Raw genomic sequence first — 112,779 nt, forward strand, 5'->3', positions numbered from 1 at the left:
CACGTTCCACGGGATCAGCATCGGCAGGGCCATCAGTACCAGGCAGACCGGCACCCAGAAGCCCTTGCGAGGCATCGACAGGGCCACGATGATGCCCAGCGGCACCTCGATCATCAGGATCAGCGCGGTGAACAGGAACTGTCGCCCCAGCGCCGCTTGGAAGCGGTCAGACCGCAGGATCTGTTCGAACCAGCCCAGCCCTTCCCAGAAGAACTGGTTGTTGCCGAAGGTTTCCTGGACCGAGTAGTTGACCACCGTCATCATGGGCACCAGTGCGTTGAACGCCACCAGCGCCAGCACCGGCAGGACAAAGAACCACGCTTTCTGATTTTCCGTTCTCATCGGGCGCGCTCCTCGGTTGCGATCCAGCCGTCACGATAGACGCGCGTCTGTTCAGGTTTGAATTGAAGACAGACTTGCGATCCGGGCTCGGGGGGCGCGTGTTCGGTCACCGCCTTCACTGGGCTGGTGCCGACCATGGCGCTGACCACATAGTGCCGCCCGATATCGGCCACCTTGGTGATATGGGCCGGGATGCCATTGGGGCCAAAGCCCACATATTCGGGCCGGATTCCCAGATCGGTGCGACCGCCGGTGCCGCTGACCGGACCTTCCAGCATCACCTCGTGCCCTTCGAACAGGGCACGGTCGCCCCGCGCCTCGCAGGGCAGCACGTTCATGCCGGGCGAGCCGATGAAATGGCCCACGAATGTGTGTTGCGGGCGCTCGAACAGCTCGACCGGAGTTCCGATCTGGACCACTTCGCCTTCCTGCATCACAACCACCTCGTCTGCGAAGGTGAGCGCTTCGGTCTGGTCGTGTGTGACATAGATCATCGTCGCCTTGACGCGCTGGTGAAGCTCTTTCAGCTTGGACCGCAGCTTCCATTTCAGATGCGGGTCGATCACGGTCAGCGGCTCGTCGAACATCACTGCGTTCACGTCGTCGCGGACCAGACCGCGGCCCATCGAGATCTTCTGCTTGTTGTCCGGGCTGAGGCCGCTGGCGCGGGTGTTCAGCATGTCGGTGACATCCAGCATCTCGGCGATCTCGTCGACGCGCCGCTTAATCGTCGCCGGATCGACGCCGCGGTTCTTGAGCGGAAAGGCCAAGTTCTCGCCGACGGTCATCGTGTCGTAGATCACCGGAAACTGGAACACTTGCGCGATGTTGCGCTGATCAGGGGGCAGGGCGGTCACGTCGCGGTCGTCGAATAGGATCTGCCCCTCGGACGGGGTCAACAGGCCCGAGATGATGTTCAGCAGCGTGGACTTGCCGCAGCCCGACGGCCCCAGCAGGGCATAGGCCCCGCCATCCCGCCAGGTCACGTCGATTTCCTTCAGCGCATAGTCCTGCGTACCTTGCGGCGACGGCATGTAGCTGTGTTTGAGGTTTGAAAGCTTGATCTGTGCCATGTCAGGCCACCCTTTTGCCGTCTTGGCCGAAATACCGGCAATGGGCCGGGTTCATGTAGAATGTGTGGTCCTCGCCCACCTGATAGGGGTGGACCCCGGCGGCCAGCGACACCCAGGCGTCTTCGCCATGCTGGAAATGCGCGCTGGAATCCGATCCGGACAGTTCGGTCACGATCACGCGGCCGGTCAACTCGACGTCATCGGCCGAGGCGCGCACGGGGGTGACGCGGTGCGGGCGCACGGCGACCTTGTATTGCCCGTCGGACAGGCTGATGCCCTCGCTCAGCCGCCATGTGCCGCCGCCGGCCAACTGAACCTGGCCACCGGTGATCGTGACGCGGGCCACGTTGATGGGCGGGTCGGAAAACACCCGCGCGGCGGCGAGGTTTTCGGGATTGCGATAGATGTCCGCCGTCGGGCCGAACTGAGTCACGCGGCCGTCTTCCATCAAGGCGGTGTAGCCGCCCAGCAGCAGCGCCTCTTCGGGTTCGGACGTGGCATAGACCACCACGGCGCCGCGCCCGGCGAACAGCTCGGGCAATTGCTCGCGCAATTCCTCGCGCAGCTTGTAGTCCAGGTTGGCTAGCGGCTCGTCCAGGAATACCGCGCGGCTGTCCTTGGCGATGGCACGGGCCAGAGCGGTGCGCTGCTGTTGGCCACCCGACAGTTCATGCGGGCGACGGTGCAGCATCGGGCGCAGTTGCAGCAGGTCGGCGGCCTCTTCCACGCGGCCTTCGATCTCGGATTGCGCCATTCCGGCCACGCGCAGCGGCGAGGCGATGTTGTCGAATACAGTCATATGCGGGTAGTTCACGAAGAACTGATGCACGAGGCTGATCTTGCGTTTCTGAGTGCTCAGCCGTGTCACGTCCTGCCCGTCCATCAGAACCTTGCCCGAGGCAATCGGATCCAGGCCGGCCATCATCTTGATCAGAGATGTCTTGCCCGACCCGGTCGCGCCCAGAAGCACGTTGAAATGGCCGGTCTGCAGCGTCAGGGACGTGGGTTTGATATGGGTAACGGTGCCGACCCGCTTGGTCGCGTCTTGTAATTCGATCATGTCCGTGGGTTCCGATCCCGCAGCGCGTGGCAACGCTGTTTGGTCTTGGTTGGCAAGGGGCGCCGGTACCGGCGCCCCCCGGGGAGTAGTGGCTTACTGGGACTGCCAGCGTGCCACCAGTTCGTCATAGTTGACGGTCTGGCCTTGCGGCTTCTCGTTTTCCAGCTTCGGCTTCGGCGCGCCCGGCTGGCTCAGCCAATATTCGGGGTCGCGCGGCTCGTTCAGGCGCGGACCACAGCCGCCGTAAACGCCAGCGCTTTCATCCGCGGCCTGCATACGGGCCATGGTGATGTCCATCTCTTCGGCCAGACGGTCCATCGCCTCTTGCGGGGTGAAGGCGCCCGAGTTCACGTCGCCGATCTGCTGCCACCAGATCTGGGCCAGCTTGGGGTAGTCGGGAACGTTGATGCCGGTCGGCGACCATGCCACGCGGTCGGGCGAGCGGTAGAACTCGACCAGGCCACCCAGCTTGGGTGCGCGTTCGGTAAATGACTCATGATTGACCGAGCTGTCGCGGATGAAAGTCAGACCCACATGGGACTTTTTCACATCGACGGTCTTGGACGTCACGAACTGAGCGTACAGCCACGCGGCCTGTGCCCGATCCGACGGGGTGGATTTCAGGAAGGTCCACGATCCCACGTCCTGATAGCCAACCTTCTGGCCTTCTTCCCAATAGGGACCATGAGGGCTGGGCGCCATCCGCCACAGCGGGTTGCCCTCGTCGTCGACGGTGTTGTTGCCTTCGGACTTGGGCTTGACCATGTCGGCGGTAAAGGCCGTGTACCAGAAGATCTGCTGAGCCACGTTGCCTTGCGACAGAGCGGGCAGCGACTGGTAGAAGTCATAGGACGCCGCACCCGGAGGCGCGTATTTGCGCAGCCATTCGTCCCATTTGCGGATCGCATAGACCGCCGCCGGGCCGTTCGCGGCACCGCCACGCGACACCGAAGCGCCGACCGGGTTGCAGGTGCCCGCTTCCATGCGGATGCCCCATTCATCGACAGGTATACCGTTGGGCTCGCCCTTGTCGCCGGCGCCAGCCATCGACAGCCAGGCATCGGTCATGCGCCAGCCAAGGTCGGGCGCGCGCTTGCCGTAATCCATGTGGCCATAGATCGCGACCCCGTCGACTTCCTTGACGTCCTCGGTGAAGAACTCGGCGATATCCTCGTAGGCCGACCAGTTGACCGGAACGCCCAAATCATAGCCATATTTTTCCTTGAATGCGGCCTTGTTGGCTTCATCATCGAACCAGTCCTTGCGGAACCAGTACAGGTTGGCGAATTGTTGGTCGGGCAGCTGGTACAGCTTGCCGTCCGGCCCGGTAGTGAACTGGATGCCCATGAAGTCGTCCAGATCCAGCGTTGGAGAGGTCGTAGCCGCCCATTCGCCTTCCATCATGTCCGAGAGGGGATAGGCCAGTTGCAGGCGCGAATGCGTCCCGATCAGGTCGCTGTCGTTGACATAGCCGTCATACAGGTTCCGACCGGTCTGCATCTGGGTTTGAACGGCCTGGACGACCTCGCCTTCACCCAGGATCTGGTGGTTGACCTTGATGCCGGTGATTTCCTCGAATGCCTTGGTCAGAACCTCGGATTCATAGGAATGGGTCGGGATGCCTTCCGACAGGACATTGATTTCCATTCCGGCAAAGGGTTCAGCAGCCTTAATGAACCACTGCATCTCCGCCATCTGCTCGTCTTTTGACAAGGCGGATGGCTGAAATTCGTCGTCGATCCAGCGTTTGGCTGCGGCTTCGTCGGCCCAAACCGGACCGTGCCCCGCAATGACGGCAGCCGCCGCCACTGCGGACAAAAGATGTTTCCGCATCTTTCTCCTCCCAAGATTTATGGTTCTCCGGTGCGACCCGGATGAAAGGCAGCATCGGCGATTTTCCGCGAGTCTGTCAAACTAAAAAATTAGTAATTGAGGCGGCACCCGGTTTCGATCTCTCAGAGATATGAGGTAAGATCTTGAATTAATAAGACATTAAATGGGTTCGACGTAGCGTCGCGGGCGATGAGGACGCGTCGGGCTGTGTTGCCCAGCCACCCGAAAGGTGTCGACGCCGAACCTCAGACCCAGCCGGACCCGGGCTGTGAACAGTTCACCAGCGACGGAACGCCATGGATTTGGTGGAAAGTAAGAGTGGCAGCCCGTAGGGGAATCGAACCCCTCTTTCCAGGTTGAAAACCTGGCGTCCTAACCGATAGACGAACGGGCCACGCAAGCCTTGCACAAGCACAAGTGGCAGCCCGTAGGGGAATCGAACCCCTCTTTCCAGGTTGAAAACCTGGCGTCCTAACCGATAGACGAACGGGCCACGCTGGCTTGTGGAGGGCCTTTTACGGATTACGTTCCGCCCCCGCAAGACGAAAAATGCAGCCATGTGAAACTTTTTTGCGCCCCGGTTCCGGCAGGCTCGAAAGGGGTCATTTCGCCTCGGCCGCGTCTTCCAGGCGCAGCTGAACGCTCTGCCGTCCGCCCCAGGTATTAATCTCGAGCCGGCCTGCGAAATGGAACCGGGCACCGCCGTGATTTGACAGCCGATCGCCCATCGGGCCATCAAAGGCGCCAAAGGCGATGGCGTCGATCCCTGCGCCCATACCGTCGGACAGGGACAACTTCAGATGGGTCTCGCCTACGCGTTTGGCAAAGCGCACCTGCAGGTCTGGCAGGGCAAAGCGTGGGGCAGAGGCACCGGCCCCGAACGGACCCGCCTGCTCAATCTGCTCGATCAATGCCACCGTGGCGGCGCCAGGCATCAGAACACCGTCAAGTTTCAGGTCGGCGGGGCCGCCTTCGCCCGCCCCCTGTTTGGCCAGCAACTCGCTCAGGCGCGCCATGGCGGGTTCCAGCTGATCGCGCATCACGGTCAGACCTGCGGCCATCTTGTGCCCGCCTCCCTTGACCAGCAGCCCTTCGGACGCCAGCCGGTGAATCGCGGCCCCCAGATCGACACCCGAAACCGAGCGGCCCGACCCTTTGCCCTCGTCGCCGTCAAAGCCGATCACGATCGCCGGGCGGTTGGCCGTCTCTTTCAGGCGCGAGGCCACGATGCCCACGACGCCCGGATGCCAACCGTCGCCCGCTGCCCAGACCAGCGGTGCGTCCAGCCCACGATCTTCGGCCTGGACCAGCGCGGCGGCGCGCACGGCGTTTTCGATGTCGCGCCGTTCGGTATTCAACGCGTCCAACCGCTTGGCCAAGGCTTCTGCTTCGACGATAGAGTCGGTGCTCAGCAAGCGCGCGCCCAGATCGGCTTGACCGATGCGCCCCCCGGCGTTGACCCGTGGCCCCAGCAGGAACCCCAGGTGATAGCTGTTGGGCGCGGTATCCATGCGCGCCACGTCGGACAGAGCCACAAGGCCGGGCCGCAGGCGCTGCGCCATGACCTTCAGCCCCTGCTGTACCAACGCGCGGTTGACCCCGACCAGAGGCGCAACATCGGCAACCGTGGCCAGAGCCACGAGATCCAGCATCGCCATCAGGTCAGGGCCCTTGGCGCCCGCCGCGCGCAGCTGCCGGCCGGCCTCAACCAGCATCAGGAACACGACGGCGGCGGCGCACAGATAGGCGAGGTCTCCGCTTTCGTCCTGGCGGTTCGGGTTCACGACGGCCACGCAGTCGGGCAGGGTCTCTCCGCCTAGGTGGTGGTCCAGGACGATCACGTCCGCCCCTTGGGCCGCCGCGATGGCATCATGGCTGAGCGTCCCGCAATCGACGCAGATGATCAGGTCATGCGTCGCGGCCAGCTGGGCCATCGCGGGTGCGTTCGGGCCATAGCCCTCGTCGATCCGGTCGGGAACGTACAGCGTGGCGTTCAGCCCCATCTGACGCAGCCACACGATCAGCAGGGCGGCTGAACTGCCGCCGTCCACGTCGTAATCGGCAAAGATCGCGATGCGCTGATTGTGCCGCACGGCTTGCAGGAAACGGGCGGCGGCGGTTTCTATGTCCTTCAGCTCGCGCGGGTCAGGCAGCAGGTCGCGCAGCTTGGGCGCCAGAAAGCTCTCGGCCTCGGCTGGGGCCACGCCGCGGCGGGCCAGCACCTGGCACAGCGGGCGGGGCAGGTCGGTCTGCTGTGCCAGCATTTCGGCGGCGCGGTCCATCTCGGGCAGTGGGCCAACCCACCTGCGGCCGGTCAGAGATTGCTCGACACCCAGAAAGCTCAACCTATCCCTCCTGACGGGCAAGGCCGAGCCCGGGCGGGCACGGCCTGTGAGTTGGTTTTGACGTTGCCGGTCGGGCAATCACCCGTTCAGGTGCGGCCAGATCGGCGTACGGTAGGTCATGCGCCGGACCGAGCCGGTTTTCGACCGCATTAGCAGCGTGGTGGTTTCCACCCAGCCCGGCTGGCGCTTGATGCGCGGCAGCAGCGACCCGCCGGTCACGCCGGTTGCGGCAAAGATCACGTCGGCCGTCACCATTTCGTCACGCGAATAGACGCGGTCCAGATCGGTGATGCCTGCCTTGGCGGCGCGGCCGCGTTCGTCATCGTTCCGGAACAGCAGCCGGCCGAAGATCTGGCCGCCCATGCATTTCAGCGCCGCGGCCGCCAGAACGCCTTCGGGGGCGCCGCCTTGGCCCATATACATGTCGATCCCGGTTTCCTCTGCCTCGGCGCAGTGCATCACACCGGCCACGTCCCCATCGGTGATAAGCCGGATCGACGCGCCAGTTTCACGCACTTCGGCGATCATCGCCTCGTGCCGGGGACGTTCCAAAATGCAGACGGTGATGTCGCTGGGCTCGCAGCCCTTGGCCTTGGCCAGGGCCTCGACCCGCTCGCGCGGGCTCATGTCAAGCGACACAACCTTTTCCGGATAGCCCGGGCCCACGGCCAGCTTGTCCATGTACACGTCGGGCGCGTGCAGCATCGACCCACGCGGCCCCATGGCGATGACGGTCAGCGCGTTGGGCATGTCCTTGGCGGTCAGGGTAGTGCCTTCCAGCGGGTCCAGCGCGATGTCCACGCCGGGGCCGTTGCCGGTGCCGACCTCTTCGCCGATATACAGCATCGGCGCCTCGTCGCGCTCGCCCTCGCCAATGACGACCACGCCGGCGATGTCCAGCAAGTTCAGCTGTTCGCGCATGGCGTTGACGGCGGCCTGATCGGCTGCCTTCTCGTCACCGCGCCCGACCAACGAGGCCGAGGCCAGGGCGGCCTGTTCGGCGACCCGGGCCAGGCCGAGGGACAACATGCGGTCATTGAAATCGATCTTGGCAGCGCTCATGCGTGGGTATCCTTTGGCAATCTTGGACGTTGTTGACTGGCATAGCCTGCCCGTGGCGCAGGCCGCAAGGGTTCAGACCTGCTCAATGCGCAGCGCGACCGGTTCACCGGAAACCACGTCAGTCTTGCGCAGTTCCTCCAGCGCGATGTCCAGGGTGGCGCGGGTGGTCTTGTGGGTGACGATCAAAACCGGGGCGGTGTCCTCGGCATGGGCGTATTGGCGCATCCGGTCGATCGAGACGCCGGCATTGCCCAGAATGGCTGCCACCTTTGCCAGCGCACCGGGTTTGTCCAGCAGAGCCAGTCGCAGGTAATACGGGGCGGGCAGGCCGGTGATGGCGGGTTTGGCATCGACCAGAGTGGTGGCCGGACGCCCGAAGGTCGCGATGCGCAGCCCGCGCGCCAGGTCGCAGACATCGCCCATGACTGCGCTGGCCGTGGGGCCTTCGCCCGCGCCGGGGCCGCGCAGAACGACCTGTTCCACCGCGTCGCCCTCGATCACCACCATGTTGGTGCCGCCTTCCAACTGTCCCAGCGGCGAGTCGCTGGGCACCAGGCAAGGCTGCATCCGCTGTTCCAGCCCGCGCGGTGTGCGTTGCGCCACGCCCAGCAGCTTGATGCGGTAGCCCATGTCGTCTGCCTGATGGATGTCGTCCAGGCTGATGTGTTGAATCCCCTCGATCTCGATCCCGTCGAAATTGGGTTTCGTGCCGAAGGCGATCGACGCCAGCAGCGCCAGCTTGTGCGCCGCGTCGATGCCGCCCACGTCCAGGTTCGGATCGGCCTCGAGGTAGCCCAGCTGCGCGCATTCCTCAAACAGGGCGTTGTAGCCCAGACCCTGCGACTGCATGCGGGTCAGAATATAGTTGCAGGTGCCGTTCATTACGCCCATCACGCGGGTGATCTCGTTCCCGGCCAGACCTTCTGTCAGCGATTTGATGACCGGGATGCCGCCCGCGACGGCCGCCTCGAACCGGATCACGCGGCCGGCAGCCTCGGCCATTTCCGCCAGCGCCTGACCGTGGATCGCCAGAAGCGCCTTGTTTGCCGTCACAACATCCTTGCCGGTGGTCAGGGCCGCCTCGACCGAGGCCTTGGCCGGCCCGTTCTCACCGCCCATCAGCTCGACGAACACGTCGATGTCGTCACGCCGGGCCAAGGCGACCGGGTCGGTCTCCCAAGCGTAGCCCGACAGGTTGACGCCGCGGTCCTTGGTGGAATCACGCGCTGAAACGGCCACGATCTCGATGGGTCGGCCGGTGCGGGACTGCAGCAGATCGGCGTGGCGCCGGATGATCTTGACCACGCCCACGCCCACGGTTCCCAAGCCAGCAATTCCAAGCCGCAGCGCCTGTGTCATTCCGTGGGTTCCTTTCTGCTCGGGTTTCGGCTGTTCGGGGCATTCCGCCCGTTCTTCGCTGCCTTAGCGGGTTCGGACCGGCGGTGCAATCGGTCAGCGTCCCAGCAACCGTCTGCACCGGTCGATGGCCGGTCTTCCTTTAGTCGATTGGGGTGTTCTGCAACCTGTTGGCGCGCTTGCGCAGGGACTTCTTGCGCTCGGTCAGATCCTTTCTCAGATCAGCGGCCTCGCTGGCCACGTCAACCGGTGGCCCCAAGGCCTCGTCCAGCGGGATCAGTTTGGGGTAGGGGGCATCCACGACGGTTGCTGCCTCGCGGCCTCGGAGCTCGGGGAAGTCCGTGCATCCGGCGGACAGTGCCACAAGAAAAAGGACAGGCAGCGGCTTCATCGCGGATCCCGTAGAGTTGCGTACCCTGTCGTGATGCACCTTCCGACGCCCGGGATCAAGCGGGGTTCTATTTGAACGTTTGTTCATATAAACTGCCGATCATGGCACGCACACAAGGTTCTCACTCGGATATCACAGGCCCGCGCATACGCAAAGCGGCGTTGCATCTGTTTGCGCGATATGGATATGCCGCTGTTTCCATGCGGCAAATCGCGGCCGAGGTCGGCGTACAGGCCGGTGCGCTGTACAATTATACGCCCGACAAGCAAAGCCTTCTGTACCGGTTGATGCGCGACCACATGGAGGAGTTGCTGGCCGCCCAGAAGGGTTTGCCGCCGCAGGATTGCGCGCTTGATGCGCTGCGTCAGTTCGTCGGGTTCCACATCCGGTTCCACATGCAGCGGCCCGAAGAGGTTTTCATCGCCTACATGGAGCTGCGCAACCTCACCCCCGAGAACTTTGCCGAGATCGAAGCCCTGCGGCGCGATTACGAGGACGCGCTGCAGGGAATCCTGGTCGCCGGACAGGCCGAGGGGGTGTTCGCGCTTCAGGATGCCAAGATTGCCACGCTTGCGGTGATTGCGATGCTGAACGGCGTCATGACCTGGTATCGGGCCGGCGGGCGCCTGTCGCTGGATCAGGTCGAACAGATCTATTGGGACATGGTGCGCAAGGCCGTGTCCGCCTGACCCGTCTCTCCGCCTGGGCCGTCAATGGGCAGGTCGGATGAAGGTGCCGTTGCGCAACTCGCGAAAGGCCTGTTCAAGCTCGGCGCGGGTGTTCATGACGATCGGTCCGTGCCAGGCCACGGGCTCGTTGATCGGAGCCCCTGAAATCAGTAGGAACCGTACCCCGTCCGGTCCCGCCTGGACGGTTACTTCGTCACCCGTTCCAAAGCGCACAAGGGTTCGGTTTCCGGACATGTCCCGGATGTTCACTTCCTGCCCGGCGACTTCTTTCTCCAACAGGACCCCTCTGGGCTTGGAGGCGTCCGCAAAGGCGGCCTGTCCTTCGAACACATAGGCAAAGGCGCGGCGGTAGGTGTCGATCTTGAAGGTCTTTCGAACACCGGCGGGAACCGAGATATCCAGGTATTGCGGGTCGGCCGCGATTCCGTCCACCGGGCCGGTCCTTCCCCAGAACGTGCCGACGATGACCCGAACCCGGGTGCCGTCGTCATCTACGATTTCGGGAATGTCCTTGCCTTGCACGTCCTGATACCGGGGCGCAGTCATTTTCTGGGCCGAGGGCAGGTTGCCCCACAACTGAAACCCATGCATCTGCCCTGACGCGTTCCCCTTGGGCATCTCTTGATGTAGGATTCCCGATCCGGCGGTCATCCATTGCACGTCGCCAGCGCCGAGGGTCCCGGTGTTGCCCAGCGAATCCTTGTGTTCGACCGTACCGGACAGCACATAGGTGATCGTCTCGATTCCGCGATGGGGGTGCCAGGGAAACCCAGCCAGATAGTCCCGAGGGACCTCGTTCCGGAAATCATCGAACAGAAGGAACGGATCCAGCTCGGACGGGTCCTGAAAACCAAATGCGCGGTGCAGCTTAACGCCGGCGCCTTCAAGAGTCGGAACGGCTTTGCGGGTTTCGAGGGTGGGTCTAAGGGACATAGGGCCTCCTGCGGTTGTGATTGTGAATATGGGCGGCGACGCGCTGCGGTCAATTCAACGAAAACTCACCGCGCCTGTGCGTGTTTCAACAAATCCGTCAATGGTCTGTTGTTGTCGCGGAATTTCGGCTACGGGGTACGAAACGAATGGAGGTTTGAATGCAGGACGAGATTCTGGCGACGGTGCAGGCCTCGGCGGCACGTCGGTGGATGGGGGTGGCGATGCTGCTGTCGGTTGGGGTGCTGGTGATCTATGTCGCCCTGGCCAGGCCGCCTGAGCCGCTGTGGCAGGTTTTTCTGTTCGCCGTCGGCGGCACGGCCCTGTGGTTGGCGCGTCGAGTCTGGCACGCGACCGCCGACCGGCTCGAGTTGACGCGCACGCAGCTGCGCACGGGCAGCGGCATCAGGATTCTGGACGTGGCGGATATCGAAGGCGTGGACCGCGGTGTGTTTGCGTTCAAACCGTCAAACGGTTTTCTGGTCACGACCAAAAGCAGGGCCGAGCGCGCCTGGGCGCCCGGCCTGTGGTGGCGCATCGGGCGACGGGTTGGTGTCGGCGGCATGACGGCCGCCGCCGAGACCAAGTTCATGTCTGAGATGCTGTCCGCGTTGTTGGCGGGCGAATCCGACGGCTAAACTGCGCCCGCAACTTCGTTGGTGAATCGAGGTCGCGTAAACACGAAGTTATCAAATGTAATTCCTGTTCCGATGCCCCATCCTGGAGTGCGAAACGGTACATAGTCGTTGGATGTTTCCACGAGGATCAACGTGTCCTGATCAGGCATTGGCGGAAGGCTGTTTTCTATTTCCTTGATGTTGGCGTTGGTCCATTCAAAATCGTACCCACGCACCGTGGACCAACGTACTTCGTGACGCTTTTCTTCCTCATCATAGACGATCAGAGAAATGCGCATCCTCATTTCCGATCGATTGTTTACCATCGCTTCCATAAGTTCATGAAGCGTGTCGACATATGTCTCTGTGATCGTTCGGGTTTCTCGCGAGATTAGGTCGCCAATCGTGTATGCGGCTTTCAAATTCGATGCGCTCTGGCGAAATCCCTCAAACACGACATAGGTCGCGGTTACCGCCCAAAACAGAAGCGGAAAGATCATTATCGCTTCGACGGTCAGAATTCCACTTTCGTCTCGCTTGAACTGGCTGATACGGGTTCCTATGCGCCTTAGACTAGTCCACATTTTACGAAGGCTCCTGTACAAACGCAGTCGTCGCGGTCAAGGCGTATTGCCCGGTTTCATCCACCAACGCTCGTCCCATTGCCGACGTGGGGAATACCGGATCAATTTTCGCGCAGACCCGCAATATCATCAGTTCGTTCTCGAGGCCGTTTTCAAAGTTGCGAACGGGGTTTACTTGCTCCGAGTTGTCGGTGCAGTCTGGCGTTTCTGGAAGAGCCAAAACCTCAAATGGGTCTTGTTTGATCATCTCCAGACGAAGGTTTTCCGAGCAGTTCTTGATAAACTGGGCACGCTCACAAACGACGTCCTTGATATCGTCATGTTGCAGGTTGTTGCCGGTTCCAAGACGAATGTCCCTAACTGTTATGTCGACGGCCCTTTCCAGCATGCCCTGCTGCGTCGTCAGCAAGGCGAGTTCTACACCCGACAACACGAAGAACATGAAGGCAGGGAAGATGAAGATGAACTCGATTGTTGCGTTGCCATCTTCCGAGCGTCGGAACCGACGCATTCTGGACTCGAGCAACTTAATCATTGGGTCAACCGAAGTTTTCTGATCGAGGATGCAATCGACGCGAAGGCTTTTTCCAGGTCCAGCCCTTCGACGTCATACACATGGCTGTCCGAACTCGCGCAGTTTTTGATCGTTCTGTATCCGGAGCGGGGCGCTTCGAAAGCGATGCCATAAACGATGATGCCCTGATCCTTGGCCGCATCGCAAATGTGCTTGGTGTGCTGGTTCTTGGCGGATGTTTCCACCTTGGAATATGCCATGGAATACCATTCGGCCCAGCCGCTGGACTGCCAATAGTAGTTGTACTTGGCATTCCAGGCCAGCGAGACGCGGTTGAACAGTTCCGGATAGCTCAACCGAACAGCCGTCCCGACCTCTTCATTGGCTGGCGTTTCGGGGTCGGGGCTGCCAAATGGATGATCAGCCCACATGTCTTGCTGTGGCCAGAAGTAATTGGGTTTGCCCTGAGAATGGTAAATCGTGTATTCTTCTGCTTCTTCGTTGTACCACACGTCCGACATTCCTTCGCGCAGCGATGGGTTCAACATGTACTGATCCGTGTTCTGACCATCGGTCATAACGATCGCAATCTTTAGAACGTCGCCGCCGTAATCCGTCGGGCGGTTGGCAAACTTGGCTGGCACCAGACCTTCTGCGGAAAGATCGGCCACGATACCACGCATACTGGGGTCCAAGAGGGCGGTGCCCCATTTCATGCCCACATCGATTGATGTGTTCCCCTGAGCGGTCAAGGCCTTGATCTGGTTCTCCAATGCGACCAGATTATCGGTCACCGGGGTGATCGCGCTGCCGGCACGAACCGGGCACACCGGCATCCGGATGGTGCCCTCGGAATAAGTGAATGGATCGAAATGAGCGGTCCGTTCGAGCGTGTCATCCCGATGCAGGTCTGAATCGCTGTATTGCTCGGGAATAAAGTTCACGCAGTGAGAGTAGCTATGCTCTTGCGTTACATTTGTGAACTTGCTCAGGATCGGCTCTCCAGCGTTGACTTGGGTGGCATAAGGAATAATCGAAATCGATATGCCGTCCGAACCACCGTCTTCCCTGTCCAGCATAAGTCGAACGAAATCGACAGCAGCGTCCTGCAAAACCTGCAGTTTCGTTTTTCCGGCAGTGGCCGAAGCATTGCCCATTGATCCAGAAATATCCAGCACCAGCGAAATTTCGACGGCACCGATCGATTCCTCAGCGGCGCTTGCTGCAGGAGCCGTCATGGTTTTGATACCGGAGAGGCGCATGAAGTTCGTTTCCACCACTGCTTCTGCCGTTGCCGACACTTTGCGGGTTCCGAATGACTCCTGAACCTCTACTGTTTTCAGTTGCTCCAGCAGACCGGCTTTTTCGAGATAGGCTTCGACCACCTTTTGGGGAGGTTCTTTCTGGTCCAGATCGGCGGCAGCAAGTACCGCCCGGTCAAGAGTCGACTGCAAGTTGGCTCTGTCGCGCTCGTAATTCATCAAGTCCGCGCCGATCCCGGCTGCGGCAAGAAGTGCCAGAAACAGGAAAACGACCAAAATAGTGAAGGTGCCGTCTTCGTTCGCGGCAAATTGACGGACGCGACAAAAAACACTGTTGGCACGGACCTTTTTGAAATAGTTATTCGGCGTTGCCATTTTGGATACCTCGCGGAGCAGAGAGCGGACGCGTAAAAATTTCGTGTACAAAATTACCCACAGAACGTGGCGAGAATTGGGCGGATTTGCCCCTAGAGCGCTCTTTTTGAATGAGAATCGTCCGCATTCCGGGTGATGGCGGGGCTTTGTTTCCGGTAAGTTGACAATTTGACCAAATGGTTAACCTGCGGCGACTCAGGTCTGCGCGCGCAAACCTGCCGTTCACAAGTTGATGAAAAAAAGTGCAGATCGTGATTGCAGCCACCTGCCAAGGGTGCGACAAAACGCCATTGCTTCGTCGTCTACCGTCATGGAGGATTTTATGACGACCATCAAGGAACCCAGCTTTCGGGAAAGCGTGGATCTGATGTTCAACAGGGCGGCCGCCCTGATGGATCTTCCGCCGGGGCTGGAGGAGAAGATCCGGGTGTGCAACGCCACCTACACCGTCCGTTTCGGGGTTCGGTTGCGAGGGCAGATCCATACCTTCACCGGATATCGCTCGGTTCATTCCGAACACATGGAGCCGGTAAAGGGTGGTATCCGCTATGCCATGGCCGTGAACCAGGACGAGGTCGAGGCGCTTGCCGCGCTGATGACCTACAAGTGTGCCCTGGTCGAAGCGCCTTTCGGCGGGTCCAAGGGCGGCTTGCGCATCGACCCGCGCAAATATGAAGAGCATGAACTGGAGCAGATCACCCGCCGTTTCGCCTATGAACTGGCCAAGCGCGACCTGATCAATCCCTCGCAGAACGTTCCGGCCCCCGACATGGGCACCGGCGAGCGCGAGATGGCCTGGATCGCCGACCAATACGCGCGGATGAACACCACCGATATCAACGCGAGGGCCTGCGTGACCGGCAAGCCGCTGAATGCGGGCGGCATCTCGGGCCGGGTCGAGGCGACGGGGCGTGGCATCCAATATGCGCTGCGCGAATTCTTCCGCCATCCTGAGGACGTCAAGAAGGCGCGCCTGTCGGGGTCGCTGGAGGGCAAGCGCGTCATCGTTCAGGGGTTGGGCAACGTAGGCTATCACGCGGCCAAATTCCTCAGCGAAGAGGACGGATCGTTGATCGTGGGCATCATCGAGCGCGACGGTGCTCTGTATGACCCCGAGGGGATCGACGTCGAGGCGGTGCATCAATGGATCGTCAAACATGGGGGCGTGAAGGGCTACCCGGATGCGACGCATACCGCCGAAGGCACTGCTGTGCTGGAAGAGGAGTGCGACATCCTGATCCCGGCGGCGCTGGAAGGGGTGATCAACCTGTCGAATGCCGAGCGCATCAAGGCGCCGCTGATCATCGAGGCAGCGAATGGTCCGGTGACCGCCGGGGCCGACGAAGTTCTGCGCAAGAAGGGCACCGTGATCATTCCCGACATGTATGCCAACGCGGGCGGTGTGACGGTCTCGTATTTCGAATGGGTCAAGAACCTGAGTCACATTCGTTTCGGCCGGATGCAGCGCCGTCAGGAAGAGGCGCGACACGAGCTGATCGTGAAGGAGCTGGAACGGCTGGACCGCTATCTTGGCGATGCATGGTCGATGTCTCCGGACTTCAAGGCCAAATACCTCAAAGGCGCGGATGAGCTCGAGTTGGTGCGTTCGGGCCTGGATGACACGATGCGCATCGCCTACCAAGCGATGCGTGAAGTATGGCACGATCGCAATGACGTCGAGGACCTGCGCACCGCGGCCTACATCGTGTCCATCGACCGCGTGGCCAAAAGCTATCGCGCCAAAGGCCTTTGACGTCTCGGAAACTGGGCAATCGGGCTTTGACAAAAAGTCCGGTTGCCGCGCATCCTGCGCTGGAGTTCATGCAGTGAAGCCACCGAGGATCTCATGCAAATGACCCGTTCTGTAGCTTGGGCCGCGGCGATTGGGTCCGCGACCTTGGCGCTTGCGACTGCTGCCATTGCCCAACCCCGACAAGGCTGGACGCCGACTGTGGAAGGGTTGGTTGTCTATCAGGGCAGCGCCGATCTTGAGGGCGGCGGTGATTTCAGCGCATCGCGCGCGTTCCTGCGGGCAGGCGGCATTTACGGCTATGGTGACGGGTCCTTTGTGGGGTTGCTGGCTAGTTTCGGTCAGTTTGCCTACGATTTCGGGTTGCCCGGAAACCAGCCGTGGGACGACATCCGCGACATTCGCCTGAGCGTTCCATTGCGCTTCACTTTGGACAACGGGGCTGCGGTGATCGTCTCGCCCCAGTTGAGATGGGATTACGAGACCGGCGCCAGTGCCTCGGACGGCTTCACCTATGGTGCCTTCGCCGGCATTTCATGGGCGGTGAACCCCAATCTGCGCATCGGCCCGGCATTTGGCGTGTTCTCCGAGGTTGGAACCAATGACCTCGAAGTCTTTCCTGCGCTTCTAGTCGACTGGACCTTTGCCGAGCGCTGGCGTCTGAGCACCGGGCGCGCGCTGGGGGCCACTCAAGGCCCCGGCGTCACGCTGGAATACAAGGCTTCGGAAAGTGTCAGCGTGGGGCTTGCCGTTCGGTCTGAGCGGGTCCGCTTTCAGCTGAACGAAAGCGGGTTGGCACCGGGCGGCGTGGGCGAGGACAGCAGCATTCCGGTCGTTTTGTCGGTTGAATACGCGCCAAACCCCGGAGTTTCGCTGTCGGCATTTGCGGGTGCCGAGTTTGACGGCGAGTTGCGCCTGGACAATGCAGCGGGGCAAGAGGTCAGCCGGCAGGGCTATGATACCGCTCCGATCGTCGGTGTTGCCTTCCGTCTGCGGTTCTGAGGGCGAATTCGTTTGCGACCGGTTTGGTCGCGCGTTGACAAGTTCTTGTCGAAAACGGATGCGGAGCCCCGAGCCCGGATTGCTACTCCTTTTGGAAGTTGGTTTGATGCCAGCAAACCCGCAGGGAGATCTGAATGCGCTTTTCCGGCTTACGCGTCCTGAAGGAAGGACTGACCGGCAACAAAGGTTGGACGGCGCATTGGCGTGATCCCGAGCCCAAAGCCGAATACGACATCGTCATCATCGGCGGCGGGGGGCACGGTCTCAGCACCGCGTATTATCTGGCGAAAGAGCACGGGCTGACAAATGTCGCCGTGCTGGAAAAGGGCTATATCGGCGGCGGCAATGTGGGGCGCAACACGACGATCGTTCGCGCCAACTATTTTCTGCAAGGAAATTCCGAGTTCTATTCGCATTCCCTCAAGTTGTGGGAGGGGTTGGAAGAGGACCTGAACTACAACGTGATGCATTCACAGCGGGGCATCATCAACCTGTTCCATTCGGACGGGCAGCGGGACGCGGCCGCGCGGCGGGGCAACATGATGATCAGCCAGGGCGACGATGCCATCCTGCTGGACCGCGATGCACTGCGCGAGATGCTGCCGTATCTGAACTATGACGATCTGCGCTTTCCCATCTATGGCGGTCTATACCATCCGCGCGGCGGCACGGCCCGGCATGATGCCGTGGCCTGGGGTTATGCCCGCGGGGCGGACCAGCGCGGGGTGGATCTGATCCAGAATTGTGAGGTCACGGGCATCGACATCGAAAACGGCGCCGTGCGCGGGGTGCAGACGACGCGCGGGGCGATCCGGGCCAAGAAGGTGGGGATCGTGGTTGCGGGCCGGTCCAGCCAGGTCGCGGCGATGGCCGGGATGCGTTTGCCGATCGAAAGCCATGTGCTTCAGGCCTTTGTGACCGAGGGGCTAAAGCCCTGCATCGACCACGTCGTGACTTTCGGGATGGGGCATTTCTACATCAGCCAATCCGACAAGGGCGGGCTGGTGTTCGGCGGCGACCTGGATTTCTATGCCTCCTACGCGGCGCGGGGCAATCTGCCCACGGTCGAAAGCGTGATGGAGGCCGGCGTGGCGCTGATGCCGATGATCGGCAAGGCCCGGGTGCTGCGGTCCTGGGGCGGGATCATGGACATGTCGCCGGACGGGTCGCCGATCATCGACCGCACCCCTATCGACGGGCTGTATCTGAACTGCGGCTGGAACTACGGCGGGTTCAAGGCGGTTCCGGGCTCGGGCAACGTGTTTGCCCACCTCATGGCCACCGACCGGTACCACGAGAACGCGACAGGGTTCCGGCTGGATCGTTTCCGCACCGGGCGCGGGATCATCGATGAAGAGGGCAAGGGCTCTCAGCACAATCTGCATTAGGGGCGGGCCGGGATGTTTCGTTCGAATACTTGTGAAAGCCAGGAGGCGCGGCCATGAGGATCACCTGTCCGTATTGCGGCGAGCGCGACCGCCGCGAGTTCTACTATCGCGGGGCCGCCGTCGACCTGGACCGGCCCGCCCCGGATGCCGGGCCTGACGCCTGGGACGATTTCGTCTATCTGCGCGACAACCCGGCGGGCGAGACGCGGGATCTGTGGTATCACGAGGGCGGCTGCGGCGCATGGATCGTCGTGACCCGAAACACGCTGACCCACGAAATATCGGCGACCGAGCCTGCGTCCGGGGGCAAACGATGAGGGTCGCTGGAAGGGGGCTGATCGACCGCGGCACACCGGTTGAGTTTTCCTTTGACGGAATCCGGTATCAGGGCTTTGAGGGCGACACACTGGCCTCGGCGCTGCTGGCCAATGGCGTGCGCCTGATGGGGCGGTCGTTCAAGTATCATCGCCCGCGCGGCGTTCTGACTGCTGGCAGCGAAGAGCCGAACGCGCTGGTCACCATCGGCCGAGGTCCCGCGCAGGACCCGAATGTGCGGGCCACGATGCAAGAGATCTATCCGAGCCTCGAGGCGCGCAGCCAGAACCGCTGGCCCAGTCTGAGCTTCGACGTGATGGCGGTGAACGATCTGGCCGCGCCCTTTCTGGGGGCGGGCTTCTACTACAAGACTTTTATGTGGCCCCGCAGCTTTTGGGAGAAGCTGTACGAACCGATGATCCGCCGCGCCGCGGGGTTGGGCGCGCTGTCCGGGCAGGCCAATGCCGACACGTATGAAAGTGCCTATGCCTTCTGCGATCTGCTAGTGATCGGGGCTGGCCCCGCGGGTTTGATGGCCGCCTTGACGGCCGGCCGAGCCGGGGCGGATGTCATTCTGGCCGACGAAAGCAACCAGATGGGCGGGCGTCTGCTGGCCGAGACGCTCGAGGTGGATGGCAAGCCGGGTCACGTTTGGGTAGACGAGGTTCTGGCCGAGCTGCGGGCGATGGAGAATGTGCGGCTGATGACCCGCACGACGATTGCCGGGGCCTACGACCAGGGCACCTTTGCCGCGCTCGAACGGGTCTTGCACCATACGGGCGACCGTCCCGCCGGTGCGCCGCTGGAAACATATTGGAGGATCGCCGCCCGCCGCTCGGTTCTGGCGGCCGGGGCGCTGGAACGCCCGGTGGCGTTTCGAAACAATGACCGGCCCGGCATCATGACCGCCGGGGCCGTGCGGGCCTATCTGAACCGCTGGGGCGTCGCGGCCGGCCGGAGTGTCACGATCTTCGGCAACACCGATGACATCCACCGAACGGCCCGCGACCTGTTGGCGGCTGGGGTCCACGTTGCCGCCGTGATCGACAGCCGCCATGACGGGCCGGTGACATCCGATTATCCGGTGCTGCGCGGGGCGCAGGTCTGTGGCAGTTCAGGGCGCAAGGGGCTGGAGTCGATCACCGTGCGCCGCGCCAGCGGAGAAGAGCGCATTCAGACCGATTGTCTGGCGATGACCGGCGGATGGAACCCCTCGGTCCACCTGACCTGCCACATGAACGGTCGACCGACCTGGCGGCGTGACATTGCCGCCTTCGTGCCCACGCCGGGCGCCGTGCCCGGGATGCGCACGGCCGGGGCCTGCAACGGCGCGTTTTCCACCGCTGCCTGTCTGCGCGAGGGCATTTCGGCTGCGACCGAGGCGCTGGGTGATCTGGGCCTCAAGGCGCCCAAGCCCGAGCCGCCGCAGGCCGAGGACCAGCCCTATGAAATCGCGCAGCTGTGGGCGGTACCGGGCAAGGGGCGCGCGTGGCTGGATTTCCAGAACGACGTGACCGTCAAGGATGTCAAACAGGCCGCGACCGAGAATTTCCGCTCGGTCGAGCACATGAAGCGCTATACCACGCAGGGCATGGCCACCGATCAGGGCAAGAACTCGAATGTCGCGGCGCTGGCCGTGCTGGCGGATGCCACCGGGCGCGGGATTGCCGAAACCGGAACCACCACCTTTCGCCCGCCTTACACGCCGATTGCCATCGCTGCGCTGGGCGCGGGGTCCGAGGGGGCGGGTTTCAAACCGCAGCGGTTCACCACCTCGCACAAGGCGTCGGTGGCGCGCGGGGCACCGATGGTCGAGGCCGGGCTATGGTACAGGCCTAGTTATTTCCCGCAGCCGGGCGAGACCACGTGGCGCCAGTCCTGCGACCGCGAGGTGCAGATGGTGCGCACGGCGGTCGGCGTGTGCGATGTGTCGACCCTGGGCAAGATCGACATTCAGGGGCGCGACGCCGCGCAGTTTCTGGATTTCGTCTATACCAACACGTTTTCGACGCTGAAGGTCGGGCGCGTGCGCTATGGGCTGATGCTGCGTGAGGATGGGTTCGTCATGGATGACGGCACCACCGCGCGGTTGGGTGATAGTCATTTCCTGATGACCACCACGACCGCCGCCGCCGGTGACGTGATGAAACATCTGGAATTCGTGCGTCAGGGTCTGCGGCCCGATTGGGACGTGTCGCTGGTTTCAGTGACGGAACAATGGGCGCAATTCGCCGTGGCCGGCCCCAAATCGCGCGAGGTGCTGAACGGCGTGCTGGACACCCCACTGGATGATGCTGAATGGCCGTTCATGGCCTGCGGTCCGGTTTCGGTTCTGGGGGTGCCGGGGCGTCTGTTCAGGATCTCGTTCTCGGGCGAACACGCCTATGAGATTGCCGTGCCTGCGCGGTATGGAGCCAGCCTGTTCGACATTCTGACCCAACGGGCCGAGGCGCTGGGTGGCGGCCTGTATGGGATGGAGGCGCTTAACGTCCTGCGGATCGAGAAGGGGTTCATCACCCATGCCGAAGTCCACGGGCGAACAACGGCCTATGACATCGGGATGGGCCGGATGGTGTCGCGGAAAAAGGACTGCATCGGCAAGACTATGTCCGAACGCCCAGGGCTTGAGGCGCCGGGGCGCGAGCGGTTGGTCGGGCTCAAACCCATCGGGGAGAGCCGCCAGTTGCTGGCAGGTGCGCATCTGTACAACGAAGAGGACGCGCCGGTACGCACCAACGATCAGGGCTATGTGACCTCGGTCTGCTATTCGCCAACGCTGGGCAGCATGCTGGGGCTGGCGTTTCTGGCCGATGGCCCCGACCGTCATGGCGAGATCGTCAAGATGGTCGATCACCTGCGCGGCGTGACCACGCTGTGTGAGGTGACGGACCCGGTGTTCTTTGATCCAGAGGGAGAGCGTGTGCGTGGATAAGCTGATTGCTCAGACCCCGTGTGACGGGCTGCTGCCGCTGACCATTGGAACGGTCTTGGTCACCGAGGTCGACCCGAGCGCGATACATGCGGTTTCGGCCTTTCAAGGGCAGACCAAAGCACTGTCCGACGCGATGAAGGCGGCGCATGGCATGGCCCTGCCGGCCCCGAACCGCGCCACTGGGAAAGAAGGCGCGCGGGCCATCTGGTTCGGCCCGGGTCAGGCCATGCTGATCGGCCCCGCACCGGACCCTTCGCTGTCCGCCCACGCCGCGGTCGTCGACCAGTCCGATGCCTGGGCCGTGGTGCGGCTTGAGGGCGACGGTGCCGAGGATGTTTTGGCCCGTTTGGTGCCCGTCGATCTGCGCCCGCAGCACTTCAAACGCGGGCATACGGCGCGGACGCTGCTGTTTCACATGAACGCCTCGATTACCCGGATCGGTGAGAAAGCCTTTCAGATCATGGTGTTCCAGTCGATGGCCGCATCATTGGTGCATGATCTGAAAAGGGCCATGGTAGGCGTCGCCGCGCGCCGCTAGACTGAACACAGGTAACGATTCCAAGAGGACCCAATGCTGCGCATCGCACTTGCCGCCGCCCTGCTGGCCACGCCGCTGGCTGCCGCTGAAACCAAGGAACAAAGCTGCAAATACCAGGCCGAGGTCGTGACCGCGATCCAGAAGGCGCGGCTGGATCGCGTGAAGGAACGGGACGTCCCGCAGGCGGTGGCCGAGGCCGGCCCAACATGGCCCGAGAATTACAACGCCGCGATCCCGTTGATCACCCCGTGGGTTTATGAGCAGAAGATGCGCGATATCCGCAAAAAAGACCTCGGCGCCGCCTGGATGGAGCTGTGCCTGCAGCAATAATCCACAGGGCCGCCAATTGGCTGTGGACAAAGGCCTGCCGCGCCCTTGGCGGGCGGTCCCGTTTCTGCCATGTATGACACATGTCATTGCCCCCTGGATTTCTGGATGAGCTGCGCACCCGTCTGAGCCTGTCTCAGGTCGTTGGGCGCAAGGTCATGTGGGACAATCGCAAGTCCAATCCGGGCAAGGGCGACATGTGGGCGCCATGCCCGTTCCATCACGAAAAGACGGCCTCGTTCCATGTGGATGACCAGAAAGGGTTCTATTACTGCTTCGGGTGTCACGCCAAGGGCGACGCGATCAGCTTCGTGAAAGACACCGAGAATGTCTCGTTCATGGAAGCTGTCGAAATCCTGGCTCGCGAGGCCGGATTGCCGATGCCCGCGCGCGACCCCAAAGCGCAGGAAAAGCAGGACCATCGGGCGCAGTTGGCCGATGTCATGGAGCAGGCGGTGCAGTTCTTCCGCCTGCAACTCAAGACCGGGGCAGGGGCCGAGGCGCGCGCCTATCTAGACCGCCGCGGTTTGGACACTCAGGCGTTGGACCGCTGGGAAATTGGGTTTGCGCCCGACGGCTGGCAGGCGTTGTGGGACCACCTGCGCGGCAAAAACGTGGCCGAGGACCTGATCTTGGGCGCCGGTCTGGCTAAACCGTCGACCAAGGGCAAAAAGCCCTATGACACGTTCCGCAACCGCATCATGTTCCCGATCCGCGACCCGCGCGGCCGTTGCATCGCGTTCGGTGGGCGGGCGATGGATCCCAATGATAACGCCAAATATCTGAATTCGCCCGAAACCGCGCTGTTCGACAAGGGGCGAAGCCTCTACAACCACGGACCGGCCCGTCAGGCTGCGGGCAAGGGGCAACCGCTGATCGTGGCTGAGGGCTATATGGATGTGATCGCCCTGTCCGAGGCAGGTTTCGGCGCCGCCGTCGCGCCGCTGGGCACCGCGATAACAGAACATCAGTTGCACATGCTGTGGCGCATCGCCGACGAGCCGATCATCGCGCTGGATGGCGACACGGCCGGTCTGCGCGCGGCGATGCGGGCCATCGACCTGGCGTTGCCATTGTTGGTGGCCGGCAAGTCTCTGCGGTTCGCCCTGATGCCCGAGGGCAAGGACCCCGACGATCTGCTGCGCGCCGAAGGCCCGGCAGCGGTTCAGGCGGTGCTGGACGCGGCCATACCGATGGTCAGGCTTCTGTGGCGGCGCGAAACCGAGGGCAAGGTGTTCGATAGCCCCGAGCGCAAGGCGGCCCTGGACAAGGCGCTGCGCGAAAAGATCCAGCTGATCCGCGACCCATCGATCCGCGCCCATTACGGGCAGGAGATCAAGGACCTGCGCTGGCAGCTTTTCCGCCCGCAGCGGCAGTCCGGCCCCCGCACTTGGCAGCCGCGCGGGAAATGGCAGCCCGAGCGGCGAGCGCCGACGCCAAGCGCGCGATCGTCGTTTCTGGCGTCCACGGAAAACGCTGAAATCCGCCTGCGTGAAGCGGCGATCCTGGCGATTGCGATCCTGAACCCTCAGGTCGTGATCCAGTTCGAGACCCAGCTGGAGGAGATGGAGTGCCTCGACCCCGAACTGGCCGCTCTGCGCGATGCCGTTCTGCGCCACGCGATCGACGACCCGGACAACCTAAAGGACCACATTGTCGAAACTTTGGGGGCCGGCCCTCTTGAAAACCTGCTGGGCCTTCGCCATGTCGCAGTGATCCCCTGTGTGCACAAACCGGGCGACGTCGAAAAGGCACAGATGACACTGGCCGAGGAACTCGCAAAAATCAAAGCGCTCCGGGGGCTGGATGCCGAGATTGCCGAGGCCGAGGAGGAACTGTCTGACGTAACGGACGAGGCATTGACGTTCCGGTTGGCGCAAGCCGCCGAAGAGCGAAACCGCGCAAGTCGCAGCCAGAACGAGGACAGGGCCGTATTCGACATTGCTGAGAACGGGGCGCGAATCAATCGCGATGAGAAGGACGCGTTTCAGGCGATCATGTCGGGCATCAAGTTCGAGCGGAAACGCCGCTGAGGTGGTGTTTTCATAAAGCACTGGAAAAGAAAAACGGGTAAACGGGTGGCCGAATCACTTCTACGCGCTAATGATTCGGTTCCATCGAATCACCCATCCCTGCAGGAGCACTGAATGGCCGCCAAGGATACCAACGAGGAACGGAAGTCCGACGACCAGGAACAGGAAATCTCGCTGGACATGAGCCAGGCCCAGGTCAAGAAGATGATCGCCGAGGCCCGCGAGAAAGGCTATATCACCTACGACCAGCTCAACCAGGTCCTGCCGCCGGATCAGGTCAGTTCGGAACAGATCGAGGACGTGATGTCGATGCTGTCCGAGATGGGCATCAACATCATCGAAGACGAAGAGGCCGAGGAGGAAGAGCAGAAGGGCTCGACCGATCTGGTCACGACTGACAGCAACCGCGAGGTTGCGCTGGCGGGGTCGCAGACCGAAAAGCTGGACCGCACCGACGACCCGGTGCGCATGTATCTGCGCGAGATGGGCAGCGTCGAGTTGCTGAGCCGCGAGGGCGAGATTGCCATCGCCAAGCGGATCGAGGCCGGACGCAATACCATGATCGCCGGGCTTTGCGAAAGCCCGCTGACCTTCCAGGCGATCTCGATCTGGCATGACGAACTGCTGTCAGAGGACATCCTGCTGCGCGACGTGATCGACTTGGAGGCCACCTTCGGCAACCAATTGGACGAGGACGGAGACGTTGAGGAGCCCGTCGTCGATACGTCGAAGGTTCAGGCGTCGAAACCCGCTAAGGACACCGGCCCCGAACTGGATGCCGACGGAAACCCGATCGCTTCGGACGATGACGACGACGAGGAAGATCAGGCGAACATGTCGCTGGCGGCGATGGAGGCCGCGCTCAAGGATCAGGTCCTGACGACGCTCGAACGTATTTCGACCGACTTCGCGATGCTGTCCGAGATGCAGGACAGTCGGATCTCGGCCACGCTGAACGAAGATGGCTCGTTCAGCGCGGAGGACGAGGCGACCTATCAGAAGTTGCGCTCGGAAATCGTCGAACTGGTGAACGGGCTGCACCTGCACAACAACCGGATCGAGGCCCTGATCGACCAGTTGTACGGTATCAACAAGCGGATCATGTCGCTGGACAGCGCCATGGTCAAGCTGGCCGATCAGGCCCGCATCAACCGGCGCGAGTTCATCGACGAATACCGTGGTCGTGAACTTGATCCCAACTGGCTTTCCGACATGGCCCAAAAGCCGGGACGTGGCTGGCAGATGTTCATCGAACGCTCGTCGGACAAGGTCGAGGAGCTGCGCAACGACATGGCGCAGATCGGTCAGTATGTCGGTCTGGACATCAGCGAGTTCCGCCGTATCGTCCAGCAGGTTCAGAAGGGCGAGAAAGAGGCACGTCAGGCCAAGAAGGAAATGGTCGAAGCCAACCTTCGCCTTGTGATCTCGATCGCCAAGAAATACACGAACCGCGGCCTGCAATTCCTTGATCTCATTCAGGAAGGCAACATCGGTCTGATGAAGGCCGTCGACAAGTTCGAGTATCGCCGGGGCTACAAGTTCTCGACCTACGCGACCTGGTGGATCCGTCAGGCGATCACGCGCTCGATCGCGGATCAGGCGCGCACCATCCGTATCCCGGTGCACATGATCGAGACGATCAACAAGCTGGTGCGGACCGGCCGCCAGATGCTGCACGAGATCGGCCGCGAGCCGACGCCCGAGGAACTGGCCGAAAAGCTGCAGATGCCGCTGGAGAAGGTTCGCAAGGTGATGAAGATCGCCAAGGAGCCGATTTCTCTGGAAACCCCGATCGGCGACGAGGAAGACAGCCAGCTGGGCGATTTCATCGAGGACAAGAATGCCGTGCTGCCGCTGGACAGCGCCATTCAGGAAAACCTCAAGGAAACCACGACCCGGGTTCTAGCTTCGCTGACCCCGCGCGAGGAACGCGTTCTGCGGATGCGGTTCGGCATCGGCATGAACACCGACCACACGCTGGAAGAGGTCGGCCAGCAGTTCAGCGTGACCCGCGAACGGATCCGGCAGATCGAAGCCAAGGCGCTGCGCAAGCTGAAACACCCCAGCCGCAGCCGCAAATTGCGGTCTTTCCTGGATCAGTGATCTCAAAGGCGCCTCGATCGAGGCGCCTTTTTTTCGTTGCGGGGCAGACAGGGTCACACTGTCCAAACATGTAATCAACTTGGCATAACCGCGCATGCGGTTGGCCGTCACGCGCTCCATATGGTCAATGTCCACTCATGGGACGGGCCGGGGCGAGGTGGTGACGCCGATGACCCTCGGCCACCCTTCACGGTTGGATTGGATGGTCCACCCGGGCCTTCAAGGTGCTGGGCGGGTGCCCGGTCCATCGTTTGAAAGCCGTCGAAAACGCCGACTGATCGGCGTAGCCAAGCGCATAGGCGACCTGGGCCAGGGTCATCTCGTTTCGCAGCAGGGTCTGGGCCAGATCACAGCGCAGGTCATCGACGATCTGGCGAAAACTGGTGCCTTCGGCTCCAAGACGACGGGCAAAGGTACGCGGGCTCATGGCCAGCGTTTGAGCGGCGTCTTCGGCGCGTATGATCCTGCCCGGGAGGGATTGCGTGATCACCCCCTCGACCCGGCTGCGCAGGGTTTGCCGCTCTTGTCCGTTTTCGGCCAGCAGCCGTTCGCCATAGGCCAGAAGATGTTCTCGAAGGCGGGGATCGTAAGTGGGGATGGGCAGGTTCAGCGCCGTCAGCGGAAGCAGGATCTCCATCTGCTCCATGCCGAAGCGGACGGGAAAACCGGCAAGCCTTGAAAAGCGTGCCTCATGCCGCCCGACCTGGTGCTGGAACCGGATCTCGATCGGGTTGAGGTGCACTCCCGTCAGCGTGCGCATTCGGGCGATGGCGGCGAACATCAGAAACTCGGTCCGGCGGTGATACCGGGCGAAACGCGCATCTTTCCAATGCAGCCCCAGCGTGGCAGCGTTGCCGGACAGGTCCATGCTGAAACCAAGGGTCGGGTCGATGAAGCGGTGAAAACGAATGGTGTTTTCCATCACCTGCTTCAGGTCGCGCGAATATTTGCTGATATAGGCCGCGAGGCTGGACGCCGAAGTGACCCGCAATCCGGCCTTGGCTGCAAAGGTGATGTCGCCCAGCACATCACAGGCGTGCCGGATGAAGCTGGCCTCGGTTTGTGCGCTGATCCGGGCTTCGGCCGCCGAGAGTTGGGCCGGGGTCAGGTCGGCGCGGTCAAATACCCGGGCGACCAGCTCCGGGTTTTCCGCCGCGCGTTCCAATTCGGCGGCCAAAAGCTTAAGCCTTGTGATTTCGACATCCATGGGACCCGTCCAAGCCAGCGCAGTTCGTCGGAGTATGCGCGCAAACCTCGTTCTTGAACAACCGGGACGGTCGTGCCGGGGTCTGACATTGTGCAGAAGGCACTGTTTGGCCCGAGTTCGAATGACTCTGGCACCCGATCCAATGCCGAGTGCGAAGCACAGGTTTAGATACCCGTTCGTGCCGGGTCGGTTCCCATTGGGGAGTGGGACGAGCCCGGAGACGAGACGCACCACACCGTCCGAGGCTCCCCGGCACACGCATTATCTTGTGGCCTGGCCTAGCACATACCGCGATACGGTGACTGGCCGTGGGGACTCCCTTTCGCAAGGGCAAGGCAAAAAGGCGAGATTGTCGGCTGGATTCCTTCCCCAAAAATTCGATCGCGTACGATGAGGCGTGCTTCTGGTGCCCAGGGTGATAGCGGTACTTTTGGCCGTCGTCCTGCGCGGGGAGGGGCGGTTCCGCGACAACCCCCGGTGATTGAGGCCCTGGCCTGATATCACCGTTGGTTGACAGTGGCGCGCACGGATTGCGAGGATTGCTGAAAACATCGTGATCGGTTCTGGCCGGGACAAGCCCAAGCGCTAGCCTGAGTACGACATGACAGGAGAAAAGGAACAGACATGAAGCGGATCGTGGTTTGCGCGTGGCTTGCGGTCGGAGCGGTCGGCGTCCCGTCGATGTCCTTCGCCGCGCCGAACGGGTATCGCACCGAACCCATCAACAGCACCGATTTCGAGGTCATCCCGCGCTCGCGTCAGGATGTCGACGGGTATTGGTGTGCAGCTGCCGACTTCGCCCGCCGCGAGCTGGGCGCCGGCTGGCAGCAGCCGATCTATGTGTTGCGCGGCTATGGGCCCAGCGTCACGACCGGTCGCAGAACCGCGGTTCAATTCTCGCTCAACCCGCCGCCCGGTGGCGTGCCCCAGCAGAACAGTTTCATCACCTCGGGGTTTCAACCCGGCTACGGCATGTCGGTTCAAGGCGCGAATGCCCGGTGCAACGTGCGCCCGTTTCAGCGGTAGGTGCCGGGCCGATGCAGGTAGAGTTTGCCGTTCAGACCCGTGGTCAGGGCTTGTACGAGTTCACGGACCGTATCCGGGGCTGGCTGTCCGCAACCGAGGCCGACGGACTGCTGACGCTCTTCGTGCGGCACACCTCCTGTTCGTTGCTGATTCAGGAAAACGCCGACCCCGAGGTCCAGACGGATCTCGGGGCGTTCTTCTCGCGGCTCGTGCCGCCTTCCGACCACCCGTCCATGTCCTATCTCAAGCACACCTATGAGGGGCCGGATGACATGCCGGCGCATATCAAGGCCGCGATGATGCCGGTATCGCTATCCATCCCCGTTCGCGGCGGTCACCCCGTGCTGGGGACTTGGCAGGGGATCTACCTGTTTGAACACCGCACGGCGCCCCACCTGCGGAAGGTGGCCGCGCATTTCGCCTGACCCATTATCTAGCGGTGGAAATTTCCGACTACCCAAATCCTAGCGGCTGGCCTATAGTTGTGGATAAGTCGGCCCCAGCGCTGACAAAAAGAGGCGGAACAAGGGACGAGGAGACGGCGGATGCGCTGCCCGTTTTGCGGAAACATAGATACTCAGGTCAAGGATTCACGCCCGGCAGAAGATCATGTGGCCATCCGCAGGCGCCGGTTCTGCCCCGCATGCGGGGGCCGTTTCACCACTTACGAGCGTGTTCAACTGCGCGATCTGGTGGTGATCAAATCCAACGGCAAGCGGGAAGACTTCGATCGCGACAAACTTGAGCGTTCGATCCGCATCTCGATGCAGAAACGCCCGATCGACCCCGACCGGATTGACCAGATGATTTCGGGCATCGTGCGCCGGCTGGAAAGCATGGGCGAGACTGACATTCCGTCCAGCAAGATCGGCGAGATCGTCATGGAAGCTCTGGCGCGGATCGACACCGTCGCCTATGTTCGCTTTGCAAGCGTGTACAAGAATTTCCAGGCGGCCGATGATTTCGAGGAGTTCGTCCACGAACTGCGCCCGCCGCAGCCATCGACGGACGAGTGACCGACACTGACAAGCGATACATGACGCTGGCCCTGTCCCTGGGGCGGCGCGGACAAGGAATGTGCTGGCCCAACCCGGCTGTGGGCTGCGTCATCGTCAAGGATGGCCGGATCGTCGGGCGGGGTTGGACCCAGCCGGGCGGGCGTCCGCATGCCGAAGCTGAGGCACTGGCCCAGGCCGGTGAACGCGCCCGCGGAAGTACGGCCTACGTTTCGCTTGAACCCTGTGCGCACCATGGCAAAACGCCTCCGTGTGCGCAGGCTTTGATTGATGCCGGTGTTGCGCGTGTTGTTTCAGCGATCGAGGACAGCGATCCGCGCGTTGCCGGGCAGGGTTTTGAAATGCTCCGGGCCGCCGGGGTCGAGGTAACGACCGGTGTCATGGCCGATCAGGCCGCCTTGGATCACGCCGGGTTCTTCATGAAGACCGAACAGGGGCGCCCCTTCGTCACGCTGAAACTGGCCAGCAGTTTCGATGGTCGTATCGCAACCGCCTCGGGGCAGAGCAAGTGGATAACCGGCCCCGAATCCCGGCGGGCCGTGCACGCCATGCGCGCGCGACACGACGCGGTGATGGTCGGTGCGGGAACGGCTCGGGCCGATGATCCGTCTCTGACCGTGCGCGACCTGGGGGTTGGGCATCAGCCGGTGCGCATTGTGGTGTCACGCCATCTGGATATCCCGCTGCTGGGGCACTTGGCACGCACCGCTTCACAGATACCCGTCTGGCTGTGCCATGGTCCGTCGCCGGACTCGGAACGCGCCCGCGCCTGGCGGGGATTGGGGGCCACGCTGATCCCCTGTGCGGTCCGGGGGCACCACATCGATGCCGTGGATCTGCTGCAGCAATTGGGCCGGCAGGGTCTGACAAGGGTGTTCTGCGAAGGCGGCTCGGCCTTGGCAGCGTCGCTTCTGGCCGACGACCTTGTTGATGAATTGGTCGGCTTTACCGCCGGTCTGGCGATTGGCGCCGAAGGTCTGCCTGCCATCGGGGCACTGGGGCTTGAAGACCTGTCCGAGGCACCCGGGTTCGAACTGGCAGAAGCGCGCCCGGTGGGCGGCGATGTCTTGCAAGTCTGGCGCCGCTCCGCGCGTTAGGGTCGGTTCAGCGCCACAGATGCGCATGCGTGGCCAACGCGCCCTGAAGCTTGGACAGCAGCCGGTTTCCCGCGCCCGATGGCGTGGGTTCGCCCTGGGCGAGGCGGTCGACCGCAACCTCGACCGGGCAGGGGGCACCGGTGATCGGGTCGAAATACCGCGGGTAATCAATCAAAGCCGCATGCACGAGGCCCAGCAGCGACGGCCGCGCGCCGCGACGGGCGGGCACCGCGCCCAAATCGGTGGTCAGACCCCAGCCCGCATAGAACGGTGCCCCCAGCGTCGTGACCTTGACGCCACGCAACAGGGCCTCGAACCCCAGCGCCGACGTCATGGTCCAGATCTCCTGCACCTGCGGCAGAACCTGGGCTGGGTCGACGCCGGTCAGAACCATGTCGGCCAGCCCATCGGCATCGACCTGGCCTTCGCGCAGCCCGGCTTCGACATCCGGGTGGGGTTTGTAGATCACAACCGCATTCGGGTTCGCCTTTCGGGCCGCGTGCAGCAGGTCCAGGTTGGTGCGCACCGTGCTGGTTCCCAACAGAACCGAGGCGTCATCCTCGACCTGTCCGGGGACAAGAATGCGATGCCCGACCGGCAGATCGGGGCAGGGGCCGCCGATATTGTATTTGCTCAGGCCGGCTCGGGTCAGGCGTTGCACCAGATGACGGGCACGGCGTTCCTGATCGGGGCGCAGGGTCTCGCGCCGCGCGACCCAGTCCTCGAGCCGGCTGGGTCGGGTCGGGTCGTAGTAGATGCCCAGATCATCGGCCACCAGCGACAGCGGCGGCACCAACTGGGCCCCCAACCCGCGCGACCGCAAGAAGCCGTCTTCGATGCGGAAGACGCCCTCGGAGTCGCGGTCATGGTTGGCCCAAACCATGTGCGGTCGGGTTGGGCTGGCGGGGCGCGCAGCGGTGAAACGCATTTTGCGATAGCTTCCAAAGCCGCGCTGTAGATGCTGGCGTTTCCACAGCCGCATCCCCGATGCCGTCCAGCCCCGCCGGTCTTCGTGCCAGGCCCGCATGCGCGCCTCGAGCGTGTCCAGAACGGTCTCGATTTCGCACAGCCGGTCCCGGAATGGATCATACCATTTGGGGTAGAGGATCATCGCGGCCGCGAACAACTGCGCGCGGGTCAGGTTGCGCTGCCGGCGCGGCATTTCGGTGTCGTCGCGGGTCAACCCCCAACCGGCATAGAATGGCCGTCCGAACACACGCGGCTTGTGTCCGGCCAAAATGGCCTCGAATCCCAGTTGCGACGACAGCGTATAGACCCCGATCGCGCCTTCCAGCAGGTCCCAGATGTTGACCCGGTCGCGCAGCAGGCGGATGCGGTCGGTTTCATCCTGCGGCCCGAAATGTCCGGGGCGGTATCCCAACGTGGTCTCGGGATGAGTTTTGACGATGATACGGGCGCCGGGGTTTTCCTCTTGCGCGATCACCAGCATCTCGCGAAAGCGGGCCAGGTCGCCGCCGCTGGCGGTGACGGCGGCGTCGCCCTGGGTCTGATCGACCACCAGCACATAGCCGGGTTCGGGCAGTTCTGCCTCGGGGTCGTATGCGGAATATTTGGTCAGCCGCAATTCAGCCATCCGCAGCATCGCGCCGCGCGCCCTGTCCAGAAGGGCGGTGTCGTCCAGCGGATGCGTGGCCAGCAGGGTCTCGAGATCCGAAGGGCGGTCGGCGTCGAAATGCACACCCGAGGCGTCAAGCAGCAGGCCAAGCGGCGGCTCTTTTCCGCGGCCGGGGTGCAATGAGCGCAGAAAGGCGTCTTCGACGCGCAGCAGCGGGGCGTCGTACCGGGCCGCAACGCGTTCCCCGCGATGGGCAGTTGGGCTTTGCCCCCAGACGCCGATCCGGTCGCCCGCGCGCGGCAGTCCCAGCGCGACCTTGTGGCCTGACAGGGCCAGAATGCGGCGGATGCGCCGCTGGGTCAGAAACCCGCCATTGTAGACAAGCAGACGCGCCAGGTTGCCGGAATCAGATGTATCGGCCACCGGTTGCACGGATCAATTGCCGGTCAGCGTGGCCACGTTCGCAACCGGCGTCAGGCCGCCTGCGATCAATGAGATCGACTTGGTCCACTGGGCATAGGGCGCTTCGGTGACATAGATCGTGTCATCGTCGCGGATCACGAAATCTCGCGCCACGAACAGCCCGTTGGGCGCCGTCAGGTTCAAAAGGTATATCATGCGCTGCTCGCCCTTCAGGTCCGTGCGGCCCACGATCTTGCGGGCGATGTCCTCGCGCTCGTTGCGCAGAACGAAGATGCCGGTCGGGTCGGACGAGAGCGACTGCAGCCCGCCCACCTGGGCCAGAGCCTCGAGCGCCGAGAGGTCCTGACTGTCGAAAGCGACGCGCGACTGCCCCCCGGTGGCCCCCAGCGCGATGTAGGATCTCGTGTCCTGCTCGACCAGAATCCTGTCGCCGCCGCGCAGGGCGATGTCCATTTCGGGGTTCTGGAAAAGATCATTGTACCAGATCGTCCCCCTCTGGTTGCCGCGGATCACGGTGACCAGCGCGATGTCCGGGGCAACCGCTACGCCGCCGGCGCGCGCCAACATCGTCGACAGGGTTCGGGTGGGACGCTCGATCGTATAGATGCCCGGGGCGCCGATGGTCCCGGTCAACGATACGGTCGAACCATCGCCGGCCACGCGGCGGATCTGCACCTGAGGGTCGGGGGTCTGCTCGCGCAGTTTGTCGGCGATCGTGGTGCGCAGTTGTTCGGGTGTGTTGCCCGAGGCCCGCAGGCGGCCTGCGTAGGGGATGAAGATGTACCCTTCGCTGTCGACCTGCACTTCGTCCAGGCTGGTCGCGGGGCCGGTTTCACCGGACAGCAGACCGTCGTCGACGTTTTCCCAGATGGTCAGCCCCAGAACGTCGCCCGGGCGGATTGTGTCCGAAGTGATGTTCTGGGCGCCGCGGAAGGCTTGTGGGAACCCGTACTGAGGAATGGCGGCAGTAGTTTTAGCAACAAAATCGTCTACTTCTACGACAAATGCATTGCCGCCGTTCTGAACCGCACCAGCCAGGATTTCGGTCTTGTTGGGCCCGGACTTGGGAAGCTGGCATGCCGCCAGAATTGCGACGGTCGCGAAAAGAGTTACTTTTCGAATCCACCGGGTTGGGAAGCACTGCACGTTGTTGACCTCGACAGCCAGTGTTGTGTTTTTTGGTTTGTCGCGACGCTACTGAGTTTGGCGCTCAGATTCCAGACGTTGCCAGCCGACGGGCCGGACGGGATTGAAACTGTGGCCCTTCGGTCGCGCCCCCAGCCAGGGCACGCGCGTAGGGGTCGTGTGCCTGCAGCATCTGGTCAACCACTTGTCGGAGCAGTTGTTTGCGGCCCCGCCGCGAATAGTACCCGCCGGGGATCTGGCAGGTTCCCAGCAGGAACTGGCGGTACGTGCGATAGGCGTCGGTGTTCGGCCCCCTTGGGTCGGCGAAAAACACCTCGATCGGCTGGTCGGACACCAGCTCGGGCTTGTCATAGACCGACCGGCCGAACACGCGCAGCGGGACGCCGCGCCACAACGCCTGCTGACCTGCCGTCGAATTGATGGTGACCGCCGACTTGGCGTGATCCAGAAGACGCGCCAGTTTACCGCCGGGCACATGGTGGACACGGTCGGCGATGCCCAGCCGGCGGGCCGTCTGGCGGATGAAGCGCGCCAGAGGCTCGCGGCAGTTTTCGAGCGGGTGTTCCTTGATGACCAGGTGGTGATGTGGCGGGGCGCCCTTGGCGAATCCCTCCATGACCGGCAGCAGGAAAGCGCACATCGACGAGAATTCGGAATGGGCCCGGACCGAACTGTCATGCGCCAGTTGCAACAGCACCAGATGATAAGGATACCCACCGCGGCGGATGCGGGCGGTCGCCAGGCTACGCCGGATTCGATGCAGGGGCATCCGCATCAGACGTTTGAAATACAGCCCGAATTCCTGCGAAACATGCAAATCCCGGTGCGGTCTGAAATTCCGGTAACCGTGATTCAGGAACAATACGAACCAATGGTACAGCGCGCCGTAGAAAACGTGTTGCCGCATGTCGCCCCAATGCGCGGGTGGCGGCGGGGTCGGTCCCTCGGTTAGTTCCACGGCTCGCTGCATCGTTGCGATGTCCAGGTCCATCAGCCGGGAATGTGCGTTCGATCCGTTCCGCTCATAGGTCACCCACCATGGGCGCAGATAGCCTTCCTCGAAAACATGGACCCTCAGGCCGCGCGCCCGGGCGATCCGGATCGCCACGGCGTGCACCGGGCGAACGTCGCCGTAAAGAACGACATCGGTTACCCGCCGGGTCTCGAGCAGGTCGGCAAAGGCCTGCGGCCACGCGTCCAGCGTTCCGCGATAGGGCACATAGCTGCGCTTGTCGAACCAGAAGGCGCGGTCGCCCGCATTGAACCCCACCCGCCAGACCGCTGCGCCGGCCGCCCGCAGCATGCGCCCCAACCCGTAAAAGAACGGCCCATGCGGCCCCTGCAAAAAAAGGAACACGCGACCGTCTTGCGTTGAAATCGGAGCGTTCATGCCGTTTGCGCACACCTGCATGCGTTTGAGAATTGCGCCGAAACTATGCCCGTCCGCCTCTGGACGCGCAAGCCGGGGCTTGCCCCGGCGGCCGGTTGGGCTTACCTCGGGCCAGATGACTTCGAATAGTTTGCGCGCAGAGGGTTAACGGAATGTTTACTGGGATCGTCACCGACATCGGCACCATCATCGAACTGGAGCAGCAGGGCGATCTGCGGGCGCGGATCAAGACGGGCTACGATACCGCGGGGATCGATATCGGCGCCTCGATCGCCAGTGACGGGGTCTGCCTGACCGTGATTGCGCTGGGCGACGACTGGTACGATGTGCAGATCAGCGCCGAGACGGTTTCCAAGACTAACCTCGACGGGTGGCAGGTGGGCAAACGCGTCAACCTGGAACGCGCCCTCAAGGTGGGCGACGAACTGGGCGGGCACATCGTCTCAGGCCATGTGGACGGCGTCGCCGTGGTGATCGCCGTGACGGACGAGGGTGACAGCACCCGGGTGACCCTGCGCGCGCCGCAAGATCTGGCACGGTTCATCGCGCCCAAGGGCTCGGTCGCGCTGAACGGCACCTCGCTGACCGTGAACGACGTGGACGGGTGCGATTTCGGCATCAACTTCATCCCGCACACCAAGGAGGTCACCACCTGGGGCGACGTCAAGGTAGGCGACCGGGTGAATCTCGAGATCGACACGCTGGCCCGTTACGTCGCGCGGCTGTCGGAAATGACCTGACGCCGGACGAAACGCCGCGTTAGCCCCGCGCGGATTCGTTTGCGGACTGGCCTTTGCGCGCGTGCTGGTCTATCCCGCGTTGCAACACCTGCTCTGTGAAAGGCTGCCCCATGAGCTTTGAAACACCCGGACCGGTCGAGGCCCAGCTGCGCGACGCGATCAGCCCGATTGAAGAGATCATCGAAGAGGCGCGCCAGGGCCGGATGTATATATTGGTCGATCACGAGGACCGCGAAAACGAGGGAGACCTGGTGATCCCGGCGGAATTCGCCGATGCCGAGGCGATCAATTTCATGGCCACGCATGGCCGCGGGCTGATCTGCCTGCCGATGACAGCTGAACGGATAGACCGTCTGGGCCTTCCGATGATGGCCGTGAACAACTCGTCGCGGCACGAGACGGCCTTTACCGTTTCGATCGAGGCGCGCGAAGGCGTCAGCACCGGGATCTCGGCTGCCGATCGGGCACTGACCATTGCCACCGCGATCAACGAACAGAACACCATGGCGCATCTGGCTACGCCCGGCCATGTCTTTCCGCTGCGCGCCAAGCGGGGCGGGGTGCTTGTACGCGCCGGCCACACCGAGGCCGCCGTGGACATTTCGCGCCTGGCCGGATTGAACCCCTCGGGCGTAATCTGCGAGATCATGAAGCCTGACGGCACCATGGCCCGGCTGCCCGATCTAGTCGAATTCGCCAGGGAACACGGGCTGAAGATCGGCACCATCAGCGACCTGATCTCGTACCGTGCGCGCCACGACAATCTGGTGGTCGAGACCGCGCGCAGGATGGTCACGTCGGAATATGGCGGCGAGTGGGAGATGCGGATCTTCACCGATCAGACCCACGGGATCGAACATGTGGTGATGATCAAGGGCGACATCAGCACGCCCGAGCCCGTCCTGACCCGCACCCATGCGCTGCACGAGGCCTCGGACATTTTGGGATTGGGCCCGAAATCGCCGCAGGAACTGCCGCGCGCGATGGAAAAGATCGCCGCCGAGGGGCGCGGCGTGGTCTGCCTGTTCCGCAACCCGCGCCACTCGCTGTACGCGGCCGAGGACGAAGGCCCGCGCACCATCAAGCAAACCGGTCTGGGCGCGCAGATCCTGTCCAAGATGGGCATCAAGGAACTGGTGCTGCTGACCGACTCGCCGCAGACGAAATACCTGGGTCTGGACGCCTTTGGCCTGTCCATCGTCGGGACCCGCTCGATTCTCAAGGGTGACTGAGCATGGCTGAGCAAGACAAACACGGCGTTCTGCCGACCCCGAAATTCGATGACCCGGTCAAGCTGCTGATCGTTGTGGCCCCGTTCTATCGCGCCATCGCCGACGACCTGGTTCGCGGCGCCAAGGCCGAGATCGAGGCCGCCGGCGGCAGCTGCGAGGTGGTCGAGGTGCCCGGCGCGCTCGAGATCCCGACCGCGATTGCCATGGCCGACCGCCAGTGCAACTTCGATGGCTATGTGGCGCTGGGCTGCGTGATCCGGGGCGAGACCACGCATTACGAAACCGTCTGCAACGATTCTAGCCGCGCGATCCAGCTGCTGGGCCTGCAGGGGCTGTGCATCGGCAACGGCATCCTGACGGTTGAGAATGACGCGCAGGCCGAAGTGCGCGCCAATCCGGAAAAGATGAACAAAGGCGGCGGCGCGGCGGCTGCGGCCTTGCATCTGATCGCACTCAGACGTAAGTGGGGCGCTTCGAAAAAGGGCGTCGGATTCAAGCCGCCGTCCGAGTCCATCCTTGTGGCGGGCGACAGCAACGGATCAACGACAGCATGACCCAGACAGACACGCCGAAACCGGCAAACCGGAAACGCCTAATGAAATCCGCCGCGCGGTTGTACGCCGTGCAGGCGCTGTTCCAGATGGAGCAGTCGGGCCAGACGACCGAACAGGTGGTGAACGAGTTTCTGGATCACCGGTTCGGCGCGGTCTACGAGGGCGACGAGATGCTGGAAGGCGACAGCGCGCTGTTTCGCAAACTGGTGGATGACGCGGTGAACTATCAGGCGCCGATCGACCAGATGACCGACCGGGCGCTGGTGGCCAAATGGCCGATTTCGCGCATCGACCCGACCTTGCGGGCGCTGTTCCGCGCGGCCGGCGCCGAGCTGAGCCAGAGCGACACGCCGCCCAAGGTGGTCATCAACGAATTCGTTGACGTGGCGCGCGCCTTTTTCCCCGAAGGCAAAGAGCCGAAATTCGTCAACGCGGTTCTGGACCACATGGCCCGCGAAGCCAAGCCCGAGGCGTTCTGACGCGCCACGGGCGATTTTACCCGGCATGAAATTGCGCTAGACTCCTATCGTGTGAGGGAGGTGCGTCATGCCGAAACTGATCCGTCTTTACATCACCCAGGTCGCACTGGGCTTTGTGATCTCGGCTGTGTTCGTCGCCGTGCTGCTGCTGTTGAACGTGGCCAACCTACGCCACCTCATCACCGGGTCCGACATTGGCTTTATCGCGCTGATCATGATCTGGTTCATGAACGGGATCGTCTTTGCGGGCGTCCAATTCGCCTATGCGATCATGAGCATGGCCGAAAAGCCCAAAGGCCCGCGCGGAGGAACCCCGGTTGCAGTCAAGCTGGAAACCGTGCGCGTTGAAGCGCGCCGGTCGTGATAGGTGGTTCCTGGCGCTTGCAATTGGTCTTCCCCTGACATTGGATGCGCAAGCGTATCGAGTTGTCCATGAAAGACCGTTTCCGTGACCAAGCCAAGTTATGAAGACGCCATCAATTCGCGGGCGTTTCTGGATGATCTGTCAAGTTTGAATCAGGCGATTGCCGACGGGCTGAAACAAGCAGGCGAGCCAGTCGCGATCAATGGAAACGTGTGCTATGCACACATGTAGGAAGACTTTCACACATCCGATCTCGCGCCATCGATGGAGCCGAAACGGCGTGCTCTTCATCGGCTGGCACAGGAAAGCAATTGTTTTGCCGAGGTCGGAGTGGCGGGTGGCCTCGCGGCTTTGTTGGCGCTGCACTCGAACCCCGGTTTGAAATATATCGGCATCGACCTTGGCCAGCGTTTGCGTGATTCATGGCCGCCGGTCGACATCTACGTTCCGATCGCGTTCCGATGGTTCGAAAACCGCTTCCCTGGACGCGTCAAGTTCTACCTCAGGCCGGCGATCGAAGGGCTTGAGCAGGCGGTTCAGGATCGGCCGTTCGGCCCGATCGACCTTTTGCATCCGGATGCGCAGAAGAACAGCCGGGTGGCCGAGTTGGATGCGGTCTGGCCTGGCTTGGCTGACAGATGCTACTTGACTCAGGGCGACAACCGAAACGGCCATGTACAAGCAAGCTCGGTTCGTTTGGTCGAGCAAGGGCGGGCGCGGTCGGTCAGCCTGATTAGGCCGGAAACCCTGCATAGCGCGAATTTCGGCCTATTGGAGACCGGTCCGGGCGTTGTGCGCAACGGACTCAGTCTAGACGGGCTTGCCCATCAGCGCATTCTTGTGTGCGTATGCCATCAGGATGATAAAACACTGTTTGCCGGCTCACTTCTGGAGCATCTCAAGGGGCGTGCCGAAGTTGTCGTTGCAAGCTTCTTCCGGCCTGCGTCCAGCCGTCGAGACACCGATACGCGCGAGGCAGCGATGCAACAGGCGTGCGACATGATTGGTGCCACCCGGGTGCAACTGCCCTTTGCGGTCGAAAGTGATTACCCGAGGCTGCGTCGTTTTATTCGCATGCCAACCAGCGATAGCATGCCAGAACCTGAAATAGTCCGGCCATTGCGCCGCCATCCGTTGTTTGGGCTGTTATCTGGATCTGCCTATGCGTTGATGAAGCAGTTCGCGCCGACAACTGTCATCACTCAGAACCGAGTCGGCGAATACGGGCATATCGAACACGTGCTGTTACATCATGCGGTGAAGCAGGCATCTGCACGTTACACGGACGCTCAGTTGTTGACGTTTGGATTGAACCTGCCAGCGGCAGATTTGACCGTGCCAAGCCTGCCGGATCAAAAAAATAGGATGTTTGACTGCTATATGCCGCAATGGAACGGGCGCAGGCTCTATGATTTTGCTCTGGATGACGAAACATTCGTACGGGTCAATCCGCAGGAATTCACCTGATCGGAAGGCGGCGGGACCACCAGGCAACCGTGCGGTTTTGATTCCCGAGGACCTGTATGTACAGGTGGGCGCCAGGTAATCAGGCCAGGACCTGAACAGAGCCAGCTCCCTCGGAATTGCTTAAGGCCACCGGAATGCTACCGGTCACGAGAAGGGCAGAACCCGCCAATGGCCTAACTAGGGTGCCGCGCCGGGCTGCGCAAGGGGGCCAGTTGCAAAAGAAGGCATGCGGGGTCGCCCGAACGGGCCGGCACGGCGGTGGCTCGTTCCGGTCCGATCCTCATGGCGAAGGTCCTTGATTTTTGTTCTTGAATTGTTCACATTCTGCGCATGACGTTGGATCTGCAGCCCGGTCAAAGGCTGGCCCGCGGGGTTGCCCGACATCTGGCCAGCCACGGCTTTGTTTCTATTGAGGAATTCGTACCCGCGCGCGGGTTGCGGGTGGATGTGATGGGTCTGGGTCCCAAGGGTGAGCTGTGGGTGGTCGAGTGCAAATCCAGCCGGGTCGATTACCAGTCCGATTCCAAATGGGGCGGATACCTGGACTGGTGCGACCGGTTCTTCTGGGCCGTGGATACTGATTTTCCAACCGACCTCTTGCCGACGGAAACCGGTCTGATCATCGCCGACGCCTATGACGCCGAAATCATACGGATGCCGCCCGAGGCCAAGCTGGCGGCAGCCCGGCGCAAGAAGCTGATCCAGAAATTTGCGATGGACGCCGCGCGGCGTCTGCACATGCTGCGCGATCCGCGGCCCTGAAGGTCAGCGTTTGACCGCGCGGGCAGCCTGGGCGGCGGCGCGGATCTCGTCGGCGATCTCCTCGGCCTCTTCCGGGTCGAAATCCATCGGGATTTCGAGGTTGTCGGCTTCGACGAACAGGCGCACCATGCCTTGATCGGTGGGGCCGATCTGCAGGTTCGCTTCGATGTCGCGTTCGGTATTGATGCCCATTTTCGCCTCCGGAGACTGAGCGTTTCTGCTAGCGCGCAACCGGGATTGAATCAAGCGCAGTCTGGGTGTGTCACGGTGCGGGCGGGCGGAACGATGTGTTTTCGAGGTGGTCGGAGTTTGGTCGGCGGAGGCAGCGCGGCCCGAGTGTCCCACCGGGTCCGGCAGAGGCGGGCGGCGCTTTGGGCTGCCGAAACTCGTGGCGCCCGCGATTTTCTTTGCGCGATCCGCTGTGTCGGACAATGCCAGAAAATTCGCCTACAAGGCACTTGCAATCCCCCGGCGGCTTCGTTAAATCGCCCCTCACGTGCCGCCTTAGCTCAGTTGGTTAGAGCGCTGGATTGTGGATCCAGAGGTCCCCTGTTCAAGCCAGGGAGGCGGTACCATCTCTCATCAAGCTTTCGGTGACAAGTTGCCCATCCGGGGTCCGGTCTGCGTTGCGCCGCTCCCCTAGGCTTAGCATGACATTCGTAGATTTATTCGATCCTTCCGGGTGTGTGCATCGCTGAGACGGTTCACGTTGCCCCAGGGGCGGGTATCGGACAGTTTCGGTCGCGTCCGGCAGCGCGGCGCAGTTGCCCGCTTGGGTGCAGTCGCGCACCACTCGGGTGTGCAATGCATGTACCAGCCTATTCCGGCCTCGCGGCGTCGGGACGGCTTGTGTATGAAAGGGCAAAAGGCAGATCGGAACAGGCGTAAATGTCTCAGACCATTACCGTATTCACGACGATGAAGAACGAAGGCCCCTACATGCTGGAATGGGTCGCCTTTCATCGCATGCTGGGGGTCGATCATTTCCTGATATTCACCAATGACTGCGAGGACGGAACCGATGACATTGCCCGCCGCCTTCAGCAGATGGGGCTGGCGACCCATGTTCCGAATGCCGTGCGCGACGGGGGTAATCCGCAACACCAGATGCTGCGCCGGGCGCGCAGGCACCCCAAGGTGAAAGAGGCCGATTGGCTGATGTGCCTGGATGTGGACGAATTCTGGAATATCCGCGTGGGGAACAACAGCTTTGCGGCATTGATCGACGCGGTCGAACAGAAGGCGGGCCGCCCGGTCGACGCGATTTCGTTCGCCTGGCGCCTGTTCGGCAGTTCGGGCAACATCGGCTTTGACGACAAGCCCGTGACCGAAAGCTTCACCATGGCCGATCGCGAATTTCCCTATCATTCCGGCCGGGCTTACGGGCTGAAGACGCTGTTTCGCAACAATGACCGGTTCAGCCGCTTCGGCCCGCACCGCCCCAAGGGCATCGAAGAAGGGCGCGAGCACGAAGTCGCTTGGTCGGACGCGGGTGGAAACCTGTTTCCCGCTGACAAGGTCGGCTGGCGGGCTTGGCGGGGGTTCGACCATGCATTTGGGCGCCTGCACCACTACTCCGTGCGTTCGCTCGAGGGGTTTCTGGTCAAGCGTGACCGTGGCCGCACCAATCACGTCAAGGTAGATCAGGGGCAGGCCTACTGGTTGGATATGAACGCCAACAAGGTCCGGGATACCTCGATTCAACCCATTGCCCGGCGGGCCGCACCGGTTCTGGCCAAGCTGAAGGCCGATTCCGAGCTTGCCCGTCTGCATGACGAGGCGTGCGAGTGGCACCGCGCCAAGATCGCCGAGATCAAGCTGCGCCCCGAATGGGTGGACTTCCGGTCATGGCTGGCGGACAATCTGGTTTGAGACCCATGGCCGACGAACTTTCGAAGGATCAGCTTAAGCCCGAGCATCCCGACCGCAAGACCGGGTACGAGCGCATTCTGACAGATCCCGCGCCGCCCTGGTTCGTCGAGATCTATCCGGGCGGGGAAGGAACTGGATTCCTCCGCAAGCTCGAACGCCATTCGATCCTGTTCCATCAGCGGGACGCGGCGCGTCTGGTCGTCAGTTTCGACAATATCGGCAATGCCAACGATCTGTCCTTCGCGCGCGAGCCCTGGGGCTGGAAGTTCTTCCGCGACGAGGGCTGGTCGCATATGGGCGTGTTCGCGCGGTCCAAGGCCTGGTACCGCGACCCCGAGATCATCGACTATTTCCAGGCCAAGGCGCGCGAAGGGTTTTTCGAGCGCTTCGACCAAGTCGTGTTTGCTGGCGCCTCGATGGGTGGGTTCGGGGCGCTGACCTTTTCTGCACTGGCGCCCGGAGCGGTGGTGATCGCCTTCAATCCGCAATCCACGCTGGATGAACGTCTGGTGCCGTGGGAGACCCGATATCGCTTTGGCAAGGTTCAGGACTGGGACCTGCCGCTGGGTGACGCGGCCGACTGCATCCGGACGGCCCAAAAGGCCTATGTTTTCTATGACCCGTTCTTCGAGCCCGATCGGCGGCACGTCCACCGGTTGCAGGGCGCGAATGTGGTGCCGCTGAAGACGTGGTTCTCGAACCATTTCGCCGCGCCGATGCTGCGCAAGATCGACGCGCTGAAGCCGGTGATGCAGCAGGCCATGGCCGGCACGCTGGAACCGCAGGCCTTTTATCGGATGATGCGCGCACGGCGGCGCCTGCCCATCTACATGCGCGGGATCGAGTCGGTGGGTGAGGACCGGCATCCGAAACTGGTCGGGGCCGCGCGGCAGCGATTCCGCGCCCTGCGGCGCCAGGCTGCTGCGGGTGGCGCGTCATGACCCCAGACCGGGGCGTGTTCATCGGCCAGCGCAAGGACCGTCTGGGCGCGCGGCTCCTGATGATGCTGACCTGCATCCGCCTGGCCGAGGATTTCGACACGGACTATCGCGTCAACTGGTTTCCGCAAGGAGCCGACGCGCCGGAACTGGACGCCCCGCAAGAGCTGTTCGCCACCGATTGGATGGCGGCCCATTTCTTGGATGGGCAGGCTTACGACGAATTGGCCGCGGATGCCGTCCCCGTCTGGAGCTTTCAGGGCGATCAGACCCCCGACAGGCTGCGCGAACATCTGGCCGCGGGCCGTTCGGTGATCGTCGAGGAGGGGTTCGAGGTTTTGGCCTTTCCCTGGGAAGATGTCGAAGCCATCCGCCCCCGATACCGCGATTTCATCCATCGGATCGGCTTTGCGCCGCCGATCCGCGCGGTCATGGACCAGGCCGACGCCCGGTTGTCGGGCAAGGGGGTGTCGGCCTATCACATCCGGCGCGGCGATATCTTGAACGGCCTGCCCTGGAAGCATACGACCTGGCCCGCCAAGATCGAGCCCGAAGAACTGTATGACGCGCATCTGGACAAGTCGCGCGGGCAGATGGCCATCATGTTTTCCGACCAGCCCGAACTGATCGCACGGTTTCAACAGCGCCACCCGCAATTGATCCAGATGGCCGATATCGCTGATCTGTCCGGCATGACCCGGGCCCAGCGGGATTTCCTGGAACTCTACACGATGTCGCGGGCCGAGCGGGTGATCGCTCCGTTCATTTCGGCTTTTTCGATGGCTGCGGCCCGGATTTCCGGTCAGCAGCGGCTGGTGTTCCGCGACGTGCTGTCCGAGGACGAGATCGGGCGCGCCAATGAACGAGTCATACAGCGGGTCGCCCGGGGACCGTCTGCATTTCTCAACCCGTCCGAGGCCGCCCATGTCTATGCCAAAGCGTCGCAATACCTCTGCGCGCAGGACCGCTGCCAAGAGGCCTATGACCTCGCCCAGCCGATCCTCGATGCCGGAGCGGACAATGCGTTTCTGCCGCTGCTGCAAGCGCTGAACGCCTTTTATCTGGGCAAGTGGAAGGAAAGCGAACAGCTAGCCCGGACCGGGTTGGAAAACTCCGGCCTCTGGCCCGAGGACCGAGCCGTTCTGTGTGCCTTGCGCGGCGCTATCTTGGGTGCCCAGAAAAAGCGCTGGGCCGCAGGGCGACAATTCGCAAAAGCGTTTTGGGCCAAGCCCTTGCGGCCCGATGTTGTCGTGTTGGGTTCGCGGATGCTTTACCGCGACCAACTGCCGTTCCGCCTGTTCCCGCCGGTCGACTGGGGGTTGCAGCGCCGGCTGCGGCAGCGCCGTTTCGCGCCGTTCAACAACCTGTATCTAGTCCAGCACAAAGTCATCGCACGCCAGCCCTGCAATTTCGACATGGTGCTGCTGGACTGGGCGGACCTTTCGTTGGACCAGCGCGCGCGACGGTTGCCCAAATCGCCTGCGCGGCTGGCCGCGCTCGAAGCGGCGGTTCGGGCATCGGAGGACCTGTCCGGTGACGATCCGGCCGTGCAAAGCCTGATTTCGACGGTGCACCGGCACACCGGCGAGGTGTCACTGTCGGCGGCGATCGACGTTGCGCGCAGGGTCGTTGCGGCCTGTCCAGACGCCCCGCTGTACCACAAGCGCCTTGCCGAGTTGTATGCCGATGCAGGCGATGCCGGGGCGGCGCGGCTGTCGATGGCGGATGCGCTGGCCTGCGACCCCGACAATGCTTTCCTCGTCTTTGCAATGGGCCAGTTGTTGATCCGCCTCGGGGCCAAAAGGCAGGGCGAGCAGCAGATCCTGAATGCCGCGGAACTGGACGAGGTCACCGCCGCCATCCAAGGGGCGGCCGGCCGCATTTACCTTAGGCGCGGGAACAAGCCGCAGGCCAAAAAGTTCTTGGAACGGGCCGTGGCGCTTTGCCCGACCTATTCGCGGTTTTCCAACCAGCTGGGGCGGGTCGATGGGTGACATGCGCGCATCGACGCCCGAAGCTGCGGCGGGGCGGGGCAGTTTGCCCTTGGTCTGCCGGGGCGAAGAAAATAATCTGAATGAAAAACCGGTGCCCGCGGCGGGATCGCCCGACCGGGCCGATTGATCCGAGGCAGAACCGCATGGTCGAACAGCCCCCTCGCTTTGTCAGCGTGACCCCGATGAAGAATGAGGGCCCCTTCGTTCTGGAGTGGGTGGCGCACAATCTTGCAATCGGAATCGACCAGATGGTCGTGATGACGAATGACTGCACGGACGGCACCGACGCCCTGTTGCAGCGACTGCACGACCGCGGCGTTCTGATCCATGTCGACAACAACTCGGCGCGTCCGAGCAGCCCGCAGAAGCGTGCCTACAAACGGTTCCTGCGCATGGACGTGGCGCGGCCGCAGGACTGGGTGGTAGTTATCGACGCAGATGAGCACATCAATGTAAAGACGGGCGACAACACCCTGCAATCACTGGCAAAAGCGGTGCCGGATGCGCGCATGATCTCGATGACCTGGCGGTTGTTCGGAAATGCCGGGGTCGTGGGCTATGAAGACAGGTTCCTGTCCGAACAGTTTTGCCGCGCCGCCCCGGAACACATGCCGCGCCCGCCGCAGGCCTGGGGGTTCAAGACCATGTTCCGCCGGGACCTTTGGAACGTGATCGGCGTCCACCGACCCAAGCGCCCCAACGTCGAGAGCATGGCGGAGTGCCATTGGTACAACGGATCGGGGCGACCGATGCCCGAACGCTATTTCACCAGCAGCTGGCGCTCGGCCCGGGACTCGGTCGGGTACGATCTGGTGCAGGTGAACCACTATGCGCTGAAATCCTGCGAAAGCTATCTGGTTAAGAAGGTGCGGGGGCGGGCGCATCACACGGGTGAAAGCCTTGGGTTGGACTACTGGAACATGATGAACCACAACGCGGTCGAGGACCGGTCGATTGACGCCATCGCCGATCGAAAGCGGGGCCATTTCCACGACCTCATGTCGGACCCTGAAACCGCGCGCCTGCACCACCAGTCCTGTGACCTGCATCGCCGGCAGATTGCCGAGCTGCTGAATACCGCCGAGATCCGCGCCCTGATGCAGCAGATGACGGCCGGGCAGGAGGGCGCCTGATGCTCTGGTTGCACCTCGGCATGCCGAAAACCGGTACGACCGCGCTTCAGTCCTATTTGCGCGGTCATGCGGATATCTTGTCCGAGAACGGGCTGCGCTACATGAAGGCCGGGCGTCAGCGGCCGGACACGGGCGAGCGCCCCAAGGTCAGCCACAACATGATGGCGTTTCACCTGAATCAGACGGCCCAGCCGCTGGACGCTTTCCGCGAAGCGATCGCTCGCGAATACGAAGATCACGCGGACAAGGCCTGTGTGGTGTCGTCCGAGATGTTCTACACCGCCGACCTGGCGCGTCTGGCGCAGGTCTTCGCGGAAATTCCCGCGCGCGAAATGCGCGTGGTGTTCTACTGCCGCCGCTATTCCGATTTCTTCGAGGCCGATTACAAGCAGCGGGCCAAGAACGGACGGCTGCCCGCGGATGGCTCGGGCTTTGTCCGTGACCGGCTGGCCGCGATCCAGTCCAACCCGAACGGGCACAGCTATGCCGGTGCGGTCGGTCGCATCCGAGCGGCTTTTCCGGGCGTCGCGATCGTGCCGCTTCTATATGAACGGGCGGAGCTCGCCAACGGCAATGTCATCGATGATTTCCTGTCACGGCTTGGGGTTGCGCCGCCACCCGGGTGTCCGACCGACCTGCCGGCCAACCCGTCCTTGTCGCGGGTCGCCAGCGAGGCCTTCGGCGTGGTGACCCGGGCAATCGGGCGCAAGCGCAGCCGCCAGTTGCGCCGTCAGGCGGTGAGCGATCCGGTGATGATCCGGCGGCATGACGTGCTGGAACCTGATGAGCGCGCCTGGCTGGATGACTTTCTGGCCGAGGCTGACGAAGGGTTCCGGCAAGAATTCTTTCCCGACCGCAAAGTTTTGTTCTCTCCGGTCCGCCTTGGTGCCGAAGATCTGCGGTTCCGCCGCGACAGCGCCGAAGAGGTCGCTGCTCTCAAGCAGGCATCGGAAATCGTGTTCCGTATGGCACTGGACGCCTGAGGCGCTTCAATCCAGCGGAATCTCCTGCCGCTGGCGCCCGGTGGTCTTGTCGAAGATCAGGATACGGTTGTCATCGGTCACCACGGCGAACCAGTTGCTGCCGATGGTAACGGCCTGGGCGCGGGCACCGTCGGGCAATTCGATCTGATCGGGCAGGGTGGGGGTTCTGTCCGATAGGCGGATGACAATCAAGGCGAATGTCACTAGAACGCCGCCAATCATCACCGCGGTCAGCAACATGACCATGCGGCGCAGCAGGCGCAGCTGAGGCGTTTCCTGCGGTTCTTGAGGATCTGAAGGGACAGTCATGGGCACCCGGCAAATAGACTTCGTGATCGCGGACGCTCCGCCGCCCCGCCTTGATAAGGCGCTTTCGCGGGATGTGCCAGCAGATGAAAATCTGTCGCGGACCCGTCTGGCCCGCCTGATCGAGGAGGGCGCGGTTTCGGTGGACGGCAAGGTCGTGACCGATGCCAAGGCCAAGGTGGCGGAAGGTGCGGCTGTCTGCATAACCGTGTCCGAGGCGGATGAGAGTCATATCGGCCCCGAGGACATTCTGCTGGACATCGTGCACGAAGATGCCGACCTGATCGTGATCAACAAGCCTGCGGGGATGGTCGTTCATCCGGCGCCGGGATCCCCCAATGGCACTTTGGTGAATGCGCTGCTGCATCACTGCGGCGATGATCTGTCTGGCGTGGGCGGGGTCAAGCGGCCGGGCATCGTTCACCGGATCGACAAGGATACCAGCGGGCTTCTGGTGGTCGCCAAATCGGATGCGGCCCATCAGGGGCTTGCGGCCCAGTTCGAGGCGCACAGCGTCGAGCGGTATTACTGCGCGGTGTGCTACGGCGTTCCTGATGCCAACGATCCTCGGCTGCGCGGCATCAAAGGCGTGAGTTTCGAACCCGGCAACGTGATGCGGATCACCACGCAGCTGGCGCGGCACAAACACGACCGGCAGAAACAGGCCGTGCTCTTCCACGGCGGTCGCCACGCCGTCACGCGCGCCCGGGTCGTCGAGGTGTTCGGGCAGCCCGGCGCGGTGTCGCTGATCGAATGCTGGTTGGAAACCGGGCGCACCCATCAGATCCGGGTGCACATGGCCCATGCCGGGCATGGTCTGGTGGGCGACCCGGCCTATGGAGGCAAGCGCAAACTGTCGGCCCGGTCCTTCGGCGCGGACGCGGCAGAGGCGGTGCGCAGCTTTCCCCGGCAGGCGCTGCACGCGGCGGTTTTGGGGTTTGAACACCCCGTGACCGGCGCTCGGATGCGGTTCGAGGCCCCTATTCCGCAGGACATGCAGGCCCTGATTTCGGCGTTGAAACAACCCGCAAAGTCTCGTGACTAACGCATTCTTAGGTTTCCTTTATCAATCTTAAATCCCACACTGTTAACACCTGCCCTTGAATGGTCTGAAACGTGGCCCCATATCCATGTTAAGGACATAAACATTGGTCCAAAGGGACGTGATACATGGCAAATTACAAAAACCTCCCCGTGCCCACGCCTGAAGGCGGGCTGAACCGGTATCTGCAGGAGATTCGCAAGTTTCCGCTTCTCGAGCCGGAAGAGGAGTACATGCTGGCCAAGCGTTGGGTCGAAGAGCAGGACACAGAAGCGGCGCACAAGATGGTGACGTCGCATCTGCGGCTGGCCGCCAAGATCGCCATGGGCTATCGCGGCTATGGGCTGCCCCAAGCCGAGGTGATTTCCGAGGCCAATGTAGGCCTGATGCAGGCCGTGAAACGGTTTGACCCGGAAAAGGGCTTCCGCCTGGCGACCTATGCCATGTGGTGGATCCGCGCCTCGATCCAGGAATACATCCTGCGGTCGTGGTCGCTGGTTAAACTGGGCACCACGTCAGCGCAGAAAAAGCTGTTCTTCAATCTGCGCAAAGCCAAGGCACGCATCGGTGCGTTGGAAGACGGCGACCTGCATCCCGACAACGTCAAGCAGATCGCCAACGATCTGGGCGTGACCGAAGAGGAGGTCATTAGCATGAACCGCCGCATGTCCGGCGGGGATGCCTCGCTGAACGCCACGGTCGGCTCCGAGGGCGAAGGCACCATGCAGTGGCAGGACTGGCTGGAAGACGAAGATGCCGACCAGGCCGGCGATTATGAGGCCCGCGAAGAGCTTGAGGTTCGGCGTGAGTTGCTGGCCGAGGCGCTCGAGGTGCTGAACGACCGCGAAAAGGACATCCTGACCCAGCGCCGGTTGATGGATCAGCCCGTCACGCTGGAAGAGCTGAGCTCGCAATACAATGTCAGCCGCGAGCGCATTCGCCAGATCGAGGTGCGCGCCTTTGAAAAGCTGCAGAAAAAGATGCGGGAACTGGCGCGGGAAAAGGGGATGCTGACCCCGGCCTGATGCGCCACGACCGACCTGAACAGCCGGCCTGGATCGCTCCGGGCCGGTTTTTTCGTGCCGCTACTCCAGCTGTTGGCGGAATACCCGTACCATGTTTTCGCCCATGACCTTGCGGATCTGCGTTTCGGTCAGGCCTTCGTCCTGCAAGGCCGAGGTCAGCGCCGCCAGTTCCGACGAGTCGAACGCGGTCTCGACCGAGCCGTCGTAGTCGGACCCGAGCGCCACATGATCTTCGCCCACCGTTTGGATGGCAGCCTTGATCATTTTCGCGATGCCCGTCGGGGTGATGTCGCCGCAGGTGACATCGGCCCAGTATCCCATCCCGATGACACCGCCGGTCGCCGCGATTTCCTTCATCAGGTCGTCGGGATAGTTGCGCTTGACCGGGCAGAACCCGTGCAGGCCGCCATGGCTGACGATCAGCGGCTCGTCTGTCATGGCCAGCACGTCGTGCGCCACTTGCGGGCTGGAATGGGCCAGGTCGATCACAACCGGGCGTTTGGCCAGTTCGGCCACCACCTGCCGTCCGAATTCGGTCAAGCCCGTGTTCCCGGTGCCGTGCAGCGAGCCGCCCAGTTCGTTGTCAAAGAAATGCTGCAGCCCGAACACCCTGTGGCCGGCATCGAATATCGGCTCGAGATTGGCCAGATCGCCCTCCAGCGGATGGGCGCCTTCGATTCCCAGAATGCCGCCCACGACCTTTTCGCCGCGCGCCCGGGCGTCCAGAACGGCCTCGAGATCCGCGCGGGTCTTGATGACCTTGAGGTGCTCGTCCGAGGCGGCCTCGAACCGGTGCAATTTCTCGGCCTGATAAATCGCGCGTTCCTTAAGGCTGTCCCAGGTACGCAGCGGCCACAGCTGGCCGATGGCCAACAGCGTGATGTTGTCGAATGCCTCGGCCGAGTTTGCCTCGTAGTTCTGCCCGGCCGGTGACTTGGTCACGGCGGTGAACACCTGCAGGGCCACGTTGCCTTCGATCAGCCGGGGAATATCCACCTGGCCGCGGGTTCCGCGCTCGGTCAGGTCGCGGCTCCACAACAGTGGATCGGCATGCAGGTCGCCCACGAGCAGGGTTTCGTGCAGGGCCGCGGCGGTGTCGGACACCGGATATGGGTCGTGGTTGATCACGTTGTTGCGCGCGCCTTCGACATAGGCCGGCACGAAACCAAAGAACACCACGGCTCCGAGGACAAGCGCGGCCACCACAAGGCCGGCCAGCCATTTCAGTAGTCTCTTCACGTTTTTCCTCCCCAAGCGTTTCCGGCAGCTTATGGGCGAAAACTGATGAGAAAAGCCTGACTTGGCGTCGCTTGGCTGATACAGAGGTCGCAACGGATGTTGGCGCAAACATTTCAGCGCCCAACGTGGTCAAATACGGAGGACACCATGCACAAGCCGGTTCAATGGGGCATTCTGGGGGCTGCGAAATTCGCGCGCCAATTCATGGGGCCGGCGATCCATGCGGCTTCGGGCGCGCGGCTGGCGGCCTTGGCGACCTCGGATCAGGCCAAGGCCGAGCCGTTTCAGGACTTCTGCCCGGACCTGAAGGTCTTTGACGACTATGGCGCGCTGCTGGCCTCGCCCAAAATCGAGGCGGTCTACATTCCGCTTCCGAACCACCTGCATGTGGAATGGAGCCTTAAGGCGCTGGAGGCCGGCAAGCACGTTCTGTGTGAAAAGCCGATGACCATGCGCGCCAAGGAGTTCGACGCCCTCATCCACAAGCGCGACCAGACCGGGCTGCTGGCGGCCGAGGCCTATATGATCGTGCACCACCCTCAGTGGCAGCATGTGCGCAACCTGATCGCCGATGGCGCCATCGGTGATCTGGTGCATGTCACAGGTGCGTTCAGCTTCGACAACCGCGCGGACACCGGCAATATCCGCAACCGCGCCGAAACCGGCGGCGGCGGGCTGCGCGACATCGGCGTCTATGTCATCGGGTCGGCCCGTTTCGCGACGGGGCAGGAACCGGACACCGTGCAATCGGCCATCCGTTGGGAGGATGGAATCGACGCGTTCACGGAAATACGCGCGCAGTTTCCGGGCTTTACTTATTCGGCCTATGTCTCGATCCGCATGCACCCCCATCAGGAAATGGTCTTTCACGGGGAACGCGGCCTGATCCGCCTGACCGCGCCGTTCAACGCGCGGGTGTTTGGCGAGGCTCGGGTCGAACTGCATCGCCCGGGTTTGGAAGTTCTTGTGACGCGTTTCCCAGCCGACGATCACTACAAGCTGCAGGTCGAGGCGTTTTGCCGAACCATTCGCGCGGGGGACGAATACCCGTGTCCGCTGGAATTCTCGCGCGGGACGCAAGCGATGATCGACCGGGTGTTCGATGGCGCGACACCGCTCTGACTTGCGTGACGTACCACTGCGCGCCTAGACTGGCCGGCAGCTGAAACGGAGGAGACCATGGCCGGAGGCTGGGCGCGTGACGGCGCGGTAAGCGAACAGATCGAAGCGTCGATTTCCGACGAGCTGGCCCGGATGCAGGCGCGCAAACGCCCCGTGGGCGACAGCCTGACCCATTGCGCGGAATGCGAGGAACCGATCCCGGAAAAACGGCGTCAGGCCATCCCGGGCGTCAAGCTGTGCCTAGACTGCCAGCAGGAGCACGACGGCGCCTACAAAGCCCGCGGCGGTATCAACCGGCGCGGGTCCAAGGACAGCCAGCTGAAATAGGGTTGCCCCGACCAGGTCAGCGAACCCGGCCGTTCCGACGCGTTCGCCTCCAGCGTATCAACAGCCGCACATCCATCGCGGCGACCATGATCCCCAGCGGAATCATCCAGAACCCCACCACTGGCAGGAATCCGAAAATTCCGCCGATGATCAGCAGGACGCCCACGACGAAGCGCAACCCGCGCGGAACCTTCTGGCGAATGCGGGCCAGAACCGGGCGCAGCTGCGCCTTCAGCGCGGCCCAGCGCCCGGTCTTGGGTGTCACTCTTCCATCGCCTCCAACTCGTCGATGAAGCCCGAGATCATCGACAGGCCCTTGTCCCAGAATTTCGGGTCGCTGGCATCCAGGCCGAACGGGGCCAATAGCTCTTTGTGGTGCTTGGAGCCGCCCGCGCGCAGCATCTCGAAATACTTGTCTTCGAACCCTTCCGCGCCGCTTTCGTACACCGAGTACAGCGCGTTCACCAACCCGTCACCGAAGGCATAGGCATAGACATAGAAGGGCGAGTGAACAAAGTGCGGGATATAGGCCCAGAAGGTTTCGTACCCATCCATGAATTCAAACGCCGGGCCAAGGCTTTCGGCCTGAACGCTCATCCACAGGGCGTTGATGTCGTCCGGCGTCAGTTCGCCCTCGCGGCGGGCGGCGTGCAGCTTGCATTCAAAATCGTAAAAGGCGATCTGGCGGACCACCGTGTTGATCATGTCCTCGACCTTGCCGGCCAGCAGAACCTTGCGCTGCTCGGGCGTTTCGGCCTGATCCAGCATCTTGCGGAAGGTCAGCATTTCGCCGAAGACGCTGGCGGTCTCGGCCAGGGTCAGGGGGGTCGAGGACAGCATCTCGCCCTGACCGGCGGCCAACACCTGATGCACGCCGTGGCCCAGCTCGTGCGCAAGCGTCATCACGTCGCGCGGTTTGCCCAGGTAGTTCAGCATCACATAGGGGTGCACATCGGTCACGGTGGGGTGCGCGAAGGCACCCGGGGCCTTGCCCGGTTTCACCGCAGCGTCGATCCAGCCTTTCGAAAAGAACGGCGCCGCAATCTCGGCCATGCGGGGATCGAAGGCGGCATAGGCCTCCATCACCGTCTTCTCGGCGTCTTCCCACGACACGGTGCGGGTGTCTTCCATCGGCAGCGGCGCATTGCGGTCCCAGACCTGCATCACATCCAGCCCCAGCCATTTGCGCTTGAGCTCGTAATAGCGGTGGCTGAGCTTGGGATAGGCGGCCACGACCGCCTCGCGCAAAGCTTCGACCACCTCGGGTTCGACATCGTTCGCCAGGTGCCGCGCGGTCTGCGGGGTTGGCATCTTGCGCCAGCGGTCGATGATTTCCTTTTCCTTGGTCTGGGTGTTGTGGACCCTGGCAAAGGTCTTGATGTTGTCCTGAAACACACGGGCCAGTTCGCGAGCCGCCGCCTCGCGCTTGGACCGGTCCTGTTCGGTCAGCAGATTCAGGGTGCCCTCGATGTTCAGCTCTTCGCCATCCACGGTAAAGGTCAGCCCGGCGATGGTTTCGTCGAACAGCCGTTCCCACGCGTCGCCGACCACCCCCAGATCATGCAGGAATTTCTCCAACTCGTCCGAAAGTTGATAGGGCTTCATCGCGCGGATGCGGCGGAAGACGGGCTCGTACCGGGCCAGGTCCGCGTTGGCCTTGAAATGAGCGGCCAGTACGTCGTCGTCGATGCGGTTTATCTCGAGCGTGAAGAACACCAGAGGCGTGGTGAACAGCGTAACCTTTTCCTGCATGTCTGAAAGGAACTTGGCGCGCTCGGCATCCGTGGTCAGCTGGTAATAGCGCAGCCCGGCAAAGGACATGATCCGCCCGGCGACGGCGTTGATCTTTTCGTTGCGCTTCACGCAGGTCAGAAGGCCCTGAGCGTCCAGATCGGCCAGCTTGCCTTCGTAATCGGCGGCAAAACCCGCGCACTCCTGTTCCAGCCACTCAAGATCGCGGGTCAGTTCCGGCGCGTCCTGTCCCTTGTAAAGATCGTCCAGGTTCCACTCCGGCAGGTTGCCAAGGTTGTCGGCGCCGCCACCGGCATTTGCGTCTCGGACGGGGAAGGGAAGCTCGTGCATGAAACACCTCGATTGTCTGCGTTGGACCACATCTAGGCGCAGGGCGCGCGGATCACAAGCAGCCGAGGCGTCAGCGCGTCATCGCAAGATCGGATAACTGCCCGTTGGCGGCGGCCGAGAAATGCGCGGCCATCTCTTCGAATACGGGGCCGCGGACCTCGGGCGGTTCCATCATCACCTCGTGTTCGCCGTCGGGGATTTCGACCAGCCGGCCGCTGGGCCAATTCGTCATCCGCGCCCGGATCGCCTTGCGGTCCACGATCTGCTCGTGGGTGCCAAGATAGGTCAGGCAGGGAATGTCCGGCGCGGTCTGCGCCACAAGCCATTCACATTCGTCCAGCGCCTCGCGCAGCCAGATGGTGGACGGGGCGCCCAAGGCCAGTTCGGGGTGCGCTTTCAACTGATCCTGCATCATCCGGTACATCCCGGGGTCGCGGGTCAGAACGTTGCCCTCGAACGGCTGGGTCAGCACATAGCTGTCCAGCGATGTCGTGGGCGGCGTGCGTTCGCCCAACCCGAATCGCGGCCCCCAATAGGCGGTCATGCGGCTGAGCGGCTTCATGAGGGGGGTGAAGAAAATGCCCCACATGGGGCCGGTGAAAGCGCAAGAGGCAAACCGGCCGGTCTCCAGAACCGCGCGCAACCCGATCGCGCCGCCCATCGAATGGCCGATCACGTGCCAGGGTTTCGGCAGGCCCAGGTGCTTGGCCAGTTTCAGTGTTTCGCGCACGTCCTGCTGATAGTCGGTGAACTTGTCCACATGTCCGATGCGCGGATCTTCCAGCAACCTGTCGGCCAGGCCCTGTCCGCGCCAGTCCACGGCCAGTACGGCAAAGCCGCGCCGCACGAACTCGCCCGCCGCATTGCCATATTTTTCAATGTATTCGGTGCGGCCGGGAAAGATCATCACCGTCCCGGTCGCCTCACCCTCGGGGCGCCAGTGGCCCCCGCGGATGCGCGTGCCGTCGCTGGTGGTCAACCAATGCGCGGCGCCGCCGACGGGACCGCCGGCCACGTCTTCAAAGAAAGGGGCCGGCGACAGTTCCATCAGGCCAGTACCGAGGCAAGTTTCATGGCAATTCCCATATCGCCATCGACGCTCAGCTTGCCGGCCATGAACGCACCGGTGGGGTTCAACTCGCCGTTGAGGATCTGTTCGAACGTTTCCGCGTCGGCACTCAGGGTGACTTCAGCGTCCTCGTCGCTGACCCGCGCGCCATTCGCGTCCAGCACGATCGAGCCAAGGTCGGCAATGGCGAATTTCGCCGAAGAATCGAATTCGCCCCCCGACAGTTTTTCGTTCAGCGCGGCTGCCGCTTTTTCAAGAGTGTCGCTCATGGTCTTCCTCATTTGTTGGTGCGCCGTGAATGGACATCCGCGGTCGCAACGCTACACTGAACATTGTTATGAGCATTGCAATCAACAATCTCAAAGGTACCGTTGCGGCATTTGCGGTCCTAGTCACGTTTTCCACCACTGCGTGGGGACAGCAGGCCGATCTGCGCGACGAGGCGGAACTGCTGCGGCAACTGGCCGAGGCGACGCCGCAACAGGCCATTGGCCTGGATCGGCAGTTGCAGGCGCTGTGGTCGCAATCCGGCTCGGCCTCGGCGGATCTGCTGCTGGAACGGGGGCGCGATGCGATGGATCAGGGGAACATCGACGCTGCCCTGGATCACCTGACAGCGCTGACCGACCACGCGCCCGATTTTGCCGAGGGCTGGCATGCGCGGGCCTCGGTCTTTTTCGGGCTGGAACGGTTCGGCATGGCGGCGGCGGATCTTGAACATGCCCTGACCCTGAACCCGAACAATTACCAAGCCATTTATGGTCTGGGCCTGATCTTCGAGGTTCTGGGTCAGCCCGACCGGGCCTATGAGGCCTATTCGCGCGCGCTGGCTATACATCCCCATCACGAAGAAGTAACCAATGCCGTGAATCGGCTGAAACCGCAAATCGCGGGCAAGGCGCTTTAAGGTCCGGGCAGGGGGCAAAGGTGAACGGGGCATCCCGAATCGTGGCCGTACTTGGCCCGACCAACACAGGCAAAACCCACTATGCGATCGAACGCATGCTGGGGCACCGGACCGGTGTCATCGGCCTGCCGCTGCGGCTGCTTGCGCGCGAGGTCTATGACAAGATCGTCGCCATCCGCGGCCCCTCGGTGGTGGCTCTTGTGACGGGTGAAGAACGCATCGTGCCGCCGCGCACGCAATACTGGGTCTGCACGGTTGAGGCGATGCCCGAGGGGATGGGCACCGATTTCGTGGCCATCGACGAAATACAACTGTGCGCCGACCCCGAGCGCGGTCATGTCTTTACCGACCGGCTGCTGAGAATGCGCGGCACGCACGAGACGCTGTTTCTGGGTGCCGACACGATGCGCGGCCCGATCGCGGCGCTGGTTCCGCAGGCGCAGTTCGTCCGGCGCGAGCGGATGTCGCAACTGGTTTACACCGGGTCCAAAAAAATCAGCCGCATGCCCCCGCGCAGCGCCATCGTCGGGTTCTCGGTCGAGAACGTCTATGCCATTGCCGAGCTATTGCGGCGGCAAAAGGGTGGGGCGGCCGTGGTCATGGGCGCACTCAGCCCGCGTACGCGGAATGCGCAGGTCGAGCTGTACCAGAATGGCGAGGTCGACTATCTGGTAGCCACCGACGCCATCGGGATGGGGCTGAACCTCGATGTGAACCACGTGGCGTTTTCGTCCCTGTCCAAATTCGATGGCCGTCGTATGCGGCCGCTGGCTCCGAACGAACTGGCCCAGATCGCCGGGCGCGCCGGGCGCGGCATGTCGGATGGCACCTTCGGCGTGACGGGCGAGGCATCGCCGCTGGACGAGGGCGTGGCACAGGCCATCATGGATAGCCGGTTCACGCCGATCAAAAAGCTGAACTGGCGGAATGCCGCCTTGCGGTTCGGGTCGGTCGAGGCGCTGATCGACTCGCTCGAGGCCAGCCCGGACAACGAACACTTGGTCAAAGCCCGGCCCGCCGACGATTTGAACGCGCTGAAATCGCTGGCCCAAGTGCCCGAGGTTGCGGCCCGTGCCAGTGACGGCCCGTCGATCCGCCTGTTGTGGGATGTCTGCCGAATCCCCGATTTTCGCGGCATCAGCCATGCCGAACATGCCAGCCTGCTCGAATCGATTTTTGGGCATCTGCACGAACGCGGTACGATCCCCGAGGATTTCCTGGCGCGCCAGATCCGCCGGATCGACCGAACCGACGGCGATATTGATGCGTTGTCCAAAAGGTTGGCGTATATTCGCACCTGGACATATGTTGCGCAACGAAACGGCTGGGTGCGCGACGAATCCCATTGGCGCGCGGAAACCCGCGCTGTAGAAGACAGGGTGTCGGACGCTTTGCATGAACGTCTGACGCAAAGATTTGTGGACCGGCGTACATCTGTTCTGCTGCGCCGGCTCAAACAGAAGGAGGCCCTTTTGGCCGAAGTGAATGACAAGGGTGAAGTGACCGTCGAAGGCGAATTCGTCGGTCGTCTGGAAGGGTTCCGGTTCATCCCGGACAACAGCGCGCAGGGCACCGAGGCGAAAGCGCTTAAATCGGCCTCGCTGCAAGCACTCGCGCCGCAATTCCATCTGCGTGCCGATCGCTTCTACAACGCGCCCGATACCGAAATTGATTTTACCGAACAGGGTGGCCTGATGTGGGGCGAATATGCCGTCGGCAAGCTGGTTGCCGGGGCCGAGCCGCTCAAGCCGATGGTCGAGGTGTTCGTGGACGAGGCCGCAGGGCCGGAGGTCGAACAGAAGGTTCAGCGCCGCCTGCAGCACTTCATCGACCGCAAGATCGCGACCCTGTTCGAACCCCTGCTGAACCTGTCGCGCGACGAAGAGCTGACGGGCCTGGCCCGGGGCTTTGCCTTCCGCATGGTCGAGGCGTTGGGCATCCTGCCGCGCGCCGGTGTCGCCCAAGAAGTTAAGGATCTGGACCAGGACGCCCGCGGCGCGCTGCGCAAACACGGCATCCGGTTCGGTCAGTTCACCATCTTCATGCCGCTGTTGTTGAAGCCTGCCCCGACGCGTCTGCGTCTGGTGTTGTGGGCCTTGGCCAACGGCCTGCAGGAGTTTCCCGAAGCGCCGCCCCCGGGCCTCGTGACAGTCCCCGTCGCCAAGGATGCGCCCGAGGGCTATGACACCATGTGCGGGTACCGCAACGCGGGCGAGCGCGCCATCCGCATCGACATGCTGGAGCGCTTGGCCGACATGCTGCGGGCAGAAGACAGTCGTGGCGGGTTCGAGGCCAAGCCCGACATGTTGTCGATCACCGGCATGACGCTGGAGCAATTTGCCGACCTGATGCAGGGGCTGGGCTACAAGGCTGAACGCGGCGAACGCGTCAAGGTCCGGCCAGCGATGGCCGAGCCTCAGCTGACGGATGAATCCGACGCGCAGCCGGCAGAGACCGGACCCGAAGCTTCTGATGCCCCGGTGGATGCGGCAGGCGAACCCGCCGAGCCGTCAGCCGAGGCCACCGAAAGCGCCGAGGCGCCCGCCGAGGCCCCGGCCGCCGAACCGGCATCGGACGAGCCCGAGATCGAGGTGTTCTATACCTTCACTTGGGGCCGTCAGCGGCAAGGCAATCGCGGCCCGCGCCGGGATGCACAGCAGCCGCGCGGCAAGGGCAAGCCGGGCGGTAAGCCGCGCGAAGGCCGTGGCAAGCCGCAAGGGGGTAAGGGGGGCAAGCCGCAAGGGGCCAAGACCTTCTCGTCGCGCCCACCGAAAAAGGAAAAGGCCATCGACCCCGACAACCCCTTCGCCGCGGCGCTGATGGGCCTGAAGGAAGGCAACTGATCCGCCATGGCAGAGGCGCTGGCCAAGCTGCGGATCGACAAGTGGCTGTGGCATGCTCGGTTCTTCAAGACCCGCAGCCTGGCCGCCAGACAGGTCAGCGCTGGCCATGTGCGCATAAACGGAAACCGGGCCCAGAAGCCGGCGCAGACCGTCGGGCCCGGGGATGTCCTGACCGTTGCGCAGGGGCGAGTGGTCCGGGTCGTCCGCGTCGAAATCCTGGGCGAGCGTCGCGGCCCCGCGTCCGAGGCGCAGACGCTGTACACCGATCTGATGCCCGCGCAGAACGCTCTGCCGGGAAATCCGGGTTTCGAGGGAAAAGGTCGTCCGACCAAGAAGGATCGGCGTGCGCTTGATCTTTCTCGCACCCCAAGGGGATGATCTTCTCTTGAAGACCGGTGCGGGTTGAATTAGCTAGTCGCCGAAACCGATATGGGAATTCGACCATGACCTATGTTGTCACCGAGAACTGCATTGCCTGCAAATACACCGACTGCGTCGAGGTTTGTCCGGTCGATTGCTTCTACGAGGGTGAGAACACGCTGGTCATCCATCCCGACGAGTGCATCGACTGCGGTGTGTGCGAGCCGGAGTGCCCTGCTGACGCGATCCGCCCCGATACCGAGCCGGGCATGGAAGAGTGGGTCGAATTCAACCGGAAATACGCCGAGATCTGGCCGGTGATCGTGTCGAAGAAGGATCCGCTGCCCGATGCCGAGAAGCACGACGGCGAAGAGGGCAAGATGGAGAAGTATTTCTCGGAAGCCCCGGGCGAAGGCGGCTAAGCGATTCGGCCGTCGCAATCGCGGCTTTCAGGTCATCAAAGCTCTGAAAAACCTCGATATCTTGCCTGTCGCTGTTAGGCCGGCTTTCAGATGTCGTATTTTTGTGATATGATCAAACTCAGAAATCGACCGAGATGGGGATGACTCCGTAAGTATGTTCGCTTTGGAGTGCTGAAATCAATAAAGCCGGCAACCCGACGGGGGTCATTACAGACCCCGGTTCGGCTTTTGCCGTCTGTTCCCGCTCTGAAACCAAGGAAGCAAGTGCATGTCAAAATCGAAGAAGCTCGAGTTTCGCCCGAACGATTTTGTTGTCTACCCGGCCCATGGGGTTGGGAAGATCATATCGATCGAAGAACAGGAAGTTGCGGGATTCAAGCTGGAACTATTCGTGATCTCGTTCGAAAAGGACAAGATGACACTGCGGGTGCCGACCAACAAGGCCACCGAGTCGGGGCTGCGGTCGCTGAGCTCGCCGGACGTGATCAGCCAGGCCATGAAGACCCTGAAGGGCAAGGCCAAAGTCAAACGGGCCATGTGGTCGCGCCGGGCACAAGAATATGAACAGAAAATCAATTCCGGAGACCTGATCTCGATCGCCGAAGTGGTCCGTGACCTGCATCGCACCGACGAACAACGCGAGCAGAGCTACTCCGAGCGTCAGCTGTACGAGGCCGCGCTTGACCGGCTGACCCGAGAAGTCGCGGCTGTCTCGGGGTCCGACGAGATTGCCGCTGCCAAGCAGGTTGACGAAGCCTTGACCTCGCGCGCAGCCTGATCCGATGTGATCCGACAGATTTGACCGCCCCGGTTACGGGGCGGTTTTTTCATGGGCGCGCCTTGGTCGGGCGACCGGTTGCGGGTTAGGTTTTCGGGGATGGTACTGATCGAGAGGCGGTGATGAAACAAACGGTTAGGGCACTGTATGTCGGTCGCGCGGCGGTTTCGGTGTGGTTTCGGTATTTCCTCATCTTATTCGATTTCGCCTCGATCGTGTTCTTCGTTTCCACGGCCAACATACCCCACGGGCCGGCGCTGATCGCGGTCAGCTGGGGCGTGGGGCTGATCATCCTGCTGGATTTCCTGGCCCGATTGTGGATCGCCAAGGATCGCCGGAAACTGTTGTTCAAGATCTACACGATGGCCGATCTGGTGGTGATCGTGTCGATCGTCCTCGATCCGTTTCTGACCGGCAGTCTGGCCTTCCTGAGGGTTCTGCGGGCGCTGCGGCTGATCCATTCCTACCATCTGCTGCGGGATCTGCGGAGAGACAGCACGTTTTTTCGCACGCATGAAGATGCGGTGATTGCGGCGGTGAACCTTTTGGTCTTCGTGTTTGCAACGTCAACCGCCGTTTTGGTGTTCTTCATTCCATCCAGCAGCGAAACTCCCTATATCGACGCGCTGTATTTCACGATGGCTACTCTGACCACCACGGGGTTCGGAGACATCACCCTGCCCACGCCGGGCGGCAAGCTGTTTTCGGTGTTCATCATGGTCGTCGGAGTGGCGCTGTTCGTGCGCCTGGCGCAGGCCGTCTTCATGCCGCAAAAGGTCCGATATAAATGCCGCAGCTGCGGATTGTTCCGGCATGACCCGGATGCGGTGCACTGCAAGCATTGCGGCGCAACCTTGCGGATCGAAACAGGTGGCGTGACCTAGGCCGCAGCGGCCAGGACCAGAAGAAACACGATCTCGGACACTTGCTGGGTGGCGCCCAGGATGTCGCCGGTCTGGCCACCGATCTTTGCCTTGGCAATTGCAGCGACCGTCATCACCGCCAGGCCCGCGCACACCGTCGCGGCAATCGCGGGCCAGCCCGCCAGGGCCATGCCCAGAAAGCAGGCCAGAACCAACCCCGCGATCACCGCCGAGCCCGGAGGCGTTCCGACCTGATGGCTCAACCCCGCGCCGCGCGCATTGGGCAGCCCCGCCATCAACGGCGGCATCATCGCGCGCGAGACCACCGCCGCTGCCACGAGGCACGCAAGCCCTCCGCCGGTCAGAAGGGCGACGATCGCGGCTACCCGCATTAACTGTGAAAAAACCAACGCCAACACACCGAACGTGCCGATGTGGCTGTCCTTCATGATCTCGAGCCGCCGCTCGACCGAATAGCCGCCCCACAGCCCATCAGCGGTGTCGGCCAGCCCGTCTTCGTGCATGGCGCCGGTCACGATGGTCAGGGTTGCGGCGATCAGGGAGGCCGTGCACCAGGGCGGCAGACCGGCACCCGACGCCACCCAGCCGACCAGACCGGCCAGCAGGCCAACGACCAGTCCCGCGAGGGGAAAGGCCCAGACCGCGTGCGCCTGACGGGCGAAAACCTCATCCGGCAGCCGGGGCAGGGGCAACCGCGTGAGAAGAACCAGCGCCAGCGGTATGTCCCGGGGCGAAAACAGCCGTGTGTCGTTTTTGTGCACCTGCGCGCCTTTCAAGGGGTTGTTGGAGCCTCGCGTTCGGTTAAACACGCAGGACGACTGTGATGCAACGAGGCTTTGAATGCTGCCCGAACTCGATGATCTGAATACTTTCCGGGATGCTTTGCGTACTGCGCCCGGTCCGGACGGGGACGCGCTGCGGGGCGCTTCCGACCGCAACGGCCAATTGACCAAGCCGCCGGGAGCCCTGGGTCGGCTCGAGGAACTAGCGATCTGGTATGCGGGCTGGCGCGGCGACGCGCAGCCGCGGATCGAGGCGCCGCAGGTGATCGTGTTTGCCGGCAATCACGGGGTGACAGCGCAGGGGGTTTCGGCCTTTCCGCCCGAAGTCACCGCGCAGATGGTCCTGAATTTCGAACATGGCGGCGCCGCAATCAACCAACTGGCCATGGCGGCCGGGGCCAGGATGACGGTGCATGCGCTGGATCTCGATCGACCGACGGCGGATTTCACGAAAGGCCCGGCCATGACCGAGGCCGAACTTCTGGACGCGCTGCGCACCGGGTGGCGGGCGGTCGACCCCGATGCAGACCTGCTTGTGGTCGGCGAAATGGGCATCGGCAATACGACCCCGGCGGCGGCGATAGCCTGTGCCCTGTTCGGCGGAGAGGCCGCCGACTGGACCGGGCGTGGCACCGGTGTGGACGATGCCGGGCTTGCCAACAAGACGCGCGTCGTGGCCGAAGGTGTTGCACTGCACGGGTCCTCGGGTGATGGGCTTGAGATCCTGCGCTGCCTCGGTGGGCGGGAACTTGCGGCCATGGCCGGGGCGATCGCGGCGGCACGGGTGCTGCGGATACCTGTCATTCTGGATGGGTTCATCTGCACGGCGGCAGCCGCCTGCCTGGATCGTGTGGCGCCCGGCGCGCTGGATCACGCGTTGGCCGGCCATCAAAGCGCCGAGGGCGCCCACGCCGCCATGCTGGCAAAGCTGGACAAGGCCCCCTTGCTGAACCTCGGGCTGCGGCTGGGCGAAGGGTCGGGTGGCGCGCTGGCGATCAACATCCTGAAAAGCGCCGTTGCCTGCCATTCGGGCATGGCCACCTTTGCCGAGGCCGGCGTGTCGGAAGGATGACGCCCATCTGATCCGGCCCCGCGCCGGATCAGGCGGATTTCTTTTCCTTCTTCTCGGCCAGTTCCAGCAGCGCGGTTTCCAGGTCCTTCTCCAATTCGCGCGCCTTTTCGATGTATTTCTTGTTCTCGGCCGTCGGCTGGCCGGGAACCCACAACTCGGCCAATTCGCGGATTGCCTGCCGGTCGTGGTGATAGAATGTCTGTTGGGCCTGCGCGGCTTCGTATTCGCTCAGCCCGATATTTTCCAGCACATAGCGGCCCGCCCGAAGCGAACTGTCGAACAGCTCGCGGACGATATCATCGGCGCCGGCCTGGTAGAGTTCGTACACATGGGTGCGGTCATGAGCGCGCGCGACGATGTGCAGATCGGGGCGCTGCCGCCGGGCATAGGCAACCAGCCGGGTCACTTCTTTGGGGTTGTCCATCGCGGCCACCAGGACTGAGGCCTTTTCCAGCCCCGCCGCCCGCAGCAGTTCGGGCCGCGTCGGGTCGCCCAGAAACCCCTTGACGCCAAAGCGCCGCATCAACTGGATGGTCTCGATGTTGTGGTCCAGAACCACCGTCTTGAACCCGCTGGCGCGGACCAGACGATTGACGATCTGGCCGAACCGGCCGATCCCGGCGATGATGACGGGCCCCTGTTCGTCGATGTCCTCGGGTTCGACCTGAGGGGCCCGGTCGCGGATGCGGCGCGACAGGACATCATACAGGATGAACAACAGCGGCGTGATCAGCATCGTCAGCGCGATGATCATCAACAGCTTTTGTCCAAGGGCAGGCGGGATCACGCTCTGCTTGGTCGAAAAAGCCAATAGCACGAAGCCGAATTCGCCCGCCTGTGCCAGGCCCAATGTGAAAAGCCAATGATCGCGCCCACGTAGATTGAAGGCGCGCCCGACGATGTAGAGGATGATGCCCTTGATCAGGATCACCAGCAGCGCCAGCCCGATCAGGTCGAAGGGATCGTTGAAGAAATACCCTACGTCAATGCCAGCCCCGACGGTGATGAAGAACAGACCCAGCAGCAACCCCTTGAACGGCTCCAGATCGCTTTCCATTTCGTGCCGGAACTCGGAACTGGCCAGGACGACGCCCGCCAGAAAGGCCCCCAGCGCCGGCGACAGGCCCACCAGCGTCATCAGGAACGAGATCCCGACCACGATCATCAGGGCCAGCGCCGTATACATCTCGCGCAAGCGGGTCGCGTGGATGAACCGGAACAGGGGGCGGGTCAGGTAGACGCCGACCAGGATCACGACCGCGATCGCGCCCAATGTCACCAGCGTCACCGCCCAGCCGGGCAGGCCGTCGACCAGCGACAACGCATGGTTCGCGTCGCCGTGCCCGTCGCCACCGCGCGTGATCGAGCCATCATCCTCGATGAAGATGCTGGCCGGCATGGCCAGCAGCGGCAGAAAGGCCAGGATCGGGATCACTGCGATGTCCTGCGTCAACAGAACCGAGAACGTCGCCCGGCCACCATTGGTGCGCATCAACCCTTTTTCGGACAAGGTCTGAAGCACAATCGCCGTCGAAGACAGCGACAGGGTCAGCCCAACCGCCAGGGCGACCGTCCACGGTTGCCCGGTATAATAGGTCACGGCCGCGATGGCCGCGGTCGAGATTGAAATCTGCAGCCCGCCCAGCCCCAGCAGCTTGTGCCGCATGTCCCAAAGCGCGCGCGGTTCCAGTTCAAGCCCGATCAGGAACAGCATCATGACCACGCCGAATTCGGCCACATGCTGCAGGTCTTTGGTTTCCGCCCCCACCAAGCCCAGAATCGGCCCGATGGCAAGGCCGGCGGCGAGGTAGCCCAGAACCGACCCCAGCCCCAACCGCGCCGACAGGGGCACGGCGATCACCGCCGCCGCCAGATAGATCGAGGCCTGGTACAGAAATTCGTTCATCTCGTTCCTTTCGGGGCCGTCAAGTGGGTAGCGGGGCGTCGCGCTTGAGTTGATCCATCACGATTTGGCTTTGCACGCGGGCCACGGCAGGATGCGGCAGGATCACCTCGTGCAGCAAGGCGTTGAGCGCGGAAAGATCCGCACAATAGACGTGCAGCAGGTAATCCGCCTCGCCGGTCATCGTCCAGGCGCTGGTGATCTCGGGGCGGGAATTGACCATGCGGGCAAAGCTGGCCGATTGCTCGGGGCCGTGGGTGCCCAGATGCACCTGGATGAACCCCTGCACGTGCAGACCCAGCTTCAGCGGGTCCAGCTTGGCCGCGTAGCCGGTGATATACCCCTCGGCCTCAAGCCGCTGACGACGGCGGCCCGCCTGGCTGGGCGACAGGTTCAGCAACTCGCCCAACTGATGGGCCGTCAGATGGGCATCCTTTTGCAGGGCCGCCAGCAGGCGTGTGTCGATTGCATCCAGCATGTGCGAGTTTTTTTCAATCTTTATTATTTTCGCGCGAATTTCACGCATCAATTAGAAGTTTACATGAAAAATATGCGCAAAAACAGTGTGAAAAAATGCGTATTCTTGAATCAGCAAAGAAATTCCTTTCGTCGAGGAGACACGCCATGGGTCCTTTCCCCCACAATGCCCCGAAATCAGTTGTCAGCGCAGAAAACCCCGCCGGGACCGACGGATTCGAGTTCGTCGAATTCGCCCATCCCGAGCCGCAGGAGTTGCGCGATCTTTTCGCGAAAATGGGTTTTGAAATGGTTGCCCGCCACAAGGATAAGCCTGCAATCGAGCTGTGGCAGCAGGGCGACATCACCTATATCCTGAACGCCGATCCAGACAGTTTTGCCGCGAAATTCGTGGCTGAGCACGGGCCCTGCGCCCCGTCGATGGGGTGGCGCGTAGTCGATGCACAAAAGGCCTATGAACACGCGGTCTCAAAAGGGGCCGAACCCTATGATGGCGCCGACAAGACCATGGACGTGCCCGCGATCAAGGGCATCGGTGGATCGCTGATCTATTTTATCGACCAATATTACGAGACCTCGCCCTACAACGAGGAATTCGAGTGGCTGAAGCAGTCCAAGCCGCGCGGCGTGGGCTTCTATTACCTCGATCACCTGACCCACAATGTCTACAAGGGCAACATGGACAAGTGGTTCAAGTTCTACGGCGACCTGTTCAATTTCCGTGAAATCCGCTTCTTCGACATCCAGGGTAAATACACTGGTCTGTTCAGCCGCGCGCTGACTTCGCCCTGCGGCCGGATCCGCATTCCGATCAACGAGGACCGCGGCGAGACCGGGCAGATCGTGTCCTATCTGAAGAAATACAAAGGCGAAGGCATCCAGCACATCGCCGTCGGCACCGAGAACATCTATGACTCGACCGATGCCATCGCCGAGCGGGGGCTGAAGTTCATGCCCGGCCCCAACGATGCTTACTACCAGATGTCCTTCGACCGCGTGAAGGGCCATGACGAGCCGGTGGACCGGATGAAGAAGCACGGCATCCTGATCGACGGAGAAGGCGTTGTTGATGGTGGCGAGACCAAGATCCTGTTGCAGATCTTCTCGAAAACCGTGATCGGGCCGATCTTCTTCGAGTTCATCCAGCGCAAGGGCGACGATGGCTTCGGCGAGGGCAACTTCAAGGCCCTGTTCGAATCGATCGAGCGCGAACAGATCGAGTCCGGTGAAATCGACGCCGCCTGATTTTCGGCGATAGGCCTTTCGGAACCCGCTGAGGGTTCCGGACTTCTCGGTGTCTCATCCCTTGGGCATTGTCAGGGTCAGGTTGCGCCCCTGCTTCTGATAACGAAGCTCGCTGTCACCGATCGCAACGACCTTGCCGCCGTCGATCCGGTCGCCGATCTTCAGCTTCTTGTACCGGCCGCTGGGCAGCCGGACCAGGGCGCGGCGGTTGGCCGGGGTGCCGTAGACCCCGATCAGGTTCAGTCGTCTGAGGTTGATCGCGTTGTCCATCGTCGCTTGCCGGGCAACCGATGCGGTGCTGGGGATCTTTGGCGCCACGGATTTTGGCTGGAACGACCCCGCGTCGTCATCCGATTCCTCCACCGCAGCGACCGAGCCCAGCGTGGCGCCGCCGGTCTTTTGCCGTTGGGCGGCCAGTGCGGCAACCGTCGATGGGCGCACCCGTGGGCGCGGGACCCGGACCACCGCCTGTGCGGTGGGGGTTTGATCTGTCTGCGCCCTGTCTTGGACGGACTTGGGGCGGGCTTTCGGGCGTATGCCGGCCAGTTCGGTCAATGACCGCCCCCCAAGCTGTTCCCGCTCGAACCTGTCGATCAGATCGGCCGGGCGCGTCTTGGGGCGAAGGCCGGCCAGCCGTTCGTCGGCCTGGGTGACCGTCGGGTCGGTTTCGAATCGAACGGGCACCGCCGGCGGCACCCGCGCTGGCCGTCCCAGATACACCATGACGCCGTCCTGGTTCAGCGTCCCCTCGGGGGTCGGCGTCACCAACCCGCGCGCGTCCAGCGCGAACCGCGTGCCCGGCGCCGCGGGAGCGCTGACCTGATCGACTGGTGCGTCGGATGCAAAACTCAGGACATCGGGCAGTGCAATCGCATCCTGTGACAGGTCGGTCGAGTCGATGGATGCAAGATAGAGTTGGTCCGGGTCCTCCAGTGGCGGTGTCGGCGGGGCCTCTGGCGCAACGATGGTCAGGCCGGTGACCTCTTGGAACACCTCCTGGCTTTCGGGGTCGCGCTGGACCTGTTCGACCGGCGATGGCGCGACCGTCAGCGCATCCAGAACGGCGGCGTCGATCGGGTCCGGCCCGGGTGTGGGTGCGTCCGGGGTTTCAACCGGCGCCGAGACCAGATCGGCCAGGGCCTCGGGGTCGGTTTCGGAAGGAACAGGCGGCAATTCAACGGGCGCGCGTTCGGGTCCCGTGGTCGCCGCCTGCTCGAGGGAAGGCGGAGCCGGCTCCTCAGGCGTGGTCACGGGCGCAGTGGTCCGAGGAACCTGATCTTCGGGTTGGTCCAGTACGGGGGCCTCGGCAACCACAGGCGCGGGGGGGGCAGGGCTCGGGGCAGGGGTGTCATCCGAGCGGTTCAGAATGCCAAATGCCACACCGGCCAGTACTGCAACGACGGCCACCGGCACCGCACGGCGCAGGCGACGGTCGTTCCACAAGGTGCGTGCCGAGTGTCCGTCCAAGGTGTTCTGCGGGCGAAACGTCGCCGCGCCGATCGGTTCAGCAACGGGGTGGACTGCGACCGAGGGCGCTGCGGCGGTCACTTCGACCGAGGGCGCCGGTGCCTGTTCCGGCTCGGTCGATTCCGTGCCCTGCGGGGGGGCAGGCACGTCGGTTGCAGTCGGCGTGGGTTCCGCCGTCGCATGGCCGGGTGCTTCGTCGAAACGAAACTCGAAGGATCCGGGCCAGGTTTCGCCCTGCGGAGGGGCCGCAATACACAGGGGTACGAACCCGTATTGAACGGTAAATCTTCGCGCCTCGTCCAGAGTTTCGCGGGCGATTGCGGCCACTTGCAGAACACCGTCCCGACGCTGAGAATCATGGAGCAGCTCGTTCGCCGCATAGGGCGTCGCCGCGGCCAGTTCGGCCTCGATCCGCGCGGTCGGATCGCCCAAACCGGCGTCATCGGCTGGAATCCCAAGATAGCGGACATGCTCGGCCGGGATCACGACGATGCAGCTTAGGTCGTTGGCCAGCGCAAAGGCCTGTTTGCGCAGTTCGGTCAGGTTTTCGGAAAAATCCGGATCGTCCAGCGTAACGGATCCGATCTCGAACCATTCGCCATCGGACTGGTGCAGAAGCGTGATGCCGTTTTCCGAAAGGGACAACGCGAAGGCGGGTATCATGATCCGAAGATGCCGTAATTGCCAGAACCAAAGCAAACGCCCATGCGTTCGCCCAACGAGGTTAAAGCAGGAACCCGCCGAGGGAAAGGCAAAGCCGGATTCTCCCCTTGCTCGGCAAGGGTCTGCCGGCCCATTGTCCGAGACAGGAAACCGGAGGGATCACTTTGAAGGCATTTGCTTTTTTGGCGGCAATGCTGGCGGCGACCGCGGCCGGCGCCGCCCATGCGGAAGAACGTCGCATCCGTGTGTCCGCGACCGGAACGGCCGAGGCCGCGCCCGACATGGCCACCATCATGCTGGGGGTCACGAACGAAGACAAGGCGGCCTCGACCGCAATGCGCGCGACCTCCGCCGCCGTCACGAAGGTTCTGGCCCGGCTGGACGACATGGGCATCGCGCCGCGTGACGTGCAGACGCGCGACCTGTCGGTAACGCCGGTCTGGAGCGGGCGGGGCTATTCGGGCGACGGCACCCCACGGATTACCGGCTTCGTGGCCTCGAACCGGGTGGTTGTGCGGGTGCGCGACTTGGGCGCGTTGGGCGCGATTCTGGATGGGGTCATGGAAGATGGTGCAAATGATTTCGGCAGCCTGAGCTTTGGCCTGCAGGAGCCCGAGCCGCTGGAGGCCGAAGCGCGGGCCGAGGCCGTGGCTGACGCGATCGAGAAAGCCCGGCAACTGGCGCAGGCCGCCGGCGTTACCCTGGGGCCGGTTCACTCGATCGACGAGCAGAGCGGCGGCCTGCGGCCGGTGATGCAGATGCGCGAGATGGCCATGGCCGATTCGGGCGGGGTCCCGGTCGCCGGTGGCGAGGTTTCGGTTTCGGTCACCGTGTCGATGGAGTTTGACATTTCCGAGTGACGTCAGCTTTCGCTGCGGGCCATCAGCGGTTCCCGTTGTTGGCCCGTGGCATCAAAATTCTCGGGTGACAACCAGGTTTCGAACGCCTGCCGGATGCGTGGCCAGTCCGTATCGATGATCGAAAACCACGCCGTGTCGCGGTTGCGCCCCTTGTAATGGGTGGCCTGCCGAAATTCGCCTTCGAAGACAAAACCCAGCCGTTCGGCGGCCCGGCGCGACGGGGCATTCAGCGCATCGCATTTCCATTCGTACCTGCGATAGCCCAACTCGTCGAACACGCGGCACATCATCAGGAACATCGTCTCGGTCGCGACCGGAGTACGCTGCATCAGCGGCGAGAAATGGATGTGTCCCACCTCGATCGCGCCGGCATTGCCGTCGATACGCAGGTAGGATGCCATCCCGACGGGCTGTCCGCCTTGGTCCAGAACCGTGTGGAACAGCGGATCGTCCGACGTGCAGGTTTGGGCCAGCCAGGCGGCGAACCCCGCTTGCGAGTCGAACGGGCCGTAGGGCAGGTAGGTCCAGTTGCGCCCGTCGGTATCGGCGGCAAACGCCCGGAACAGGCCGGGCGCATGCGCATTCGCATCAAAGGGCACCACGTGGCAAAACCGCCCCCGCATGGGCGCGCGCGGTGGGGCCGGGCGGGGGAACTCCCCCGCAACCGGCAGGCCCACGGGCTGGCCCAATGCGTTGATCCGGTGCCCCGGCATTTCGGACTAGGCGCAAGCCTTGGATAGCGCCTGATCGAGATCGGCGATCAGGTCATCGGCATCCTCGATCCCGATCGACACCCGCACCACGTTCGGCCCGGCACCGGCGGCCTCTTGCTGTTCGGGGGTCAGCTGCCGGTGCGTGGTCGAGGCCGAATGGATGATCAGCGACCGCGCATCGCCCAGGTTGGCGACGTGGCTGAAGATCTCGAGCGCGTTCACCAGCTTGACGCAGGCGTCATAGCCACCCTTGACCGCAAAGGTGAACAGGGCCCCTGCGCCCTTGGGGTAATATTTCTTGACCCGGTCGTGATAGGGCGACGAGGGCAAGCCCGCATAGGTCACATAGTCCACGCGGTCGTCTTTCTCGAGCCACGCGGCGATCTTTTCGGCGTTTTCGACATGGCGCTGCATGCGCAGGCTCAGCGTCTCGATCCCCATCAGCGTGTAATGCGCAGCCTGCGGGTTCATCGTCATGCCTAGGTCGCGCAGGCCCACGGCTATACCGTGGAAGGTGAAGGCCAGTGGGCCGAAAGTTTCGTGGAATTTGAGGCCGTGATAGGCGGGCTCCGGCGCGCTGAGCGAGGGAAACTTGTCGCTGGCGGACCAGTCGAACTTGCCCGAATCCACGATGCAGCCGCCGGTGACCGTGCCATTGCCGGTCAGGTACTTGGTGGTCGAATGCACGACCAGCGTGGCGCCATGCTCGATCGGGCGGCACAGATAGGGCGTGGCCGAGGTGTTGTCGACGATCAGCGGAATGCCGGCGGCGTCGGCCACGTCGGCCAGCGCACGGATGTCGGTGACATAGCCGCCCGGGTTTGCGATGGATTCGCAGAACACCGCGCGGGTGTTGTCATCGATGGCGGCCTTCACAGCATCCAGATCATCGGTATCAACGAACTTGGCCGACCAGCCAAAGCGCTTGATGGTCTGGCTGAACTGCGTGACCGTTCCACCATACAGCCGGGTCGAGGCGACCACGTTGCAACCCGGCCCCATCAGCGGGAACAGAGCCATGATCTGCGCCGCGTGACCCGAAGAACAGCACACTGCGCCAACGCCACCTTCCAGCGTCGCCACCCGCTCTTGCAGAACTGCCACCGTGGGGTTGGTCAGGCGCGAGTAGATATAGCCGACCTCTTGCAGGTTGAACAAAGCGGCCGCGTGATCGGCATCGCGGAACACATAGGCCGTGGTCTGATAGATCGGGGTCTGGCGCGCGCCAGTCGCCGGATCGGGGCGGGCGCCCGCGTGAATTTGCAGCGTATCAAAACCATAGGTGGGGCCGTCGGACATACGTCACTCTCCTGTTGGGTATATGCGTTGCAGAATCTCTAGGCGATTGCCGGGCCCGGCACAATGTCTGCGTCAGCGCAGCCACAGCCCCTTGTTCTTGATGACCTTGCGGATGGCCTGCTCGCGCTGGGGCAGGTTGTCCCGGTCGAACATGGCGCGGATCTTGGCGCCCTTGCCCTGATACACCAGCCGTTTCAGCGGATCGTAGTTCTTGAGCACCTTCTTGACCTTATTGGGCGCGGCAACAGTTTCCAGCACCTCGACCACCCGGTCGCTTTCGCGTGCGTAAAGCAGCGGGAACAGGCGATAGTGGCAGCTGACCGAGCCATCCAGCAGGCCCGCGGGCAGAACTTCGCGCCCGCCGCCAAGCGCGTGGATGACCAGCGGCAGCGCCGCTTGGTCCAGCCACGGGTCCAGGTTCTGGCCGGTCAGGGCGGGGATCTCGTCATCCCGGATGGTGCGCGCATAGTCCAGAAACCGCGTGCCGAATTGCCGGGGGCATTTGTAGAAGAAATAGCCCGCATTGAAATACAGATACCGCCGCCAGTATTCCGCCGGTTGGGTAGGGTCGATCGAGCTTTGGAAATCCAGCCCGAACCGGTCATAGAGCGCCCGCCAGATGCCATCGAACCCCGGCCCGTACAGGGTCGGCTTGGGCCAGGTGCCCTCGACCTTCTGCGACGCACCGGGCCGGTTGAAATCGAACGGCACGGCGGCCAGGTCGCCTGTAATCAGCGTGTCGGTGTCGAAGAACACGAACGGCTCACCCTCGGGCAGGGCGGCCAGCGCCTCGATCTTGTTGCCGTAGGGATAGCTTTCGCCGAACACCTCGGACGAAAAGGGCAGGATCTCGGCATCGAGCTGTTTCAGCGCCTTCAGAACATCCTCGTTGCGGATGCTTGGGTCCTGGCTCCAGCGCGGGCCGGGTTGCGGAACGCCTACGAACAGGCGGCCCGAATATCCGGGCGCGGAGTGGCGCAGTGAGGCGGCGAACAGGACGGCTTCGTATTGCAGGCGGTTGTTCTGCCCGATGATCAGGATGTTGAATTTCTGCCGGTCTACCTGCATCTGCGCCTTCCGTTCAGGGCGCTTGCCCGCCCCTTGCCGTTGGTTTCGACCTACAGCATCGCTGAACCTGCGTCAAAACCGTTGACGCCGCGTGTTTGAAATCGGGCCCGGCACGCCCATGTTGATGGAGGAGATCAGACAGGAGCGCGACATGCGGATCAATGCGGATTTCACCCAGCGGGTGGCGGTTCACTTCGACCAGACCGAGTGGGTGGCCTCGCCCGCCGCCGGGGTCGAGCGCAAGATGCTGGACCGGATCGGCGACGAGGTGGCGCGCGCCACCACCATCGTGCGCTTTGCGCCCGGCAGCGCTTTTGCCGCCCACACCCATGACGGGGGCGAGGAATACCTGGTTCTGGACGGCGTTTTTCAGGACGAGACCGGAGATTTCCCGGTGGGCAGCTATGTCCGCAACCCGCCGACCTCGTCGCATACGCCATCGGCTAGCCAAGGCGCGACGATCCTGGTCAAACTGCATCAATTCGACCCAAACGACCGCACCACCGTGCGCCGCTCGATCAACGGTGCGGACCAAGTGCCGCTGTTCAAGGACGACCACGAAACGGTTGAAGTGCGCAGTTGGCCGCCCGATCAGGTCGTGCCGATTGACGCGCCCGGCGGGGCTGAGGTCTTCGTGATCGACGGCGGCTTCACCGAACAAGGCGAGGAATTCGCGCGATGGGACTGGCTGCGTCTGCCGCCCGGAACGCGTACCGAATTGCGGCCAGGACCGGATGGCGCCCGCGTCTGGATGAAGTCGGGGCACCTGTCCGTCATGGTCTGAGGCCGGTTTCGCCTGAAAAACGGGCAAATGCCACCAAAAAACCGGGTCATTTGGCCTGGTTTTGCGTTTTTTGACCATTTGGCAAATTTTACCAATTGATAAAAATTTTGTTTGTGGCAAGCTGGTCTCAATAACAAACATATCTACAGGGAGTAGAGTGATGGCACAGGGCCAGATGGCACCCGGCATCGTTGCCGGGCGGCTTTCCAGCGATGAGCTGACCTCGAATTTCACCGATCTGCATCCGTCTCTGGCGCCGCACGAGGCTGCCGTGGCCGCCGATCGGTGTTATTTCTGCTATGACGCGCCGTGCGTGACGGCCTGTCCAACCGATATCGATATTCCGCTGTTCATTCGGCAGATTCAGGCCGGGCAACCGGAATCAGCGGCAAAGACGATCTTCGATCAGAACATCCTGGGCGGCATGTGCGCCCGTGTGTGCCCGACCGAAACGCTGTGCGAGGAAGCCTGCGTGCGCGAAACGGCCGAGGGCAAGCCGGTCGAGATCGGGCGCTTGCAGCGGTATGCGACCGATACGCTGATGCAGGCCGGTGTGCATCCGTTCACACGTGCGGCCCCCACCGGCAAGACCGTTGCCGTGATCGGGGCAGGGCCGGCGGGGCTGGCCTGTGCGCATCGGCTGGCGATGCTGGGCCACGACGTCGTGATCTTTGAGGCAAAGCCCAAGCCGGGCGGGCTGAACGAATACGGGATCGCCGCCTACAAGGCGACCAATGACTTTGCTCAGGCCGAGGTGGACTGGCTGCTGAAGATCGGCGGCATCAGCATCCGAACCGGCGAGGCGCTGGGCCAGACGGTCTCTCTGGACAGCCTGCGCAATGACTATGACGCGGTGTTCCTGTCGATCGGTCTGGCCGGTGTGAACGCGCTGCGGGCCCAGGGCGAAGACCTGCCGGGCGTGCGCGACGCGGTCGATTTCATCGCCGAGGTCCGCCAGGCCGCTGATTTGGCTCAGGTTCCGGTGGGTCGGAACGTAGTGGTGATCGGCGGCGGGATGACGGCGGTCGATGCCGCGGTCAAGTGCAAACTGCTGGGCGCCGAGAACGTGACCATCGCCTATCGGCGCGGGCGCGCGGCGATGAGCGCCAGTAAATACGAACAGGATCTGGCGGCCTCGAAGGGGGTGCGCATCCTATGCAATGTCCAGCCCGTCGCCATCCATGGCAACGGGGCAGCGGCCGAGATCGAATTGGAGTATACTGCCACCGTGGACGGCAAGCTGACCGGCACGGGCGATACCATCCGTCTGGCCGCCGATCAGGTGTTGAAGGCCATCGGCCAGACGCTGAACGGCGCGCCCGAGGGGCTGGTGCTCGACGGCAACAAGATCGCTGTCGATGCGGCTGGACGCACCTCGGTTCCGGGGGTCTGGGCCGGCGGAGACTGTGCTGCGGGTGGCGAGGATCTGACCGTGACCGCCGTAGCCGAGGGCCGCGATGCCGCTATGGACATTCACGCCAGCCTGAGCGCCTGAGCGAGGCGTCGGCGCGTGAATTTGTGTGACAAGACGAAGATGCATCTTCGCATCAGGGAGGCCGGATAAATGGCTGATTTGAAAACGAACTTTCTGGGCATCGAAAGCCCCAACCCCTATTGGCTGGCCTCGGCGCCGCCGACCGACAAGGAATACAACGTCCGCCGTGCCTTCGAGGCCGGATGGGGTGGCGTCGTGTGGAAAACGCTGGGCGCGGAAGGCCCGCCGGTGGTCAACGTGAACGGCCCCCGGTACGGGGCGATCTACGGGGCCGACCGGCGTCTGCTGGGCCTCAACAACATCGAACTGATCACCGACCGGCCGCTCGAGGTGAACCTCGAGGAGATGGCCCGCGTCAAGGCGGATTACCCGGATCGCGCACTGATCGCCTCGATCATGGTGCCGTGCGAGGAGGAGGCCTGGAAAGCCATCCTGCCGCGCGTCGCTGAAACCGGCGCCGACGGGATCGAACTGAACTTCGGCTGCCCGCACGGGATGAGCGAGCGCGGTATGGGCTCGGCCGTGGGGCAAGTGCCCGAATACATCGAAATGGTCACCCGCTGGTGCAAGAAATACTATGACCGCCCGGTGATCGTGAAGCTGACGCCCAACATCACCGACATTCGCAAGCCGGCGGCTGCGGCCAAGAATGGCGGGGCCGATGCGGTGTCGCTGATCAACACGATCAACTCGATCACCAGTGTCAATCTGGACACGTTCAGCCCCGAGCCCTCGATCGACGGCAAGGGCAGTCATGGCGGCTATTGCGGCCCTGCGGTCAAGCCCATCGCCCTGTCGATGGTCTCCGAGATCGCCCGCGCCGAGGCGACGCATGGCCTGCCGATCTCGGGCATCGGCGGGGTGACCACATGGCGCGACGCGGCCGAGTTCATGGCGTTGGGCTGCGGCACGGTCCAGGTATGCACGGCGGCGATGACCTATGGGTTCAAGATCATCGATGAACTGACGGCGGGCCTGTCGCAGTGGATGGACGAAAAGGGATACTCCAACGTATCGGAGATCGTCGGGCGGGCCGTCCCGAATGTGACCGACTGGCAATATCTGAACCTGAACTACGTTGCCAAGGCCAAGATCGATCAGGATCAGTGCATCAAGTGCGGCCGCTGCTACGCGGCCTGCGAGGACACCAGCCATCAGGCTATCTCCATGTCGCCCGACCGAGTGTTCGAGGTGATCGACGAGGAATGCGTTGCCTGCAACCTGTGCGTGGATGTCTGCCCGGTCGAGGGCTGCATTTCGATGGTGCCGATGGCGGCGGGCGAGGTCGATCCGCGCACCGGCAAGGTGGTTCAGCCGGACTATGCCAACTGGACAACCCACCCGAACAACCCGATGGCCAAAGCCGCCGAGTGATCGGCGTCAGATCACCAAAAGGGGCCGCGCTGCGGCCCTTTTTTCATGGGGTCAGCAGTTTTCGGTACAGGGTGTCGATGAAGGGCGCAGCCCCTTCGAACGGGTCTTCGTCGCCCAGGATCGCCCGTACCTGAACATCGAAATCCGCATAATGCTGGGTCAACGCCCAGATCGAAAAGATCAGGTGATGCGGGTGCAGGCGGGCGATTTTGCCCTGATCCATCCAATGCATCAGAACGGCCGCCTTCTGATCGACCAGCGCCTTCAGATCGTTCGACAGGGCGTCATGGATGCGAGGCGCGCCCTGCACCAGCTCGTTCGCAAACAGGCGGCTTTCGCGCGGCAACTCGCGGCTCATCTGCAGCTTGCGCTTGATGTACGAGAGGATCTCCTCCATCGGCTCGCCGTTTTCATCAAGGTCGTGCAGCGGCGCCAGCCAGGTTTCCAGAAGGCCGGACAGAAGCGCGGTGTGGATCGCCTCTTTTGACGGGAAATAATACAAAAGATTTGGCTTGCTCAGCCCGGCCTCGGCCGCGATCTGATCGACGGTCGCCCCGCGAAAGCCATGGGCCGAAAACACGTTCAGCGCAGCCTCGAGAATCGCGGCGCGGTTCTTTTTCTGAATTCGGGTCGGGGCGCGGTCTTTGGGCATGTATTCAGGGCGTCTCTTTTTCGAACAAGCAGGTGTTGAATATGCCGATTTTTGCATCGGCGCGATGCAATTTCTTGACTGATGTTGAACCCGTGATAGCGTGAGTTTGACCAGATGGTCAAATCAAGACACCAAAAGCGAGCTAAATCGCAAGCAACAGGGAAGACGAACATGGCAGCTCCGGCGCAGAATCTCAGGATTAATGGCGACAGGTTGTGGGACAGCCTGATGGAGATGGCCAAGATCGGTCCGGGCGTTGCCGGCGGCAACAACCGCCAGACCCTAACCGACGAAGATGCCGAAGGCCGCGCGCTGTTCCAGAAATGGTGCGAAGAAGCCGGGTGTACCATGGGCCTCGACCAGATGGGCAACATGTTCGCCATGCGCCCCGGCACGGACCCCGATGCGCTGCCGGTCTATGTAGGCTCGCACCTGGATACGCAGCCGACGGGCGGCAAGTATGACGGGGTGCTGGGGGTTCTGGGTGCGCTCGAGATCATCCGAACCCTGAACGATCTGGGCATCAAGACGAAACACCCGATCGTGGCCACCAACTGGACCAACGAAGAGGGCACCCGGTTCGCCCCCGCCATGCTGGCGTCGGGCGTGTTCGCGGGGATGCACACGCAGGATTGGGCCTATGACCGCGAGGATGCCGAAGGCAAGAAGTTCGGCGACGAGTTGCAGCGCATCGGCTGGCGCGGCGACGAAGAGGTCGGGGCCCGTAAGATGCATGCCTTCTTTGAACTGCATATCGAACAGGGCCCGATCCTCGAGGCAGAAGGCAAGGATATCGGCGTCGTCACCCATGGGCAGGGCCTCAGCTGGACCCAGGTGACCGTGACCGGCAAGGACGCGCATACCGGATCAACCCCGATGCCGATGCGCAAGAATGCCGGGCTGGCGATGGCGCGCATTCTCGAAAAGGTGGACGAGATCGCATGGTCGCATGCGCCTCATGCCGTGGGGGCTGCCGGGCATATCGACGTCTATCCGAACTCGCGTAACGTGATCCCGGGCAAGGTGGTGTTCACGGTCGATTTCCGCTCTCCCGAGTTGGACGTCATCAAGGATATGGAAAACCGTCTGCGTGTCGCCGCCGAGGACATCGTGGATGAGATGGGCCTGCAGGTCGAGTTCGAGAAGGTCGGCGGGTTTGACCCGGTGAAATTCGACGAGACCTGCGTCGCCGCCGTACGCAACGCGGCTGAGCGGCTGGGCTATTCGCACACCAACATCATTTCGGGCGCGGGGCACGATGCCTGCTGGATCAACCGCGTGGCGCCGACCGCGATGGTGATGTGCCCCTGCGTGGATGGCCTAAGCCACAACGAGGCAGAGGAAATCAGCAAGGAATGGGCAACCGCCGGGGCCGACGTCCTTTTCCACGCGGTCGTCGAAACCGCCGAGATCGTGGAGTAGCCTGGGCCGCGCGCCCCCAACCCGCAGGAAAATCAAGAGAGGCGCAACAGACGCGCTCGCAGGGAGTTGAACATGACCACAGTCATCAAGAACGGAACCGTCGTCACCGCGGATCTGACTTACAAGGCCGACGTCAAGATCGAAGGCGGCGTGATCACCGAGATCGGGCCGGATCTGAAGGGGGACGAGCAACTGGACGCGACCGGCTGTTACGTCATGCCCGGCGGGATTGACCCGCACACGCATCTGGAAATGCCGTTCATGGGGACCTATTCTAGCGATGATTTCGAAAGCGGCACCCGCGCGGCGCTGGCCGGCGGCACGACCATGGTGGTGGATTTCGCACTGCCGAACCCGGGCGAAAGCCTGCTGGATGCGCTCAAACGTTGGGACAACAAATCGACCCGCGCCAATTGCGACTATTCCTTCCACATGGCCGTGACATGGTGGGGCGAGCAGGTGTTCGATGACATGAAGACCGTCATCGAACAGCGCGGCATTAACACGTTCAAGCATTTCATGGCCTACAAAGGCGCCCTGATGGTCAATGACGACGAGCTGTTCGCCTCGTTCAAGCGGCTGGCCGAGCTGGGCGGGATCGCGATGGTCCATGCCGAGAACGGCGACGTGGTGGCCGAGTTGCAGGCCAAGCTGCTGGCCGAAGGCAATACCGGCCCCGAGGCCCATGCCTATTCGCGCCCGCCGCAGGTTGAGGGCGAGGCCACCAACCGCGCCATCATGATCGCCGACATGGCCGGGGTGCCGCTCTATGTGGTGCACACCTCGTGCGAAGAGGCGCATGAGGCCATCCGCCGTGCCCGGATGCAGGGCAAGCGCGTCTGGGGCGAGCCGCTGATCCAGCACCTGACGCTGGACGACAGCGAATATGCGCATCCCGATTGGGACCACGCCGCGCGCCGGGTGATGAGCCCGCCGTTCCGCAACAAACAGCACCAGGACAGCCTGTGGGCGGGGTTGCAGTCGGGCTCGCTGAGCGTGGTTGCCACCGATCACTGCGCCTTCACAACCGAGCAGAAGCGGTTTGGCGTGGGCGATTTCACCAAGATCCCGAACGGAACGGGCGGCCTTGAGGATCGGATGCCGATGCTATGGACCCACGGCGTGGCGACCGGGCGGCTAACGCCGAACGAATTTGTGGCCGTGACTTCAACAAATATCGCCAAAATATTGAATTGCTATCCGAAAAAAGGTGCCGTACTGGTGGGTGCAGATGCCGATCTGGTGGTGTGGGACCCGGACAAGACCAAGACCATCAGCGCGGCGACGCAGCAGTCGGCGATCGACTACAACGTGTTCGAGGGGCACGAGGTCAAGGGCTTGCCGCGCTTTACCCTAACCCGTGGACAGGTGGCGGTGCATGATGGCGAGATCCGAACGCAGGAAGGCCAAGGCAAATTCGTCGCGCGCGAGGCCAACACCACCGTGAACAAGGCGCTGAGCACCTGGAAAGAACTGACCGCCCCGCGCCCGATAGAGCGGTCGGGCATCCCGGCGACGGGGGTGTGATGCTCGAAGGTTGCCGACCGGGCAAAAAAGCCAAAACTTCAAGGCAGTAGGATGACATCTGAAAGCAATACCCGGCCCGTGATCGAGGCAAAGAACCTCGACCTGACCTTCCAAACCAATGACGGACCCGTGCACGCCCTCAAGGACGTGAACCTGGCCATCGACAAGGGCGAATTCGTCAGTTTCATCGGCCCTTCGGGCTGCGGCAAGACGACCTTTCTGCGCTGTGTCGCTGCACTGGAAACGCCTACGGGCGGCACACTGACCGTCAACGGCATGAGCCCGGACGAGGCCCGCCGGAACCGTGCCTATGGCTATGTGTTCCAGGCGGCGGGCCTGTACCCGTGGCGGACCATTGCCAAGAACATCAAACTGCCGCTCGAGATCATGGGATACTCGGCGCAGGAGCAGGAAGAACGTGTAAAGAGAGTTCTGGAACTTGTTGATCTTTCAGGGTTTGGTGGCAAGTTCCCCTGGCAGCTGTCGGGTGGGATGCAGCAACGGGCCAGCATCGCCCGGGCGCTGGCCTTCGACGCCGATATCCTGTTGATGGACGAGCCTTTCGGCGCGCTGGACGAGATCGTGCGCGATCACCTGAACGAACAGCTTTTGGCGCTGTGGGCGCGCACCGGCAAGACGATCGGCTTCGTCACCCACTCGATCCCTGAGGCGGTGTATCTGAGCACCAAGATCGTGGTCATGAGCCCGCGCCCCGGGCGGATCACCGATGTGATTGACAGCCCTCTGCCCAAGGAGCGGCCGCTGGACATCCGCGACACGCCCGAATTCATCGAGGTCGCGCACCGCGTGCGCGAAGGGCTGCGCGCCGGGCACGGGGACGATGTGTGATGGGCGGGGATGACATCAGACGCGCGACCGAGGCGGATGTGCCGGCCTGCGCAGCGGTGGTCTCCTTTTGGGTCCGCCAGACCGAGTGGATGACAGATGAACTGCCCCAACCGGAATTGGAGGCGCTGATCGCGCAGGCCTTCCCGGACCGTGAAATGTGGGTCGTCGGTGAACCCGTCGATTGCTACATGTCGGTCGATCCTGAGGCGCAGAAGGTCGGGGCGATGTATTGCCTGCGGACCGGGCAGGGCATCGGCAAGCGCCTGCTGGACCGGGCAAAACAGGGACGCAGCTTTCTGTGGCTGACGGCCCATCAACCGAATGCTGCAGCGCAACGGTTCTATCGCCGCGAGGGTTTTGTCGAGACCGGGACCGAGGCCGCAACGCCGCCCGAGACCGTCCCCGTGGTGCGGATGGAGTGGCACGCATGAAGCAGCTTGTCGCCGTTCTGACCGTTCTGCTGGCCATCGTCGTCATCTGGTACGCGGCCTGCATTCCGATGAACATCAAAGGCGTTCTGACCGAACAGGAACGGGCCGGGGCCGAAGTGGTTCCGCCCTCGGCCAAAGACCGCCGCGACATGGGGGAAATCGGCCTGGCGCTGCGCAACAGCTTTGCCATTCCGGCGACCTGGGCGCAGGATCGGCCGCGTCTGCCCGCGCCGCATCAGGTCGCGATCGAGCTGTGGGAGACCACGGTTCAGAAGAAGATCACCTCGAAACGGTCATTGGTCTATCACGGCTGGGTGACGCTCAGCGCGACGATTCTGGGCTTTGCCATCGGCACGGGGCTGGGCATCCTGCTGGCTGTGGGGATCGTGCACAGCCGGGTGATGGACCTGTCGGTCATGCCCTGGGCCATCGTCAGCCAGACCATCCCCATCATCGCGTTGGCGCCGATGATCATCGTGGTGCTGTATTCGATCGGCATTCAGGGGATCATACCCAAGGCGGTGATCTCGGCCTATCTGAGCTTTTTCCCGGTGGTCGTGGGCATGGTCAAGGGCCTGCGTAGCCCTGACGCGATGCAGTTGGACCTGCTGCGCACCTATAACGCCAGTAAGGGGCAGGTGTTCTGGAAACTGCGCCTGCCGGCCTCGATGCCCTATCTGTTCGCCTCGCTCAAGATCGGGATCGCCGCGTCGCTGGTGGGGGCCATCGTCGGCGAACTGCCGACCGGCGCCGTGGCGGGGCTGGGCGCGCGTCTGCTGGCCGGCAGCTATTACGGCCAGACGGTGCAGATCTGGTCGGCGCTGTTTGCCGCAGCCATTCTGGCGGCCTGTCTGGTGGGCCTGTTGGGCCTGATCGAGCGGGCGGTGTTGAAACGCATGGGGATGGCGCAATGATGATGGTCGGTTTTGCAATCCTTTTGTGGCTGGCCGGTTGGTGGCTGAACACCCGCTTGGCCAGCGGACCCTATGCCGACACGCGGGCGGTGCGCATTCTTGCGCCGCTGATCTTCGGCCTGACCGTCATCGGGATGTGGGAATTGCTGGTGCGCGGGCTCGAGGTGCCTCTGGTCATCCTGCCCGCGCCTTCGGTGATCTGGGAGCGGTTCTGGGACAGCCTGCCGATCTTGTGGGCCGATTTCGTGCAGACCATCATCAAGGGCGCGCTCAGCGGCTATGTCATCGGATGCGGCGCCGCCTTCCTGATGGCGATCGCCGTGGACCGGTGGGACTTCCTGCGCCTGGGCTTGCTGCCGGTGGGCAATTTCGTGGCCGCGCTGCCGATCGTGGGCACCGCGCCGATCCTCGTGATGTGGTTCGGGTTCGACTGGCATTCGAAGGCGGCCGTTGTGGTGGTGATGGTCTTTTTCCCGATGCTGGTAAACACGGTCGCCGGCCTGCGCGAGGCCACCGCCATGCAGCGCGACCTGATGGAGACCTATGCCGCAACCTATTGGCAAAGCTTTCTCAAGCTGCGCCTGCCCGCGGCCATGCCGTTCATTTTCAACGGGTTGAAAATTTCCACCACGCTGGCCCTGATCGGCGCTATCGTGGCAGAGTTCTTCGGCTCGCCCACTTTGGGCATGGGGTTCCGGATCTCGACCAGTGTCGGGCAATTGTCGCTGGACATGGTCTGGGCGGAAATCGTGGTCGCGGCGCTGGCCGGGACCGCCTTCTACGGTCTGGTCGCCATGATCGAGAAATTGGTGACCTTCTGGCACCCGTCACAACGCAGTTAAGCGGAACAACAATTCAACAGACCCCGAAAACGGGGCAGCACTAGCAACTAGGAGAAGATGAAGATGAACAAGCTACTGACCGGGGCCATAGCCGCCCTAGGATTCGCCGCAAGTTCGGCCTTTGCCGCAGACGAGGTGACGCTTCAATTGAAATGGGTCACCCAGGCCCAGTTCGCGGGCTACTACGTCGCCAAGGACAAGGGCTTTTACGAAGAAGAGGGGCTGGACGTCACCATCCTGCCCGGCGGTCCCGACATCGCGCCCACGCAAGTGATCGCGGGCGGTGGCGCTGACGTCACCGTGGAATGGATGCCCGCCGCGCTGGCTGCGCGCGAAAAGGGCCTGCCGCTGGTCAACATCGCGCAGCCCTTCAAAAGCTCTGGCATGATGCTGACCTGCTGGAAGGACGCGGGCATTTCCTCGCCCGAGGATCTCAAGAACCGCACGCTGGGCGTCTGGTTTTTCGGCAATGAATTCCCGTTCATGAGCTGGATGAGCCAGCTAGGTATCGACACCAGCGGCAAGAGCGAAAACGGCGTCGAGGTTTTGAAGCAGGGCTTCAACGTCGATCCGCTGCTGCAGCGTCAGGCCGACTGCATCAGCACCATGACCTACAACGAATACTGGCAGGTCATCGACGCGGGCGTCAGCCCCGACGAGCTGGTAACTTTCAAGTATGAAGACCAGGGCGTGGCCACGCTGGAAGATGGCTTGTACGTGCTTGAAGACAACCTCAGCGATCCGGCCTTCGTCGACAAGATGGAACGCTTCGTGCGCGCTTCGATGAAAGGCTGGAAATACGCCGAGGAGAACCCAGACGAGGCCGCCGAAATCGTGCTGGAAAACGACGCGACAGGTGCCCAGACCGAAGAGCACCAGAAGCGCATGATGGGGGAGATCGCCAAGCTGACCGCAGGCTCGAACGGTGCGCTGGACCCGGCCGATTTCGAGCGCACGGTGAGCACCTTGCTGGCCGGCGGCTCGGACCCGGTGATCACCAAAAAGCCCGAAGGCGCCTGGACCCACCAGATAACGGATGCGGCTTTGAACTGATCCACCGAATGCTCAGGATGAAAACGCGGCCCTCGATTGGGCCGCGTTTGTCGTTGTGAATGTCGGATTTCTGTGGGGCCGAAGCGCAAATTGCGCTAGTATTATCCTGTAATTCCCCGAGTTTCCTACGAAACTCAGACTAAGTTGGAGAAAGTGCAAGATTTTGCATCAGAATTCAGCCACGCGGCGCAGCTTGTCCTGACAGGAGACCCCGACCTGTGGGCGATCGTGGTCTTGTCTCTGCAGGTCTCGGTGTGTGCGGTGCTGATTTCGGCCGGGATCGGGATGCCGGTCGGGGCCGCTCTGGCCGTGGCGCGGTTTCCCGGGCGGCGGGCGCTGATCATCCTGATGAACGCATTGATGGGGTTCCCGCCCGTCGTCGTCGGCCTTCTGGTCTATCTGATGCTCTCTCGGTCCGGCCCGCTGGGCGTGCTCGAGCTTTTGTACACGCCGACCGCCATGATCATTGCCCAGACCGTGCTGGTCACGCCGATCATCGCGGCGCTGACGCGGCAGGTTGTGGAATTGCTGGCCGAGGAATATTCGGAACAGCTGCGGTCGCTGGGGGTGTCGCGGCTGGCCTCGGTACCGGTGCTGCTGTGGGATGCGCGGCTGGCCCTGGTTACCGCCCTTCTAGCCGGGTTCGGCCGGGCCATCGCCGAGGTCGGCGCGGTGATCATCGTCGGCGGCAACATCAATCACGTGACACGGGTGATGACAACGACGATCGCGCTCGAGACCTCGAAGGGCAACCTGGCCCTGGCGCTGGCGCTTGGTGCGATCCTGATCGGGATTGCAGTGGCCGTGAATGCCATGGTCAGCGCCCTGACCCTGCGGGCCGAGCAGGAGGGGCTGCGCCATGCGTGACCTAATGCCAGACACGCCGAACCGGCTGGAAATTTCGGGCCTTGCCATCGAACGCAAGGGGCGGGTCCTGCTGGATGTTCCCCAGCTGTCGCTGGACGGGCCCGGGCCGACGCTGATCCTGGGGCCGAACGGTGCCGGCAAAAGCCTGCTTTTGCGCTGTCTGCATGGGCTGATCCGTGCCGACAGGGGCCGGGTCCTGCAGGATGGTCTGGACCTGAACGCCGATCACAAGGCCCGGCAGGCCATGGTGTTCCAGCAGCCGGTGCTGCTGCGCCGGTCGGTTGCGGCCAATCTAGACTTCGTTCTGAAACGCAAGCGGCTGGGCCGTGCTGCGCGCAAGGGGCGGATTGCTAACCTGCTGGCCGAAGGTGGGCTGGACAGCAAGGCCCGGCAATCGGCGCGGTCTCTGTCGGGCGGCGAGGCGCAGCGTCTGGCTATCCTGCGCGCGCTGGCGCTGGACCCCGAGACGCTGTTTCTGGACGAGCCCACCAGCGCACTGGACCCCACCGCCACGCAGGCGATCGAGGCGATGATCCTGCGCGCTTCGGCGCGCGGGGTGCGGATCGTGATGGTCACGCATGACGTCGGGCAGGCCCGGCGTCTGGCGGCGGACATCGTGATGATGCAAGGCGGGCGCGTCGTCGAACACGGCACCGCCAGACAGGTGCTTGAGGCGCCGGAATGCCAAGCCTCGCGCCAGTATTTGGCAGGCTGGTTGGTCACATAACAAAAATCGGAGGCAATCCATGTTTCGCGCAGTACTCACAAGCGCCCTGGTCCTGTTCGGACTTGTCGCCAACCCGGCGACGGCCGAGGAGGCGTTCATCATTGTGCAGTCAACGACCTCGACGCAGAACTCGGGCCTGCTGGACTTCATTCTTCCGGGCTTCGAGGCCGAAACCGGAATCGAGGTGCGCGTAGTGGCCGTGGGAACGGGGCAGGCGATCCGCAATGCCAAGAACGGCGACGGCGACGTTTTGCTGGTTCATGCCAAACCGGCCGAGGAGGCGTTCGTGGCCGAGGGCTGGGGCATCGAGCGCCGCGACGTGATGTACAACGATTTCGTCATCGTCGGGCCCAAGTCCGACCCGGCGCGCATCAAGGGAATGACCGATGCCGCCGCCGCCCTGGTCGCCATCGCGAATGCCAGGTCGACCTTCGCCTCGCGCGCGGATGACAGCGGTACCCATCAGGCCGAGATGCGCCTGTGGCAAGCCTCCGGCCTCGACCCGACCGCTGACTCGGGCACTTGGTACCGCGAGACCGGCTCGGGCATGGGCGCCACGCTGAATCTGGCGGCGGGGATGGGGGCCTATGCGCTGACCGACCGGGCGACATGGCTGACCTTCGGCAACAAGGGCGATCTTGCGGTTCTGGTCGAGGGCGATCCGGGCCTGTTCAATCAATATGGCGTGATCCTCGTGAACCCGGAAAAACACCCCGGCGTTCGCGCCGCCGCGGGCCAGAGGTTCATCGACTGGCTCACCGGACCGCATGGTCAGGCGGCCATTGCGTCCTATCGGTTGGGGGGCGAACAGCTGTTCTTTCCCAACGCCAGGTGACCGGCCCTCAGCCGCTGGCGCCATTGTGGCGGATCGCGCCCAAGTCGGTCAGGTCATAGCCGCCCATCTCGGCCGCGCGGGCGGCAAACCCGTCCGAGTGCAGAAAGGACAGCAGCTTCTGCAAGGGCGGTTCGAAATACGCCCTACGCCAGATCGCCAGATCCAGACGTTCGGAGTGGGTCGGCACGAAGCCCAGCCCATAAAGACTGGCCAGAGCCCCCAGCCCGAACCCGGCCTCGGCCTTGCCGTCGTGTAGGGCGATGGCCAGTTCCTCTTCGGTGCGGGCGCAATTGGGCAAGGTGTCCAGGTCGTCGCGGCTCAGGTCGTGTTCGGCCAAGTGTCGGTCGAACAGATGTTGGCTGGCGGCGCTGTCCTGCCGCAGCAGAACGCGGCGGCCCTTCAGGTCGACAAACTCGCCGATGCCTTGCGTTCCGGGCGACAACAGCAGGCCGCGCTGGCGATGGGCGATCTGGACCAGAACCACGGGCGCTTCGCCCAGCGTGTCGCGCAGCGCGCCGGTGTTGAACCCGTCAGGCTCGTGGATATGCAGAACCGCGGCCTGCGCCTTGCGGTCGGCCAGCCGCCGCAGCCCGTCAAACGATCCGTCGTAGTAGGTAGCCAGCCCCGAGCCGCTTTCGCGCAGCGCCCAGTCCAGCAGCGGATCGTGGCTGCCGGCCACGATCGGGGGCAGGGGCGGTTCAGCCGTCTGCGGGCCCGAGCGCGACGCATTCAGCCAAGCCAGCACCTCGGCCCGTGGAAACAGCAGCTTGCCCATAGCCCGCACGCAGGGCACCTCGCCCGATGCGGCCAGATCATAGGCCTTGCGCTCGCCGATTCGCAGCAGGTCGGCCAACTCGCGCGTGGTCAGGAAGTCGGGCATTCACTCCAGCCGCACGGCCGCGCCGCGTTCGGCCGAGGACAGGCCCATCTGGGTCAGCAAGAATGGGGCGGCGACCGTCACGACGGCCATCGTGGCAACAGCGGCAAGAAAGGCTTTCATCTGGTCCTCCTGGTTAGTCCGCGGGCGCCGTGGCGCCGCGCAGGAATTCGATCAGGTCGGCGCGGTCCTGCGCCTGCGCAATCCTCTGCATCGGCATTTTCGACCCCGGAATGTAGTGGTCCGGTCCCTGATCGAAAAGAGCGTTTATCGTCTGTTCAGTCCAAATGATATCAGACCCTTGCAGCGTTTCCGAGTAGGTGTACCCGGGCAGTGTCCCGGCCCGCCGCCCGAACACGCCATGCAGGTTCGGCCCGGCCCGGCGCTGATCGTCCGGCGTCAGGCTGTGGCAGATCGAGCATTTCCGGGCGAACTGCCGTTCTCCGTTTTGCATGTCGTCGGGGTCCTTCAGGAAACTCGGCTCTTGGCCGACCATTCGTTCCTGCGACCCCAGCGCGGCCACCGGCCAGCTATACATGGCCTGATCCAGCCCGCCTGCGTGCAGGTTTTCACCATCGGGCGAAAAGGCCAGTGCCCAGACCGGGCCGCGCAGCGTTGCGCGGAAATCCTGCGCGATCCGCCAATCTTGCGTGTCAATGACCATGATGTAGCCCTCGCCGTCGCCCACCGCCAGCAGCGACCGATCCGGGCTGAGGGCGAGCGCAAGGATCGGGCGACGGTCCAGCGTGAAATCGCGCTCGGCCCCGGTGGTAAGGTCAAGAATGCGGGTCACGCCATCGACCGCGCCATAGGCGATCCAACCGTCTTGCGCGTTCAGGACCAATTCGTTGATGCCGAAACCATGCTCGACCAGCCGTGCGGTTTCGGTTCCTGTCGTGACGTCCCAGACCCGCAGGCTGCCGTCGACCCCAGCGGAGTACAGCGTCCGCCCGTCCGGCGCGAAGGCCACCGCATTGACTCCGCTGCCCGTTGGACCCAGCGACTTGGCCGCACCGCCCTCGGTTGGCCAAAGACCGATGGTCCCGTCCCAACTGGCAGTCGCCACGAGGGTCTTTGAGGCAGCGAGTCCGACGACCTTGCCCTTGTGCTGACCTACGACCTGTCCACCGGGCCAACGGCGCAGAGTAAAGTCGTCGCCGGCCGAATAGATCGCGGTGCCGTTGAAAACCACTGCGTTCACGGCAGCCTCGTGACCCTCGAGCCAGTCCGGCTGCTGTCCGGACCACAGGCCCACGGAATTGTCGAAACTGGCGGTGGCAATGCGCCCGTCCGGGGCCGTGGCGATGTCCATGATCGGTCCGCCATGGCCCTTGAGCGTGTAGAAATCCGCCGCCAGCGGCAGCGGCAGCAGGGCCAGCGCCAGAGCCAGCCCGCGCATCTATTCGGCAGGCGAGGCCGCGCCGTCGCTGGCCTCCTGTGCCTTTACCTCTTCCAGCCACAGCGAATGGTGCTCGCGCGCCCATTGCTCTTCGACCTCGCCGGTACCCATGGCGTCAAACGCGCCTTCCATGCCGACCGAGCCGAGGTAGATATGCGCCAGTATGATGGCGATGAAGGCATAGGCGACCATGACGTGCCAGACCTGGGCATATTGCATTTCTTCCTGCGGAGACATTTGCGTGGGCAGGTCCAGTCCCAGCAACTGCGGCAACCCGGTCGCGTTGGCGATTGAAAACGTCTTAGCGAACATCGGCAGTTCGAACGGGAACAGCAGCGACAGGCCCGACAGGCTGATCGAGACGCCCATCAGGATGCACAGCCAGAAAATGATCTTTTGACCGGCGTTGAACTTCTTGGCCGGGGGGTGGCTGCCTTTGGTGAACAATCCGCCGCCGGCCGCCAGCCATTTCAGGTCGGTCCGGTTGGGGATGTTGTGGGCGATCCAGTTCACGGTGATGATGATCAATCCCAGCATGAAGGCCCAGGCCAGATTGTTGTGCAGCCACTTGCAGCCTTGCGCGATGGTGGCGAACCCTTCTTTGCCGAACAGCGGGATCAGGAAATCGCGGCCGTACAGCGACAGCAGGCCGGTTAATCCAAGGATCAGGAACGAGCCGGCAAACAGCCAGTGCCCGAACCTTTCAAATCCTGAAAACCGGGTGACCGTGCGGCCCGTTTTCTCACCATCGATGCGGATGCGGCCGCGGATCAGGAAAAACAACAGCAGAACGACCAGCATCCCGCCCAGAATATAGGTTCCGTACTCGCGCAGCGGACCGGTGCGGAAAGTCCACCACCACATGCCGCCGTCCTGGATCAGCACGCCGGCAGCAGGCCCCTTGGTCGACACGGTGACATCGGCCGAGCCATAGCGGATGGCGCGATACACATCGCTGTCCGAGGCGACGCCGCGCGTGCCCAACTGACCCAACAGCCCTTCGGCATTGCCTTGCCCGGTATTCTGCGCGCGATAGCTGTTGTCGACCTTCTCGCCGCGTTGCCGGGCCAGAATATCCTCGAGTGTCGTGGCGCCACCGGTCTGCGCGCGCGGGGCAGCGGCTGGTTCGTCTGTGCCGGTCGTGTCTTGTGCAAGCGCGCCGTGCGCGATCCCAAGTGTCAACGTCAAAGCCAGAAAAATGCGCAGCATCGGAACCTCGGTATTAATCCATAATCGGGTGACCCACCGGGGCGGGTCACCCGTGTTGTCAGGCTGAGGTCTCAGCCGTCCTTCTGGTCGTAGGCCGTGCCCCAACCCCAAGCGCCCGAGCCGAACCCGCGCGCCACGACGCGTTCGCGGTAGATGGCCGAGACCACGTCACCGTCACCGGCGAGCAGGGCCTTGGTCGAACACATCTCGGCGCAGATGGGCAGTTTGCCCTCGGCGATCCGGTTGCGGCCGTATTTGGCGAACTCTGCGGTCGAGTGCGTTTCCTCGGGGCCGCCGGCGCAGAAGGTACATTTGTCCATCTTGCCGCGCGATCCGAAGTTGCCCGCCTGCGGGTATTGCGGCGCGCCGAACGGGCACGCATAGAAGCAATAGCCGCAGCCGATGCACAGGTCCTTGGAATGCAGGACGACGCCTTCTTCGTTCTGATAGAAGCAGTCGACCGGGCACACCGCCATGCAAGGCGCATCCGAACAATGCATACAGGCGACCGAGATCGAACGCTCACCCGGTTTGCCGTCATTGATCGTCACCACCCGGCGGCGGTTGATGCCCCACGGGACCTCGTGTTCGTTCTTGCACGCGGTCACGCAAGCGTTGCACTCGATGCAGCGTTCAGCGTCGCAGAGAAACTTTGCTCTAGCCATTATCGTCCTCCTTACGCTGCCCAGATCTTGCAGAGAGTCGCTTTGGTCTCCTGCATCTGGGTCACTGAATCATAGCCATAGGTCTGGGCGGTGTTCGTGCTTTCACCCAATACGTACGGGTCGGCGCCTTTCGGGTATTTCTCCCTCAGGTCCGCGCCCTGGAAATGGCCGCCAAAGTGGAAGGGCATGAAGGCCACGCCGGCACCGACCCTTTCGGTCAGCATCGCCATCACCTTGACCTTGCCGCCCTCGGGACCTTCGACCCAGACCTGCGATCCGTCGCGAATGCCAAGGTTGTTGGCGTCACGCGGATTGATCTCGACGAACATGTCCTGCTGCAGTTCAGCTAGCCACGGGTTCGACCGTGTCTCGTCGCCGCCACCTTCATATTCGACCAGACGACCTGACGTCAGGATTATCGGGTAATCCTTTGAAAAGTCGTTCTTCTGGATCGAAGCATACAAGGTCGGCAAGCGATAGTCGTGCCGGTCCTCGTAGGTAGGATAGTCGGCCACCAGATCGCGCCGCGGCGTGTACAGAGGCTCGCGGTGCAGCGGGATCGGATCCGGGAAAGTCCACACCACTGTACGGGCCTTGGCGTTGCCGAACGGCGCACAGCCATGCTTGATGGCCACCCGCTGGATGCCGCCCGACAGGTCGGTCTTCCAGTTGGTCTTGGGCCCGGCCACGGCGTCGATGGCCGCGCGTTCCTCGGCCGTCAGGTCGCCATCCCAGCCCAGATCCATCAGCATCTGCATGGTAAATTCAGGATAACCGTCCTGAATCTCGGAACCGACGCTGTAGACCCCTTCGGCCAGCAGGTTCTGCCCGTCACGCTCGACGCCGAAACGTGCGCGGAAGGTCAGGCCGCCCTCGGCCACAGGTTTGGACATGTCATAGAGGTTTGGCGTCCCCGGATGCCCCATCTCGGCGGTGCCCCAGCAGGGCCAAGGCAGGCCGTAGTATTCGCCGTCATTCGGACCGCCCACGGCCTGCAGCGTCGTTCTGTCGAACGTGTGCTGGTTGGCCATATGGCTTTTGATCCGCTCTGGCGACTGACCGGTATAGCCGATCGTCCACAGCCCCGCGTTGAACTCGCGCGTGATGCTTTCCACATTCGGGGTGTCGGGGTCCTCCATCTCGATATTGCGGAAGAGCCGGTCGGCCCAGCCGAACTTGTTGGCGAACTTGGCCATGATGACCTCGTCCGGCAGGCTTTCGAACAGCGGATCGACCACCTTGTCGCGCCACTGCAACGACCGGTTCGACGCCGTGACCGAGCCACGGGTTTCGAACTGCGTGCAGGCCGGCAGCAGATAGACGCCATCGGTCCGGTCATGCAGGACGGCGGAAACGGTGGGATACGGGTCGATCACGACCAGCATGTCCAGCTTTTCCATCGCCGTCTTCATTTCGACCATCCGGGTCTGCGAGTTGGGCGCGTGGCCCCACAGAACCATGGCGCGGACATTGTTTGGCTGATCCATGTTTTCGGGATCTTCCAGAACACCGTCGATCCAGCGCGACACCGGGATGCCACGCTCGTTCATCAGCGGCTTGTCCTTGCCGTCCTTGTCCTTGATCGTGTCGAACTGTCCTTTCAGCCAGTCCAGATCCTCGCCCCAGACACGCGCCCAGTGACCCCATGCGCCTGCAGACAGGCCGTAATAGCCGGGCAGGGTGTGGGACAGAACGCCAAGGTCGGTTGCGCCCTGCACGTTGTCATGGCCGCGGAAGATGTTGGTGCCGCCGCCAGAGGTGCCCATGTTGCCCAACGCCAGCTGCAGCACGCAATAGGCGCGCGTGTTGTTGTTGCCGTTGGTGTGCTGGGTTCCGCCCATGCACCAGATCACGGTGCCAGGACGGTTGTTGGCCAGCGTCCGCGCCACGCGCTTGAGCTGCGATCCCGGCACGCCGGTGACGCGCTCGGTCTCTTCGGGGGTCCAGTTGGCGACCTCTTCGCGGATCTGGTCCATGCCCCAGACACGGGTGCGGATGAACTCTTTGTCTTCCCAGCCGTTGTCGAAGATGTGCCACAAGATGCCCCAGATCAGCGCCACGTCGGTGCCGGGGCGGAAGCGGACATATTCGTCGGCATGGGCCGCGGTGCGCGTGAAGCGCGGGTCACAGACAATCAGCGGGGCATTGTTCTGCTCTTTCGCGCGCAGGACGTGCAGCAGCGAGACGGGGTGAGCCTCGGCCGGGTTGCCGCCGATGATGAAGATCGCCTTGGAATTGTGGATGTCGTTGTAGCTGTTGGTCATGGCGCCGTAGCCCCATGTATTCGCAACACCCGCAACGGTGGTCGAGTGGCAAATCCGCGCCTGGTGGTCCACGTTGTTGGTGCCCCAGTAGGCCGCGAACTTGCGGAACAGATAGGCCTGTTCGTTGTTGTGCTTGGCCGAACCCAACCAATAGACGCTGTCAGGCCCGCTTTCCTCGCGGATGCTCATCATGCCGTCGCCGATCTCGTCGATCGCCTGTTCCCAGCTGATGCGCTTCCACTCGCCACCCTCTTTCTTCATCGGGTATTTCAGGCGGCGTTCGCCGTGGGCGTGTTCCCGGACCGAAGCCCCCTTGGCACAGTGAGCACCAAGGTTAAACGGGCTGTCCCAACCGGGTTCCTGCCCAATCCACACGCCGTTCTGCACCTCGGCAACCACGGTACAGCCGACCGAGCAATGCGTGCAGACGGATTTGATGTTCTCGACAGCCGTATTGGCTGCGGTCTGGGCGCTGGCGGGCGACACGGTTCCACCCGTGGCGCTGATCGCGGCCAGGCCGCCGATCGTCAGGCCCGAGCCACGCAGGAACGCGCGGCGATCGACGCTCTTTTCGCCGATTTGGGACAGGATACTTGTCCGCTGGGGGCGTCTCGCAACCCCGTTGGTCTTTTTCCTAAGCATTTCCTTCCTCCCTTGCTGGCCATGCTGATCATGGCTGGCTTGGTGTTTCGAAATCGACGTCAGGGCCAATCGCAACCGTCAGCCGAGTGTGACCACGTCCGGACCTGCGCCGGGCGTCGCCGAGGCGGCCTAGAAGCGCGCGCTGTCGAAATAGGCGCGGGTATGCGCCGTGTCCTGAATGCGGGTCTCGTCCGAGGGTTGCTCGGCCGCTTCGACCTCGGTTCCCAGGCTGGCCGCTGCAACGGCTGCCGGGGCCGCGGTGCCCGCCAGTTTCAGGAAGTCGCGGCGGCTGGCGCCGCTCTCCTTGGTCTTGCTCATGGGATCCTCCTTTCCCATTTGCGGTTCAGCGCCCGCCGGGGCGCCAGCGAATGACGGCCGCCTAATGCGTCGTCATGCGGAAGGCCTCGCGTTCGATCTCCATGAAAACCCGGCCGGCGGTGCCGACCGAGGCATAGAGAACCGAATGCTCGGCTGCTTCCAGGTCCGAGAAAAAGTGCTCGGCCCAGGGACCGATATGCTTGTTCCAGAACGTCCTTTGATCTTCCAATGCGGCCGGGCCGCCGAAACGGCCGACGATCATGCCGCCCATCATCTCCATCAGCGAGGCGATGTTGTCTTCGGGTTCGAACACGTTTGTCGCCCGGGTGATGCCCCGCGCAGCCATGTCGTTGCGCAGCTGCGCCAGCGGTTTCTCGTTCAGGAAACCGGTCAGGTAGAAGCTGGCATAGGGCAGCAGTTCTCCGCGCCCAAGCCCGATGAACAATGCGTTGAACTCGCGCTCGGCAGCTTCGGGCTTGGTCACTTTGGCCACGCGGGCCATGGCCTGAATGGCCTGGCCCAGATCGGTCTCGTCCCCCGACAGCGCGGCGATCTGGCTCAGCAGGGTCTGGTCGGGCGGTGTGGCTAGCAGCAGGCCCAGGAAGTTGTAGAAATCCGCGCGCAGACGGTCCTCGGGGGAAATCTCGAACGTCTGCGGGTCGCGAATGTTCATCGGGTCATCCTTCGAATTCGAATTTCATGCGCCGCGGGGCCTGGGTGCGCTCGTCCTCATCCGGTTGGATGGCGTCTGCCACTTCGACAGGGGGCGCGGGCTCGGCTTCAGGTTCGGGCGGTTCGGTTGCCGGCGCGGCTTCGGCCTCGACCGGTTGTTCTTCGGTTTCCGTCTGCTCCGCCATAGCCTCGATATGGCGCAACATGCCTTGTCCGACCTGATAAGCCGTCTGCAGGTTTTCGACCACGCAGGCGGCGTCGGTGTAGTCCTCGCCGTAATCGACCAACCCGTCCACATTCGCCAGCACCGGGTTCAATCGCCACAAGCGCCGCAACGCGCGGCGGCGCAGACGGTCCGGCACTGCCTTGGCCATGAAGCCCGAAACATCGTCGCCCGCCTGCAGCAAGTCGGGGTCGGGCAGGTCAAGCTCGGCCAAAATCTCGGCGTCGGTCTTTTCTTCCAGTTCGGCCTGCTGCGCGGCGATCTCCTGCGCGATCAGGGCCTCTTGTTCGGCATGCGCTTCGGCCTGCACGGCGGCCTTGCGGCGGGACCAGAAATCCTGTCGAGCGCTCATTGCACGGCCCTCCGCGGGGCGCGGTAGACATCCGAGGCCTGCCGGATGCGCGAATCGCCCTTGCCGTCTTCCACAAGATCCACCCGTTTCTTGTCGCGGCGGCGTTTGACGAACACCTCATCGCGGTGATGGGCCAGAGTGAAATCGCGCACCCAGGCGATCAGGCCTTCGGTCATCGGGATCTTTTCCACGATCTCTTCGCCGGTATCGGCATAGTCCTGCCCCTCGTAGGGCGAGGCGGTGATCAAAAACGCGTTCAGCGGACGATCGCCTTCGGCATCTTCGCGCAGGACAAGGTAAAGGGACGGCTGGCTGTCCGAGAGATTGGCCATATAGGCCTCGGTTTCGTCGGACCAGAGTTTCAAGGGCAGGGTGGCGGCGTGGTATTCGACCGCGTCGCCCTCGCGGCGCAGTTCGACCCAGTCAGCGGGTGGGGCGCCAGGCAGCACCGCGACCGCGCGCCAATTCCACCGGGCCCAGCGCGTAACCCCCGGTGTCTTGCGCACGACGACGCCAACCGGCATTTCGATCTGTTTTGCGGCCTCGGCCACTTTGATCCTCCCCGGAAAAGCTCTCCCCTGCTTTCCCTTTGGTTCACTATGGTACACAAATGGGCCACGTGCCAAGCCCGCAGCGGCCTGAAATGGTGGTGATTTGGAAAAAAAGTCGTCGCAAATGGGTCGCGGCGACGATCAGCCGGCGATGGCGGACGATACACAGTTTCTGACCGGAACCGGCCGCCACACGTTGCATGAGCGGCGTTTGGGTCTAAGGTTAGGGGCAAGGAAGAAATGCGGGGGGAACATGGTCACCAAACTGGTCTTGTGCGATTGCGCCGGAAGTCAGGCCCTGGACGGGCAGGGGATATCGGCTGCTTGCGGCGCTGAATGCAGCAAGGTCCATACGGCCCTGTGCACCACCGAACTGACCGCTGCGGCAAAGCTGATGCAGTCGGATGACCAGATCGTCATCGCCTGCGGGCAAGAGGCGCAAGTGTTTCAAGAACTGGCCGAGGAACTGGGCGTGGATCACCCTGGCTTTGTCGATCTGCGCGACCGGGCCGGCTGGTCCGAGCAGGGGCGGGCGGCGTTGCCCAAGATGACCGCCCTGGCGGCCGAGGCTCTGTTGCAGCAGCCGATCACGCCCAGCGTGGATGTCATCAGCGAAGGCACCGCCTGCATAATCGGGCCGGGTGCGGTTGCGTTTGACCTGGCCCAGCGACTGTCGGACACGATGGCGGTGACGGTGGTCGTCACCGATGATGCGCAGCCTGACAGCCGGGCCTATGACGTGGTGCGCGCGCGGGTCCGGTCGGTCTCGGGGGCGCTGGGCGGGTTCACCCTGCGGTTGGATGCGTTGCAGCAGATTGATCCGGCCGGACGCGGCGCGTTTGCCTGGACCCCGCCGCGCGACGGTGCGGTGTCGGCCTGCGATGTGCTGATCGACCTGGCGGGGGGTGCGCCTTTCGTGACGGCTCCCGACAAGCGCGAAGGTTACCTGCGCGCCGATCCGCGCGATGCTGTGGCGGTTGCCCGACTGACCTTTGACGCGGCGCAGCTGGTCGGGACCTTCGAAAAACCGCTGTATGTCCGGCTCGAAGAAACATTGTGCGCCCATTCGCGGGCCGGGCAGGTGGGCTGTTCCAACTGTCTGGACATCTGTCCCACCGGCGCCATCACCCCGGCCGGAGATCACGTGGCCATCGATCCGATGGTCTGCGCGGGCTGCGGTGAATGCGCAGCCTTGTGCCCCTCGACCGCGATCAGCTACGAGGATCCTCCGGTGGCGGCCCTGCTGGCGCGGATGCAGACCTTGGCGGCGACCTATCGTCGGGCCGGAGGGCGTGCTCCGCGCCTGTTGGTGCATGATGCCCACGGGGCCGAGATGATCCGGCTGGCCGCGAGGTTCGGGCGCGGGCTGCCCGCCGATGTGATTCCGCTGGAACTGGGTGTGGTGTCCGGCTTTGGACATGCCGAGATGCTGGCTGCCTTGGCTCATGGCTTTGCCCGGGTCGACATCCTGCTGGCCCCGACGACCGAGCGGGATGCGTTGGAGCGCGAACTGCCGCTGGCGCTGGCCATCGCCGGAACCGACGTCGTTGGAGTGATCGATGAATCCGATCCCGATGCGCTGGCCGATCTGCTCTATGCGCAGGACGTGCCGCAGCCACTTGCCCAGCCGGTTCTGCCGCTGGGCAACCGGCGCCAGATTACGCGGTTGGCGGCGAAGGCGCTGCGCCCCGATGCGTCTCAGCCGCTTCCTCTGCCGGAACACGCACCCTATGGCGCGGTGGCGGTGGACACCGAGGCCTGCACCCTGTGTCTGAGTTGCGTGTCGCTGTGCCCGTCAGGCGCATTGATCGACAACCCCGACATGCCTCAGCTGAACTTTCAGCAGGATGCCTGCCTGCAATGCGGGCTGTGCAAGACTATCTGTCCCGAAAGCGCGATCACCCTGGTGCCCGAACTGGACCTGAGCGACCGTGCGCTGTCGCCGCGTGTTCTGAACGAGGAAGAGCCCTTTGCCTGCATCGAATGCGGTGCTCTGTTCGGGGTGAAATCGACGGTCGAGCGGATCATGGAAAAGCTGGCCGGCAGCCACCCGATGTTCGCCTCGTCCGAGCAGGCGAAGATGATCCAGATGTGTGACGATTGCCGTGTGCAGGCGCAGTTTCACAGCGAGGATAACCCATTTGCCTCAAAGCCCAAGCCCAAGGTCGTCACCACCGATGACTACTTCAGCAAGCGCAAGGATCACTGAAGTTTGAGCGGGGCCCCCAGATCGGCCGCGCGGATGACCGAGACATAGGCGAGGATCGCCTCAAGCTCGTCTTGCGTCAGCCTCAGCGGGTGAATGGGCGAGGGGCGTTCGGGGTCGAAGGGCGCAGTGATCCCCTCGATCTGGGTAAAGGACGGGTGCGGGTTCAGGGCGAAGAACGCCTGGAACCGGTTCGACCAATCCGGCATCGCGCGCAGCACCGCAAAGGACGGCGTGGAGCCCAACCCGTTCATCCGGTTCTGCGGGCCAATCACATGACAGCGCCCGCAATGGGTCAGCGACAACTTTTCGCCCAGCAAGGCGTCGCCTTCGATGGCATCCGACTCGGGCGCAGCGACCGTTTCGAAACTGGCCGAGAACGGGCCGCCCTCGGCCGGTGCAAAGCTTTCGACGGTGCGCTTGCCCACGTCGGACAACAGCCAATCCTGAAAGCGGGCCTGCCGCAGGTCGTCCTGAATGCGCAGATGATAGATGTCGCCGCCGCGCTGAAACACCGGCTGCCCCGGTGGCCCGACCGCCAGAACCATCGCGCCCGCATCAACCGCGACAACGCGAATTCCGGTCTTGAGCGAGAAGCGCGGAAGAATATGTTTCAAAAGACCCGAGCGTGCGACATCCTCGGGCGCGGCCAAGCCAATCTCCTCCTGCGACCAAGAGGGGCTGGCGAAGAGCGTCAGGCTGAGGCACAAAAGAACAAAGCGCATGGCCCAGCCTAACGGCGACAGGGTGAATGCGTCAAATGAACGAACAAGACGGAGACACACGGCGATGAGCGGCGATTACAACATGTCGATGCGCAAATTCCTCAAACAGGTTGGCGTGACCAGCCAGCAGGCCATCGAAGACGCGCTGCGCAAAGCGGGCGATCCGGCGGGTAAAAGCTTTGAAGTCAAGATGGTCCTGACGATTGACGGTCTGGATGTCGAACACGTGGTGACCGGCCAGATCAAGGACGGCGACGCATGAGCATCCGCGACGCGGTTCTGGCGAACCTGAAAAAGATCACCGACCCGGTTTCGGGGCAGGACATCGTCAGTGCGGGTGTGGTTCGCGCGCTGAATGTCGAGGGCGATACCGTGCGCTTCGTACTGGAAATCGACCCCAGGAATGCCGAGAAGATGGAACCGGTGCGCGCCACCGCCGAAAAGGCGGCGCAAATGGTCGACGGGGTGGCCAAGGTCTCAGCCCTGCTGACTGCGCACTCCGACAAGGCGCCGCCGGATTTGAAACCCAAGCCCAAACCCTCGCAGACCGGGCCGCAGGCGGTGCCGGGGGTTGACCGGATCATCGCCGTGGCCTCGGGCAAGGGCGGGGTCGGAAAGTCGACCGTCTCGGCCAACCTGGCCTGTGCGCTGGCGGCCGAAGGGCGGCGGGTCGGCCTGCTGGATGCCGATGTGTACGGCCCTTCGCAGCCGCGCATGCTGGGCGTGTCGGGACGGCCGGCCAGCCCCGATGGCAAGACCATCCTGCCGCTGCGCAATCACGGCGTCACCATGATGTCGATGGGGTTGATGACCAACGAAGGTCAGGCGGTGGTCTGGCGCGGTCCGATGCTTATGGGCGCGTTGCAGCAGATGATGAGCCAGGTGCAGTGGGGCGCGTTGGACGTGCTGATCGTCGACCTGCCGCCCGGCACCGGTGACGTGCAGCTGACGCTGAGCCAGAAGTTCAAGGTAGACGGCGCCATCGTCGTCTCGACCCCGCAAGACGTGGCCCTGATCGACGCGCGCAAAGGCATCGACATGTTCCGCCAGCTGAAAACGCCGATCGTCGGCATGATCGAGAACATGTCCACGCATATCTGCTCGCACTGCGGGCACGAGGAACACGTGTTCGGCCATGGGGGTGTCGCCGCAGAAGCCGCCGAACTGGGGGTGCCGTTGCTGGGGGAAATTCCGCTGCATCTGGATATCCGCGTGGCCGCTGATGGCGGGGCACCGATCGTGGTCAGCAAACCCGATAGCCCGCAGGCCGAGGCCTTCCGCAAGATCGCCCGCGATCTGATCGCCAAGGGCAAGGCATGACGCGGCCGGTCTTTCCGCCGTTGCTGTCCGGGCACCCGGTGCAGGGTGGGGAAGATCCGTTCGACCATGCGCAGGCCATGGCGGCGCTGGGCTGCGATGCGGGCAGCGTCGTCTACAACATCCAGGCGGATCGCGTGCGCGCGGCCATCGTGTTTGCGCCCGAGGTGCCATTGCAGGACGCCATGGCCATGCTGCCGCTGTGTGCCGTCGGGTTTCAGAACGCGCTGGGCGCGCTGGCTCCGCCCGAGGTGGCGGTGCATCTGGGCTGGGATGGTCCGATTTTCGTCAACGGGGCCCGCTGCGGCCGATTTCGTGTGGCCGCGTCGACATCCGATCCGGAAACCGTGCCCGACTGGCTGGTCGTCGGCTGGGAACTGGCTTTGCTGCAAACCGGGGACGAGCCCGGCAAGTCGCCCGATGTGACGGCCCTGTATGATGAAGGCTGCGCGGAAGTGTCCCCGGTGCAGCTGGTCGAAAGCTGGTCGCGTCACATGCTGACCTGGCTGAACCGCTGGTCCGAGGATGGCAACGCGCCGTTGCACGGGGAATGGATGGGCTTGCTGCAGGGCGTCGGAGAGCCTTATGGTGATCGCGGCGTGTTTCTCGGGGCCGATGAGCGGTTCGGCATGCTGCTGCGGAACGGGGCGGACACGCAGCTTGTTCCGTTGACCCATCTGTTGGAGGACACCCATTGAACCTGGCCCGCGCCATTCATTTCGACGAAAGCGACCTGAACGTCTTTCACTCGCCCGCCCGAACGGGCGAGTGGTGTATCTCGGGCGGGTTCGAATTTTCGAACTGGGGCGAGGCCGACCTGGCCGGCAAGGCGCGTCAGGCATTTGCCAATGGGTGGCTGGGGCTTGAAACCTTCGGGCGCGTGACCTTCGTGGCGGTGACGCAGATCGAACCGGCCGAGATGGAGCGGCTGGCCACCAACCTGGCCGAGCATTTCGTGCGCCTTTACGGCGCGCCGTCGGTCGAGGCGGCGCTGGACGTGGCCCGTGCCGAGTTGGCCCATATGTCCGAGATGTGTGACGATCATGCACCCAACACCCTGCTGACCGTTGCCCGCAGCCTGACCGAGTCCGGCGTTCACGAGGCTTTTCGGGTCATCACGCCGCAAGAGGCCGAGTTGGAGGCCTTTGCCGTTCACGGGTCATTGGACGAATGAATAGGGAGCGTGCCTGGCGGTCACGCCGGGTAGCGGTTCAATCGACAAGCTTGGGGTGACGCTCAAGCTTGATTGGCCCGAACTCGGTGCATGTTGGGTCAGTGCTGTAGCCCAGTACGTCAAACTCGCGCTGAAAGATGTGTGCGACCCTTTCGATGGTTTCTGGGTCATAGTGGTCGATATATTTTCCACGTTTCGATTTGTTCATGTGCGGCAGCCGGACCTTCAGACCGATATACCGGGTGATTTCGTCAAAGCTTTCGCCGATCGCCTCAAAACGTCCGATCCGGTGCGCTATTTGCCGGTCTTTTGCATCGGTCAGAAGCTGAGTTTGAAAGCGTGCCGGCCGATCCGGATCGAACGTGCTCAGAATGCGGTCGCGAAAGCTCAGGCCCTGGACTCTTTCATGCTCGGGATGCTCATGGTGCTGCTGCATGTAAGAGAACATCGAAACAAGCAGGTCGTAGAGGTTGCGGACGAAAGAAAAGCTTTTCATCTGCCAGCAATGGTCGCCGAAATGCTTGCGATATTCGCGTGCTATGGCGTGATTGCGAAGCGGTTGAAATCCATCCGGATCAAAGACTCGCCAACCCATTACGCGTTTGGACAGGCTGTTTGACACCCGATGGAAAATGCTGGCTCGGCCCAGCGAATGACGCAAGCAATAGCTGACAGAGCTTCCCGCCGTTTTCGGGGTGTGTACAAAGATGAACAGTTTTTTGGTGCTGTTCAAAAGCTATTGCCGAAGTTTCTTCAAGTTGCTCGGCGCGCGAATCACATCAGATCGTCGAATCCTCCGAACTGGCCGCGCTTGAATATCAGACCTTTGCCGGGCTGGACCATGACGTTTTCGACCTGGCCGACGAGGATCGCATGGTCGCCGGCCGGATGACGGGCGAACAGCGAACAGTCGAACCGGGCAAGGCAGGTGTCCAGCAGGGGGCGGCCGCGATCGTCCGCGTGCCATTCGGTATGCGAGAAATCCCGACCATCGCGGGCAAATCGCAAGGCAATTTCCTGTTGATCCTGCGCCATCACATGGATCGCATAGTGCTGCGCGTCATTGAAGGCTTCGAACCGGTTCGATTCATTGCCCAAACACCACAGCACCAAAGGCGGATCCAGAGAGACCGAAGCAAAGGAGTTGACGGTTATCGCCGCCGGACCGCTAGGAGTTGCGGTTGTGACGACGGTGACGCCCGTGCCGAAACAGCCCAGCGCCTCGCGAAAGGCCAGGGAGTTCTCGGGGCCGGGTTTGAATGTCTTTGCTGTCATTTCATGCGCGTCCAGTGCTCGGCCCCGGGGTGCCATGCCGAAGCGGAATTGTCTACGAAAAGCTGTATCGCGATCAATAGGCTGAGTCAGTTCAGGTCTTCCAGCAACCGACCGTGCTTGCGGGTTTCTGCAATCACGTCGCCGAAGGTCTGCATTCCGCGCGCGGCCAGCATTGGCAGCATGCGCACCAACGCTTCAGCCGTCGCAACCGCATCCCCCAAAGCCGTGTGACGGAGCGTCTCGGGGATTTCCACGCCCAGTCTTTCGCACAAAGCGTCGAGCGTATGGGTTTCGCTGGCTCCGAACAGGACCGCCGACAGCAGAACAGTGTCAAGAATGGGGTGATCCCACTCGACCTGCATCCGCTTCGCGTGGCGCCTCAGAAAGGCCATGTCGAAGGGAGCGTTATGGGCCACGACCACCGCGTCGCGGGCAAAATGGTGGAACTTGCGGCCGGCGGTCACGATATCTGGTGCATCCTGCACCATGCGGTCGCTGACCTTGTGGACCTTGGTGGAAGCGGGTGGAATCGGAACGCCCGGATTGACCAGCGTGTCGAACTGCTCGCCCTCGACGATGCGCCCCTTGACGACACGGACGGCGCCGATCTGCACGATCTCGTCCTTGTGCGGCAGCAAACCGGTGGTTTCGGTGTCGAAGACCACAAAGCACAGTTGCGACAGGGGGCGGTTCTCGAAAGCCTCGTCGCCGGGGGTGTCCAGAAGGTCGAAATCATAGACCAGAGGGCGCGCGGCCTCGGGCGGGATGCGGGCGACGCTGTCTTCGAAGATCAGCATATAGCCTGGCGCATCGCCCAACGGCTTCATGCGTGCCGTGTAGGTCTGCCGTCCGTCCACGCTGGCGAGGGTGCAATAGACATCCATGCCGGTTTTCGCCAGCTTCTCATAAGCGTCCAGCAGAGGTTTGCGTTCGAGATAGTCGAACAGCGAGGCGTTCAGACGGGGATGGGCGATCTGCGCCAGAACCTCGGCGGCCTGCGCGTCGTACAGAACGATTTGGTGGTTTGGCCCCGCCAGAAGCATTGCGACCGGGATCTCGGACAGGAGCGCGGTCAAGTGCTCTTTTTCCGAGGCGAGATGAGCGGTTTCGGCAGCCACGGCCTCGGCGGTGGACAGGGCGGTGCTGGCCAGTCGTTCGGCCAGGCTGGCGGCGGCGGGGGCCAGATCACCCAGATAGCGCGCCGCCTGCAGGTCGAGATCGGTATCCACGCCCGCATGAGCCCGCGCGCGCAACTGCGCCGACAGGCGTTCGATCGGTTTAGCCACGTTGTCGTCGAACAGCAGCCAGACACCAGCGACCAGCCCCAGCAAGCCAAACGAGATCATCAGGCCGCTGAACACGAAGGCGCTGGTCATGTCCGCGGGGTCGGCCCGGCGCAGGCCAAGCCAAAGCGCGATCAGGGTGATGGCGATGCCGCCCGCGGCAAGCAAGCAGAAGAACAGAAAAATTCTCAGGCGCAGGCTCAGGCGGGTCAGCATGGTCAGGCTCCGCAGGTGGCAGACACGACGGGGTCATCCGCTCCGACCGGAAGCCAGTCGGCGCCGATCAACCGACCGTCGGCGTCAAACGCGGCGCCGTCCGCCAGGCTGGCCCGTCTGTGGTTGGCGCAGTCAACGGCAACAGGCATCTTGGACACCGGCGCCCAGCGGCCAAAGAAGTACAGGTCGATCAGGCGCTGATCCGGCACCTGCGCGTTGGTCCGCAACGAAGCCGTATCGACGGCCGCGAACCGGTCAACATAGGGCACCGCATAGGTCCAGGGGCGATAGAGCGCGCGGCTTTCGACCTCTTGCACGACGGTCAGGCCCTCGGGCAGGGCGTCACGGGTGCGGTCGTACCAGGAATACTCGCTGATGATCGTGACCGCGATCATGCCCAAACCGGCCGCAACCGGAGCCGACCATTTCGGCAGGCGGCCACCGGTCAGTCGGTTCAAACCCATCACGAGGCCCGCGATGGCAAAACCCGCAAAGATCGTGCCGATCAGCTCAAGAAACATCTTCCTCCTCCGTTCTTCCTACCGGGGTATTTACCCCAGCATCCCCTTGCCGTGCCCGACCGCGGATTGCATCGTTTTTACCACGACGAACGCGTTCCGAAGATGACTTCGCTCAAAGTCCGACAGTTCCGACGGCGCAAGATAGTTGTCGGGCTTGTCGCCATTCCTGATCTGTTTGACCTGATGGTTCAACCGGGTTTCCGCGATCAGGTCGTAGGCATCCAGCAGGTCCCGCGCGCCCGACGGGCTGAGCACCCCTGCGGCCTCGGCTGCCTTGAGGCGCGCGCGGGTGTTCACCTCGGTCAATTCACCCTGCAGGCTGTAGACGCGGCCCAGATCGACCACCGGCACCACGCCGTTGTGCTTGAGGTCCAGCGTGTTGCGGTGCTCGCCCGAGCGGATCGTGGCGATCCCGCGCAGCAGGCCCAGTGGCGGCGTGTGCTTCAGAGAATTTGAGATCATGTGCGCCACGAAGATCGAGTTCGCCCGGGCCGCGCGCAGGGTTTCGGCCTGCAGGTCGGAAAACAGCTCGAACCGGCCACCGATGGGGCGCAGGTCGAACATGACCGAGGCCAGCATTTGCGCCTCGGGATTGGGCTTGGCGATCCAGCCTTTGAAATATTCGCGCCAGACCCGGACCGGCTGCCGCCAGCGCGGATTGGTCGCCATCATGTCACCGGGGCAATAAAAATACCCACAGGTATCCAGCCCGTCGGACACGAACTTCGCCAGCGCTTCGAAATAGGGCAGGTCGGCATCGGTGACGCTGTCATCCAACATAAGGCAATTGTCCTGATCGGATACGCCCGTCTGCTCCTGCCGGCCTTGCGAGCCGCAGGCCAGCCACAGATAGGGGACGGGCGCCGGGCCGAGTTTCTGCTCGGCCAGCGCCAGCAGCCGGCGCGTCGCGGCGTCAGCGATGTCGGTGATCAGGCGGGTAACGACCTCGTGCCGGTTGCCGGCCGCCACCAGTTGCACCAGCAGGTTCGGGATCTCGGCCGTGACCGCGGCCATCTCGGTCGCCGATCTGGCCTGCGCGATGCGGCTGACCAGCTCGGCCGAGCTGACGGCCTGGAACCGGGTCAGGTCGGTCTGGGTAACGATCCCGACCAGGCGCCCGCCTTCGGTGATGGGGATATGGCCGATACCGCATTCCAGCATCGCGTGCAGAACGTCCGAGCCGATAGCGCCGGGCGACAGGGTCAGCGGGTCCGGGGTCATGATCTGTGACACCGGGGTCGTCGGGGGCAGGGCGCCCGCCACGACCTTGCCCGACAGGTCCCGAACCGTGGCAATGCCGCGCAGCGCACCGCGCTGGGTGATGCAGACCGACGAAATGCCCCGGTCACGCATCAGGCGCGCGGCTTCCTGAACGGTCGTGTCCGGGGTGCAGGTGGCCGGCTTGCGCGCCATCAGGGTTTCCACCCGTGTGGTGGCCAGCGATTGCTGTTCGGGCCGCACGGGGCGGGCCCGGTTGAAGAATTTGGCGACGACGACGTGGCGCTTGAGCAGCTCTGAAAACAGGTCGGTGGGGATAATCAGCAGAACCGAGGGCGCGTCAGCCGTTGCCATGGTCACCGCGCGTCCGTCGCGCATCAGCCCACGCTCGCCAAACGAGTTGCGCAGGCCCAGATGGGATACGACCGCGCCGTTTTCGTCGGTGATCTCGACCTGGCCTTCGTAGATGATGAACAGGCCGGGCAACTGCGCGCTGCGGTGATAGATGACGGTGCCCTTTGGGATTTCGCGCGCTTCGATCCGGGCCGCGATGTCGGCCAGTTCCTCGACCGGCAGCGCGTCATAGGGGTGCACGGATTTCAGGAACCGGGTGATCTGATCAGGTGAAAGCGCCATGGGTTCGCCCGTCCGCTGGAATGAAAAGCCCCGCCCGGGGTTTAGCCGGGCGGGAAAAGTTGGTCGAGGGAAACGGCCCGTGATGCATCATCGCGGACCGCATCCGGCTCAGTGGTCCTGAGCCGCGCCCGCACCACGGGGAATGCGTACGCTTTCGACCAGATCCTTGATCTCCTGCGGGGTTTCCTTGGTCATGCCGGCCACCACATAGGCGACGCCGAAGTTGACCATGGCGCCGATCGCACCGAACGAGGTCGATTTGATCGGACCCAGCAGCGGGTCTGCATCGGTGAACGAGTTGGTGCCCGGAATGAACAGCCAGCCCTTGTGCAGGAAGATGTAGACCAGGGTGACGGTCAGACCAGCCAGCATGCCCGCGACCGCGCCGGTGTTGTTGATGCGGGTCGAGAAGATCCCCATCATCAGCGCCGGGAAGATCGAGGCCGCCGCCAGACCGAAGGCCAGCGCCACGGTTTGCGCCGCAAAGCCCGGAGGGTTGAGGCCCAGATAGGTGGCAACCACGATGGCCACGGCCATTGCGATCCGCGCCGCCAGAAGCTCGCCCTTTTCCGAGATGCTCGGGTTGATCGAGCCCTTGATCAGGTCGTGCGACACCGCCGACGAGATTGCCAGCAGCAGGCCCGCAGCGGTCGAAAGCGCAGCCGCAAGACCACCGGCCGCGACCAGACCGATCACCCAACCCGGCAAGTTGGCGATTTCGGGGTTGGCCAGAACCAGGATGTCGCGGTTGAAGTTGGTCAACTCGTTGCCGACCCAGCCTTTTTCCTCGGCAAGCGCCTGCATGTCGGCGTTCTGATCGTTGTAGTACTGGATCTTGCCGTCGCCGTTCTTGTCTTCCCAGTCCAGCAGGCCGGTTTTCTGCCAGGTCGCCATCCAGTCATACCGGGCATCGTTGTCGATCTGCTCCAGCGATACAGCGCCGCCTTCGATGCCACCGTTCGGCCACATCATGTCGGTGATGTTCAGACGGGCCATGGCGCCAACCGCGGGGGCGGTCAGGTACAGCAGCGCGATGAACACCAGCGCCCAACCCGCCGACCAGCGGGCGTCCGACACTTTGGGAACGGTGAAGAAGCGCATGATGACGTGGGGCAGGCCGGCGGTGCCGATCATCAGCGACAGGGTGAACAAAACCATGTTCAACGTATTCGCGTGATGGGCGGTGTATTCGGCAAATCCTAGCTCGGCCACGATGGCGTCCAGCTTGGTCAGCAGCGGCTCACCGCCGGCGGTGTCGCCGAACAGGCCCAGAGCCGGGATCGGGTTGCCGGTCAGCTGCAGCGAGATGAAGATCGCCGGGATCGTGTAAGCGGTGATCAGCACGCAGTACTGAGCGACCTGAGTATAGGTCACGCCCTTCATGCCGCCGAACACCGCGTAGGCGAACACGACGCCCGCGCCGATCAGCAACCCGGTGGTGTTCGACACTTCCAGAAAGCGGCCAAAGGCCACGCCCACGCCGGTCATCTGGCCGATCACGTAGGTGACCGAGGCCACGATCAGACAGATCACCGCCACGACGCGCGCGGTCTGGCTGTAGAAGCGATCGCCGATGAACTCGGACACGGTGAACTTGCCAAACTTGCGCAGATAGGGCGCAAGCAGAAGCGCCAGCAGCACATAGCCGCCGGTCCAGCCCATAAGGAATGAGCTGTTGTCATAGCCAGTAAAGGCAATCAGACCCGCCATCGAGATGAACGAGGCCGCCGACATCCAGTCGGCCGCCGTGGCCATGCCGTTGGTGACCGGGTGAACGCCGCGACCGGCGGCGTAGAATTCCGATGTGGACCCTGCGCGGGCCCAGATCGCGATGCCGATGTAAAGCGCGAACGACGCGCCCACGAACAGCAGGTTGATGGTAAACTGATCCATTGTCCCCTCGCTCCCTTATTCTTCGTCGACGCCGAATTCGGCATCCAGCTTGTTCATGCGCCAGGCGTAGAAGAAGATCAGCGCCAGAAAGACCAGGATCGAGCCTTGCTGCGCGAACCAGAAGCCCAGATCGGTGCCGCCGACGGCGATACCTGCCAGCAGGGGGCGCAGCAGAATGCCGAACCCGAACGACACCAGCGCCCAGATGATGAGGCTGATGTAGATGAGACGCAGGTTTGCCTGCCAATAGCCCTTGCCGGCTTCGGCAGTCTGCGCGGAGTTTGTTGAATGATCCGCCATTGCGGTTTCCTCCTTGCTTCCTCCTGGGTGGTCCATTGCCCTTGTCCTCCGAAACGCCGGGCCACCCTTCGATTGGGCCTGACCGCCGGGGGCGGCGTCAGGCAAAGCTCCTCTGGTCCGCCAAGGCGGTTCCAGTGAAGAAACGTAATTCGGGGGCTTGCCTTTCCCCTTTAGCGCATCGCCTCCCCCACGATGCCTTCAAGGCCGCGGGCGATCTCTTCGATCTGACCCATGGCATTCAGCCGCTTCAATACGCCCTGACGCTGGTAATAGTCGATCAGGGGCGCGGTCTGTTCGTGATAGGCCGCCAGCCGCGAGGCAACGGTTTCCGCGTTGTCGTCGGCACGCCGGCTGAAGGCGGTGCCGCCGCACTTGTCGCAGACGCCTTCGACCTTTGGCTGCTTGAACTGGTCGTGATAGCCCTCGCCGCAATTGGCGCAGGTATAGCGGCCGGCGATACGGGTCACCATCTCGGCGTCCTCGACCTCGAGGCTGATGGCCGCGTTCACCTTCTGGCCGTTTTCCGACAGCAGCTTGTCCAGCGACTCGGCCTGAACCGTGGTGCGCGGAAAGCCGTCAAGGATGACACCGCGCGCGCAGTCGGGTTCGGCCAGACGGTCGCGCAGGATCGCGATGACGATGTCGTCGCTGACCAGGCCACCGGCCTCCATCACCGCCTTGGCGGCCTTGCCAGCCTCGGTTCCGGCGGCCACAGCGGCGCGCAGCAGGTCGCCGGTGCTGAGTTGCACCAGACCGAATTTATCTTCGAGCATGCGGGCCTGCGTGCCCTTCCCGGCGCCCGGAGGGCCGAGAAGGATCAGGACGGCGGGCTTGGTGATCGTATCAGCCTGCATCATACCCTCACTTGTTGGCCCGGTTTTCGATCAGATCTTCGACCACCGAAGGATCGGCCAGGGTCGAGGTGTCGCCTAGCGAACCAAAGTCGTTTTCGGCGATCTTGCGCAGGATGCGGCGCATGATCTTGCCCGAGCGCGTCTTGGGCAGGCCCGGGGCCCACTGGATCACGTCGGGGCTGGCGATCGGGCCGATCTCCGTACGGACCCACTGGCGCAACTCCTTGCGCAGCTCCTCCGTGGGCTCGCGGTCGTTCATCAGGGTGACGTAGCAATAGATGCCCTGGCCCTTGATGTCGTGCGGATAGCCCACCACGGCGGCTTCGGCCACGGCCGGGTGCGCCACCAGCGCGCTTTCGACCTCGGCGGTGCCCATGCGGTGGCCCGAGACGTTTATCACGTCATCGACGCGGCCGGTGATCCAGTAATCCCCGTCCTCGTCGCGGCGGCAGCCGTCACCGGTAAAGTAATAGCCCTTGTAGTCCGAGAAATAGGTCTTCTCGAACCGCTCATGATCGCCCCAGACGGTACGCATCTGGCCCGGCCAGCTGTCCTTGATGCACAGCACGCCTTCGACCCCGTTGCCGGTGATCTCGACGCCAGACTGCGGGTCCAGCACGACGGGCTGAACACCAAAGAAAGGTTTCATCGCCGACCCGGGTTTGGTCGCATGCGCGCCGGGCAGGGGGGTCATCATGTGGCCGCCGGTCTCGGTCTGCCACCAGGTGTCCACGATCGGGCATTTCCCCTTGCCGACGACCTCGTGGTACCAGGTCCAGGCCTCGGGGTTGATCGGCTCGCCCACGGTTCCCAAGATGCGCAGGCTGGACAGGTCGCATTTCTCGACGAACTCGTTGCCCTGACCCATTAGCGCGCGGATCGCGGTGGGGGCGGTGTAGAACTGGTTGACCTTGTGCTTTTCGCAGACCTGCCAGAACCGCGAGGCGTCGGGATAGGTCGGCACGCCTTCGAACATCAGCGTGGTCGCGCCATTGGCCAGCGGGCCATAGACGATATAGCTGTGCCCTGTGACCCAGCCCACGTCCGCCGTACACCAATAGATGTCGCCGTCATGGCAATCGAAGGTGATCTCATGCGTCATCGAGGCATAGACCAGATAGCCGCCGGTGGTATGCACCACGCCTTTGGGCTGGCCGGTCGAGCCCGAGGTGTAGAGGATGAACAGGGGATCTTCGGCGTTCATCTCGGCCGGGGCACAGTAATCGTCGGCCTCCAGCGCCATTTCGTTGTAGTCAAAGTCGCGCCCCTCGACCCAGGTGGTTTGGCCACCAGTGCGCTTGACCACCAGGCACTTCACCGTGTCCTTGCAGTGCAGCAGGGCAGCGTCGGCATTCGACTTCAGCGGGGTCTTGCGGCCACCGCGCGGCGCCTCGTCGGCGGTGATGATGACCTTGGCGTCACAGCCATTGACCCGGGCCGCCAGCGCGTCGGGCGAGAAGCCGGCAAACACGATCGAGTGGATCGCGCCGATGCGGGCGCAGGCCAACATGGCATAGGCGGCCTCGGGGATCATCGGCAGATAGATCACCACCCGGTCGCCCTTGCGCACGCCCATCGACTCCAGAATGTTGGCCATCCGGCAGGTGCGGCGGTGCAGCTCGGCATAGGTGATGTGCTGGGCTTCGTCATTCGGATCGTCCGGTTCCCAGATGATCGCGGTCTGATCGCCGCGGGTCTTGAGGTGTCGGTCCAGGCAGTTGGCCGAGACGTTCAGCGTGCCGTCGGCGAACCAGTTGATCTTGACCGAGCCGAAATCGTAGTTGACGTCCTTGACCTTGGAATAGGGCTTGATCCAATCGATCCGCTTGCCGTGCTCGCCCCAGAATGCCTCGGGGTCTCTGACCGACTCCTCATACATCCGGGCGTATTTTTCGGCGTCCACATGGGCGCGGGCGACGGTTTCGGCGGATGGCGGATAAACCTTGGTTTCTGCCTGGGCAGCGCTGGTCATACTGAGGCTCCTCCCTCTGACTGGATATTCGATGGATCAAGTTTGCCCCTTCCTTGGGCATCGTTGATCC

Annotated in this window: 108 protein-coding genes and 3 tRNA genes; 59 read left to right on the forward strand and 52 right to left on the reverse strand. The window is 63.0% G+C overall.

Annotation, left to right across the window (positions count from 1 at the left end):
• The 10 genes from AC2FM3_RS04915 to AC2FM3_RS04960 form a co-directional block, all read right to left on the reverse strand.
• Positions 1–342: ABC transporter permease family protein (locus AC2FM3_RS04915; RefSeq protein ID WP_496679532.1), on the reverse strand; the 342-nt coding region annotated here is incomplete at its 3' end.
• Positions 339–1,415 (reverse strand): ABC transporter ATP-binding protein, encoded by a 1,077-nt coding sequence (locus AC2FM3_RS04920; RefSeq protein ID WP_496679535.1) that lies wholly within the window; start codon positions 1,413–1,415, stop codon positions 339–341. The genes AC2FM3_RS04915 and AC2FM3_RS04920, both read right to left, overlap by 4 nt.
• 1 nt (position 1,416) lies before the next feature.
• Positions 1,417–2,475 (reverse strand): ABC transporter ATP-binding protein, encoded by a 1,059-nt coding sequence (locus AC2FM3_RS04925; RefSeq protein ID WP_496679538.1) that lies wholly within the window; start codon positions 2,473–2,475, stop codon positions 1,417–1,419.
• A gap of 93 nt (positions 2,476–2,568) precedes the next feature.
• Positions 2,569–4,308 (reverse strand): ABC transporter substrate-binding protein, encoded by a 1,740-nt coding sequence (locus AC2FM3_RS04930; protein ID WP_496679539.1) that lies wholly within the window; start codon positions 4,306–4,308, stop codon positions 2,569–2,571.
• A gap of 319 nt (positions 4,309–4,627) precedes the next feature.
• Positions 4,628–4,702, reverse strand: a tRNA-Glu gene (locus AC2FM3_RS04935).
• A gap of 24 nt (positions 4,703–4,726) precedes the next feature.
• Positions 4,727–4,801 (reverse strand) — tRNA-Glu (locus AC2FM3_RS04940).
• Between the two features lie 109 nt (positions 4,802–4,910).
• Positions 4,911–6,653 (reverse strand): single-stranded-DNA-specific exonuclease RecJ, encoded by a 1,743-nt coding sequence (recJ, locus tag AC2FM3_RS04945; RefSeq protein ID WP_496679541.1) that lies wholly within the window; start codon positions 6,651–6,653, stop codon positions 4,911–4,913.
• Between the two features lie 78 nt (positions 6,654–6,731).
• Positions 6,732–7,715: a class II fructose-bisphosphatase gene (gene glpX, locus AC2FM3_RS04950; protein WP_496679544.1), complete on the reverse strand. Its 984-nt coding sequence runs from the start codon at positions 7,713–7,715 to the stop codon at positions 6,732–6,734.
• A gap of 72 nt (positions 7,716–7,787) precedes the next feature.
• Positions 7,788–9,074, reverse strand: coding sequence for a homoserine dehydrogenase (locus AC2FM3_RS04955; RefSeq protein WP_496679546.1), 1,287 nt, complete (start codon positions 9,072–9,074; stop codon positions 7,788–7,790).
• A gap of 139 nt (positions 9,075–9,213) precedes the next feature.
• Positions 9,214–9,462, reverse strand: a complete 249-nt coding sequence (locus AC2FM3_RS04960) for a hypothetical protein (protein ID WP_496679548.1) — start codon at positions 9,460–9,462, stop codon at positions 9,214–9,216.
• A 101-nt stretch (positions 9,463–9,563) separates the two neighbouring features.
• Here AC2FM3_RS04960 and AC2FM3_RS04965 point away from each other — a divergent pair, with 101 nt between their 5' ends.
• A complete protein-coding gene (locus AC2FM3_RS04965; RefSeq protein WP_490360811.1) occupies positions 9,564–10,151 on the forward strand; it encodes a TetR-type transcription factor C-terminal domain-containing protein in 588 nt (195 codons plus the stop codon).
• A 21-nt stretch (positions 10,152–10,172) separates the two neighbouring features.
• On the opposite strand, the gene AC2FM3_RS04970 is transcribed toward AC2FM3_RS04965, so the two are convergent.
• Positions 10,173–11,084, reverse strand: coding sequence for a pirin family protein (locus AC2FM3_RS04970; protein WP_496679551.1), 912 nt, complete (start codon positions 11,082–11,084; stop codon positions 10,173–10,175).
• 158 nt (positions 11,085–11,242) lie between these two features.
• Here AC2FM3_RS04970 and AC2FM3_RS04975 point away from each other — a divergent pair, with 158 nt between their 5' ends.
• Positions 11,243–11,719 (forward strand): hypothetical protein, encoded by a 477-nt coding sequence (locus AC2FM3_RS04975; protein ID WP_496679553.1) that lies wholly within the window; start codon positions 11,243–11,245, stop codon positions 11,717–11,719.
• Here the strand turns inward: AC2FM3_RS04975 and AC2FM3_RS04980 are convergent.
• The 3 genes from AC2FM3_RS04980 to AC2FM3_RS04990 form a co-directional block, all read right to left on the reverse strand.
• Positions 11,716–12,198 carry a hypothetical protein gene (locus tag AC2FM3_RS04980; RefSeq protein WP_496679554.1) on the reverse strand — a complete coding sequence of 161 codons (483 nt, stop codon included), beginning with the start codon at positions 12,196–12,198 and terminating at the stop codon, positions 11,716–11,718. The two genes, AC2FM3_RS04975 and AC2FM3_RS04980, sit on opposite strands and share 4 nt — an antisense overlap.
• An 85-nt stretch (positions 12,199–12,283) precedes the next feature.
• Positions 12,284–12,817, reverse strand: coding sequence for a TadE/TadG family type IV pilus assembly protein (locus tag AC2FM3_RS04985; protein ID WP_496679557.1), 534 nt, complete (start codon positions 12,815–12,817; stop codon positions 12,284–12,286).
• Complete coding sequence (locus AC2FM3_RS04990) at positions 12,814–14,433, reverse strand: pilus assembly protein TadG-related protein (RefSeq protein ID WP_496679560.1); 1,620 nt, start codon at positions 14,431–14,433, stop codon at positions 12,814–12,816. Before AC2FM3_RS04990 ends, AC2FM3_RS04985 begins: the two co-directional genes overlap by 4 nt.
• Before the next feature lie 322 nt (positions 14,434–14,755).
• On the opposite strand from AC2FM3_RS04990, the gene AC2FM3_RS04995 reads away from it, so the two are divergent.
• The 9 genes from AC2FM3_RS04995 to rpoD all read left to right on the forward strand — a co-directional run bounded on the left by AC2FM3_RS04995 (position 14,756) and on the right by rpoD (position 26,821).
• A complete protein-coding gene (locus tag AC2FM3_RS04995; RefSeq protein WP_496679563.1) occupies positions 14,756–16,186 on the forward strand; it encodes a Glu/Leu/Phe/Val family dehydrogenase in 1,431 nt (476 codons plus the stop codon).
• A gap of 99 nt (positions 16,187–16,285) precedes the next feature.
• Positions 16,286–17,185 carry a hypothetical protein gene (locus AC2FM3_RS05000; protein ID WP_496679564.1) on the forward strand — a complete coding sequence of 300 codons (900 nt, stop codon included), beginning with the start codon at positions 16,286–16,288 and terminating at the stop codon, positions 17,183–17,185.
• 134 nt (positions 17,186–17,319) lie between these two features.
• Positions 17,320–18,573, forward strand: coding sequence for a sarcosine oxidase subunit beta family protein (locus AC2FM3_RS05005; protein WP_496679566.1), 1,254 nt, complete (start codon positions 17,320–17,322; stop codon positions 18,571–18,573).
• Between the two features lie 53 nt (positions 18,574–18,626).
• Positions 18,627–18,890: a sarcosine oxidase subunit delta gene (locus tag AC2FM3_RS05010; RefSeq protein ID WP_149776784.1), complete on the forward strand. Its 264-nt coding sequence runs from the start codon at positions 18,627–18,629 to the stop codon at positions 18,888–18,890.
• Positions 18,887–21,820, forward strand: coding sequence for a sarcosine oxidase subunit alpha family protein (locus tag AC2FM3_RS05015; RefSeq protein WP_496679569.1), 2,934 nt, complete (start codon positions 18,887–18,889; stop codon positions 21,818–21,820). Before AC2FM3_RS05010 ends, AC2FM3_RS05015 begins: the two co-directional genes overlap by 4 nt.
• On the forward strand, positions 21,813–22,358 hold the full coding sequence (locus AC2FM3_RS05020; RefSeq protein ID WP_496679570.1) for a sarcosine oxidase subunit gamma: 546 nt from the start codon (positions 21,813–21,815) through the stop codon (positions 22,356–22,358). Before AC2FM3_RS05015 ends, AC2FM3_RS05020 begins: the two co-directional genes overlap by 8 nt.
• 33 nt (positions 22,359–22,391) lie before the next feature.
• Positions 22,392–22,688, forward strand: coding sequence for a hypothetical protein (locus tag AC2FM3_RS05025; RefSeq protein ID WP_496679573.1), 297 nt, complete (start codon positions 22,392–22,394; stop codon positions 22,686–22,688).
• Positions 22,689–22,768: 80 nt separating this feature from the next.
• Entirely contained in the window at positions 22,769–24,718 is a 1,950-nt protein-coding gene (dnaG, locus tag AC2FM3_RS05030) for a DNA primase (protein WP_496679574.1), read from the forward strand.
• A 114-nt stretch (positions 24,719–24,832) separates the two neighbouring features.
• Complete coding sequence (gene rpoD / locus AC2FM3_RS05035) at positions 24,833–26,821, forward strand: RNA polymerase sigma factor RpoD (protein ID WP_496679575.1); 1,989 nt, start codon at positions 24,833–24,835, stop codon at positions 26,819–26,821.
• A 187-nt stretch (positions 26,822–27,008) separates the two neighbouring features.
• On the opposite strand, the gene AC2FM3_RS05040 is transcribed toward rpoD, so the two are convergent.
• Positions 27,009–28,028 (reverse strand): AraC family transcriptional regulator, encoded by a 1,020-nt coding sequence (locus AC2FM3_RS05040; protein WP_496679577.1) that lies wholly within the window; start codon positions 28,026–28,028, stop codon positions 27,009–27,011.
• Positions 28,029–28,652: 624 nt separating this feature from the next.
• On the opposite strand from AC2FM3_RS05040, the gene AC2FM3_RS05045 reads away from it, so the two are divergent.
• The 4 genes from AC2FM3_RS05045 (at position 28,653) to ribD (ending at position 31,167) form a co-directional block, all read left to right on the forward strand.
• Positions 28,653–29,054 carry a hypothetical protein gene (locus AC2FM3_RS05045; protein WP_496679579.1) on the forward strand — a complete coding sequence of 134 codons (402 nt, stop codon included), beginning with the start codon at positions 28,653–28,655 and terminating at the stop codon, positions 29,052–29,054.
• 11 nt (positions 29,055–29,065) lie between these two features.
• Positions 29,066–29,479: a secondary thiamine-phosphate synthase enzyme YjbQ gene (locus AC2FM3_RS05050; protein WP_496679580.1), complete on the forward strand. Its 414-nt coding sequence runs from the start codon at positions 29,066–29,068 to the stop codon at positions 29,477–29,479.
• A gap of 120 nt (positions 29,480–29,599) precedes the next feature.
• A complete protein-coding gene (gene nrdR / locus AC2FM3_RS05055; protein ID WP_490360843.1) occupies positions 29,600–30,070 on the forward strand; it encodes a transcriptional regulator NrdR in 471 nt (156 codons plus the stop codon).
• Positions 30,067–31,167: a bifunctional diaminohydroxyphosphoribosylaminopyrimidine deaminase/5-amino-6-(5-phosphoribosylamino)uracil reductase RibD gene (ribD, locus tag AC2FM3_RS05060; protein WP_496679581.1), complete on the forward strand. Its 1,101-nt coding sequence runs from the start codon at positions 30,067–30,069 to the stop codon at positions 31,165–31,167. The genes nrdR and ribD overlap by 4 nt, the downstream gene beginning before the upstream one ends.
• A 7-nt stretch (positions 31,168–31,174) precedes the next feature.
• Here the strand turns inward: ribD and AC2FM3_RS05065 are convergent, their stop codons facing one another.
• The 3 genes from AC2FM3_RS05065 to AC2FM3_RS05075 form a co-directional block, all read right to left on the reverse strand.
• Entirely contained in the window at positions 31,175–33,175 is a 2,001-nt protein-coding gene (locus AC2FM3_RS05065; protein ID WP_496679582.1) for a capsule polysaccharide biogenesis protein, read from the reverse strand.
• A gap of 3 nt (positions 33,176–33,178) precedes the next feature.
• On the reverse strand, positions 33,179–34,312 hold the full coding sequence (locus AC2FM3_RS05070) for a polysaccharide biosynthesis/export family protein (RefSeq protein WP_496679583.1): 1,134 nt from the start codon (positions 34,310–34,312) through the stop codon (positions 33,179–33,181).
• A gap of 64 nt (positions 34,313–34,376) precedes the next feature.
• Entirely contained in the window at positions 34,377–35,702 is a 1,326-nt protein-coding gene (locus AC2FM3_RS05075; RefSeq protein WP_496679585.1) for a capsule polysaccharide biogenesis protein, read from the reverse strand.
• Positions 35,703–35,854: 152 nt separating this feature from the next.
• Here AC2FM3_RS05075 and AC2FM3_RS05080 point away from each other — a divergent pair, with 152 nt between their 5' ends.
• The 7 genes from AC2FM3_RS05080 (at position 35,855) to AC2FM3_RS05110 (ending at position 41,300) form a co-directional block, all read left to right on the forward strand.
• Complete coding sequence (locus tag AC2FM3_RS05080) at positions 35,855–36,442, forward strand: riboflavin synthase (protein ID WP_496679586.1); 588 nt, start codon at positions 35,855–35,857, stop codon at positions 36,440–36,442.
• A gap of 110 nt (positions 36,443–36,552) precedes the next feature.
• Positions 36,553–37,674: a 3,4-dihydroxy-2-butanone-4-phosphate synthase gene (ribB, locus tag AC2FM3_RS05085; RefSeq protein ID WP_496679587.1), complete on the forward strand. Its 1,122-nt coding sequence runs from the start codon at positions 36,553–36,555 to the stop codon at positions 37,672–37,674.
• A gap of 2 nt (positions 37,675–37,676) precedes the next feature.
• Positions 37,677–38,228, forward strand: a complete 552-nt coding sequence (locus AC2FM3_RS05090; RefSeq protein WP_005983872.1) for a 6,7-dimethyl-8-ribityllumazine synthase — start codon at positions 37,677–37,679, stop codon at positions 38,226–38,228.
• Positions 38,225–38,707, forward strand: coding sequence for a transcription antitermination factor NusB (nusB, locus tag AC2FM3_RS05095; protein ID WP_496679589.1), 483 nt, complete (start codon positions 38,225–38,227; stop codon positions 38,705–38,707). The genes AC2FM3_RS05090 and nusB overlap by 4 nt, the downstream gene beginning before the upstream one ends.
• Positions 38,708–38,774: 67 nt before the next feature.
• Positions 38,775–39,071 carry a hypothetical protein gene (locus AC2FM3_RS05100; RefSeq protein ID WP_496679591.1) on the forward strand — a complete coding sequence of 99 codons (297 nt, stop codon included), beginning with the start codon at positions 38,775–38,777 and terminating at the stop codon, positions 39,069–39,071.
• Between the two features lie 264 nt (positions 39,072–39,335).
• Positions 39,336–40,538, forward strand: coding sequence for a PIG-L deacetylase family protein (locus AC2FM3_RS05105; protein ID WP_496679592.1), 1,203 nt, complete (start codon positions 39,336–39,338; stop codon positions 40,536–40,538).
• Between the two features lie 330 nt (positions 40,539–40,868).
• Complete coding sequence (locus AC2FM3_RS05110; RefSeq protein ID WP_496679595.1) at positions 40,869–41,300, forward strand: MmcB family DNA repair protein; 432 nt, start codon at positions 40,869–40,871, stop codon at positions 41,298–41,300.
• A gap of 3 nt (positions 41,301–41,303) precedes the next feature.
• On the opposite strand, the gene AC2FM3_RS05115 is transcribed toward AC2FM3_RS05110, so the two are convergent.
• Complete coding sequence (locus tag AC2FM3_RS05115; RefSeq protein ID WP_149776801.1) at positions 41,304–41,492, reverse strand: DUF6324 family protein; 189 nt, start codon at positions 41,490–41,492, stop codon at positions 41,304–41,306.
• A gap of 306 nt (positions 41,493–41,798) precedes the next feature.
• Between AC2FM3_RS05115 and AC2FM3_RS05120 the strand changes: the two genes are divergently transcribed.
• From AC2FM3_RS05120 to AC2FM3_RS05145, 6 genes are all read left to right on the forward strand, one after another.
• Positions 41,799–41,875 (forward strand) — tRNA-His (locus tag AC2FM3_RS05120).
• A 313-nt stretch (positions 41,876–42,188) separates the two neighbouring features.
• The gene (locus AC2FM3_RS05125) at positions 42,189–43,172 is read left to right on the forward strand and encodes a glycosyltransferase family 2 protein (RefSeq protein WP_496679597.1); all 984 of its coding nucleotides are present in this window, start codon (positions 42,189–42,191) and stop codon (positions 43,170–43,172) included.
• 5 nt (positions 43,173–43,177) lie between these two features.
• Positions 43,178–44,113, forward strand: coding sequence for a hypothetical protein (locus AC2FM3_RS05130; protein WP_496679599.1), 936 nt, complete (start codon positions 43,178–43,180; stop codon positions 44,111–44,113).
• Positions 44,110–46,104 carry a hypothetical protein gene (locus tag AC2FM3_RS05135; RefSeq protein WP_496679600.1) on the forward strand — a complete coding sequence of 665 codons (1,995 nt, stop codon included), beginning with the start codon at positions 44,110–44,112 and terminating at the stop codon, positions 46,102–46,104. Before AC2FM3_RS05130 ends, AC2FM3_RS05135 begins: the two co-directional genes overlap by 4 nt.
• Positions 46,105–46,247: 143 nt before the next feature.
• Entirely contained in the window at positions 46,248–47,237 is a 990-nt protein-coding gene (locus AC2FM3_RS05140) for a glycosyltransferase family 2 protein (RefSeq protein ID WP_496679602.1), read from the forward strand.
• Complete coding sequence (locus AC2FM3_RS05145) at positions 47,237–48,220, forward strand: hypothetical protein (protein WP_496679604.1); 984 nt, start codon at positions 47,237–47,239, stop codon at positions 48,218–48,220. The genes AC2FM3_RS05140 and AC2FM3_RS05145 overlap by 1 nt, the downstream gene beginning before the upstream one ends.
• 6 nt (positions 48,221–48,226) lie before the next feature.
• Here the strand turns inward: AC2FM3_RS05145 and AC2FM3_RS05150 are convergent, their stop codons facing one another.
• Positions 48,227–48,529: a DUF6476 family protein gene (locus tag AC2FM3_RS05150; RefSeq protein WP_040634129.1), complete on the reverse strand. Its 303-nt coding sequence runs from the start codon at positions 48,527–48,529 to the stop codon at positions 48,227–48,229.
• On the opposite strand from AC2FM3_RS05150, the gene AC2FM3_RS05155 reads away from it, so the two are divergent.
• Entirely contained in the window at positions 48,528–49,571 is a 1,044-nt protein-coding gene (locus AC2FM3_RS05155; RefSeq protein ID WP_496679607.1) for an RluA family pseudouridine synthase, read from the forward strand. The genes AC2FM3_RS05150 and AC2FM3_RS05155 overlap by 2 nt on opposite strands.
• 125 nt (positions 49,572–49,696) lie before the next feature.
• A complete protein-coding gene (rpoH, locus tag AC2FM3_RS05160) occupies positions 49,697–50,593 on the forward strand; it encodes an RNA polymerase sigma factor RpoH (protein WP_496679608.1) in 897 nt (298 codons plus the stop codon).
• A gap of 60 nt (positions 50,594–50,653) precedes the next feature.
• On the opposite strand, the gene AC2FM3_RS05165 is transcribed toward rpoH, so the two are convergent.
• The gene (locus tag AC2FM3_RS05165) at positions 50,654–51,832 is read right to left on the reverse strand and encodes a dipeptidase (RefSeq protein ID WP_496679609.1); all 1,179 of its coding nucleotides are present in this window, start codon (positions 51,830–51,832) and stop codon (positions 50,654–50,656) included.
• 147 nt (positions 51,833–51,979) lie between these two features.
• Here AC2FM3_RS05165 and AC2FM3_RS05170 point away from each other — a divergent pair, with 147 nt between their 5' ends.
• Positions 51,980–52,954, forward strand: a complete 975-nt coding sequence (locus tag AC2FM3_RS05170; RefSeq protein WP_496679612.1) for a Gfo/Idh/MocA family protein — start codon at positions 51,980–51,982, stop codon at positions 52,952–52,954.
• Between the two features lie 57 nt (positions 52,955–53,011).
• Positions 53,012–53,281 carry a DksA/TraR family C4-type zinc finger protein gene (locus AC2FM3_RS05175; protein WP_496679614.1) on the forward strand — a complete coding sequence of 90 codons (270 nt, stop codon included), beginning with the start codon at positions 53,012–53,014 and terminating at the stop codon, positions 53,279–53,281.
• Between the two features lie 16 nt (positions 53,282–53,297).
• Here the strand turns inward: AC2FM3_RS05175 and AC2FM3_RS05180 are convergent, their stop codons facing one another.
• The 4 genes from AC2FM3_RS05180 to AC2FM3_RS05195 all read right to left on the reverse strand — a co-directional run bounded on the left by AC2FM3_RS05180 (position 53,298) and on the right by AC2FM3_RS05195 (position 56,701).
• Positions 53,298–53,546 (reverse strand): hypothetical protein, encoded by a 249-nt coding sequence (locus tag AC2FM3_RS05180; protein ID WP_496679616.1) that lies wholly within the window; start codon positions 53,544–53,546, stop codon positions 53,298–53,300.
• Entirely contained in the window at positions 53,543–55,363 is a 1,821-nt protein-coding gene (locus tag AC2FM3_RS05185; RefSeq protein ID WP_496679619.1) for a M3 family oligoendopeptidase, read from the reverse strand. The genes AC2FM3_RS05180 and AC2FM3_RS05185 overlap by 4 nt, the downstream gene beginning before the upstream one ends.
• A gap of 70 nt (positions 55,364–55,433) precedes the next feature.
• Entirely contained in the window at positions 55,434–56,411 is a 978-nt protein-coding gene (locus AC2FM3_RS05190; RefSeq protein ID WP_496679622.1) for an alpha/beta hydrolase, read from the reverse strand.
• A complete protein-coding gene (locus AC2FM3_RS05195) occupies positions 56,411–56,701 on the reverse strand; it encodes an SCP2 sterol-binding domain-containing protein (protein ID WP_496679625.1) in 291 nt (96 codons plus the stop codon). The genes AC2FM3_RS05190 and AC2FM3_RS05195 overlap by 1 nt, the downstream gene beginning before the upstream one ends.
• A gap of 68 nt (positions 56,702–56,769) precedes the next feature.
• Here AC2FM3_RS05195 and AC2FM3_RS05200 point away from each other — a divergent pair, with 68 nt between their 5' ends.
• The 6 genes from AC2FM3_RS05200 to AC2FM3_RS05225 all read left to right on the forward strand — a co-directional run bounded on the left by AC2FM3_RS05200 (position 56,770) and on the right by AC2FM3_RS05225 (position 62,626).
• Positions 56,770–57,339, forward strand: coding sequence for a tetratricopeptide repeat protein (locus tag AC2FM3_RS05200; RefSeq protein ID WP_496679627.1), 570 nt, complete (start codon positions 56,770–56,772; stop codon positions 57,337–57,339).
• A gap of 20 nt (positions 57,340–57,359) precedes the next feature.
• Positions 57,360–60,182: a helicase-related protein gene (locus AC2FM3_RS05205; RefSeq protein ID WP_496679630.1), complete on the forward strand. Its 2,823-nt coding sequence runs from the start codon at positions 57,360–57,362 to the stop codon at positions 60,180–60,182.
• 6 nt (positions 60,183–60,188) lie between these two features.
• Positions 60,189–60,560, forward strand: coding sequence for an RNA-binding S4 domain-containing protein (locus AC2FM3_RS05210; RefSeq protein ID WP_496679631.1), 372 nt, complete (start codon positions 60,189–60,191; stop codon positions 60,558–60,560).
• A gap of 65 nt (positions 60,561–60,625) precedes the next feature.
• Positions 60,626–60,964, forward strand: coding sequence for a ferredoxin FdxA (fdxA, locus tag AC2FM3_RS05215; protein ID WP_149775806.1), 339 nt, complete (start codon positions 60,626–60,628; stop codon positions 60,962–60,964).
• A 268-nt stretch (positions 60,965–61,232) separates the two neighbouring features.
• Positions 61,233–61,742 (forward strand): CarD family transcriptional regulator, encoded by a 510-nt coding sequence (locus AC2FM3_RS05220; protein WP_149775807.1) that lies wholly within the window; start codon positions 61,233–61,235, stop codon positions 61,740–61,742.
• A 122-nt stretch (positions 61,743–61,864) separates the two neighbouring features.
• Positions 61,865–62,626 carry an ion channel gene (locus tag AC2FM3_RS05225; RefSeq protein ID WP_496679633.1) on the forward strand — a complete coding sequence of 254 codons (762 nt, stop codon included), beginning with the start codon at positions 61,865–61,867 and terminating at the stop codon, positions 62,624–62,626.
• Here the strand turns inward: AC2FM3_RS05225 and cobS are convergent.
• Positions 62,623–63,387: an adenosylcobinamide-GDP ribazoletransferase gene (gene cobS, locus AC2FM3_RS05230; RefSeq protein ID WP_496679634.1), complete on the reverse strand. Its 765-nt coding sequence runs from the start codon at positions 63,385–63,387 to the stop codon at positions 62,623–62,625. The two genes, AC2FM3_RS05225 and cobS, sit on opposite strands and share 4 nt — an antisense overlap.
• A gap of 79 nt (positions 63,388–63,466) precedes the next feature.
• Between cobS and cobT the strand changes: the two genes are divergently transcribed.
• Complete coding sequence (cobT, locus tag AC2FM3_RS05235; RefSeq protein ID WP_496679636.1) at positions 63,467–64,480, forward strand: nicotinate-nucleotide--dimethylbenzimidazole phosphoribosyltransferase; 1,014 nt, start codon at positions 63,467–63,469, stop codon at positions 64,478–64,480.
• Between the two features lie 28 nt (positions 64,481–64,508).
• Here cobT and AC2FM3_RS05240 read toward each other — a convergent pair whose 3' ends face one another.
• Together AC2FM3_RS05240 and AC2FM3_RS05245 are read right to left on the reverse strand one after the other, a co-directional pair.
• The gene (locus AC2FM3_RS05240; RefSeq protein WP_496679638.1) at positions 64,509–66,386 is read right to left on the reverse strand and encodes a monovalent cation:proton antiporter-2 (CPA2) family protein; all 1,878 of its coding nucleotides are present in this window, start codon (positions 66,384–66,386) and stop codon (positions 64,509–64,511) included.
• A 19-nt stretch (positions 66,387–66,405) separates the two neighbouring features.
• On the reverse strand, positions 66,406–66,861 hold the full coding sequence (locus AC2FM3_RS05245; RefSeq protein ID WP_496679641.1) for an Lrp/AsnC family transcriptional regulator: 456 nt from the start codon (positions 66,859–66,861) through the stop codon (positions 66,406–66,408).
• 146 nt (positions 66,862–67,007) lie between these two features.
• Between AC2FM3_RS05245 and hppD the strand changes: the two genes are divergently transcribed.
• On the forward strand, positions 67,008–68,105 hold the full coding sequence (hppD, locus tag AC2FM3_RS05250) for a 4-hydroxyphenylpyruvate dioxygenase (protein WP_496679642.1): 1,098 nt from the start codon (positions 67,008–67,010) through the stop codon (positions 68,103–68,105).
• A gap of 54 nt (positions 68,106–68,159) precedes the next feature.
• Here the strand turns inward: hppD and AC2FM3_RS05255 are convergent, their stop codons facing one another.
• Positions 68,160–70,235, reverse strand: coding sequence for a hypothetical protein (locus AC2FM3_RS05255; protein ID WP_496679644.1), 2,076 nt, complete (start codon positions 70,233–70,235; stop codon positions 68,160–68,162).
• A 191-nt stretch (positions 70,236–70,426) separates the two neighbouring features.
• On the opposite strand from AC2FM3_RS05255, the gene AC2FM3_RS05260 reads away from it, so the two are divergent.
• Complete coding sequence (locus tag AC2FM3_RS05260) at positions 70,427–71,095, forward strand: SIMPL domain-containing protein (protein ID WP_496679647.1); 669 nt, start codon at positions 70,427–70,429, stop codon at positions 71,093–71,095.
• Between the two features lie 2 nt (positions 71,096–71,097).
• Here AC2FM3_RS05260 and AC2FM3_RS05265 read toward each other — a convergent pair whose 3' ends face one another.
• The 3 genes from AC2FM3_RS05265 to AC2FM3_RS05275 form a co-directional block, all read right to left on the reverse strand.
• A complete protein-coding gene (locus tag AC2FM3_RS05265; protein ID WP_496679649.1) occupies positions 71,098–71,808 on the reverse strand; it encodes a GNAT family N-acetyltransferase in 711 nt (236 codons plus the stop codon).
• A 6-nt stretch (positions 71,809–71,814) separates the two neighbouring features.
• On the reverse strand, positions 71,815–73,107 hold the full coding sequence (locus tag AC2FM3_RS05270) for an O-acetylhomoserine aminocarboxypropyltransferase/cysteine synthase family protein (RefSeq protein ID WP_496679651.1): 1,293 nt from the start codon (positions 73,105–73,107) through the stop codon (positions 71,815–71,817).
• A 72-nt stretch (positions 73,108–73,179) separates the two neighbouring features.
• Complete coding sequence (locus AC2FM3_RS05275) at positions 73,180–74,175, reverse strand: GT-B fold glycosyltransferase domain-containing protein (protein ID WP_496679653.1); 996 nt, start codon at positions 74,173–74,175, stop codon at positions 73,180–73,182.
• Positions 74,176–74,326: 151 nt separating this feature from the next.
• On the opposite strand from AC2FM3_RS05275, the gene AC2FM3_RS05280 reads away from it, so the two are divergent.
• From AC2FM3_RS05280 to preA, 3 genes are all read left to right on the forward strand, one after another.
• Entirely contained in the window at positions 74,327–74,959 is a 633-nt protein-coding gene (locus AC2FM3_RS05280; RefSeq protein ID WP_496679749.1) for a cupin domain-containing protein, read from the forward strand.
• A 160-nt stretch (positions 74,960–75,119) separates the two neighbouring features.
• A complete protein-coding gene (locus AC2FM3_RS05285) occupies positions 75,120–76,454 on the forward strand; it encodes an NAD(P)-dependent oxidoreductase (protein WP_496679654.1) in 1,335 nt (444 codons plus the stop codon).
• Between the two features lie 69 nt (positions 76,455–76,523).
• Entirely contained in the window at positions 76,524–77,828 is a 1,305-nt protein-coding gene (preA, locus tag AC2FM3_RS05290) for an NAD-dependent dihydropyrimidine dehydrogenase subunit PreA (RefSeq protein ID WP_496679655.1), read from the forward strand.
• 43 nt (positions 77,829–77,871) lie between these two features.
• On the opposite strand, the gene AC2FM3_RS05295 is transcribed toward preA, so the two are convergent.
• The gene (locus AC2FM3_RS05295) at positions 77,872–78,480 is read right to left on the reverse strand and encodes a TetR family transcriptional regulator C-terminal domain-containing protein (protein ID WP_496679658.1); all 609 of its coding nucleotides are present in this window, start codon (positions 78,478–78,480) and stop codon (positions 77,872–77,874) included.
• A 171-nt stretch (positions 78,481–78,651) separates the two neighbouring features.
• Here AC2FM3_RS05295 and AC2FM3_RS05300 point away from each other — a divergent pair, with 171 nt between their 5' ends.
• The 10 genes from AC2FM3_RS05300 (at position 78,652) to AC2FM3_RS05345 (ending at position 87,947) form a co-directional block, all read left to right on the forward strand.
• Positions 78,652–79,902 (forward strand): Zn-dependent hydrolase, encoded by a 1,251-nt coding sequence (locus tag AC2FM3_RS05300; protein WP_170538339.1) that lies wholly within the window; start codon positions 78,652–78,654, stop codon positions 79,900–79,902.
• 72 nt (positions 79,903–79,974) lie between these two features.
• Positions 79,975–81,429, forward strand: coding sequence for a dihydropyrimidinase (gene hydA / locus AC2FM3_RS05305; protein WP_496679661.1), 1,455 nt, complete (start codon positions 79,975–79,977; stop codon positions 81,427–81,429).
• A gap of 51 nt (positions 81,430–81,480) precedes the next feature.
• A complete protein-coding gene (locus tag AC2FM3_RS05310; protein ID WP_496679663.1) occupies positions 81,481–82,278 on the forward strand; it encodes an ABC transporter ATP-binding protein in 798 nt (265 codons plus the stop codon).
• Complete coding sequence (locus tag AC2FM3_RS05315) at positions 82,278–82,709, forward strand: GNAT family N-acetyltransferase (RefSeq protein WP_496679664.1); 432 nt, start codon at positions 82,278–82,280, stop codon at positions 82,707–82,709. The genes AC2FM3_RS05310 and AC2FM3_RS05315 overlap by 1 nt, the downstream gene beginning before the upstream one ends.
• A complete protein-coding gene (locus tag AC2FM3_RS05320) occupies positions 82,706–83,623 on the forward strand; it encodes an ABC transporter permease (protein WP_496679666.1) in 918 nt (305 codons plus the stop codon). The genes AC2FM3_RS05315 and AC2FM3_RS05320 overlap by 4 nt, the downstream gene beginning before the upstream one ends.
• Positions 83,620–84,465 carry an ABC transporter permease gene (locus AC2FM3_RS05325; RefSeq protein WP_496679668.1) on the forward strand — a complete coding sequence of 282 codons (846 nt, stop codon included), beginning with the start codon at positions 83,620–83,622 and terminating at the stop codon, positions 84,463–84,465. Before AC2FM3_RS05320 ends, AC2FM3_RS05325 begins: the two co-directional genes overlap by 4 nt.
• Positions 84,466–84,528: 63 nt before the next feature.
• Complete coding sequence (locus tag AC2FM3_RS05330) at positions 84,529–85,518, forward strand: ABC transporter substrate-binding protein (protein WP_496679669.1); 990 nt, start codon at positions 84,529–84,531, stop codon at positions 85,516–85,518.
• Positions 85,519–85,671: 153 nt separating this feature from the next.
• On the forward strand, positions 85,672–86,385 hold the full coding sequence (locus AC2FM3_RS05335) for an ABC transporter permease (protein ID WP_496679670.1): 714 nt from the start codon (positions 85,672–85,674) through the stop codon (positions 86,383–86,385).
• On the forward strand, positions 86,378–87,112 hold the full coding sequence (locus AC2FM3_RS05340; protein ID WP_496679672.1) for an ATP-binding cassette domain-containing protein: 735 nt from the start codon (positions 86,378–86,380) through the stop codon (positions 87,110–87,112). The genes AC2FM3_RS05335 and AC2FM3_RS05340 overlap by 8 nt, the downstream gene beginning before the upstream one ends.
• Before the next feature lie 19 nt (positions 87,113–87,131).
• A complete protein-coding gene (locus AC2FM3_RS05345) occupies positions 87,132–87,947 on the forward strand; it encodes an ABC transporter substrate-binding protein (RefSeq protein WP_496679675.1) in 816 nt (271 codons plus the stop codon).
• 7 nt (positions 87,948–87,954) lie between these two features.
• Here the strand turns inward: AC2FM3_RS05345 and AC2FM3_RS05350 are convergent, their stop codons facing one another.
• The 9 genes from AC2FM3_RS05350 to AC2FM3_RS05390 form a co-directional block, all read right to left on the reverse strand.
• A complete protein-coding gene (locus tag AC2FM3_RS05350) occupies positions 87,955–88,827 on the reverse strand; it encodes a substrate-binding domain-containing protein (protein WP_496679677.1) in 873 nt (290 codons plus the stop codon).
• Positions 88,828–88,960: 133 nt separating this feature from the next.
• Positions 88,961–90,223: a c-type cytochrome gene (locus tag AC2FM3_RS05355; protein WP_496679678.1), complete on the reverse strand. Its 1,263-nt coding sequence runs from the start codon at positions 90,221–90,223 to the stop codon at positions 88,961–88,963.
• The gene (locus tag AC2FM3_RS05360; RefSeq protein WP_496679679.1) at positions 90,224–91,432 is read right to left on the reverse strand and encodes a formate dehydrogenase subunit gamma; all 1,209 of its coding nucleotides are present in this window, start codon (positions 91,430–91,432) and stop codon (positions 90,224–90,226) included.
• 71 nt (positions 91,433–91,503) lie between these two features.
• Positions 91,504–92,097: a formate dehydrogenase FDH3 subunit beta gene (fdh3B, locus tag AC2FM3_RS05365; protein WP_005983764.1), complete on the reverse strand. Its 594-nt coding sequence runs from the start codon at positions 92,095–92,097 to the stop codon at positions 91,504–91,506.
• Between the two features lie 11 nt (positions 92,098–92,108).
• Entirely contained in the window at positions 92,109–95,003 is a 2,895-nt protein-coding gene (locus tag AC2FM3_RS05370) for a formate dehydrogenase subunit alpha (protein WP_496679681.1), read from the reverse strand.
• A 129-nt stretch (positions 95,004–95,132) separates the two neighbouring features.
• Positions 95,133–95,321, reverse strand: coding sequence for a twin-arginine translocation signal domain-containing protein (locus tag AC2FM3_RS05375; protein WP_496679683.1), 189 nt, complete (start codon positions 95,319–95,321; stop codon positions 95,133–95,135).
• A 61-nt stretch (positions 95,322–95,382) separates the two neighbouring features.
• Positions 95,383–95,994 (reverse strand): TorD/DmsD family molecular chaperone, encoded by a 612-nt coding sequence (locus AC2FM3_RS05380; RefSeq protein WP_496679685.1) that lies wholly within the window; start codon positions 95,992–95,994, stop codon positions 95,383–95,385.
• Between the two features lie 4 nt (positions 95,995–95,998).
• Positions 95,999–96,568, reverse strand: a complete 570-nt coding sequence (locus AC2FM3_RS05385; protein WP_496679688.1) for a DUF3306 domain-containing protein — start codon at positions 96,566–96,568, stop codon at positions 95,999–96,001.
• Positions 96,565–97,119, reverse strand: a complete 555-nt coding sequence (locus AC2FM3_RS05390; RefSeq protein ID WP_496679689.1) for a DUF3305 domain-containing protein — start codon at positions 97,117–97,119, stop codon at positions 96,565–96,567. The genes AC2FM3_RS05385 and AC2FM3_RS05390 overlap by 4 nt, the downstream gene beginning before the upstream one ends.
• A 253-nt stretch (positions 97,120–97,372) precedes the next feature.
• Between AC2FM3_RS05390 and AC2FM3_RS05395 the strand changes: the two genes are divergently transcribed.
• The gene (locus AC2FM3_RS05395; RefSeq protein ID WP_496679691.1) at positions 97,373–99,328 is read left to right on the forward strand and encodes a 4Fe-4S binding protein; all 1,956 of its coding nucleotides are present in this window, start codon (positions 97,373–97,375) and stop codon (positions 99,326–99,328) included.
• Here AC2FM3_RS05395 and AC2FM3_RS05400 read toward each other — a convergent pair.
• Entirely contained in the window at positions 99,322–100,050 is a 729-nt protein-coding gene (locus AC2FM3_RS05400) for a c-type cytochrome (protein WP_496679693.1), read from the reverse strand. The genes AC2FM3_RS05395 and AC2FM3_RS05400 overlap by 7 nt on opposite strands.
• Positions 100,051–100,114: 64 nt before the next feature.
• On the opposite strand from AC2FM3_RS05400, the gene AC2FM3_RS05405 reads away from it, so the two are divergent.
• Genes AC2FM3_RS05405 through AC2FM3_RS05420 form a run of 4 tightly spaced genes read left to right on the forward strand, consistent with a single transcriptional unit; the run spans position 100,115 to position 102,541 of the window.
• On the forward strand, positions 100,115–100,312 hold the full coding sequence (locus AC2FM3_RS05405) for a DUF6494 family protein (RefSeq protein WP_496679695.1): 198 nt from the start codon (positions 100,115–100,117) through the stop codon (positions 100,310–100,312).
• Positions 100,309–101,370, forward strand: a complete 1,062-nt coding sequence (locus tag AC2FM3_RS05410; protein WP_496679697.1) for an Mrp/NBP35 family ATP-binding protein — start codon at positions 100,309–100,311, stop codon at positions 101,368–101,370. Before AC2FM3_RS05405 ends, AC2FM3_RS05410 begins: the two co-directional genes overlap by 4 nt.
• Positions 101,367–102,065, forward strand: a complete 699-nt coding sequence (locus AC2FM3_RS05415; RefSeq protein ID WP_496679698.1) for a biotin/lipoate--protein ligase family protein — start codon at positions 101,367–101,369, stop codon at positions 102,063–102,065. Before AC2FM3_RS05410 ends, AC2FM3_RS05415 begins: the two co-directional genes overlap by 4 nt.
• On the forward strand, positions 102,062–102,541 hold the full coding sequence (locus AC2FM3_RS05420; protein WP_170437244.1) for a DUF6505 family protein: 480 nt from the start codon (positions 102,062–102,064) through the stop codon (positions 102,539–102,541). Before AC2FM3_RS05415 ends, AC2FM3_RS05420 begins: the two co-directional genes overlap by 4 nt.
• A gap of 37 nt (positions 102,542–102,578) precedes the next feature.
• Here the strand turns inward: AC2FM3_RS05420 and AC2FM3_RS05425 are convergent, their stop codons facing one another.
• From AC2FM3_RS05425 to acs, 9 genes are all read right to left on the reverse strand, one after another.
• Complete coding sequence (locus AC2FM3_RS05425; RefSeq protein WP_496679700.1) at positions 102,579–103,274, reverse strand: hypothetical protein; 696 nt, start codon at positions 103,272–103,274, stop codon at positions 102,579–102,581.
• A 41-nt stretch (positions 103,275–103,315) separates the two neighbouring features.
• Positions 103,316–103,816 carry a flavin reductase family protein gene (locus AC2FM3_RS05430; protein WP_496679702.1) on the reverse strand — a complete coding sequence of 167 codons (501 nt, stop codon included), beginning with the start codon at positions 103,814–103,816 and terminating at the stop codon, positions 103,316–103,318.
• Positions 103,817–103,902: 86 nt separating this feature from the next.
• The gene (locus AC2FM3_RS05435) at positions 103,903–105,315 is read right to left on the reverse strand and encodes a 3'-5' exonuclease (RefSeq protein WP_496679704.1); all 1,413 of its coding nucleotides are present in this window, start codon (positions 105,313–105,315) and stop codon (positions 103,903–103,905) included.
• Positions 105,316–105,317: 2 nt separating this feature from the next.
• Complete coding sequence (locus AC2FM3_RS05440) at positions 105,318–105,836, reverse strand: hypothetical protein (protein ID WP_496679706.1); 519 nt, start codon at positions 105,834–105,836, stop codon at positions 105,318–105,320.
• Between the two features lie 30 nt (positions 105,837–105,866).
• Positions 105,867–107,690: a DUF294 nucleotidyltransferase-like domain-containing protein gene (locus tag AC2FM3_RS05445; RefSeq protein WP_496679707.1), complete on the reverse strand. Its 1,824-nt coding sequence runs from the start codon at positions 107,688–107,690 to the stop codon at positions 105,867–105,869.
• A gap of 108 nt (positions 107,691–107,798) precedes the next feature.
• Positions 107,799–109,583, reverse strand: a complete 1,785-nt coding sequence (locus AC2FM3_RS05450; RefSeq protein WP_496679709.1) for a sodium:solute symporter family protein — start codon at positions 109,581–109,583, stop codon at positions 107,799–107,801.
• Between the two features lie 15 nt (positions 109,584–109,598).
• Positions 109,599–109,883 (reverse strand): DUF4212 domain-containing protein, encoded by a 285-nt coding sequence (locus AC2FM3_RS05455; RefSeq protein WP_496679710.1) that lies wholly within the window; start codon positions 109,881–109,883, stop codon positions 109,599–109,601.
• A gap of 170 nt (positions 109,884–110,053) precedes the next feature.
• Positions 110,054–110,737 carry an adenylate kinase gene (locus AC2FM3_RS05460; protein WP_496679711.1) on the reverse strand — a complete coding sequence of 228 codons (684 nt, stop codon included), beginning with the start codon at positions 110,735–110,737 and terminating at the stop codon, positions 110,054–110,056.
• A 7-nt stretch (positions 110,738–110,744) separates the two neighbouring features.
• On the reverse strand, positions 110,745–112,709 hold the full coding sequence (gene acs / locus AC2FM3_RS05465) for an acetate--CoA ligase (RefSeq protein ID WP_496679713.1): 1,965 nt from the start codon (positions 112,707–112,709) through the stop codon (positions 110,745–110,747).
• Positions 112,710–112,779 lie beyond the last annotated feature (70 nt).

It is taken from the genome of Ruegeria sp. BHSB172 (genome assembly GCF_059613165.1).

Bases quoted from the DNA above. Each gene is read 5' to 3' on its own strand.
- AC2FM3_RS04920 (WP_496679535.1), bottom strand. From the start codon at position 1,415: ATGGCACAGATCAAGCTTTCAAACCTCAAACACAGCTACATGCCGTCG.
- AC2FM3_RS04925 (WP_496679538.1), bottom strand. From the start codon at position 2,475: ATGATCGAATTACAAGACGCGACCAAGCGGGTCGGCACCGTTACCCAT.
- AC2FM3_RS04930 (WP_496679539.1), bottom strand. From the start codon at position 4,308: ATGCGGAAACATCTTTTGTCCGCAGTGGCGGCGGCTGCCGTCATTGCG.
- glpX (WP_496679544.1), bottom strand. From the start codon at position 7,715: ATGAGCGCTGCCAAGATCGATTTCAATGACCGCATGTTGTCCCTCGGC.
- AC2FM3_RS04955 (WP_496679546.1), bottom strand. From the start codon at position 9,074: ATGACACAGGCGCTGCGGCTTGGAATTGCTGGCTTGGGAACCGTGGGC.
- AC2FM3_RS04960 (WP_496679548.1), bottom strand. From the start codon at position 9,462: ATGAAGCCGCTGCCTGTCCTTTTTCTTGTGGCACTGTCCGCCGGATGC.
- AC2FM3_RS04965 (WP_490360811.1), top strand. From the start codon at position 9,564: ATGGCACGCACACAAGGTTCTCACTCGGATATCACAGGCCCGCGCATA.
- AC2FM3_RS04970 (WP_496679551.1), bottom strand. From the start codon at position 11,084: ATGTCCCTTAGACCCACCCTCGAAACCCGCAAAGCCGTTCCGACTCTT.
- AC2FM3_RS04975 (WP_496679553.1), top strand. From the start codon at position 11,243: ATGCAGGACGAGATTCTGGCGACGGTGCAGGCCTCGGCGGCACGTCGG.
- AC2FM3_RS04980 (WP_496679554.1), bottom strand. From the start codon at position 12,198: ATGATCTTTCCGCTTCTGTTTTGGGCGGTAACCGCGACCTATGTCGTG.
- AC2FM3_RS04985 (WP_496679557.1), bottom strand. From the start codon at position 12,817: ATGATTAAGTTGCTCGAGTCCAGAATGCGTCGGTTCCGACGCTCGGAA.
- AC2FM3_RS04990 (WP_496679560.1), bottom strand. From the start codon at position 14,433: ATGGCAACGCCGAATAACTATTTCAAAAAGGTCCGTGCCAACAGTGTT.
- AC2FM3_RS04995 (WP_496679563.1), top strand. From the start codon at position 14,756: ATGACGACCATCAAGGAACCCAGCTTTCGGGAAAGCGTGGATCTGATG.
- AC2FM3_RS05000 (WP_496679564.1), top strand. From the start codon at position 16,286: ATGACCCGTTCTGTAGCTTGGGCCGCGGCGATTGGGTCCGCGACCTTG.
- AC2FM3_RS05005 (WP_496679566.1), top strand. From the start codon at position 17,320: ATGCGCTTTTCCGGCTTACGCGTCCTGAAGGAAGGACTGACCGGCAAC.
- AC2FM3_RS05010 (WP_149776784.1), top strand. From the start codon at position 18,627: ATGAGGATCACCTGTCCGTATTGCGGCGAGCGCGACCGCCGCGAGTTC.
- AC2FM3_RS05015 (WP_496679569.1), top strand. From the start codon at position 18,887: ATGAGGGTCGCTGGAAGGGGGCTGATCGACCGCGGCACACCGGTTGAG.
- AC2FM3_RS05025 (WP_496679573.1), top strand. From the start codon at position 22,392: ATGCTGCGCATCGCACTTGCCGCCGCCCTGCTGGCCACGCCGCTGGCT.
- dnaG (WP_496679574.1), top strand. From the start codon at position 22,769: ATGTCATTGCCCCCTGGATTTCTGGATGAGCTGCGCACCCGTCTGAGC.
- rpoD (WP_496679575.1), top strand. From the start codon at position 24,833: ATGGCCGCCAAGGATACCAACGAGGAACGGAAGTCCGACGACCAGGAA.
- AC2FM3_RS05040 (WP_496679577.1), bottom strand. From the start codon at position 28,028: ATGGATGTCGAAATCACAAGGCTTAAGCTTTTGGCCGCCGAATTGGAA.
- AC2FM3_RS05045 (WP_496679579.1), top strand. From the start codon at position 28,653: ATGAAGCGGATCGTGGTTTGCGCGTGGCTTGCGGTCGGAGCGGTCGGC.
- AC2FM3_RS05050 (WP_496679580.1), top strand. From the start codon at position 29,066: ATGCAGGTAGAGTTTGCCGTTCAGACCCGTGGTCAGGGCTTGTACGAG.
- nrdR (WP_490360843.1), top strand. From the start codon at position 29,600: ATGCGCTGCCCGTTTTGCGGAAACATAGATACTCAGGTCAAGGATTCA.
- AC2FM3_RS05075 (WP_496679585.1), bottom strand. From the start codon at position 35,702: ATGAACGCTCCGATTTCAACGCAAGACGGTCGCGTGTTCCTTTTTTTG.
- AC2FM3_RS05080 (WP_496679586.1), top strand. From the start codon at position 35,855: ATGTTTACTGGGATCGTCACCGACATCGGCACCATCATCGAACTGGAG.
- ribB (WP_496679587.1), top strand. From the start codon at position 36,553: ATGAGCTTTGAAACACCCGGACCGGTCGAGGCCCAGCTGCGCGACGCG.
- AC2FM3_RS05090 (WP_005983872.1), top strand. From the start codon at position 37,677: ATGGCTGAGCAAGACAAACACGGCGTTCTGCCGACCCCGAAATTCGAT.
- nusB (WP_496679589.1), top strand. From the start codon at position 38,225: ATGACCCAGACAGACACGCCGAAACCGGCAAACCGGAAACGCCTAATG.
- AC2FM3_RS05100 (WP_496679591.1), top strand. From the start codon at position 38,775: ATGCCGAAACTGATCCGTCTTTACATCACCCAGGTCGCACTGGGCTTT.
- AC2FM3_RS05105 (WP_496679592.1), top strand. From the start codon at position 39,336: ATGGAGCCGAAACGGCGTGCTCTTCATCGGCTGGCACAGGAAAGCAAT.
- AC2FM3_RS05110 (WP_496679595.1), top strand. From the start codon at position 40,869: ATGACGTTGGATCTGCAGCCCGGTCAAAGGCTGGCCCGCGGGGTTGCC.
- AC2FM3_RS05115 (WP_149776801.1), bottom strand. From the start codon at position 41,492: ATGGGCATCAATACCGAACGCGACATCGAAGCGAACCTGCAGATCGGC.
- AC2FM3_RS05125 (WP_496679597.1), top strand. From the start codon at position 42,189: ATGTCTCAGACCATTACCGTATTCACGACGATGAAGAACGAAGGCCCC.
- AC2FM3_RS05130 (WP_496679599.1), top strand. From the start codon at position 43,178: ATGGCCGACGAACTTTCGAAGGATCAGCTTAAGCCCGAGCATCCCGAC.
- AC2FM3_RS05135 (WP_496679600.1), top strand. From the start codon at position 44,110: ATGACCCCAGACCGGGGCGTGTTCATCGGCCAGCGCAAGGACCGTCTG.
- AC2FM3_RS05140 (WP_496679602.1), top strand. From the start codon at position 46,248: ATGGTCGAACAGCCCCCTCGCTTTGTCAGCGTGACCCCGATGAAGAAT.
- AC2FM3_RS05145 (WP_496679604.1), top strand. From the start codon at position 47,237: ATGCTCTGGTTGCACCTCGGCATGCCGAAAACCGGTACGACCGCGCTT.
- AC2FM3_RS05155 (WP_496679607.1), top strand. From the start codon at position 48,528: ATGGGCACCCGGCAAATAGACTTCGTGATCGCGGACGCTCCGCCGCCC.
- AC2FM3_RS05150 (WP_040634129.1), bottom strand. From the start codon at position 48,529: ATGACTGTCCCTTCAGATCCTCAAGAACCGCAGGAAACGCCTCAGCTG.
- rpoH (WP_496679608.1), top strand. From the start codon at position 49,697: ATGGCAAATTACAAAAACCTCCCCGTGCCCACGCCTGAAGGCGGGCTG.
- AC2FM3_RS05170 (WP_496679612.1), top strand. From the start codon at position 51,980: ATGCACAAGCCGGTTCAATGGGGCATTCTGGGGGCTGCGAAATTCGCG.
- AC2FM3_RS05175 (WP_496679614.1), top strand. From the start codon at position 53,012: ATGGCCGGAGGCTGGGCGCGTGACGGCGCGGTAAGCGAACAGATCGAA.
- AC2FM3_RS05185 (WP_496679619.1), bottom strand. From the start codon at position 55,363: ATGCACGAGCTTCCCTTCCCCGTCCGAGACGCAAATGCCGGTGGCGGC.
- AC2FM3_RS05190 (WP_496679622.1), bottom strand. From the start codon at position 56,411: ATGGAACTGTCGCCGGCCCCTTTCTTTGAAGACGTGGCCGGCGGTCCC.
- AC2FM3_RS05195 (WP_496679625.1), bottom strand. From the start codon at position 56,701: ATGAGCGACACTCTTGAAAAAGCGGCAGCCGCGCTGAACGAAAAACTG.
- AC2FM3_RS05200 (WP_496679627.1), top strand. From the start codon at position 56,770: ATGAGCATTGCAATCAACAATCTCAAAGGTACCGTTGCGGCATTTGCG.
- AC2FM3_RS05210 (WP_496679631.1), top strand. From the start codon at position 60,189: ATGGCAGAGGCGCTGGCCAAGCTGCGGATCGACAAGTGGCTGTGGCAT.
- fdxA (WP_149775806.1), top strand. From the start codon at position 60,626: ATGACCTATGTTGTCACCGAGAACTGCATTGCCTGCAAATACACCGAC.
- AC2FM3_RS05220 (WP_149775807.1), top strand. From the start codon at position 61,233: ATGTCAAAATCGAAGAAGCTCGAGTTTCGCCCGAACGATTTTGTTGTC.
- AC2FM3_RS05225 (WP_496679633.1), top strand. From the start codon at position 61,865: ATGAAACAAACGGTTAGGGCACTGTATGTCGGTCGCGCGGCGGTTTCG.
- cobT (WP_496679636.1), top strand. From the start codon at position 63,467: ATGCTGCCCGAACTCGATGATCTGAATACTTTCCGGGATGCTTTGCGT.
- AC2FM3_RS05240 (WP_496679638.1), bottom strand. From the start codon at position 66,386: ATGAACGAATTTCTGTACCAGGCCTCGATCTATCTGGCGGCGGCGGTG.
- AC2FM3_RS05245 (WP_496679641.1), bottom strand. From the start codon at position 66,861: ATGCTGGATGCAATCGACACACGCCTGCTGGCGGCCCTGCAAAAGGAT.
- hppD (WP_496679642.1), top strand. From the start codon at position 67,008: ATGGGTCCTTTCCCCCACAATGCCCCGAAATCAGTTGTCAGCGCAGAA.
- AC2FM3_RS05255 (WP_496679644.1), bottom strand. From the start codon at position 70,235: ATGATACCCGCCTTCGCGTTGTCCCTTTCGGAAAACGGCATCACGCTT.
- AC2FM3_RS05260 (WP_496679647.1), top strand. From the start codon at position 70,427: ATGCTGGCGGCGACCGCGGCCGGCGCCGCCCATGCGGAAGAACGTCGC.
- AC2FM3_RS05265 (WP_496679649.1), bottom strand. From the start codon at position 71,808: ATGCCGGGGCACCGGATCAACGCATTGGGCCAGCCCGTGGGCCTGCCG.
- AC2FM3_RS05270 (WP_496679651.1), bottom strand. From the start codon at position 73,107: ATGTCCGACGGCCCCACCTATGGTTTTGATACGCTGCAAATTCACGCG.
- AC2FM3_RS05275 (WP_496679653.1), bottom strand. From the start codon at position 74,175: ATGCAGGTAGACCGGCAGAAATTCAACATCCTGATCATCGGGCAGAAC.
- AC2FM3_RS05280 (WP_496679749.1), top strand. From the start codon at position 74,327: ATGCGGATCAATGCGGATTTCACCCAGCGGGTGGCGGTTCACTTCGAC.
- AC2FM3_RS05285 (WP_496679654.1), top strand. From the start codon at position 75,120: ATGGCACAGGGCCAGATGGCACCCGGCATCGTTGCCGGGCGGCTTTCC.
- preA (WP_496679655.1), top strand. From the start codon at position 76,524: ATGGCTGATTTGAAAACGAACTTTCTGGGCATCGAAAGCCCCAACCCC.
- AC2FM3_RS05295 (WP_496679658.1), bottom strand. From the start codon at position 78,480: ATGCCCAAAGACCGCGCCCCGACCCGAATTCAGAAAAAGAACCGCGCC.
- AC2FM3_RS05300 (WP_170538339.1), top strand. From the start codon at position 78,652: ATGGCAGCTCCGGCGCAGAATCTCAGGATTAATGGCGACAGGTTGTGG.
- hydA (WP_496679661.1), top strand. From the start codon at position 79,975: ATGACCACAGTCATCAAGAACGGAACCGTCGTCACCGCGGATCTGACT.
- AC2FM3_RS05310 (WP_496679663.1), top strand. From the start codon at position 81,481: ATGACATCTGAAAGCAATACCCGGCCCGTGATCGAGGCAAAGAACCTC.
- AC2FM3_RS05315 (WP_496679664.1), top strand. From the start codon at position 82,278: ATGGGCGGGGATGACATCAGACGCGCGACCGAGGCGGATGTGCCGGCC.
- AC2FM3_RS05320 (WP_496679666.1), top strand. From the start codon at position 82,706: ATGAAGCAGCTTGTCGCCGTTCTGACCGTTCTGCTGGCCATCGTCGTC.
- AC2FM3_RS05325 (WP_496679668.1), top strand. From the start codon at position 83,620: ATGATGATGGTCGGTTTTGCAATCCTTTTGTGGCTGGCCGGTTGGTGG.
- AC2FM3_RS05330 (WP_496679669.1), top strand. From the start codon at position 84,529: ATGAACAAGCTACTGACCGGGGCCATAGCCGCCCTAGGATTCGCCGCA.
- AC2FM3_RS05340 (WP_496679672.1), top strand. From the start codon at position 86,378: ATGCGTGACCTAATGCCAGACACGCCGAACCGGCTGGAAATTTCGGGC.
- AC2FM3_RS05345 (WP_496679675.1), top strand. From the start codon at position 87,132: ATGTTTCGCGCAGTACTCACAAGCGCCCTGGTCCTGTTCGGACTTGTC.
- AC2FM3_RS05350 (WP_496679677.1), bottom strand. From the start codon at position 88,827: ATGCCCGACTTCCTGACCACGCGCGAGTTGGCCGACCTGCTGCGAATC.
- AC2FM3_RS05355 (WP_496679678.1), bottom strand. From the start codon at position 90,223: ATGCGCGGGCTGGCTCTGGCGCTGGCCCTGCTGCCGCTGCCGCTGGCG.
- AC2FM3_RS05360 (WP_496679679.1), bottom strand. From the start codon at position 91,432: ATGCTGCGCATTTTTCTGGCTTTGACGTTGACACTTGGGATCGCGCAC.
- fdh3B (WP_005983764.1), bottom strand. From the start codon at position 92,097: ATGGCTAGAGCAAAGTTTCTCTGCGACGCTGAACGCTGCATCGAGTGC.
- AC2FM3_RS05370 (WP_496679681.1), bottom strand. From the start codon at position 95,003: ATGCTTAGGAAAAAGACCAACGGGGTTGCGAGACGCCCCCAGCGGACA.
- AC2FM3_RS05375 (WP_496679683.1), bottom strand. From the start codon at position 95,321: ATGAGCAAGACCAAGGAGAGCGGCGCCAGCCGCCGCGACTTCCTGAAA.
- AC2FM3_RS05380 (WP_496679685.1), bottom strand. From the start codon at position 95,994: ATGAACATTCGCGACCCGCAGACGTTCGAGATTTCCCCCGAGGACCGT.
- AC2FM3_RS05385 (WP_496679688.1), bottom strand. From the start codon at position 96,568: ATGAGCGCTCGACAGGATTTCTGGTCCCGCCGCAAGGCCGCCGTGCAG.
- AC2FM3_RS05395 (WP_496679691.1), top strand. From the start codon at position 97,373: ATGGTCACCAAACTGGTCTTGTGCGATTGCGCCGGAAGTCAGGCCCTG.
- AC2FM3_RS05400 (WP_496679693.1), bottom strand. From the start codon at position 100,050: ATGCGCTTTGTTCTTTTGTGCCTCAGCCTGACGCTCTTCGCCAGCCCC.
- AC2FM3_RS05405 (WP_496679695.1), top strand. From the start codon at position 100,115: ATGAGCGGCGATTACAACATGTCGATGCGCAAATTCCTCAAACAGGTT.
- AC2FM3_RS05410 (WP_496679697.1), top strand. From the start codon at position 100,309: ATGAGCATCCGCGACGCGGTTCTGGCGAACCTGAAAAAGATCACCGAC.
- AC2FM3_RS05415 (WP_496679698.1), top strand. From the start codon at position 101,367: ATGACGCGGCCGGTCTTTCCGCCGTTGCTGTCCGGGCACCCGGTGCAG.
- AC2FM3_RS05430 (WP_496679702.1), bottom strand. From the start codon at position 103,816: ATGACAGCAAAGACATTCAAACCCGGCCCCGAGAACTCCCTGGCCTTT.
- AC2FM3_RS05435 (WP_496679704.1), bottom strand. From the start codon at position 105,315: ATGCTGACCCGCCTGAGCCTGCGCCTGAGAATTTTTCTGTTCTTCTGC.
- AC2FM3_RS05440 (WP_496679706.1), bottom strand. From the start codon at position 105,836: ATGTTTCTTGAGCTGATCGGCACGATCTTTGCGGGTTTTGCCATCGCG.
- AC2FM3_RS05445 (WP_496679707.1), bottom strand. From the start codon at position 107,690: ATGGCGCTTTCACCTGATCAGATCACCCGGTTCCTGAAATCCGTGCAC.
- AC2FM3_RS05450 (WP_496679709.1), bottom strand. From the start codon at position 109,583: ATGGATCAGTTTACCATCAACCTGCTGTTCGTGGGCGCGTCGTTCGCG.
- AC2FM3_RS05455 (WP_496679710.1), bottom strand. From the start codon at position 109,883: ATGGCGGATCATTCAACAAACTCCGCGCAGACTGCCGAAGCCGGCAAG.
- AC2FM3_RS05460 (WP_496679711.1), bottom strand. From the start codon at position 110,737: ATGCAGGCTGATACGATCACCAAGCCCGCCGTCCTGATCCTTCTCGGC.
- acs (WP_496679713.1), bottom strand. From the start codon at position 112,709: ATGACCAGCGCTGCCCAGGCAGAAACCAAGGTTTATCCGCCATCCGCC.